Raw genomic sequence first — 115,000 nt, forward strand, 5'->3', positions numbered from 1 at the left:
ACATACCCGAAATTTTCTTGACCTTATAGTTACTACAGGGTGTTTAATGATACCTATAAAATTGTTTTTTTACATAAATTAATTCCTCAATCAATTAAAAATAGATAGAACCCCCTACTCCGAGAAAGGTACTTATATGGTAAGCCACAATTTCGAAAACCATGCCCATGAAACAACTCTAAACGATTCAAGTTGCTGTAATGCTTCACATGAAGAGCATGAGCATCAAGAAACTGCCAATAAAATCAATTGCTGCTCTACTCAAATCGATGAGGAGAAAGTTTCTTCGAGTAATATTCCAAATGGCTACCGGCAAGATATCCTATATATAAAAGAGATGGATTGCCCAATGGAGTCAAAACTCATCGAGAAAGCACTCGCGAAGCAAGATAATATTTATGAACTGCGCTTTAATTATCTTAAACGCGAAGTTTACGTCATTCATAAAGGAAATATCACGAATTTTATTCCCAAAATTAAAGCTCTCAATATGTCGCCTATTTTAAAAAATGAACGCGGCCCACTAAATACCCCTCGCTCTTTTTATGAAAAATATGAAACTCCGCGATTAATTATTGCAGGACTTTCAGCAGTCATCTCAGAAACTATTCACTTTATGGATTGGCACCCTGCTCTCAGCGCGCTATTTGCATTTATCACTATTGGATTAGTCGGACTGACCACTTATAAAAAAGGTTGGATAGCCATTAAAAATAGAACACTCAACATCAATGCATTGATGAGTGTTGCAGTAACTGGCGCTATTTTACTAGGAATCTTTCCTGAAGCAGCAATGGTGATTTTCCTCTTTACGCTCTCAGAATTGATTGAGGCAAAATCGCTGACTAAAGCTCAAAATGCGGTTGAGAAATTACTGAAATTGACACCAGATAGCGCCAAAGTGCTCACTGACGAGCAAAAACCTGTGGAAAAAAATATCGAGGATATCCAAATTGATGAAATCATTCGCATTATGCCTGGAGAACGTCTGCCGCTTGATGGAATCATTATTCGCGGACATTCAAATTTTGACGAAGCCGCGATTACCGGAGAAAGTCTTCCTGTGGATAAGTCTGTGGAAGAGGCTGTGTATGCAGGGAGTATAAATCAGCAAAGTGAAATTGATTACCGCGTCACATCGACCGCTAACAACTCAACAATTGCCAAAATTATCCGTACCATCGAAGCAGCACAAGTTAAAAAAGCACCGGTGCAACGCTTCATCGATAAATTTGCAGCGGTCTACACACCAATTGTCTTTATCGTGGCAATATTAATAGCGCTTCTTTCTCCTATTGTTGGCGTTTCATGGTTTGATTCTATCTATAAAGCATTGGTGATTCTTATTATCGCATGCCCCTGTGCCTTGGTTATTTCAACGCCTGTTGCAGTTGTTAGTGCATTAACACAACTCGCTCGCCACGGTGTTTTGGTAAAAGGTGGGGAATTTATCGAAAAAGGAGCACACCTTACCCACATTGCTTTTGACAAAACCGGTACATTAACAGAGGGCAAACCACAATTAAATGAAGCATGGTTTGTGACTAATGATGTTGTAAGTGCTGAAAAAGAACTAATAACAGAACAATATGCGTTGAGTCTTGCTAACCGTTCTGACCATCCTATTTCTAAAGCAATTGTCGAGAGTTATAACGGTGAGCTTCTAGACGTTGAAAACTTTACCGCTATTCCCGGGCAAGGAACACAGGGCACAATTGGCACACACGTCTTATTACTAGGTAATCCTCTTTTAATGCATAATAACGGTATATCGCTAGAGATGATTAATGACAAACTCACAGAAATTGAGCGGATTGGCGCAAGCCTCTCGATATTCGCCCTTGATGGTGAAGTTCGTGCCATCTTTGCAGTGACAGACCCTGTAAAAACGAATGCCGCAGAGATTATTCAAGAATTAAAATCCCGAGGCATCATCTCGATGCTACTATCGGGTGATCATGCCGGTGCAGTTCATCATGTTGCAGGGCAAATTGGCATTGATGAAGTTCATGCAACACTAATGCCCGAAGGAAAACTCGCAATCCTCAATAGTCACCAGGAACATCATGCACAAGTTGGAATGATTGGCGACGGTATCAACGATGCACCCTCGCTTGCTCAAGCCGATGTCGGATTTGCAATGGCTGCTATTGGTAGTGATATTGCTATTGAAACAGCTGATGTGGCGCTGATGGATGATAATCTTGCCAAGATTCCGTACTTTATTGAAGTATCGCAAAAAACATTACGCCTCATTAAACAAAATATTGTGATAGCACTAGGGATAAAAGCAATCTTCTTTATTGCGATTTTCCTTGGTCACGAGAGTATGTGGGCAGCCGTATTTGCAGATGTTGGAGCCAGTCTTATTGTAATCTTCAATAGCCTTCGTATTCTAAAGCTTGATGCGACAAAATAACTGTTAATTTATTAACTGATTTTACAATCACCCATAAAAAATCCCCTTAAACAGACCATTTAAGAGGATTTCTTACAGAGCTTATTTAAAAATGGAGAGAGTTACAGAAGCATTATGGGATGCACCGTAACTCACTAGAGATAAAACTTATTTTTTAATAATATGTTTTACTTCGATATCTGCTGGGCGATGACGATGCTGATCTACTTCACCGTAGATGGTAACAGTGTCCGCTGGTGTCACTTGAAGACCATTCCAATCATCGTTATCAATCTCAATAATAATCTCTCCGGTAGTATCTCTAAAAAGATATTTTTCTCTGCCCACTTGTTCAATAATATTACCTTGCAATGTTACTCTTGAGTCATCTCGCATCGCTTGTACATCTCTCACTGCAACAATACCGCCAGTATTTGTTATTTGAGTATTTTGGGCGGGTATTGGAGGCGCCGCAGCTGGACCTGAAAATTGAGCAAATGCCATTGAAGAGCTTGCTAATAAGGCTGTTACTAAAAGTACTTTACGCATAATTTTCTCCTTTAAGAGATAAGTAATTGATAGAAATTATTCGGGTTTTGGGGCATCTTGAGGAATTGGCGCTTTCTCACCTCTTGGGCCATCTGCTTTCGGACCTTTTGGATGGTCGCCTTTAGGACCATGGGGACGCTCTCCTTTTGGACCTTTAGGATGATCACCTTTAGGACCATGAGGACGTTCTCCTTTTGGACCTTTAGGGTGGTCGCCTTTAGGGCCATGAGGACGTTCTCCTTTTGGGCCTTTAGGGTGGTCACCTTTAGGGCCTTTAGGACCTTCGCTTCTATCATGTTTTGGATCACCAGCTTTCGGTGGAACAGGTTTTCCCCCTTCAGGGCCTTTTGGCATTACCGCGGCTTCTTTTGCTGGTTTTGCTGCGGGATCAACATCAGCGGGTTTTGGTGGCTCTACAAATTGAGCCGAAGCAATTGATGTTGTTAAAGTTAACGCTGTTAATAAAACCAATTTACGCATTTCAATCTCCTTCTCTATACAAGATATAAAAAGTGCTTCTTCTTGATGCTTACTATTTAAACAGGTCAACCTTAAAGTTATCTTAAGTAATTATTTTTATTTCATATTTTTTTAAAGAAGAGAGAAACCTCTAATCCATCAATATCAGGAGTGGATCTTAAACGCATATCACCCTGATGCAATTCCACAATTTTCTTAACGATTGAAAGCCCCAAGCCACTTCCGGTCTCTTTTGTACCTAATACGCGATAAAAACGCTGTGTTAAACGTTCTAGCTCCTCTGGATTAACACCCTTACCATTATCTCGAATAACAATCACAATATAGGATGCTTGTTCTTTTGCGGTAAGCGTGATCGTTGAGCCCATAGGGGCATATTTACAGGCATTTCCTAAAATATTTTTAACAGCAATCAGTAACAGATCTCTATTTGCTAAAACTCTATAAGATGGAACGTTGTAATCAATCATCAAAGATTTACGAGTAATTTCGCCTTGAAAAAGATCAATAATTTCCTTGAAAAGTGCATCAATAGAGACTGGCTGGAGAGGCAGTTTTTCAGATGAGTGCATCGACATTGGATCTAAACGCGCAAGCAACAAAAGATGTTCTATTAAATGTGTTGCTCGACTGACATCCTGCTGCAGTGGTGCTAAATAGGATGCTAATTCAGGTTTCTCGCGCTGTAATAACTGTAATTTCATCTGAATAGCACTTAAAGGCGTACGTAACTCATGTGAAGCATCAGCAGTAAATTGACGCTCATGTTGACGTGCGACCTCCAAATTAATAAGTAACATATTTAATGAATCTTCAATCGCAATAATCTCTTTACCACGAGTTTTCACAGAGATTGGCATAAGATTTTTCGGGGAAAGTCGACTCAACTGTTGAGATATCGCTGTTAGTGGCTTTAGACCAAAAAAAACAATAAGAGCATTCAGAAACAGAGAAAGAACTAATCCAATAAGCCCCGATGAAATTAACTCTTCAGTGAGATCTTCTAAAAATTCATGACGCATCTTTACCGCATGCCCGACTTGGATCTCATAGGCAGAATGTTTTTTTTGTAACACAAAGATACGCCAAGGCTCCCCTTCAAAAAGAAGGTTAGTAAATCCTTTATGCGGTTTTGGTCCTTCTATAAAGGGCTCATTCGGAGCACGACTACTCTTCGCAATAACACGCCCTTTACTAATCACTTGGAAATAAAAATGGTCATCATCAAGGTCAACCCGTCCCCCAAAAACACGATGCTCGCGCATCGGGGGCGGCGCCTTTTCTACTAATTGAAAAAGCACTTGTGCCGAACGGACAAGCGCTTCATCCAAGACTCTCTTAGTCTGATTCCAACTAATGTACGTAGTAATCGCCAGGCTCATTCCCCACAGTATCAATGTTGAAAGAACAATACTGGTAATGAGCGTTCCTCTAAGAGAATAGCTTTTTCGTTCTACTTTTTCTTTCTTAAAAAAACGCTTCAAGTTACACCTTTCTCTTAATCGCTACTTAATGTATACCCTAATCCTCGACGCGTGCGGATAAAAGTACTACCCAATTTTTTACGAAGATGATGGATATGGACTTCTACGGCATTACTCTCAACCTCATTCCCCCAAGCATAAAGCTTATCTTCAAGCTCTTCTCGTGTAAAAATTCGAGTAGGATACTGCATTAATGTATGAAGTACAGCATATTCTTTCGCTGTCAGCACTATCGACTCATGATCTTTTTCGACCATCTTTGTTGCAGGATTCAGTGTGACATTATCATGCTCGAATACTGTTTCGACCTGCTGACTAATGCGTCGAGAGAGCGCACGAATACGTGCAGATAACTCTTCCAGATCAAAAGGCTTGACTAAATAATCATCCGCCCCTAAATCCAGCCCTTCAATACGATTGGCAATGCTATCCATTGCGGTAATCATAATAACCGGGAGCGACTTTTTCTGACTTCGAAACATCTTCAAAATCATATCCCCCGACAAGCCCGGTAGACCACGATCGAGTAAAAGACAATCGTAAGTGTCGATAGCAACATTTTTAGTATCACCACCATTTGTAAGCCAATCAACAACATACCCATCCATTTGAAGCCACTTTTGGATAGTCTCTCCCAACGATAAATCATCTTCAACTAATAAAATTTTCATCTTCACCCTAGCGTATTATTCTTAAGATAGCCTTAAATAGGCATGAGTTTTTTTGCTTAAAATCCCCAAAATTGTCAATATCTTATTGTGCTATTATAACGACTCTATGCTACTACAAAATAAACTTCAAAATCGAACTTGTGACAAAGGTTCGTTATTTTAATAATCTGTGGACTTTAATATGGCAGCTCTCTCTACTCGATCCCTTCCTGAACGCATCTTTCATGCTTGTCTATTTGAGTTTTTTGCAATTCTTTTTACTACGTTAATCGGCGTTTATCTATTGCATCAACCTATGACGGAAATGGGAATTGTCGCAATCCTTATCTCTCTTATGGCACTGTTGCTAAATATCGTCTTTAATTGGATTTTTGATAAGTTTTTTCCATTTGTGAATGGAGATCGCCCTGTCAAAATAAGGATATTACAAGCAATAGGCTTTGAAGGAACCCTGATTATTTTTACCGTTCCCATGATTGCTTTTGTCCTTAGAATTTCGATTATTGAAGCATTTATGATGGAGATCGGATTATTAATCTTCTTTCTCTTTTATACCTATCTCTATAATTGGAGTTACGATCACATTCGCAAACGCATTATCTCACGCCGGCAACAATAATTTATGAATGACTCTTGTTACGCGCGATATCATCAAGTGAATTAAGATATTGTAATTTTTCACCTATCTGCCGCTCTAAACCACGATCTGTCGGTTCATACCATTTCATCTCTTCCATCCCTTCCGGAAAATAGCACTCCCCTGCGGCATATGCACCAGGCTCATCATGCGCATAGCGATAATCACGTCCATGCCCCAACTCAGCCATCAATTTAGTGGGGGCATTTCGTAAATGAATCGGAACGGGACGCGTTTGGTCATTGACAACAAAAGCACGTGCTTTTTTAAAAGCCATATAGCCAGCATTTGATTTCGCCGCACACGCAAGATAGATTACCGCTTGAGCTAGTGCAAGTTCACCTTCTGGGGAGCCTAACCGCTCGTAAGTCGTCAGTGCATCCGTGGCAATTTGTGTTCCTCTTGGATCCGCAAGGCCAACATCTTCCCATGCAATCATTAAAATACGCCGACCAAGATAACGAGGATCAACTCCCCCTTCGAGCATTAATGTAAACCAATAGAGAGCAGCATCAGGGTCAGAACCTCGTATTGATTTATGAAGTGCTGATATTTGATCATAAAAATAATCACCGCCCTTATCAAACTTCTTCGGCTGTGTGGTTAAGATCGTTTCTACCAGTGATTTTTCAATCTGATATTGGGAATGAGTTTGTGCCACAATCAATAATTGCTGTAATAAGTTTAGCGAACGCCGACCATCACCGCCGGCATACTGAACCAATAGCGTTTTTGCCTCATCAGAGAGAGAATAATCTGGATAATATTGCGTAATTGCTCGCTCAATAAGCCCATCAATTGCACGATCATCAAGAGGTTTTAACACATAAACGAAGGCTCTTGAAAGTAATGCCTGATTAATTTCAAATGAGGGGTTTTCGGTCGTTGCACCAATAAAAGTCACCAATCCCGACTCTACAAATGGAAGCAATGCATCCTGCTGCCCTTTATTAAAACGATGTATCTCATCGATAAAAAGAATCGTCCGCCGACCTTGTAGACGATAACCTTCCGCCTCTTTGACCGCTTCACGAATCTCTTTCACTCCCGAAAACACCGCTGACAATGCGATAAATTCAGCATCAAATTCTTGTGCAACAAGATTCGCTAATGTTGTTTTACCAACGCCAGGTGGCCCCCAAAAAATCATTGAATGAGGAATACCACTCTTAAATGCTTCAAAAAGCGGTTTTCCTTCTCCGAGAAGATGCGATTGCCCGACAACTTCCTCAAGTACTTTCGGGCGAGCAAGATCCGCAAGTGGTGCAAACTTGAGGTTATTCTCTTCGACTAATCCCGAAAATAGATCTACCATTATTTTGTCTCGTCAATCACATCAACATCTTTAGGAATCGTAAAATCAAACATCTTCGGATCAATGTCACGATTTCCCGCAACTTTTTTCATCACAAATGAGATTTTTTGGCCAGTTACATCTTCCACTTCGAACGAGTAGATTTTACGGTTAGCAAATATCACTTGTATATCTTTCACCTCTAATCCTTCTTGGCTAGCTTTCGGAGTTAATAAATACTCCCGCTTTGGACGAATTGTTTGGATATCAAAACTTTCATCGAGTCGTTGATTACCAAGCAAAATCTTTAATACGGGATTATTAACCACTTCTTTCAATGGCTTAATAATAACCTGCATGAGATCGACATCATAGAACCAGAATTTCGAGCCATTACTAATCAAAATCTGATGATAGGGTTCTGTATAATCAAAGACAAATTTAGGCTCTAGTACCTTTGGTGAGCTATTAGAATCATCTTCTTCTGCCACTACCTTTTCGATAATTAAATGGCCAGAAGTTGTATCGGTTCGATCTTTAGTGATAATCTCTTGGGTAAAGTTTGCCTCAAGCGTACGAATTTTTTGGAAATAATCAACGATAAACTGTTGATCAGCAAACAAGTTTAGCGGCAAGAGCGAGAGTAGCGTAAGCGCTCCCCATCGGCTGATTTTTTTCATCATAGACGCGACCTTTTGGCAATTTTTAGTGTTGTTAAAGAGAATTAATTATAACAGATCCCCAATCTTTGGAGAACGATTCGCTAAATTTGTAAAACAGATGGCTATATTCATTCTCTTTCACAATACTCCAAAGCAGATGTTCAGTAAACATTGGGTATCTCTCGATGATATTCATCACTAAAAGATCATTTGTTTAAAACCAAACTGTTTATAGAGATGCGATCCATTTTTATAAAAAAATAAGTCTCTAAGCGAGACTTGCTGAAAAGCTAATAATTACAAATTATTCAATAATCATATAATTAGGAGTCTTTATGATAAGTTCAAATATGATATCGTTCGATGTCTACGGAACAATGGTTATGGCCTGCTTAACATTACTACTTGGCCGTGTCGTTGTTGCAAAAATCCCTCTGCTTGATCGATTTACGATTCCAAGTCCTGTTGCCGGCGGTTTAATCGTGGCATTTACTATTTTAATTTTAAAATCATACTTCGACTTTGAAGTGAAATTTGATACCGTTTTACAAACACCATTTATGCTGATGTTCTTTGCAACTGTTGGATTAAATGCTAACTTCAAAAGTCTTCTCTCCGGTGGATTGTCGCTTGTCATTTTCCTCATTGTGGTTATCCTTTTCTTGATTATCCAAAACGGCGTTGGAGTGGGTTTAGCATCGGCATTAGGTTTAGATCCATTAATGGGGCTTCTTGCAGGATCAGTCACGCTTTCTGGCGGACATGGAACGGGTGCCGCTTGGGGCGATGTCTTCTCAAAACAATACGGTTTTAATAATGCAACTGAAATTGCAATGGCATGCGCTACATTCGGCTTGGTTCTTGGTGGATTAGTCGGTGGACCGGTTGCTCGATTCCTACTTCGTAAACGTCAGCCTAAACTTGATAGCTCTATCTTTGATGATCCTAAACCCGACGAAGCATCGGATGATTCAACGGCGTTTGAACAACCTCGCGCAAGCCGCCGTATTACATCCCGTGCACTTTTAGAAACAATCACGATGATTGTCATTTCTATTACCCTCGGAACAATTATTTCCAACGTGCTCGCTGACACAAAATTCGCATTACCAACGTTTGTTTGCGTTTTATTTGTGGCAGTAATCATCAACAACGTTTTATCACTGATTAGTGATCAAATTATCTTTGAACGTTCGGTCTCTATTGTCGGTAATGTCTGTCTCTCTCTTTTTCTTGCGATGGCACTTATGAGCCTTAAACTGTGGGAGCTTAAATCACTTGCGGTACCAATGATTATTATTTTAGCGGTTCAAGCAAGCTTTATGGCACTCTACGCAATTTTCGTCACCTACAATGTTATGGGGCGTGGTATTGATGGTGCTGTATTTGCGGCTGGTCACTGTGGATTTGGATTAGGCGCAACACCAACTGCTATTGCAAATATGCAAGCAGTTACAGAACGTTTTGGTCCCTCGAAAAAAGCATTCCTTGTTGTTCCAATGGTGGGAGCTTTCTTTATTGATATCGTCAACGTCCTTGTCATTAAAGGGTTCTTAATGTTGCCGATCTTCCCATCGGTTACTCAAGCGATTGCAGGATAAACATACACATCGTGTTTATATAGCTTAAAGTAAAAATTTATTAAAAAATTAAACGCCTTGAATTTATTTCAAGGCGTTATCATATTAAATAAAGCATAAATTATATGCGTAAACAGGCTAATGAACGATCTTGAGTAACTCTACAAATTCATCTATCACAAATGTCGGACGCTCGGTAGCGATTGCCTCTCCGAAATTATAGCCATACGTTACACCAACCGTTTGCACCCCCGCACTTTTCGCTGACAGAATATCATTACGAGAATCACCCACAAAAATCAGTTCCTCTTGTAATAACCCCCAATATCCTAATGTCTGAAATATTGGTGCAGGATGCGGCTTGCGTGCAGCGACATCATCAGCGCCCAATACAAGAGTAAAAAATTGAGCAATCTGAAGGTCTTGTAATAAACGTGGTAAAAATTGACTCGGCTTATTCGTAATAAGTGCCAACTTGAAACCATCACTATGCAGCTTCTGTAATGTGTCATAAACACCTACATATAATTCACTTCCTTGCTCTAAAACTTCAGCATAAAACCGATTAAAAAGTACAAAGGCTTCCTCAAACTGCGATAAACCTTTCTCACCGGCAGTATATTGCAGCGCAGTTTCAACCAAATTCACCGCGCCATTCCCAATCCAAGTACTCACTTTTTGAATCCCAACAGCTTGATAACCAAGCGTTTTCAGCATTAGATCAACCGCATCAGCCAAACCTTGGCCACTATTGACCAATGTACCGTCTAAATCAAAAGCTACTGCTTTAAACTGTTTAACCACTATTAATCCTCTTCACTTTGATATTGAACAACAGAGGATCAATTCATATCCCCTTACAACATCATATATATTGTTCTTTTCCATATTACACTACAAGATCTATGGATCTCGAGAAATTACTAAACTCCATATAATTCTGCTGAAATAACAGCTATTTTGACATCTTTTTTACCAAAAACGATTTAACTCCTCGATTTTTAAACAATCTTTCGGTATATTGCCTCCTGTTAAAGTGATTTATATATTTTATTTGAATTTGGAGGTTCATAAACATGTCTGATTTCCCAGCCTGCCCTCAATGCACGATGACCAATACATATAGCGATACAGAATTTTATATCTGTCCAGATTGTGGCTATGAATGGTCGATGACAGAAGAAGCAGCTACTGATGAGGTTTTAACTGCTCGCGATGCTCATGGAACGATCCTTCAAGATGGTGATTCTGCAACCGTCATTAAAGATCTTAAAGTCCGTGGATCATCGATGGTTATTAAGCAAGGAACCATGGTCAAAGGTATTCGCATCATTGAAGGCGACCACAATATTGACTGTAAAGTGAATGGCTCAAGCATGCAGTTAAAATCTGAATTTATGAAAAAAGCATAATTCCTTTTTTCAATGATAAGCCTCGAAGATCTAGATATCTTCGAGGCTTTTTTATTTCTCTATTTTTTAGCGCCTTAAATATTTTCAAAATCAACGATTATATATTTATTTAAATAACTTATATTAATTGTTATTTTTTTAAAACTCCCCTACTATGAAAACTCCTCTTAATAATCTTTAAAGGAGTTTTCGGTATGAAAGAGACAATGAAAGCAATGGTTTATTATGGTGAGAATGATATTCGTTTTGAAGATCGCCCGACACCCAAAATTTTAGAACCTACCGATGCAATTATCAAACTCACAAAAACGACCATCTGTGGCACTGATCTTGGCATCATGAAAGGGAAAAATCCCGAGATCGAAACTGCTGCCAAAGAGAAAACTGGAGATTTCAATGGCCGTATTCTTGGACATGAAGGCATCGGGATTGTAGAAGAAATCGGCAGTTCGGTGAAAAAGTTTAAAAAAGGCGATAAAGTGATTATCTCGTGCGTTAGTCGCTGTGGAACTTGTGAAAACTGCCAAAAACAACTTAATGCTCACTGCATGAATGAGGGGGGTTGGATTATGGGCTATATGATCGATGGTACTCAAGCAGAATATGTTCGGACACCCTTTGCTGATACGTCGCTCTATCATATTCCTAAAGAACTTGATGAGGATATTGCGGTTCTTCTTTCTGATGCGCTCCCAACCTCTCATGAAATTGGTGTGCAATATGGCGATGTTCAGCCCGGCGATACTGTCGCAATTGTTGGAGCCGGCCCAATCGGAATGGCAGCGCTATTAACAGCCCAACTCTACTCACCAAGTGAGATCATTGTTGTGGATATGGATGAGAATCGTCTCAAAATGGCACTTGATATGGGAGCCACACAGATCGTGAATTCTGGTAAAGAAGATGCAATTGCGAAAATATTAGAACTCACAAATAATCGCGGTGTAGATTGTGCGATTGAGGCTGTTGGGATTCCGGCAACATGGAATGTATGTCAGCATGTTGTGAAAGAAGGCGGCAATATTGCAAACGTCGGTGTTCATGGTCAATCAGTGGATTTTGCCCTTGAAAAACTTTGGATCAAAAACCTTAAAATTACAACTGGTTTAGTCAATGCGAATACCACCGATATGTTGCTAAAAACTTGCTGCTCAGGGAAACTACCACTCGATAAAATGATTACTCATCATTTTAAATTTAATGAGCTTGAACACGCCTATAAAGTCTTTAAAAATGCTGCTGATGAAAAGGCAATGAAAGTCATCATTGATTATACATAATATTTATTTTCGAATAATAGCGCTTAAAATGTAGCAAAAAAGGGATCGAATATGATCCCCTTTTTTAATGATATATCCATTATTGACAGATATAAATAGCGGGAGCATATTAAAATAAAACGATTTTGGAGAAATATCATGGATGAATTTCAAAATATATTCAACAATATAAAAATGGATCCGATGAATCGCAAATATACAGAGAAATCGATTGATCCTCTTTACTCTGTAAATAAAAATGCGACCATTTTGCTTGTCGGTCAAGCTCCTGGTGCAAAAGCTGAGGCTTCAAAACTATTCTGTAATGATGCTAGTGGCGATCTACTACGGGATTGGCTATGTGTTTCACGAGAAACATTTTATAAATCAGATAAGTTTGCCATCTTACCAATGGATTTTTACTTTCCAGGAAAAGGAAAATCTGGCGATCTTGCTCCACGCAAAGCATTTGCAAAAAAATGGCACCCACAGCTATTAGCCTTAATGCCTAATATCGGGTTGACTGTTTTAATTGGTAGTTATGCCACACATCATTACCTCCATTTGCCTAACACAGTTCGCTTAACCGATATTGTGAAGGACTATCGCTCTTATCTTCCTACACAATTTCCGATTGTGCATCCCTCTCCTCGTAACAATATTTGGCAATCTAAAAATCCTTGGTTTAAAAAAGAGGTCATTCCCGCATTACAAAAACGGATAAAGCAACTTCTTTAGCTGTCACATCCTATTGCCATTTAATTATAAAAAATGCCCAAGCCATTGAACTTGAGCATTTTAATTTTATTGTAACTATCGAATCATCATTTGATGATGAGTACCTTAGAACTCAAACGCAACTCCTGCGCCTAAGCCCACTTTGTTTTGCGTATCATATGACATTTGCAGTCTATAATAAGTACGATCACTAATTTTCCCTTGGAAACCAAGTGAAATCGCACTCTCACCATCATAGTAACCGATACCCATACCGAATGAATATTTCGAGTATTCCACATACGGAATCGAACTCATCGCCATAGCTCCCGCGATACCGGCACTTGCCACTTTACGATTCTCATGGACTTTCTTCTCAATCGTATTCATACGAGTATTGTAGTGGTTCATAGTATAATTAATACTCTGAATCTCCTCTTTAACTGCATGAAGTTGACCTCCATTTACAGCCTCTGTCGATCCTTGACCAATATAACCATCTGCAACACCTGTCACTTTACGTGCTACATCACCATTAGCAAAATTCACAACAGTCGCATTATTATTCGAATTGACAACAATCGCATCCTTTTCTGATTTTTCACCATTAGCATCAAAAACAACCGCTTTGCCTGAGGTAAACATTTGATTTTCGTCTAAAGATTTAATTGCATCGTCGACCGAACCATATTTTCCTATTGCCGAATCCGAATTATATTTAAATGAATTCGTTTTGCTGTCATAAGTCGCTCCGCCACCAATCATATTACCAACGGCAGTACTATAATCAAAAAGCTGGCCGCCATTGATAGCGTCGGAAGAGCCTTCACTGATTGTACCGTCTTTTACACCTGTGAGGGTTCGGTCACCATCGGTACCTGAAATATTAAAGTCTTTGTTACCAGTAACACCTTGATCAAGCACTACGTTATCACCATCAACTTTAACAATACCAGAAGTACCTTTAGTTACACCTTCAACAATATCTACTATCGTATTATCTTTACCGTCACTATTTTTACCGAGATCAGGTTTAATCCAATTACCATCTTGGTCTGACGTACCCCCAATAATATCTTTGATACTAGAGATGTCATTAGTGTTTTTGTCTACACGGTTATCAAGATCTACGATTTGATCGTTGACATGATTAAATGCACCACCAATATTATCAACAGATGTTTCTTTACCATTTTTATCTGTAAAAGTATATGTTGGTTTTGTAATAGAGCCATCTTCTTTTACTCCCGCTCCACCACCTAATGCACTTGCGATACTCTCGCTGACTCCATGAAGCTGTGAACCGTTGATTGCATCCGAAGAACCTTTATTAATTGCACCATCTTTAACGCCCGTAATAGTACGATCAAAATCATTACCATCGTTATCTTTACCTGAAACATTCAGTACAGTATTATTATTATAATTGTTATTGATAACAATCTCGTTTGGATTGCCTTGACCACTACCTCCTAAAATAAAAATACCACTGGTCCCATCTGTAACTGACTTCAGTCCTGACTCAAGTCCATCGATTTTACTACTCACGTGATCAAAGGCTCCACCTATTGTATTAAATGTATTACCTTCACCAGAGAACTGATAGCTTGGACCCCTCCAAATGGGATTACCATTTTCATCTAAGACAATATCTCCTGTCTCAGGATCCTTCGCATAACCAGCATCACCGCCTAGAACCGATCCGATTTTCTCATTGGCACTATAAAGCTGAGACCCATTAATCGCATCTTTTGAATCAGCAGAAATTAAGCCTTCACTAACGCCGGTTAATTTACGAGTGACAGGTTCACCCTTATCATTAACGCCTGCGAAGTTAAATTCTGTAGCATCTTTTGCAACAGCATTATCAATTACAAGTTCTTTACCATTATCTGAGAGTTGAACTAGACCAAGCTTACCGCCGGATACTTTGCTATTGATATCATTAATACTATTCGTATTATCAGTGATCGCACCTGTAATTGTTTTACTGCTACCATCTTCATTTTTACCAAGATCAATAGTCCACTTACCATCTTCACCGACTTCACCGCCGATCACATCTTTAACATTCGTTACCTGGTCGTTCACATATTTTAAACCACCATCTACGGTTGTAACTGGAGCAGCACCTTCTTCAAGACCTAAAGTTTCGTTATAATTAGGGCCTGTCACTGTGCCATTATCATTAATTTTAGCTCCACCACCTAAGCCTGCAATAACAGGTTTCAACTGTGATACATTGACCGCATCTGCATCCGCAGTACCCGCTAAAATGCCTGTTAATTTACGACCACTTCCATTGCTATTGGCAAAATTAAAGACCGCACCATCAACACCCTCTACCTCATTATCAATAACAATCTGACCACTGGCACCAAGTTGAACTAAGCCAAGCTTACCGCCGGATACTTTGCTATTGATATCATTAATACTATTCGTATTATCAGTGATCGCACCTGTAATTGTTTTACTGCTACCATCTTCATTTTTACCAAGATCAATAGTCCACTTACCATCTTCACCGACTTCACCGCCGATCACATCTTTAACATTCGTTACCTGGTCGTTCACATATTTTAAACCACCATCTACGGTTGTAACTGGAGCAGCACCTTCTTCAAGACCTAAAGCTTCGTTATAATTAGGGCCTGTCACTGTGCCATTATCATCAATTTTAGCTCCACCACCTAAGCCTGCAATAACAGGTTTCAACTGTGATACATTGACCGCATCTGCATCCGCAGTACCCGCTAAAATGCCTGTTAATTTACGACCACTTCCATTGCTATTGGCAAAATTAAAGACCGCACCATCAACACCCTCTACCTCATTATCAATAACAATCTGACCACTGGCACCAAGTTGAACTAAGCCAAGCTTACCGCCGGATACTTTGCTATTGATATCATTAATACTATTCGTATTATCAGTGATCGCACCTGTAATTGTTTTACTGCTACCATCTTCATTTTTACCAAGATCAATAGTCCACTTACCATCTTCACCGACTTCACCGCCGATCACATCTTTAACATTCGTTACCTGGTCGTTCACATATTTCAAACCACCATCTACGGTTGTAACTGGAGCAGCACCTTCACCAAGACCTAAAGCTTCGTTATAATTAGGGCCTATTACTGTGCCATTATCATCAATTTTAGCTCCACCACCTAAGCCTGCAATAACAGGTTTCAATTGTGATACATTGACCGCATCTGCATCCGCAGTACCCGCTAAAATGCCTGTTAATTTACGACCACTTCCATTGCTACTATTTGATAAATCTAATACCGTTGCATTCACAGCTAACGTATTATCAACCACTAAGGATTTACCATCCGAAGATAACTGGATAACCCCTGATTTACCGCCACTTATATTGGTAATTTTATTGCCAAGATCCGTAATATTATTACTGTTCTCTGTAACCTTTGCATTCGTCGCAAATAGCTGTGAGCCATTGACTGCATCTGTTGAGTCAGCACTTAAAAGCCCTTCTGTAACGCCGGTTACCTTACGCGTGCTATTACCATTTGATAAATCTAATACCGTTGCTTTCTCACCTAACGTATTATCAACTACTAATGATGTACCATCAGAAGATAATTGGATAACCCCCGATTTACCATCAGTAATATTGGTGATTTTATCGCCAAGTTTAGTAATATTTCCCTCGTTAGTCGTAATTCGATCGCCAAGCTGAGTAATATTTCCTTCGTTAGTCGTAATTCGATCACCAAGGTTGGTAATATTTCCTTCGTTAGTCGTTACTCGCTTATCGAGGTTCGTAATATTGTTACTGTTCTCTGTAACCTTTGCATTCGTCGCAAATAGCTGTGAGCCATTGACTGCATCTGTTGAGTCAGCACTTAAAAGCCCTTCTGTAACGCCGGTTACCTTACGCGTGCTATTACCATTTGATAAATCTAATACCGTTGCTTTCTCACCTAACGTATTATCAACCACTAAGGATTTACCATCCGAAGATAACTGGATAACCCCCGATTTACCGCCACTTATATTGGTAATTTTATTGCCAAGATCCGTAATATTATTACTGTTCTCTGTAACCTTTGCGTTCGTCGCAAATAGCTGTGAGCCATTGACTGCATCTGTTGAGTCAGCACTTAAAAGCCCTTCCGTAACGCCGGTTACCTTACGCGTGCTATTACCATTTGATAAATCTAATACCGTTGCTTTCTCACCTAACGTATTATCAACCACTAAGGATTTACCATCCGAAGATAACTGGATAACCCCCGATTTACCATCAGTAATATTGGTGATTTTATCGCCAAGTTTAGTAATATTTCCCTCGTTAGTCGTAATTCGATCGCCAAGCTGAGTAATATTTCCTTCGTTAGTCGTTACTCGCTTATCGAGGTTCGTAATATTATTACTGTTCTCTGTAACCTTTGCATTCGTCGCAAATAGCTGTGAGCCATTGACTGCATCTGTTGAGTCAGCGCTTAAAAGCCCTTCTGTAACGCCGGTTACCTTACGCGTGCTATTACCATTTGATAAATCTAATACCGTTGCTTTCTCACCTAACGTATTATCAACTACTAATGATGTACCATCAGAAGATAATTGGATAACCCCCGATTTACCATCAGTAATATTGGTGATTTTATCGCCAAGTTTAGTAATATTTCCCTCGTTAGTCGTAATTCTATCGCCAAGCTGAGTAATATTTCCTTCGTTAGTCGTAATTCGATCACCAAGGTTGGTAATATTTCCTTCGTTAGTCGTTACTCGCTTATCGAGGTTCGTAATATTATTACTGTTCTCTGTAACCTTTGCATTCGTCGCAAATAGCTGTGAGCCATTGACTGCATCTGTTGAGTCAGCACTTAAAAGCCCTTCTGTAACGCCGGTTACCTTACGCGTACTATTACCATTTGATAAATCTAATACCGTTGCTTTCTCACCTAACGTATTATCAACTACTAATGATGTACCATCAGAAGATAATTGGATAACCCCCGATTTACCATCAGTAATATTGGTGATTTTATCGCCAAGTTTAGTAATATTTCCCTCGTTAGTCGTAATTCGATCGCCAAGCTGAGTAATATTTCCTTCGTTAGTCGTAATTCGATCACCAAGGTTGGTAATATTTCCTTCGTTAGTCGTTACTCGCTTATCGAGGTTCGTAATATTATTACTGTTCTCTGTAACCTTTGCATTCGTCGCAAATAGCTGTGAGCCATTGACTGCATCTGTTGAGTCAGCACTTAAAAGCCCTTCTGTAACGCCGGTTACCTTACGCGTGCTATTACCATTTGATAAATCTAATACCGTTGCTTTCTCACCTAACGTGTTATCAACTACTAATGATGTACCATCAGAAGATAATTGGATAACCCCCGATTTACCATCAGTAATATTGGTGATTTTATCGCCAAGCTTAGTAATATTTCCCTCGTTAGTCGTAATTCGATCACCAAGGTTGGTAATATTTCCTTCGTTAGTCGTTACTCGCTTATCGAGGTTCGTAATATTATTACTGTTCTCTGTAACCTTTGCATTCGTCGCAAATAGCTGTGAGCCATTGACTGCTTCTTTAGAATTTTCAGAAAGATCACCATTAGCAACATTAGAGATAACTTTGTTACCTGCATTAATGCCATTTTGTGTTACAGTTGGCCCATTTTTAATGACAAGACCTTCATCGCTAAATTGTGTAAGTATTTCGCCAGTTGTCTCATCAATGATATTGATACCACTATTATTTACTGTTGTATTACCTACTTTCAAAGAGCCTGCAGAGCTGAGATCGAGATCTTTCGCGAGCTTAACACTAATGTTACCCGTTGCACTATCTACATTAACCCCAATATTACCATCAACTAAAACTTTATCAGATGCTGCATTGCCTTTAAGGTTAATCGTATCGCCAAGTTTGAAGTTATGATTACCGCTATCACCTGCAAACGTTAAACCTTTTGCTATTTCAGTGGCGTTTTTATTAATATTTGTTGTATTTTGAGTGATTTGATCTCCAAAATCCTTCACACTCTCTTGTGCTTTAAGAACCTCTTCTTCATTTTTTGTAACACGCTCATTGGTAGCAAATAGCTGTGAGCCATTGACCGCCTCTTTCGAGCCAGAGGAAAGGTCTCCCTCTGATACCCATTCAATAACACGAGTATTTCCAGCACCACCTATTGCAAGCGAGTTGCTTTTCGTTGCTTGACTTCCAGCCCCTAACGCTACTGAGTTAGCGTACGTTACTTTAGCCCCTTGGCCAATCGCAATACTATTAAGTCCTTTCGCAGATGCATTAGTACCAATCGCGATAGCAGAATTAGCACCAGCAAAAGCATGATCACCAATAACAACTATCGCATCCCCCTGATACATCGTTTTTAAACTACCATCTCTACCGTCTCCAATAATAACCCCATTCTTTCCGCTGTACCACAATCCTTCGCCTAAAAGAACACTATTAGCCCCTGATGAATAGATATTCGAGCCCATAGCAATACCGTCCTCTCCAGTTACCGTATTCAAATAACCTATTGTAAGACCGTTAACACCGGACACTGTATTTTGACTTCCTAAAGCGGTAGCATATCTCCCCGAAACCGAGTTGGAGTACCCCACCGCAGTACCAAAATTAATATTTACTGTATTAAACCCCCCGACTGCCAAAGATGAACCCGAATTGTTCCCAATTGTATTTTTATTACCAACAGCCACTGCTCCTTGAGCTGAACTTGAAACTGTACTTTCTTTCCCAAGTGCAAGAGAATTTTCTGCATTAGCTTTAGACTGAGGGCCAGCCTCATAAGCATTTAACCCCAATCTAGGAGAAATAGCGTATAGTTCAGTTTCAAGTAACTCTTCAGAAGCCTCTTCATCAGATTTAACGTACAGGATAGATTTATCTTGTTTATTCACAAATAAAGATTCTTTTTCTGGTAAAGAATTAATTTGATCAGAACCTAATGCCGTGGCAGGGTAAGCGACTGCCAAAAGTAGCAACATGAAACCGTTAGAAACAGATAGTTTTTTACAGCTATTTTTGCCAGTGGCTTTTGCAAACTCAAAGGCTACAACATATGTTTTCTTTGCATAACTCCAAACAACACTATATATTCTGTTCATAATTTCTTCATCCTTACTGAATTGAAAATATATTTTTCTTGATCAAATATTAACAGGATACATGTAAATAAATTTATAAAACAATTCTTTTTTGGGAACAAATGATAAATATATTTATAATATATAAAAAATAAATAACCTACAATAAAAAACAGTTAATAATAAATATCATTAAAAATAACCGTTTACGCCAAAACTATGGCATTATCTACCAAATCATCAATAATTTATATATTAAAAATAATTATTCCTGAAGATCTGAAAACAGTATGATTATTCATAGAATAAATATTGTTTTTTAACAAAAAACGCCTTACTATTTATTAATTTATAAAAATTTACAAATTTAAAGGCTAGAAAAACGTTTTTATTTTAATACAGATTATTAATTAATATTATTTAAATATAAGAACATAGACAAAACTAATCAGTTTTTGATAGGCTGAATATTATTAAGGCATTAAGGAAATTAAGATGAACAAACATCAAGTCATCGCTCTAGCAGGAATTATTCAAGCAGCTGAAATAATCCACCAACTCGCAACAACCGGCAGTACTTCTCCTGCTATACGAAACCCCCTTATTCATAGCCTATTTATATTCAAGCCCGAAACTATCGACGAGGTTTATAATGGATCGCAAAATCTTTCCAGAGGGTTGCAAGCATTTGCACATGGATTAAAAGATGTTCCCAACCAATCTAAAATCTATTTTTACTCCATCATTTCTTTAGAGAAGTCCCTCAGCCAGAATCAAGATACTCTTACGACACTTGCCGCTGGATTAGAATCAATAGCAGAAAAATTAAAATATTTCGAGATCGATCATGAAAACATTATAGCGAGTATCGCTGATCTCTACACACAAACCTTAAGTAAGTTAACACCTAAAATCATGATTCGAGGAGATCAGAACCTCCTCACACAACCACCTATTACTAATGAAATACGAACCCTACTTCTAGCGGGCATTCGTTCTGCCATGCTCTGGCGCCAATATGGGGGAACTAAATTCTCAATCCTCTGGCCATGGAGCGGACTTCCTCAAACGGCACAACAAATTTTGCTAAATTTTTAAAACTTTAAAAATTTTCGATATTGATATTAATGAATCATTCTATTAGCAATTTAAGCAAGAACCTTTTTGCCTCCCCCTGCGGGAATTTCAAGAATTAAACGAGGAACACAAATACCAGAATTTTTTTCTCTTAATGAATTCACTAACTCTATCGCTCTTTCATTTTCTACGACAAAATGACTTGTACCACGGGCGAGATCCATTTGATGAAGATAGTAAGGCTTAACACCATTTTCAATAAATTTCCACATTAAATCTGTTAATGCTTGTTCGTTATCGTTAATATTTTTTAACATTACAGATTGTGATAACAGCAATACTCCACGCTTCCTCAATGCAAGCAAAACCTTTTCCGCTTCTTCAGTAAATTCCGCTGCATGATTTGCATGCACCACTAATACAAGGGATACCTTACGAGAATCAATAATCTTTTCAAAAAGAGAGAGATATTGCGTCGTAATTAACTTTGGAGAAACAATAGGAATGCGGCTATGAATCCGAATACTTTTAATATGCGAAATCGCTGCAATTCTTTCCAAAATATCACTCATTCTCCGCACAGAAAGAATTAGCGGATCACCACCTGTCAAAATCACTTCTTTTAATCTTTTTGTGACGCTAAAATAGTCGATTGCCGCATCAATCTCTTCTGGAGTAAGCATCTCTCCTTTATGCCCAATCATCTCCTTACGGAAGCAAAATCGGCAATAAACCTCACATAATTGAGTAATCTTTAAAAGCGCACGATCTTGATAACGATGAACGACTCCTGCCACCGGCATAAATCTGTGGTCACCAATAGGATCATCTAGCTCCTCTGGTAAAATCGTTGCCTCCAAAATAGAAGGTACAAATTGTCCTAACAGCGCCTTAACATCTTCACTATTTCGGTTTTGTAGCTGCATCTGGATTGTTGGGCTAATCTTGATCTGGAACTCAGATGCGACTTTTTCTATTTCAACGCTCTGCTTTACTAAATCTTCTATATATAAATCTTTAAGACTCGTCCAATATCGGCTCATTACGGTATACTATCCTTATTATCTGTTAATTAGGAAATTGTAAGGGATTATATATGAATAAGAGAGTCATTTGTTTAATGGGGCCCACAGCAACCGGTAAAACAGAGCTCGCATTACACCTTGCAGATAAACTCCCTATTGATATTATTTCTGTAGATTCGGCAATGATTTATCAAGGAATGAATATTGGCACCGCAAAACCTTCTACGGCAATTTTAGCAAAATATCCCCATCAATTGATCGATATTTGTAAGCCAACGGAGCGTTATTCCACTGCCGAATTTCGCCGAGACGCACTGCACGCAATTGAAGAGAGCTTTAAAAAAGGACGAGTTCCCTTATTGGTCGGCGGCACATTCCTCTATTTTCAATCTTTATTAGAGGGAATTTCCCCCATTCCATCGGTCAGCGACAAAGTGCTCGCTCAATTAACCCTCAAACTCGAAACAGAAGGTTCGCCGGCGCTGCATGAGGCGCTCCTCGCTGTTGACCCTGAAAGCGGTGCCCGTTTAAACCCTAATGATTCGCAACGGGTATTGAGAGCTCTCAGCGTTTACCATGAAACAGGAAAGCCCCTCACTTACTATTGGTCATTGCCGAAAAAATCGGGGATTCCATATCCTTTTATTAAAATTGCATTAGCCAATAATCAGGAAAAACACCGCAACGAGCAGATTGCTAAACGCTATCAGACCATGATTCAATCAGGGCTTGTCGATGAAGTTACACGTTTAAGAGAAGCGTTCCCAATGCTAAATCTCGACTATCCATCGATGCGTGCGGTAGGCTATCGGCAAATTTGGAATTATCTTGAAGGAGAAACAAGCCTTGAAGAAGCGGTTGAGCTTGCTATTATCGCAACCCGACAGTATGCTAAGCGCCAACGCACATGGCTACGACGCGAAAAGGATCTGCTCACTTTCGATATTCACGCACAAAAAGTTCATTGTGCTGTTACTAATTGTATTACGGAATTCCTTGCTCAATAAAACCACCATAAACCGACTTAAATTGATGGCAATTCATCGATATTACGCTTCTAATTTGTTATCCCTTCAGACTTATCTGCTTCAGAAGTCTCTGCAATTGTGAGTTTTTCAATCAACGCCTTCCCAACGTCATTCAATGGTGTTTGAATATTTTGTGCATTACGCATAATTGAGTGTTCAGTGATAGGGATTTGCCGATTATAAGCGAGCTCCTTCATAAAGCTCGTAATCAAACGATCGAGCTCTTCTTCTTGTAAACGATTATTCACCGCTAAGAGATAGCGTACGCTTAATGTTTCTATATTTTTATCTATTCGCCAATAATACTCCTTGGGAACGGATGTTTGATAAAAATAACGGTGCTTCTTAAAAAATTTCGTCGGCAAAAAATCAGCGACAGAGAGTGGCTTACCATCGCATAAAGTATTTAACTGTCGCACCACTCTATTTGGATGAGCACCCGTAATAAACACTACATTCAAATCATAACTGCAAAAACGTTCTACAAGATCACGATTTTTTGCTTTCATAATATTTAATTGATTCGCCTTTGCCCCTACGGCTTTTAATACATCATCTAATACTGATACCTGATAGATCTGATCAACTACTCCATAACGAAGCTCTTTACTAAATATACGCTTAGGATCTACATCTTCATGCGCCACAATTGTAAAAGATTGCTGATAAAGTGGTAAAACTAAAGAAAAATTGCTCGCGAGCGAATCATTAAAAAACTGTTCGGAGGTAATAATAAAATCGAACCCGGCAAGCTCTTCGTTCGTTAAAATTCCTTGATCAACATAGAGTTCTTTACAACGATGATAAGGATGAAGAACTTCATAACTGACACAAAGATGATCACTAATAGCCCGATCAAGTTCTGTTGGTGTTTGCCGCAAGATTTTTATCTCCCGACGTTCATCAGCAGCTAGCGGAGATAAACTCGATATAATCATACCCAAATAGAATAACCATTGATAGATGCCATTAAAGGGCTTTCTCATAATTTTTCTCTTCATTAATAATTCAAAAAAATAATTACGACAGAAACAAAAAAGCCTGAATCAGTGATTCAGGCTTTCGCTTAATTTGGCTCCTCGACCTGGGCTCGAACCAGGGACCCCTTGATTAACAGTCAAGTGCTACTACCAACTGAGCTATCGAGGAATTAAGGATTGCTATATTAATCGATGAACCTTACTCTGTCAAACCAATCTAGCAATCTGAAGAATAATTATTCACTTTTAAAGCTGAGTTCTACATTATTCAAATAGTTACCACTAAATGGAAGTACTTTAAAGCACATATCATCAATTTCTACAACATCATTTTCAGAAGGCAAACTCCCCGCAGTCATCATAATCAATCCGCTGAGAGTTTCAACATCTTCCTCTTCATAATTCCGATCAAAATATTGATTAAAGTCTTCTAGCGGAATCAATGCATTAATCAAATAAACATTATCCCCAACTACTTTCACTAACTCTTGAGGTTCTTCATGATGATCATGTTCATCATCTATATCACCGACAATCTGCTCTAATAGATCTTCAATAGTAATTAATCCAGAAACTGAACCAAACTCATCGACAACCAATGCCATATGGGTTCGTTTCATGCGAAAATCATTAATCAACGCAGTAACAAATTTTCCCTCTGGGACATACTCAACAGGACGAATGAGAGGATGAATATCAAGCGTACTTTGACCAATATAAGGGAGAAGGTCTTTTGAGAGTAATACACCGATGATCTCTTCATGATTTTCGGATAAAACAGGAAAACGGGAATGTCCTGAAGCAATAATTCGCTCCATAATCACTTCTGGTGCTTCATCAATGGCAATAGTAACCATTTTGGCACGCGGAATCATAATTTCACGCACAGTTTGGTTTGAGCCTGCAATAATGGCTCGAATCATCTCAGCGGAATCATCACTAATTAATCCTTGAGCACGGACTTCTTCGCAATCGTTAATCAGTGTTTCAACACTAATTTCTTTATGTTTATCGAATCCTAGTCGTTGCAACCAAGACTCGCCCTTCCTACTTCCTTCTTCTGACATTGCCTTACTTTTACCTCTTACAAGAACAAAATGATGTAATGCATAATTAAAGCTTGATTATACCGACATTTTTTAAAATGGTCGCCAGAAAATTACATTAAAGTTATATTTTTCATTAGTAAAAGTATCTTATATAATACCTCAATTAAAGGAAATAAATTCAGCAGTAAGCCATTAAAATATAATACAAAAAGCTATAAAACACCGAAATTCACTATTTTTGTAGCAACTTAACATAAAAATCGGTATAAACTACCCGTATGAAAGAAAAAAAGAAACATCTCACCTTCGGTGAACGAGCCAATCGCGCAGTTGCCTATCTCATGCGTCTTGTTATCTCGATAATAATAATTGCGGCATTAGTTACATTGCCAATCTTTGGATACTTCCTCGTTAAAGCGGATCAAGAAGTAACGCCACAATTTACCAATCGCCAATGGTCATTGCCTGCTCGCGTCTACGCTCGCCCTCTAGAGTTGTTTGCAGGACAACATCTTAAACCTAAAGATATGGTGCAAGAACTTGATTGGATTCTCTATCGCCCGGCGAAAAATCTTTCGCAACCGGGAACATACTTTTTCGATGAAGCTAAAAACAGCATCTCAGTTCATACTCGGCCATTTACTTACAGTGACGGTACAGAAAATTCGCATGTTATTGAAACATTTTTTAAGAAAAATGAGATCGATAAGATTATTAACGTCAAAACAGGCGAAGAAATTTCCATCACACGAATTGAACCACTACTTATTGCATCGATCTACCCTACACATAATGAAGATCGTATTTTATTGAAGCGAGAAGAAATTCCCCCGATGCTAATTGATACACTTTTAGCAATGGAAGATCGTTCTTATTACCAACATTTTGGTATCAATCCGAAAGGAATTTTACGTGCGGTAATTACAAACTTTAAAGCCGGTCGTAATGTTCAAGGTGGATCAACCTTAACGCAGCAGTTAATTAAAAACTACTTCCTCACCAATGAAAAAACACTTGAGCGTAAAATTCAGGAAATGTTTTACGCTATCGTGCTGGATTGGCGTTTTGATAAAGATGATATTTTAGAAGCCTACATTAATGAGATCTATCTTTCGCAAGATGGGGATCGTGCAATCCATGGTTTTGGTTTAGCCAGTGAGTTTTTCTTTGGTAAACCTGTCAATGAACTATCGATTGGTGAAATTGCTACCTTAGTAGCGGTTATCCCAAGTCCAAGTGCTTACAACCCTCGTCGGCACCCTGATGTAGCTATTAAACGCCGAAACTTAATTATTGATGTATTAGTAGATCAAAATCTCCTAAGTGCAGAGGATGCGGCAATTGTGAAGGCAGAACCGCTTAAAATTTTACAAAATCCACCGCCAGCAAATACCAAATTCCCAGCATTCATTGAGCTTGTATATAAACAACTTCAAGCACAGTATAGCGCTGATCAGCTCCGTTCTGGTGGACTAAGAATCTTCACAACGCTAGATCCCATCGCTCAAGATTATGCAGAGAAATCAATTACAGAGACCTTGAGTAAAATTGAGAAAGATCGCGGTCTTTCTAAAAATGTTTTACAAGGCGCAATTGTCATTGCAAAAAATAATACTGGCGAAATTTCAGCAATTGTTGGCGACCGTAACGTTCGTCAGGCAGGATTTAATCGAGCCTTAAATACTAATCGTCCTATTGGTTCGTTAGTCAAACCCTTTGTTTATCTGCGTGCACTCGAAGAACCAAGTCGTTATTCTCTCGCAACACCTCTCGATGACTCAACACCTGTGAGTCTACCAATCGCAGGAACGTTATGGGAACCGAATAATTATGATCGTCGATTACATGGTTGGATACCACTCATTACAGCATTGGCAAAATCATATAATTTGCCTGTCATTCGAGTAGGGATGGATATTGGACTTGAAAATGTAATTGATACTCTCTATCGCGTAGGTGTTAGCCCCATTAAATATAATCTAATGCCAGTTCCTGCTTCCCTGCTAGGTTCGGTAGATCTCCCCCCCATTGAGGTGGCACAGATGTACTCAACATTAGCAAACTCTGGTTACTTCACTCCACTAAGAGCTATTCGCGAAGTAACCGATAGTAAAAGCAATCTACTTGCTCAAGCAGAAGTCGATCCAATTCAAGCGGTTGATCCCGCTCCAAATTATCTCATCACTTACGGCATGATGAATGTCGCAAATGAAGGAACTGCTGGTTCTATCCATCATAGCGTTGGAAACTTACGCATGGCTGCTAAAACCGGCACAACAAATGATTACCGTGATAGCTGGTTCGCTGGCTTTACAGGTAACTATACTGCTGTCACATGGGTGGGGCGAGATGATAACAAGCCTATACACCGTTTGACAGGTACCGCGGGAGCATTACCCTTGTGGGCTAATGCAATGAAAAACCTCTACCTAGAAAATATTTCTTTAGAGAAGCCGCAAAATATTGTCGACGTATCTGTAGATCTCTCGACGGGCTTATTACCGCCGACTAATCCATGTCCGGATACCAAAATACGGACACTTCCCTTTATCTCTGGATATCAACCGACTTATACCAGCGAGTGTTACTATTTACCAACACCCGAGTCCGGTGGATTTATTTTTGATTAACGGGAGCAAATTGCAGGCTGTTTTCAATAGACAATCTGTGATAAATTAGAGCACTACATATACATAAACTACCATTATGTAACAGAATTTATTTAAGGATATTTTCGTGAAAAGAAATACCATTTTTTTAATTAGTCTTTTAGTCTTAACAGCATGTTCTGCCACAACACCACAAGGTGCGCGTGTTCGACCTGTTGATGGACAGCCTTATCAACCCGCATTCTCAAATGATGGTGCAGCAACTGCATATGCACTTCAGGACTCGCCGGTACAAGCACCCCAAAGTAATGAAGTGGGTTTCTTAGGCATGCAAAATCAAAACCAAACAGGCACTCCAGTAGCTAATAATACTGGGTCTCCAGTATTCCCCGAACCTACTGTGGGTAATTGGCCACAAGCGAATCAAAATTTCCCACAAACTGCACCTCAAGTGACGCCAAATACTCAAGCGACACAAGGTTATAATGCACCCGCAGTAGCGGCGGCAGTTCCGACTACGCCGGCGACACCTGTTGCTGCACCAGCACCAACAGGTAAAAATGCGGTACAACTATTGATAGATGATGCCAATAAGGCGGTACGCGAAAACCGCCTTGATAAAGCTGCAAGCTCACTTGAACGAGCTGTTCGTTTAGAACCTCGTAATGCGAGTATTTGGTATGATCTTGCACAAATTCGTTTACATCAGAAAAATTACGCTGCCGCAGAGCAAATGGCCAATAAATCAATTAGCTTTACGAAAAACGAAGATCTCATTCAACGTAATCGACAAATTATCGCAGCGGCACAAAGTGCACGATCAGCGGGAAACTAGATCGCTATGATAATTTAATCATTCAACATTAAAAATGTAAGCACGATCTAGCCCACTGGACAATGTCTCTTGGGCTAGGTTTGTATAATAAATAAAATAATAATTTTGAGAAATAGAGATCTGCCGTTTAAATCTACCTTTGTAGTTTTTGTGCAATCGCTATTTTTCTATTGGAGAAACAATGAAACGGATGCTAATTAATGCAACTCAACAAGAAGAGATGCGAGTTGCGCTTGTCGATGGACAACATCTTTTTGACTTAGATATTGAAAATATTGAAACTAAACAGAAAAAAGCCAATATCTATAAAGGGAAAATTACCCGAATCGAACCATCTTTAGAAGCTTGCTTTGTGGACTACGGTTCAGAACGCCATGGTTTCCTTCCTTTTAAAGAGATCTCAAGAGATTACTTTAAGACACCAAATGATCACTCTTTAGCGATTAAAGATCAACTTGAAGAAGGTTTAGAGTTAATTATTCAAGTTGAACGTGAAGAGCGTGGCAACAAAGGTGCAGCATTAACCACTTTTATCTCACTTGCAGGCCGTTATTTAGTGTTAATGCCTAATAACCCCAAGGCAGGTGGTGTTTCTCGCCGTATCTCTGGAAAACAGCGTGCAGAAATCCGTGAAGCAATGGATGGGTTAGTAATTCCTGAAGAGATGGGGTTAATCGTTCGTACTGCAGGAATGGGTAGATCCACAGAAGAATTACAATGGGATCTTGATTACCTTATTATGCTGTGGGAAGCAATTGTAGATGCAGGAAAACGCCCTGCTCCGCTGCTTATTTTCCAAGAAAGTAATATTATTATTCGCGCACTTCGTGATTACTATCGCAGCGATATTGGCGAAATTCTTATCGATGATGAAGAGGTGTTTAAAGAAGCAGAGGTCTTTATCAATAACATCATGCCACAAATTGGTGACAAGATTAAACTCTATGATGACAATGTCCCACTTTTTACACGATTCCAAGTAGAGTCCCAAATTCAGACAGCCTATGAGCGCAATGTTCGACTCCCTTCTGGTGGAGCACTAGTTTTTGACCATACTGAAGCACTTGTATCGATTGATATTAACTCTGGTCGCTCGACAAAAGGTGCAGATATTGAAGATACCGCACTTAATACTAACCTAGAAGCAGCGGAAGAGATCGCACGCCAACTAAAACTCCGTGATCTTGGAGGCCTAATAGTCATCGATTTTATCGATATGCTCGATAGCAAACATCAACGCCAAGTTGAAAGTGTACTGCATGATGCATTGGCATCGGATAGAGCGCGTATTCAAGTCGGACAAATTTCGCGTTTTGGTCTTCTTGAAATGTCTCGCCAACGACTTCGTCCATCACTCGATGAGACCTCTCATATTGTATGCCCTCGCTGTGAAGGTCAAGGTACTATTCGTGATACACGTTCATTAGCACTAGGTATTCTGCGCCTTATCGAAGAAGAATCCCTCAAAGAAAAAACTTCTGAGCTTGTCATTCAAGTACCAATCAATGTTGCTGTATATCTCTTAAATGAAAAACGTTCTGACGTTGAAGAAATAGAGAAACGCCTGAATGTTCGCGTGATTATTATTCCTGATGAACATTTAGAGACTCCTCACTTCAAAATTACCCGTTATCGAGTTTCAGATGACGAGATTGGAAGTGAAAGCGAGCAACATATTATTAAGGAAGAAATTACACTCGAAGATATGCGCGCAGAGGCTGTAATTGAAAATAAAAAACTGATCGAAAAGCCTGCAGTTTCAGGAATTTCACCAATTGCTCCACCACCAAAAATTACAGAGAAGCTCACAGGAAAAGTAGCGCAAGTTGGTTTATTAACAACGATTATGACGTTCCTAAAAGGTCTATTTAAACCCGACACTGAAGAACTGAAGAATGATAGTAACAAGGGTAAAAAAGGCCAACGTAATAACAACAATCGTAATACTCGCCCCAAAAATAGTAATCGCCAGCGTAATAATACGCAGCGCCAACGCAATCAACGCCATAACCATCCTAGTCGTAATACTGTGGAAACGGTAGAGCGTGATATTGATACCAACGCTGAGTTTAACCAACAAACTACTGCACAAGAGGATAGCAATCAAAATTCTCGAAACAGTCGCAAAAACCAACGTGATAACGATAAAACTCAAGAAAATAATCGCAACAACAATCAAACTCAACGTCGCAATCGAAACAACAACCATCACGATGAGAGCAAGCACAATACAAAAGCTGAAAAAACAGCAGAGACGGATGTTGTTAAAACACAAGAGAACTCTCTCGAGGTAAAAGAGAATAATAAGGAAGATCGTACACCGCGCCAACGCAATCGCCGTAACAATCAGAATAAAAAACAGCAAAACAACAAAGAGCAAATATCTATTGAAACAAATGCTCAAGGAGAAGAGCTGATTGATGTTCAAGTTGGAGAGGAAGTTCGTAAACGCGCAATCCGTAAAGGTCGCCCTCGTATTGCGAAAGTAGATACTGTAAAAGAAGATGCCATCAAAAGTGATAATGTTCAAGATGAAACAAGTACACCAGATAAGCAAGTGATCGCAAGTGAGCCAATAACCTCTCACTCTTCCAAAGAGGCTTCAGTAATGCCATTACAGAAAACCGGTGAAGCTGCGGCAATTGTTATTACAGAATCTGCTATTACTGAATCGACAACAAAAAGCTCGATCAAACCCAATACTTCTACAAAAGCAATTGCAAATAAAGAAGGATTGCAGGCTCCTACTGGTGATATCGTAAAAGAGAAAGGGATAACCGATGAGAAGAAACAAAGAGCCGATAATTTTTCACCCTCTCCATCTTCGCCCAAAAAAGACGCTGAAGAAAAAAATCAATCGCTAGCTAAAAATATGGATAAAGCAAATATTCCCGAGAAAAAAACGGAAACAACTCAAAATGATAAAAAATCATCAGATAGCAGCGAAATACAGTCTCGAATTCCGTCATCTATCTTACCAGCAGATCCAGTGTCTGAAAAAGAAGCTCCTACAATAGTGGTAGAAACTGACGTAGAAAATTCGGACGAATTAGTAGATCACCCAAAAGAAGCGATCCCCACACCGAAAACAGAAGAGACCATCAAGGTAAGTGATAAAGAGGATTAATAGGAACTTCTATTTCTTATTAAAAATTTATATAAGATCCTTTCGATAATTCAATAGGGCTTTCCATTGAATTATCGATTATAAGACCCTATTATAGTTAATGTCAGGAGAGCAAATTTAACTTATTGCTCTCAACCGATTTCTAATCACTTAACAAAGGAGTTTTCAATGACTTTTGAAACAGACTTTACATACCGTATCCCTAAAACTGTAGGTGACACTTTAGACCCATTTGAAGTTGTTGCAGCAAAACCAGGCTTTAACAACCCTGAAGAGAATGGCGTTTCTGCATTTGAAACAATTACAGAAAAATCATTCCCAGGCAAATGGAAAGTTATCTACTTCTATCCGAAAGACTTTACGTTTGTTTGCCCAACAGAAATCGTTGAGTTTGACAAAATCGCTAAAGAATTTGAAGATCGTGATGCTGTTCTTATGGGCGGATCAACAGATAACGAATTCTGTAAATTAGCTTGGAGACGTGACCATCCAGATTTGGATAAATTAGGTCATTACTCATTTGCTGATCCAGCAGGCGAATTAGTAGACATGCTTGGTGTTCGTGATGAAAACTCTGGCGTTTGCTTACGCGCAACATTCATCGTTGATCCACATAACGTAATTCAACACGTTTCGGTAAACCCAGACAGCGTTGGTCGTAATGTTCCTGAAGTTTTACGTATCCTTGATGCGTTACAAACTGATGAACTTTGCCCATGTAACCGTCCTATCGGCGGTGATACTCTCTAATTTTAGAGAAGTAATTTAGACTTTAATAAAAAAGCTCATGACTTCGGTCATGAGCTTTTTTTTTAAGCCGGATTTAATTGGTCTTTATCGCCCTTATTTTTCTTTCTTTTTACGCCGTGCTCGCGGATGAGCACCATCAAATACTTTTGCTAAATGATCAAAGTTAAGATGTGTATAGACCTGCGTAGTAGAAATATCAGCATGCCCCAATAACTCCTGTACAAGACGAATATCCTGACTAGATTCTAAAACATGCGTCGCCATCGAATGGCGCAAAAGGTGTGGGTGAAGATTAATATTAACGCCACTTTTTTCTGCATAAGCCTTCACACGCCGACTAATTTGCCGCTCAGAAAGTCGCGTCCCTTGTTTAGAAAGAAAAAGAGCATTTTCAGCATCACGAACATCTTTACGCCAAACGGCTCGAGTTACCAACCAATTTTCGAGAGCTTCGATTGCTTTTGATCCCACCGGAACGATCCGATCTTTTCCCCCCTTACCATCGACAACTCTGACGATTTGTTCATTTATTTGTAAATGCGATAAGTTTAAGGCGGCGACTTCTGCTAGTCGTAATCCACTCGAATAGAGCAGCTCTAAAATTGCTAAATCACGTATTTCAACTTCATTCTCTGGTATTCTATTGAGTATTCTCCCTAACAACTCTGCATCTACAACCTTTGGAAGCCTTTGAGCTCTTTTCGGCGAAGAGACGAGACGTGCATAATTTGAAGGAATTTGATCTCGTTCAACTAAAAACTGAAAAAAAATACGAATCGATGCAAGCTGGGTTTCTAAACTACTACTTCGTAGTTTCCGTTTCGCACCTTCTACTGCTTTTTGTGCCCGTGTAATAATATAACGTCGAAGAACCTGGTCATCACATAAATCCCACTCTTGAATCTCTTCTTCTATCAAAAACTGAATCAATTGCGTTAACGCATAATATTTTGCACGTACACTATGTTCACGATAAGTTCGTTGATACTCTTTTAAAAATAGATTCGCCTCTGTAATCAGAGGCGAATCTAGCGTAATAATATTTGTCATTTATAGATGCTTATTGCAAACCTAAAGTTCTACGAAGATTGTCAATAGAAAACATTTTGTCAAATTCATCCGCTTCCATCAAGCCACGCTCTAGAACAACATCACGTACACTCTTGCCAGTTTTAGCACAAATACGACCTACAATATCTCCTTCGCTATGCCCGATGATAGGATTAAGATAAGTGATAATACCAATCGAATTTAAAATGTAGTTCAAACAATACGATTCATTAGCGGTAATACCGATAATACAACGATCTTGTAATGAACGACATGCGTTTTTAAGTAACATCATCGACTCAAGCGTTGATTGCGCAATTACCGGCTCCATTGCATTCAACTGCAATTGCCCGGCTTCTGCTGCGGTTAAGACGGCTGTATCATTTCCAAAGACTTTAAAGCAAGCATTATTCACAGCTTCTGGTAACACAGGGTTAATTTTTGCCGGCATAATTGAACTTCCCGCTTGAAGCTCTGGCAAATTAATCTCTTTAAGACCAGCTCTAGGGCCTGAAGATAAGAGGCGCAAATCATTTGCCATCTTCGACATTTTTACAGCAAAACCTTTAATTGCCGAATGGAAATAAACAAAATCTGATAAATCAGAAGTTGCGGCGATAAGATCATCTGCTGGTGCAAATGGGTATCCAGTAATCTCTGCAAGATATTTTGTTGCAAGCTTCGAATAGCCCTGCGGTGTATTAATACCTGTTCCAATAGCTGTTCCGCCTAGATTTACTGATAATAATGATTGACGCGCAGTTTTAAGAAACTCGATGCCTTTTTGAATCTGATAAGCAAATGCACCAAATTCCATTCCTAGCGTCATAGGTACCGCATCCTGCAACTGTGTACGCCCCATTTTCATCACATCAATAAATTCAGCCTCTTTCTTTTTTAAGCCGTCATAAAGATAGGTTGCAGCTTCAATTAATTGATCTGATACTTTGTAGAATGCGACACGCATTCCGGTTGGATAGGCATCATTCGTCGATTGTGATTCATTGACATGATCATTAGGATTAATTATGTCATAACGACCTTTTTCGTAGCCCAAGCTCTCTAATGCAAGATTCGCAACAACTTCATTCATATTCATATTCATCGATGTTCCTGCACCACCTTGGAAAGCATCGATTGGGAAATGTTCATAATATGTTGTATCTTTCATCAAAAGATCACATGCAGCAACAATCGCGTTTCCAACTTTAGGGTCAATCGTTCCTAAATCCATGTTCGCTTTTGCAGCGGCCTTTTTGACAGCGGCTAAACCAAAAATAAACTCTGGATTATCGCGATTTTTCTGGGTTGAAATGGTGAAGTTCTCAATTGCTCGTTGGGTATGAATTCCATAATATGCATCATTTGGTACGGATAATTCCCCTAATAAATCAACCTCTGACCGGTAACCCATTTTTTACTCTCCATCTGTATTATTAAAATATTTTTCCATGTTTGACATCACGTAGACGTCGTTTATCGCGACTCGTCATTGTTTCAGAGGTTGGTTGTGGGGATAACTTGCGCAATTCGCGTTCATGTTCACGCCTTGCGATACTCTCATCAGTTTCGCAATACATCGTCGTCGCCACAGAAGCAGGTCCTCGTTGCTCGATGAGCAGACACACTTCAACTTCGTAAATCACTTGTTGCTTACGAATCGTTATTTTATCGCCAATTGAGATATTTCTTGCCGGTTTTGCTTCAACACCGTTGACTTTAATGCGACCTTTGTTAATTTCATCCGTCGCTAGACGCCGAGTCTTGTAAAATCGAGCTGCCCATAACCACTTATCTAAACGCATAAGCCTCATCACTCTATTTCGTTATATTAGATCAAAAAAAAAATTGCAAGTTTTTTTCCATAAAAAAGCCGTACTTAAATACGGCTCTTTAAAAGTTTCCTAGTTTTAATTTTATTTCTAAAACAAAGGATTAATCATAATTTTTATGATTCTTTCTGTTCATCATCTGAGAGCACGATGTTTAATTCTAAAACATCACAATCACCATCCCTGTCCATGGAGATATTAATTTGCCGCGATTCTACTGGAAGATAACGACGCACAACTTCTAAAATATCCTTTTGAAGATCTTGCATAAAAACAGGATCACGCTCTTTACCACCATCAAGATTTTTAGCTCGCTCATGTGCGACAATAATTTGTAGACGCTCTTTAGCAATCGATGCTGTATTCGTTTTCCGGCGTTTACCAAATAATAGACTAAGCATGATTAACCTCCAAATAGACGTCCAAAAAATCCTTTCTTAGGTGCATCAATGAAACGATGCGGAATATCTTTGCCTAAAAAACGATCAACAATATCGTTAAACGCCTGCCCTGCATCAGACTCTTCATTCATAATAACCGGCTCGCCAGAGTTTGAGCATTGAAGAACCGCTTGTGATTCTGGTACAACCCCTAATAATGGGATACCCAATATATCGAGAATATCATTAACAGACAACATATCACCATTTTCTGCTCGTGCAGGGTTATAGCGATTGATCACTAAGTGTTGGCCAATCTCTTTACCTTCTTCTGCTCGTTTTGTTTTACTCGCTAATAAACCAAGAATACGATCTGAGTCACGTACAGATGAAACCTCAGGATTTGTCGTAATAATAGCATCATCAGCGAAATACATTGCTAGCTGCGCACCCTTTTCAATTCCCGCGGGTGAATCACATAAAATGAACTCAAAGCCCATTTTATCAAGCTCTTGCATAACTCGCTCAACCCCCTCTTTAGTTAGAGCATCTTTATCGCGAGTTTGCGAAGCTGGTAGAATAAAGAGATTATCAAGACGACGATCTTTAATTAATGTTTGCGCGAGCGTTGCTTCTTCATTTACAACATTTACAAAATCATAAACAACACGACGCTCACACCCCATAATAAGATCTAAATTACGCAAGCCTACATCAAAATCGATGACTGCTGTTTTATGTCCGCTTTTTGCGAGCCCCGCTGCGATGCTCGCGCTAGTCGTTGTCTTTCCGACCCCACCTTTTCCAGATGTTACAACAATGATTCTTGCCACTCGTTGCTCCCAAAATTTCTATATTGTCTATTAATCCATTTTAAAATATAAATACATTAAATTTCAAAAGATATTCTAGATAATATTCTTTCGTTATTATATCTATATTTAGACAGCATACTTCATGCCGCGCTATTCGTTTTGATGCAAATCAATCAATAAGTTGAGTGATTTTACCTTATTTTATAAACGGCTCAATCTTTAATTCTTCACCTAGCAGATATATCTGTACACTCTTTCCCCAGAACTCTTCTGGAATGTCTTCTTGCATCTTATAAAACCCTGCAATCGAGATGAGTTCGGCTTCTAAAGATTGACAAAAAATACGTACGTTTTTATTTCCATGAATTCCCGCCAACGCTCTACCTCGCAGAACACCATAAACATGGATATTTCCATCTACTAACAGTTCAGATCCCTCATTCACAGAGTTTACAACGATGAGATCGCCTTTTGGTACTGATAATTGTTGTCCTGAGCGTACTTGCTGAACATGGACAGTCGTTTCGGTAGATAAACTGGCTTCAGTCACAGATGAAGATACACTCGACTCATTGGGAGATACTGTTGTTGAAGCTTCAGAAGCTTGAACGTTTTGAGTCTGCTCCCTAGCTTTAGCTTTTCCACCATTATCAGAGAGTATCGCCCACCCTGCTAGTGCCGCCTTTTCTCTAAGCGAATCATTTGCATTACGAATCCCCACAGGAATCAAATGACGAACAGTTAACAAATTTTTAAGCCAATTAAGATCAATACTATTTCCAATATCAATTGCAGAAAGATCCACAACGATTGGAATTCCTTTAAAAATTTGTGGCGATCGCTCTATCTGCCCAGAAAGCTCATCTTCAAGTGCTTTTAAGTCGATACTATTTAAATAGAGAACCATCATTGTCGATAGTTCTCCCTTTATCTGAAATATTTTATTCTGTGCCATAGAGATTTTTTCAATCATCCAAACATTAAATTAATGATCATGGCCATCATGATGCACATGTCCATGAGATAACTCTTGTTCCGAAGCATCACGCACAGCCACTACTTCAACTTCAAAATTTAAATTTTGACCTGCTAATGGATGGTTTGCATCTAACTTGATCGTTTCATCAGACACAGCTAGCACACGAAATGCTTGCATTTGACCATCAGGTGTTGTACCTGTTACTTGCCAACCCACTTGCACTTCTTCATCTTCAGGAAAAGCAGTTCTTGGAACTTCAATAATAAAATCTTCATTCGCTTCACCATAACCCTCTTCTGGCGATACGCTAAATGAAATTGTTTGGCCCTCTACCGAGCCTTCTAATGCTTTTTCAAAGCCAGGAATCATCATTCCATGCCCTTGAATATATTCAAGCGTCTCTTGCCCTTTATTTGAATCAACCACATTACCTTGATCATCAGTTAAGGTATAAATTACGCCTACTACTTTATCTTTTGCTACTGGCATTTGATGTTCCCTTTATCAATTTTACGAGTATAATTATGGCCTACCACTATACCTTAATCTCTATACTAGATAAATGATTAATCCTTATATATTTGATTAAGTACTAAAGATACCGTCTTTAATTCTCCTCACTCTAAAAGTACAACATATGAACGCATTACAACAAAAAGAAGCTGTGGCCAAAGCAGCACTCGAATATATTGAACCTAATCAGATCCTTGGTCTTGGTACAGGATCTACTGTCGACTGTCTAATACAACTCCTACCAACGCTACCTTTTGAGATAAAAGGTGTTGCTTCTAGTTCAGAACGCACATCTAAACAAGTCGCAAAATTTGGGATTCCGATTGTTGACCTTGCAGATCTTACCAAAATCAATACCTATATTGATGGAGCAGATGAAATAAACCATCACCTTGCGATGATCAAAGGTGGTGGTGGAGCGCTCACTCGTGAAAAAATTGTAGCGGCGCACGCCGATCGTTTTGTTTGCATTGCAGATCAATCAAAACTTGTTGAAACACTCGGAAAATTTCCACTACCGATCGAAGTTATCCCAATGGCAGCTCATTACGTGATTCGTAAGATGGAACAAATGGGTGCTAAAGCACATATTCGTAGCGGTTTTATCACGGATAACAACAACATCATTGTGGATGTTGAAGGTTTGAAAATCACGAGCCCTATCCAGCTTGAAGCATCCATTAACCAAATCACGGGGGTAGTTACAAATGGTTTATTTGCCGCAAGAGGTGCGGATATACTGTTGATGGCAGATGAGAATCTAGAAATTCGTACCCTAACCAAAAAATAGTACAATAGTATTAACCGAATCTTTAAAAGAAAACCTTCATGAGTAACTCAATGATCTTAAAACGATTTTTACAGCTCTTCATTTTAGGAGTGCTCATCTATTTTGCATGGTTGATTTATAAAGATAGTCAAGATCCTCCGGCGATCAATTCAAATGAACCTCAGTTAATCATGAACAACTATGAGATTTTTCGTTACAACCCTGATGGAGAACGGATATACCTTCTTATTGGTGATAAACTTACTCATTACGATGACGCTCGCGGGAGTACTTTAGTATTTCCAAAACTTACCCATTATGACCCTCTTATGAATAAAGAAATTCATAGCGGCAACATGGAAAAATCACTAATATATGATTGGAAGGCAACAAGTAATAGTGCGGTCATCTCGGAAGACCAAAACCTTATTACCTTGACTGAAAATGTCATTCTTTTTCAACCAGACTACAAAAACCCTCAAAATGACCTTCGCGTCACAACTGAAAAATTACTAATTCATGATCAAGGTGAAAAAGTCACTTCCGATATCTTTGTAAAAATCGCTACACCTTTACGCGTAATTACTGGAATCGGCTTGATAGGATTTCCTCATCAAGAAAAGTTCACACTTTTAGATGATGTTCATTCAACATTTGTTGTAAACCAGGAGAATACCGATGAGTAACTTATACAGTTCCCTCTGGAAAAGACTCTCATTAAGAGTTATTTTAATAAGCGCTATCGTTGTGCATATTGCTTTTGCAATTCCAGAAGATCGAAATCTTCCGCTCAATATTGATGCAGACTGGTCAGAATTTACAAATGGCACTCCAACAGGTATCTATCGAGGTAATGTGCTGATGACGCAAGGCAATCTTGAAATTCAAGCCAATGAAGCAATTTTCCAATTAATCGATGGTGAGCTTGAATATATTATTGCAACAGGAAATCCTGTTAAAATTAAAGATCTTCCTAAAGCGAATGAACCTTGGGTCTTTGGTGAAGGTAAAAAACTCAGCTATTTCCCTAAAAAAAACATTCTTATACTCGAGAATGAGGCGCAAGTTGAGCAAAATAACGATATAGCTGTTGCCAATAAAATTATCTATAATCTTGAAACTCGTGTCATAAATGCTGAGCGAAACTCTGATGAACGAGTTCATTTTACTATTCAAATGGATAACAAAAAGTAAGTTAAACAACGCGATAAAGAGAAAAATTATGTTACTAACCGCCCAAAATCTTATCAAGCGTTTTAAAAGTCGCACAGTTGTAAATGGTGCTTCATTTCATATTCGACAAGGAGAAGTCGTCGGTTTACTTGGCCCCAATGGCGCAGGAAAAACAACAAGCTTCTACATGACGGTTGGTTTAATCACCCCAGATGAAGGGGAAGTTTTTTTAGATGATCAAGAAATCAGTAAAAGCCCTATGCACGTTCGTGCACAGCTAGGTATTGGCTACCTTCCTCAAGAAGCCTCTATTTTTCGTAAAATGACAAGCCGCGATAATATTCTTGCAATTTGCCAAACTCGCAAGGATCTTGATAAAAAAGCGCAAGAAAATCTTACAGATCAACTACTGGAGGATTTTAAAATTACCCACATCGCAAACTCTTTAGGAATTTCGTTATCTGGAGGAGAACGTCGCCGCGTAGAAATCGCGCGAAGCCTCGCACTCAATCCAAAATTTTTACTCCTCGACGAACCTTTTGCTGGAGTTGACCCGCTCTCTGTTTCAGATATTCAATCAATTATTATTGAGCTTTCTGAACGAAATATTGGCATTCTTATTACGGATCATAATATCCGTGAAACATTATCGATATGTGAACGATCCTATATTCTTAGTGCCGGTACAGTTATTGCTGAAGGAAATACTGAATATCTCCTTAATCATAACGATGTTCGACGCGTTTATCTTGGCGAGAATTTCTCCCTATAAATAAACAGCATCGCTTTTTATCTAAGGAACTTAAGTGACACAGACCTTCTTTTTTTATGATCTTGAGACATTTGGGTTAGACCCAAAAGAAGATCGTATTGCGCAATTTGCAGGGATTCGTACAGATCACCAATTTAATATCATTGATGAGCCTATTAATCTATATTGCCAACCGCCGAAAGATTATATTCCTGATCCTGAGTCTATTCTTATTACAGGAATCACACCACAAGAAGCTTCTGAAAAAGGAATATTAGAAACTGATTTTGCAAAAGCTATTCATCAAGAGTTTTCTCAACCTGGAACTTGTATTTTGGGATACAACAATATCCGCTTTGATGATGAGATGATTCGTTATCTGTTTTATCGTAATTTTTATGATCCTTATGCATATAGTTGGCAAAATAATAATTCACGCTGGGATCTACTTGATGTCGTGCGAGCAACTTATGCATTTCGCCCTGAGGGAATTAATTGGCCCCAAAATGAGAACAACGAAGTAAGCTTAAAACTTGAAAATCTCTCTAAAGCGAATAATTTGCTTCATGAGAAAGCCCATGATGCTTTAAGTGATGTTTATGCCACTATTGGCATGGCAAAACTTATCCAAAAAAAACAACCTCGTCTATTTGATTTCTATTTTGCACACCGTAGAGCGAGAGATCTACAACGCTTAATCGACTTTGAACAACTAACACCTCTTTTACATGTATCGGGAATGTTTGGGCAGATTCGGAAAAATTTTTCTATTGTCATGCCTCTTACCACTAATAGGAATAATCGAAATGAGCTTATTACCGTTGATCTCATGGGAGATGTCACTCCTTTACTAGAGCTAGATGCAATGACTATCCGCAAAAAACTCTATACGCCTTCCGCAGAGCTTGAACCGGGCGAACAGCGCCTCCCCATCAAAACTATTTTCCTTAATAAATGCCCTATTCTGGCGCCATTCGGCATTGCCAAAACATTACCTAAAGATGTTATCGACCCATCATTTGCGCTAGCGAATTACAAATTATTATTCAAACATCACCAAGAATTGACTTCAAAAATTGAAGCGGTATTTCAACGAGGGGCTATTTTTGATAATCCCCTTCAGAATACACCCGTTGAAACGCTTTTATACCAAGGCTTTTTTGAAACAAGTGATCGCCGCCAAATGGATCTTATTCCCCACATGAATGGATATGATTTGCAAAATTATGATTTTTCTTTTCATGATGAACGGGTAATGCCACTACTTTTCATCTATCGAGCACGTAATTTCCTCGAAACACTCCATGAACATGAAAGAATAGAATGGGATCATTACACTATTATTAAGCGAGAGTATTTTAAAAATAAGTATCAAACGAAATTCAAACAGTTGTTGCAGGATGCTAAGCAAAATGAAAATGCACAAAAGCATGCAATACTCACAGCTATTGAATATCTCTATCAATAATGAAAATTACAGTCGCCTCTTGTAACCTTCAAAATTTGCATCTTCATTCCGCAATAGAGAAGAAGCAAAATTTCATCGAAGCATTAATCGAGCAACTAAATCTCCCTGACATCATCGCATTACAAGAAATTGCCGTTCAAACAGAAGAAGATTACCATCTACAAGTACCAATCAAGGCTACCGCTATTGCAAATGAGCTTATAGAGACGATTCAAGAGCGAACTCAAATAAAATATCATTATTATGAAGTTGCTCCTATGATGAACCAATCTGGAGGAGCGCAAGGCTTAAATATTCGTTCCGCCTTTCTAATCAAAAATGAGATCACTGTCCTAGATTGTTACCCATTAATTTCAATATCTGCAAGCTCTGAAAAGAATAGTCATGAGAACAATCCATTTTTTCAATCTCGCATTCCGCTCGCCATAGAAATAAATGTCAATAATATCCAATTAACACTCGTCAATTGCCACTTAAAGTCACAACATGCACCGACAAATCAAGAGAAAAAAATTGCAAAAAAACAGCGGAACGCACAAGCGCATCTTATAATGCAAACCTTGCTATCCGGGAATAAAGATAACGCTTGTAAAAAATTAATCATCTTGGGAGACCTAAATGATACGCCCAATAGTGACACCTTAAAAATCCTTACTCAAGAGCGATTAAATTCTATTTGGTCAATCAGACAAGGTCGACTCTATACAACTAAACATAGAAATTGCCCTGTTGTTCTCGATTATATTCTGGTCGATACAGAGCTTAATATTAGTAATCCACAAATCTTCCATCTTAATACTAACCTTAAATTAGAAAAACGTTTTTCTGATCACGATCCTATCGCTATTGATATTCATCTCTAACAAAACTACATCGTCCTAACGTACTGAGAAAAATATATGTTTTTTAAACATCTATTTCCCCACTACTGCTTACTCTGCAAAGTTAGACTCGGGAAAGAAGATCACGAGACTCCTTTTTTATGCAATAACTGCACAAAAGCATTACCATTAGCTCAGCGCAAATGTATCATTTGCGATACAAAAGAGACCTTTCTGTGTCATAAATGCAAAAGAAAACAACCTCACTTAATGAATGCTCACATTTGTTTTCAATACTCTAAAGGTATACAGCAACTCATTAAGTCTATGAAATATTCACTAAAGCCATACATCTATAAAACTTTCAATGACCTTATATGGCACACCAGCACCTCTTTTATTGCCCATATCCCCTTGAATACCTTATGCATCCCAATGCCCAGTGGGCGTATACGTATTGCGCAAAGAGGTTACAATCCAGTTGCAGAAATAACTCGCGCTTTAGCAAAAAGAGCAGAATTAAATTATCAAGACAATATTTTATTAAAACGGGCCTTTTCAATCCCACAGACTAATCTCTCCCGAAAAGAGCGTCTAAGAAATTTAGAAAATGATTTTTTCATCAATCGAGTATTCAAAAATTACTTAAATAACCAAAATATTCTTTTAATTGATGATGTCCGTACAACAGGGCAAACCTTTTATCAGGCTGTTAATATTCTTCAACAAAGAAGTAAATGTAAGATTTATGCACTATTTATAGCACAATCGTAATTTGAAAAATTACTGTTTTTGTGCAAAACTATTGTTGATGCGTTCCTGTTATGTACGAGCGTTATTGACTATCATACACCTCTTGATCCTAATTTTAATATTTTGGAATATGCTGTTATCAAATTTCGGTGTGCAAGCTGATTAAATTCAGAAGCCTAAAGAAGTTTGTTCAGTTTCCACTTGAACGTACGCGTTCAAGAGTCTTGATAGTTTGCAACCGACTACTACGGGACGCATCCCTTTTACACTGTATGTAACAGACAAAAAAAGCACTCAAGTGAGTGCTTTTTTTATTATTGAAATTCTTTTAAGAATTAATCAACTTTAACTTCTCTTACTGCTTCGATTTTAACATCTACACGACGATTTTTAGCACGACCTTCTGCAGTTGCATTATCAAATGTGTAGCTGATTCCTTCACCTTTCGCAGTGATAAGAGATGCTGGAACACCGCGCTCGATTAAATAGTTACGTACTGAATCTGCACGACGCTCAGATAATTTTAAGTTGTATGCCGCACTACCTGTTGAGTCAGTGTGACCTACGAGGCTAATTGATTTTACGCCATTTTCGTTTTTAACAAGCTCTGCTGCTACTTTGTTAAGTAACTCACGACCTTGTGGACGAAGTGTTGCTTTGTCAAAATCAAAGAATGTATCTGCTGAGAAAGTTAAATCTTGAATAACGATACCACATCCTGGTACGCCATCTTTCACTAATACACACTCACCTTGACGATCTCTTACAAAATCACCTTGTCTATCGACCAACGAATCTGTCGCTGCTACAGCTGTAGAAGTCGCGAATAGACCTGCTAATGCAGCAATAATCAATTGCTTTTTCATATAAGTCTCCACTTAATTACGAATTAAAATAAATGTATTACAGACAGTTGTAACAAGTTACCTTCAAATAATACAAACTAACGGGTTAATCATATCTCATTTTTATTAGAATTGATACATTTTTGCATCAAATTTCCAACATTGTGGGATTTTTAATACAAACAAATTTCCCTTATGCAAAGAATACCTTAAAAAATCGAGTTATTCATCTGATTTATCAACTTTATATAATTTTGCGTAATAACCATTTTTATCTAATAATTTTTGATGTGTTCCTATCTCAACAATTTCACCCTCTTGAAAAACAACTATTTTATCAGCATTTTCAATGGTCGATAGACGATGAGCAATGATAATTGTCGTTTTATCTTTACTAATACTCTTAAGCGCTTTTTGAATAGCATATTCACTCTCATTATCTAAGCTACTAGTCGCTTCATCAAAAATTAAAATAGGGGCATTCTTCAATAGCGCCCTAGCAATTGCAATGCGCTGACGTTGTCCACCTGATAATTTTGCACCATTTTCACCAATCACCGTATCGTACTGATCAGGCAAGGCTTCAATAAACTTGTCTGCATTTGCAAGCCGTGCGGCACGCTGGATTTCTTCTCGCGTATATTGTTTACTTCCAAAACTAATATTATTCGCAATAGTGTCGGCAAAGAGGATAACATGCTGACCAACATAACTCAGATGCGAACGATAATTTTCGAGATCTATATCATTAATATTAATATTATCTAAAGTAATCTCTCCTTCAGTCACATCATAAAACCGAGAAAAAAGATTAGCCGTTGTACTTTTTCCACTCCCTGATGCACCTACAAATGCAACGGTCTCTCTTGGAGAGATCTCAAGATTAATCCCTTTTAATGCATATTGCTCACTGACTTCATAACGATATCGTACATTTCTAAAAGTAATTGCACCGTCAACATGCGCTAACTTTTGAGTACCGTTATCTGCCTCACTTTCAGAATCTAAGATTCCAAAAACACCTTCAGCTCCTGCTGCCCCTCTTTGTAAAGCTTCATTTGTACTCACCAAACGCTTAATAGGTGTCAACATCCCCACCATTGCAGCAAGTAGCGATAAGAAACTTCCTATTGTAATAGAATTATTTGAAGCTTGGTTAGACGCATACCAAATAACCATTGCAATAAAAATTACTAAAAAGACTTGTGATATCGGGCTCGCTAGCTGACTCGCAATGAGACTTTTCATATTTAAGTGTCTTAAATCTTTATTCACTTTCACAAAGCGCGCATTCATTTGTGAATAGGCATCAAAAAGTTTTACTTCTTTCTGACCTCTCAGCCCCTCTTCCAAAATATGGTTAAATTCCCCCATGTGCCTTTGCATTGTTCGTGCTATTCCTCGCAGCCGGCGAGAAACATATCGAAGCACAATAAATAAGATTGGCGCAACCAAAAAAACCATTAAGGTGATTTTCCAGTCATTCACCAACATAACAATAATAAGTCCTACCAAAACAGCGCTATCTTTAATAATGGTGACAAGCGTCATGGAGCTAACAGCCATAAGCTGTGCGATATCAAAGGTTAACTTCGACATAAAAAAACCAGTAGAATGCTTATCATATTCTGTTTGAGGAAGGTGCAAAAGCTTATCATACATTTGAATACGGAGCTTCACAATCACATGCTGAGAAATCCACTGCATTCCAAAGCTTCCGGCAAAATTCAATGCACTCATACACAAAAAGGCACCGATCACTAGCCAAGGCATTAACTTAATAAAAAGTGAGTTTTTTTCCACAAATCCTTCATCTAAAATAGGTTTCAATAACCAAAATAGACCTGCTTCCGAAAAACCACCTAAAATAACACACACTAACGAAGCCACTAGTATAAGCGGATATCGAAATGAATATGATAAAATCCGCTTATAAAGTCCCAAGCTCTCTTTTTTAATCACAACTAATTCCTATTGAATGAGAAAAGCACCTATATACCATATATAGGTGCCAAATTCATTTTTACTCATTTTGTTAGAAGCATCAACTAATAGACGATTTCTACACGACGATTTTGTGCCCATGCACTCTCATCATACCCTGCAACTGCAGGCATCTCTTTACCGTAACTGCGTACACGAATCTGGTTTGGATTAACACCTGATTGTAACATCAGACTACGCACACTATTTGCGCGACGCTCACCAAGCCCCATATTATATTCATGAGATCCACGATCATCAGTATGACCTTCTAACCAAACTCCACGATTAGGATTACGTTTTAACTCCTCAGAATGGGCTTTAACAACATCATAGGATTCATTACGCAAACGATCTGAGTCGAAATCAAAATAGATAATGCGATCCGCTGTTCCACGCTTGCCATAATCAGCATCATAATAGGTACTCGCCGGCCCTTGATTATAACCATAACCCGAACCAAATCCACTACCATTTGCACCACTTACGTCGGTTCCCGTTGAACTACATGCCGCAACAAAGATTCCTAGAAAGGCAATCATGATGCTTCTTACAAACAATTTATACATATATTCCCTCATTTCATTGATTCGTTAAAATAGTTTTTGTTAATTTATTTACTGAATATTAGGAGACCAGCTTGGTTTACGAACATCTGTACCCACCCCATAGAAACGCTGTTCGACATTCCCATCAGTAGAGATGATTTTTAAACCGCCACGACCATCTGAATAGAGAATCATATGGCTATTACCAGAAAAACTTGGTGCCTCATCTTTACCACCATTCGTTAGACGCTTTACTTGTCCTGTTGTCAAATCCATTAAAGCAATACCAAAGCCTTGCCCCGGATAACGCTGCATAATTGCTAAATGCTTGCCGTCAGCGGAAATAGATGCATTTGCATTGTAGTTACCATCATTGGTTACACGAACTGCCGGGCCACCATTTTCTGGCATTTTATAAATTTGTGGAGATCCGCCACGATCAGAAGTGAAATAAATCATCCCATCTCGCCCCCAAGCTGGCTCTGTATCAATACCAGGATGACTTGTCAAACGACGTAAATCAGAGCCATCTGCATTCGCCGTGTAAATCTCAGGATTACCATCTTTAGAGAGCGTAAAAGCAAGTTTACGTCCATCAGGTGACCATGTCGGTGCAGAGTTAATTCCAGGCTCACTAATAACCACTTGACGATTGCCAGTATAAAGATCCTGTACAATAATTTGATTACGTTTTTTTTCAAAAGAGGCATATGCGAGCTTACGACCATCAGGCGACCATGTTGGTGATAAAATTGGTTCAGGTGACTCAAGAACCACTTGAGGGTACGCACCATCGGCATCTGCCACAACTAATGAAAAGTTTCGATTACTACGAGAAACATATGCAACTTTTGAACTAAAAGATCCAGGCACCCCAATAATAGCTTCATAAATAAAATCTGCTATCTTATGCGCAACAGCTCGTTGACCCTTCTCATCTGCTAGATATTGAAACTGACGACTTGCACGCACTGTTTTAGTAAAAGTATCACCAACATCAACTTGCAACATATTACCTTTTGGGGTAATGATAACAATAAAATTAATTCCTGCCGCACGCCAAATACCGCTGTCGGCCTGAGTGATCGTTGTAAGCTGCTCTGGAACAGCTAAACCTGTTTTAGGTAAAAAACGTCCCGAACGTTGTAGATCATTCGTAATGATTCCTAAAAAACCTTGATTGTTTGTGGCATGATCGACAAGCGCAATCGGATATGCGTCATTAGAGGCTTTGACAATCTCTAACTTCACTTGCGCTTGAAGAGGAGCCATTGCTACTAATGAAAATATCATTAGCATTAGCAATTGCTTGAAATTCTTCATGATGTTTTTGCTCATTTCTCACCTCAGTTAAAATAGTAACCTACTCTTTTAATGCCCATATACCCGGGAGATTACGCCAATATTCATGATAATCCATCCCGCAGCCAAATATATACCGATCAGGAACATCAACGCCAATATAATTTACTTTAAAATCTGTTGGTTTTCGTTCATGAACCTTATTCACAAGCGCGGCTGTATAGACAACCTGCGCCCCCATTTTCTGAATCACTGAAACAATCTCTTTTAACGTTGTTCCTTCGTCAAAGATATCTTCCACAAGTAATACCACTCGGTCTTTAACATCCACAGAAGGTCTTGCAATCCATTCAAGCTCTGCTCCTTCTGTATTGCCATTGTATCTTGAAGCATGTAAATAACCTATTTGAAAAGGAAAATTCAAACGCGTAAGTAACTGACCTGCTGGAATTAAAGCCCCATTCATCACCACTAGAATGAGAGGATCTGACAACTCCAAATCATAAGTGATCGCTTTCCCCATTGAGTCATAAGCACTTTGAATTTCTGAAGCAGAGATTATCTCCTCTGACTGAGCGATGATATCTTGCGCTTCTTCAAACGTAATTGACATATTTTTCCTTCGATAAAATAAAAATGAACCTTGCAATTATAACAAATTTACAACTATTTAAAGCTTAAATTGAGCGAGGAGCTTAGTAATTTTGACCCTTTCATCTGACTCCTCTAATGATTTCAAATGTTCAATCATCGGATGAAGAAGGCGATTTGTTAATTGCGTTGCCATTTTTGATAGCAGCACAGCATCGACCGGCTCTTCATGTTGATTAACAAATCGTTTTATCGCCTGATCTCGTTCTTCATACGCGTAATTAATCATCGCCTGAATAGAAGAACCGATATCGGAGATCTTATACCATTCACCCCATCGTTCAACACCATTATCAACAAAGCTTTCAGCAGCTAAAGCAGCCTCTTCACGCGCTTTCTGATTATCTTCAATAATTTGGTTTAAATCATCCACAGAATAAAGATATACATTCGCTAAAGAATCAACTTCTGCTGAAATATCTCTCGGTACCGCTAAGTCTATTAGCAACATTGGACGATTTTTCCGTATCCTAAGCGCCTTTTTAGTCATCTCTTTTGTGATTAGTGCAGCTTGCGCCGCTGTTGATGAAACGATAATATCCGCTTTTGGCATCAAAGTTTCAAGATGGTCGAGCCCATAAGCTTCTGCTGAAACACCAAGCTCCTGAATCATTATCTCTGCACGCTCCACTCGTCTATTTGCAATAGTTATTTGATGCACCCCCGCCTCAATCAAATGCCGAGCGACAAGCTCTATCGTCTCTCCGGCACCGACTAAAAGAACATGATGTTTATCTAATCCATCAAAAATATTACGGGCAAGTTGCACAGCAGAAAAAGCAACAGACACAGCGAAAGCACCTATATTGGTTTCCGTCCGAATTTCTTTAGCAATATTAAAGCTCATTTGAAGAGCGCGTTGTAGATATTTCTGTGCTGTACCTAACTCAGTCGCAAGACTCAAGGCATCTTTTAGCTGCCCCATAATTTGAGGCTCACCCAAAATCAGTGACTCTAATCCCGCTGCGACCCTAAAGATATGGCGAATAGCATCTAATCCCTCAAACTGATAAAGATGATCTTTTGCATCCTCAACATCAAGCTCTGAGTAATTACTCCAAACCTCACAAAACTCTTCTACTGATAGTTTTAAATCATAAAAATAAAACTCTGTACGATTACATGTAGATAACACCACAACTTCGCTTGCTAACTGACTACTTTTAGCCATAGATAGGAATACCCGAATATTTTCGGGCACCAGCGTTGCCCGCTCCCGTATCTCTACCGCAGCGGTTTTATGACTAATTCCTAATACAACTAAACTCATGAGCTATCTTATCAATCCTAAATAAGGGAGATGTGAAATGTAAAATATGCTAAATCATAACAAAATATAGATAATTTAGCATTGCTATTCACAGTTCATAACAATAAAAATATGATTAATTTCAATCATAGGATGATTTATTAGGGCCTTTAGATAATCTCCATTCCATCTGAGTTACCAATAATAAGGGAAATAAGGCCCAAAGCCGACGCCCCAATAAGGCTGATAATACCCAAAACGAAGCGCGGGGCTATTAAAAAATGGCTCATCATAATAGATATCTCGGCGCGGATCTCGCCACAAATCATAGTCTCTCGCATCCAAGGTTATTACCCGAATCGTCTCGCCTGAGACCTCGATATTCTCTGCTTGTTTTACAATACCAACGGCGGTCATATAATCTCCTGGAGAATAACCATTGATACGAACAACACCATAAACATCTACAATTAGTCGATTATTATCAAGACCTTCACGAAGTAGCGGATAGCCTTTTTCATTAAGCTCGTAACGAACCAATTCTACGCGTACATGATCTCCCTGCGAGTTAATCGTTGTGATCATCCCACCAAGCAACACCTCTTTCCCTACAAGATCTTTGTTTGAAAACATATTAACTTGCGCATCACCATAAGCATACGGATTATTTGTTGCGATATTCCCACTACTTAAAGAAGCACATCCAACAAGTAATAGAACACCTACGACAACACTGAAAGCTTTAATAAATGATTTAAACATGGCTTTCTCCTCGACTATTTTTTTCTATTATAACGCTTTAACGTAAAAAGTTATGCCAGATATTATTTCGAATGACCGTTCAGAGTTTTGTTTTCCCAAAGATATTTAAACAATCCCATATTTCATCAACACGCTCAGTTATCTTTGGATCTTTAACAATAGGTGTACCCCATTCACGATCCGTCTCACCGGTCCATTTATTCGTCGCATCAAGCCCCATTTTTGACCCCAGCCCTGAAACAGGAGAGGCAAAATCAAGGTAGTCAATCGGGGTATTATCAATCATTACGGTATCTCTAATCGGATCCATTCGTGTGGTAATCGCCCAAATAACATCCTTCCAATCTCGACAATTAATATCTTCATCAACAATTACAATAAATTTTGTATACATGAATTGCCGTAAGTACGACCAAATACCTAACATGATTCGCTTAGCATGACCAGGATATTGCTTCTTAATCGAGATAACAGCCATTCGATAAGAACACCCCTCTGGCGGTAGATAAAAATCAACAATCTCGGGGAACTGTTTCCGAAGAATTGGAACAAACACTTCGTTTAAGGCGACTCCTAAAACGGCAGGCTCATCCGGTGGTCTTCCGGTATATGTCGAGTGATAAATCGGATTTGTTCGCGTTGTCATTCGTTCAATCGTAAAAACAGGAAAACGGTCGACCTCATTATAATAGCCTGTATGATCACCATAAGGGCCTTCATCCGCCATATCATCAGGATAAATATAACCTTCTAAGATTATCTCCGCAGTTGCGGGTATAGATAACTCAGAATGAAGTGTCGATTTTGCAACTTGTGTACGTTTGCCTCGCAATAGTCCGGCAAAAGCATACTCCGATAGCGCATCAGGAACAGGCGTAACCGCTCCTAGTATCGTTGCGGGATCAGCGCCTAATGCTACAACAACAGGAAAAGGCTTACCAGGATTTTTAAGGCGAAAATCACGATAATCAAGCGCGCCACCACGATGCGCAAGCCATCGCATGATCAGACGATTTTTGCCAATTACCTGTTGCCGATAGATTCCTAAATTTTGCCGACGTTTCGAAGGCCCTTTGGTAATCGTTAAGCCCCAGGTCACAAGAGGTGCAGCGTCACCAGGCCAGCAATGCTGAATAGGCATTTTTGTTAGATCAATATCTTCTTTCTCAATAATCACCTCTTGACATAACGGTTTTTTCACACGTTTAGGACGCATTGAAAGAACCTGTTTAAACTTCGGTAATTTTTCAAACGCATCTTTAATATTTTCTGGCGGTTCAGGCTCTCGTAAAAAAGCGAGAAACTCACCGATCTCCCGAAGCTTATCCACTGATACTTGCCCCATACCAAAAGCGACACGCTCAGGTGTGCCAAACAGATTAGTCAATACCGGAATATCACTTCCTTTCGGATTTTCAAAGAGTAACGCCGGACCTTTTTGGCGTAAGACGCGGTCACTAATCTCGGTCATCTCAAGATAAGGATCAATTTCCGCATTAATTCGTTGCAACTCACCACGCGCCTCTAAAAAAGCAATAAACTCCCGGAGATCCTGAAAGTGCATATTTAAACCACCTTTTTTCTAATTCGTTAAGCTATCAGTAAGTTAGTAACATTGATCTATTGTGAATGTATAATACGATCCATTGCAACACCAATATTGCGAAGTATCTCAATACCCGCTATGCGATAAAATATTGCGCTATTTTAGCATATTTCCCTCAACAAGAGGCAGAGAGTCATCACTCCATGATCACTCTTCAACCCCCTTGCTATTCTCTTTATGTGAAGAAATAAGCCTTTTATTAGGGGCTTGCAAAAAGGGGCAGTATAATATCGCCTTTATGGATGTTTATCATCAAATAGAACAGTAAAACATTATTGTTTACTACCTACTTTTATAGGTAAAAAAGATATTTATTTTGACTTTTTATGAACTACGAGCGGGACATTATGCGCATTTTTAGTAAGATTATTCTAATTGCTCTCGGATTTATTCTGATCAATTACCCCTTTATCGAAGGTAAATTATTCTACTATCTTAGTATTGAACGCCCCGATCGGCTCTTACGCCATTTACTAACTGCCTTTGTGGCATTAAGTATTGTAGAGCTCTTTGCATTTACCCGAATGCGCTGGCGAGTACCACTCTATCTACTATTTCTCTTTGGCTCAATAAGCTATCTCATCTACTACTTTGCCACTGGCAGTGAACCAGATTACGAGGATTTTCGCACATTAATTGATGCTCGCGTAATGATGGAAGAAGCCGCCAGAGGGTACCAAGGAGCGATCCTCAAAGCCATTCTCTATCACATCCCCATTACCATCGGTTTCTTCCTCTTTCCTAAAGTACATATGGGTAGAAAAGGAACACTCTTCGCCGTTATCCTCTATCTTGTAGCACTCGGCGGGATGTTAATGATCATCTATAATAAAAGTGGTCGCGGTACTAACGGACGAGCCTCTTACATTACACCGGTAGCGCAAGTTGCCACATTTACCTACCTTAACTATCTTCGTACCGATGCAGCGGATTTTACTTTCTATCCACGAGAAGCACCAACTCAAGCGGATCTTGGGCAACCACTTGCAAAGAATATTATTGTGGTCATGGATGAATCTATTCGTGGCGATATGATTGATCTCAACAGTCATTTAGGTACAACACCTTCGCTACTGAACTTCCCTCAAGATCAACTTCTCAACTTTGGGATGATCGCCTCATTCTCTAATTGTAGTGATACTTCTAATCTAGCAGTGCGCAAAATGCCACGGCTTGGAAAAGAGCCAAGTGACCTCTTTTTAGATGAAAACACGATTTGGAAAATTGCGCGAACCGCTGGTTTTAAACCCTATATTATCGATGCGCAGCACAATGCCACAGGCCATAATTTCTATACAAACCACGAATTACAAGGTGTGACCAATATTCCTGGTAGTGACTTAAAAAATGATGGTGAAGTGGTTAATGTCATTGAGCAGATTTTGTCAGAGAGTCAAGAACCGGTCTTTATCTATGCCGGACTTAAAGGCTCCCACTTCCCATTCCAAAATACTGGATTTCCTACACCTTTTGTGCCGGCGATGAAAAATACGAATCTTGCCGATGCAACGCCGGAAGAAGCGCTCAACTCTTACAAAAACTTAGTACGCGCCAACACCGATCATTTTTTCAATGAACTTGCGAAACTTCTCAAGAAATATCCCGATACCATCGTAATCTACACTTCAGATCATGGGCAAGATCTCTCAGATCCTCAAGGCAAAAAGACGCATTGCGATGCGAAAACCACCTCTATGGAAGAGGGAATCGTTCCCTTTATTCTCTTTGCCGAGCCGTCAATTCTTAAACGCCCATTTATCACTAACTTCGTTGAAAACAAAGGAGTTACAAGCCAGATGATTATCGCGCCTCTCGTGATGGAATTTATGGGATACAAACCTGAAGTGATTACACAATTTACAGAGTACCCTGCACTCCTCAATAAAACAGGTAAAGAGATCGGCTTCATCTACAAGCGCCCGATCCCCCAATTTAGAAGTGAAATAGAGCGCTTTGATATGCAGCCAGAAGATCTCGAGTATTTCAGAGAAAATGGTAAAAGTGGAAAGCAGCTGCACTATAATTTCTTTGAGGATTAGCGCAAAAAGAACCTCAGATACCAATTAATAACCTTATATATAAAGCACCTACGGGTGCTTTTTTCCTATTGATTAGGCCTTACTACTAATCTCCACAATAAATTCCTCATCATTGATCCGCTGATAGCGATGATAGAACATCCAGGCAATGGGGATTGCAAGAATCACTGTTGCAATAGGCATTGTTAACCACACACCATCTAACCCCCAAAACTTCGGCAAAATAAAGAGGAAAGGCACCTGCAATAACAAGTTTCCAATTGAAATAACTAATGCTTTTTGACCTTCTCCAATCGCTTGGAAAAACATTGTCGCTGTGACAAATAAACCATCCAAGAAAAGCACAGCCAAATGAAGTCGTAGAGCATATACCGTTGCAGCGACAAGCGCTGGGTCATCTGTAAACCAACTCGTAAAAAAATGTGGAAATATCAATAATAACGCCGTAATAATCATACCAACGCCGAGCCCGACATAAATCATCAAGCGCGTGACAAAACGAACAGATCGAACTCGCTCTTCACCATAAAAACGACTAATCAAAGGTTGTGCACCATTAGCTACACCTTCCACTGCGAAGTAATAAATTGTTAATAGATAGCCTGCGATTGTATAGGCGGAGATAGCGATTGTACCTCCATATTGTTCTAAAAACTTATGATGCAATGTCATAATAAAGCCAATATAAATGAAAGTAAAAAAGGCTGAACTTCCTGTCAAAAGAATTGCTTTTATTAATGTATAATTAGGAATAAAGTGATGCCACGCAAGCTTTTCACTACTTTGACGAAGAATATAGTAGCCGCCCAAGACCATTGCTACCATTTCTCCCCCGATGCTTGCCAGGGCAGCACCCACAATACCAATCCTAAAATAGGAGATCAGCAAAAAGGAGAGAAGGATATTGACCGTCACACCTGCTGCAATATAGCCTGTTGAACGAAGAGGTGTTCCCACATTGCGAACAATAAAGGGCATTGCCAAGCTACCAATCACAAATGGAGCAGCAAATGAGAATGCCCGAATAAAGACAATCGCTTTTTCTGCCGTCGCCCCCTCTACCCCTAGAATATCGACAAGCCAAGGAGCCATAAAATAGAGCGTAGTCCCAATTAGTACCCCCGGGATAAATTGTAAAAAGAGCGATTGACCAAGTAATTTCCTTGCTCGCTCGTCGTCCTCTTCACCTTTAGCGATGGAATAAAGGCTTCCGATTCCCACCCCAACTAAAAAACCAAAACCTAAAAGAAGCGTTATATACGACCATCCGATATTGATCGCAGCAAGTCCCTCCACACCGATAAAATGTCCTACAAAAAATCCATCAACTATTTGATAGGTTCCACTAATAAACATTGCTAATACAGTAGGAATCACATAGCTTGCAAAAAGCTTAATAACAACGACATTGTAACGACGCACAAAAACCTCGAAATGACTAATAATATCGGTAGTTTACTCTTATTTTGACTAAAAATGGAGAGCTTCGTAAAAATATAGATAAAATTTCTTTATGCAATCTTAAAACCTCTAAAAACGATCCTTTGCACAATATTTCTGAAGTGTCACATATTTCATAGCTATTTATCGTTATAATGTCCTCCTATCAAATTATTCATTGCACTTTTTCCGTATTGAGGAGGCAAAAATGCTTAACCTTGAAAAGGTTTGGTCTCTCTATGATCATTATTACAATCCTAAGCGCCTATTTCCTGAGCAACCGACTATTCAAAAAGAACCACAATTAGTCTCTTCGCTTTTAGAGATCAAAGATGAGTTTGACATCCTACTGCTTGATGGATTTGGCGTGCTTAATGTTGGTGGTACAGCAGTTCCTCACATGCCGCAAATGATCAAGACTTTACAATCACTTGGCAAAGAGACTTTTGTACTTACGAATGGAGCATCATATCCTACTGATATTCGTGCAAAAATGTATCCGCAGCTCGGCTATAACATTCCTGCATCCCACATTATCTCCTCGCGTGATGCTGTGGAGGCAATCCTACCGGAACAGCCATTAACAAAAGAAGGGAAAACATGGGGGGTAATAGTGGGTGATGGTGCCTTCATTGAACGATTGCCCGCAAAAACAGTGCTTTTATCTGAGAAGAATATCGATGAGGTGGATGGTTTTATCTTCCTCGCAACAGCCTACTGGAATGAAGAATGGCAGGAACGCTTAACAGACTCCCTTAAAAAAAATATTCGCCCTTTAATTATTGGAAATCCTGATATTAGCGCCCCCCTTGAAAATTCTTTTTCTGTAGAGCCAGGGTTCTATGCCATTGAACTACTCAAAGCGGTTCCCAATCTTGATATCACCTTTTGTGGAAAGCCTTTCCAAAACACGTATCACGCCGCTTTTAAACGAATTAAAGAAGTCGTTGGTGACTTTACTCCATCACGAGTACTGATGGTCGGAGATACACTTCACACTGATATTTTAGGAGGTAATACAGCAGGTTGTAAAACGCTTCTTAAAGCTGACTGGGGATTCTTACGAAATAATAACCCCCTACCTTTTATAGAAGAAGCTGGGATTTATCCAGATTTTATTATTAAAAATCGATAAATCAAAACAAACATTCAATCTTATGCAACAAAAAAAGCGAGTCTAAAACTCGCTTTTTTATCTTATTATGATGCTACTTACTTTTACGGCTCTACCAAGAGAGCATTAATCCCGCCTGTTTCAAATATTTTTGTTCACCTAATAGATCTTCCCTAAACAGGGGGTATGATTTTAACCACCCTTTTTCAAACCCTAGTTGAATATGTTTTTTCGGTAAATCAACCACCACTTCTACATTTGGCGAATCTTTCAGGTAACGGCCACGGTTAAAAAGCACTGAAAGTCGCAGAATCAAGGTCAACATGAGTGTATACTCAGGTAGTCCATTAAAAGCTTCTAGGTCAATTTTACGCTGTTGATAACGAATGATCGTCGCCAATATCTTCTGATCTTGTTTACTAAAACCATCTAAATCTGCATGCTCAACAAGATACGCTGAATGTTTATATTGGCGATGATGAGACACCGCCAATCCTATCTCATGTAAATAAGAAGCCCATTTTAAATAACGCAGGGCCTCTTCATCGAACTCGATTCTCTCCCCTTTTTCATTTTGAAGAACGCGTGCCAGTTTATTGCTTGTAATTGCCACTCTACGAGCCTGTTCAACATCTGCTCCTAAACGAGTTAATAATGCTTGAATAGTCTCATCACGACGATCTTTTTGATGAACACGTCCGATAAGATCAAAGAGCATTCCTTCACGAAGCGCAACACTGGTAACCGACATCTCTTTAATAGACAAAATTTTAAACGCTGCCTGTAAAATAACGAGTCCGGCACCTACAACATTAGCTCGTAAGTCACTTAGATCAAAACTTTTTGCAATTTTTTTGCTCTTACCTAAATCGAGAAACTTCTCCACCAAATTATCAAGCGCTTCAGCGGTAATCACTTCATCTTGTACATCAAAGTAAGAAACAAGTGTTCCCAGCGTTTTGATCGTGCCGGATGCGCCTACAAAATAAGCATCTTGATATGGAATAAGATAACGTAATGATTGTAATTCCGATTCTACAAATGTTTTCGCTTGCTCATAAGCCTCTTTCGTAAACTCCCCTTTTGGGAAAAACTTCCGAGTCATATTCACACAACCAACATCACGACTATAAGCAGCCTTAATCGTATCACCACAACCTAAAATGAATTCTGTACTGCCTCCACCTATATCCATTACAAAAAGATCACGATCTTCAATATGGATATATTGTGAAACACCGAGGTAGATCAGACGCGCTTCTTCTCTTCCCGAAATGATATCAATCGGCATCCCTAACGCTTTTTCAGCTTCTTTAATAAAACTCGGATCTTTTAACTTCCGCAGCGTCAACGTCCCTACTGCTCGGCGATTACTGGGAGCAATCGTCACTAATCGCTCTCGAAATTTACGTAAGCAGTGTAATGCTCGCTCACGTACAACGGGATCAAGCGTTCCACCTTCTTGCAAACCGTAGCCCAGTTGCACCATCTCCTTAATACGGTCTAAGACTAATATTCTTCCGTTATCCTCCTGCATCACTGCCATGTGAAAGCTATTGGAACCTAAATCGATAACTGCATAAATATCGTCTTTCATACCTACCTCTTAAGAGCGTTTTGCTATGTAATTACTTAGCGTTACAAAATCCTTGATCGCTAAGTTTTCGGCTCGGATTTTGGGGTCTATTCCTAACAAAATGATCTCCTCTTCCGAGAGCATTCCTTTTAAATTATTCCGAAGCATTTTCCGCTTCATCGAAAATGCCTCTTTTACAACATCAAAAAAACATTGATCACTCTCTATCCCATAAGGATTTCCATGATAAGGAATAAGACGCACAAACTGACTCATCACTTTCGGAGCAGGATCAAAGGATTGTGGAGGAATTTCCAATAACGGTACAACTTCGCAGTAACGTTGCACCATAATCGACAATCGATTAAATGCAGAATCACCGGGAGAAGCGGCCATTCGCTCAATTACCTCTTTCTGAAGCATAAAATGCATATCTTCAATCAGCTCAACATTCGCTAAAAGATGAAAAATAATCGGTGTTGAGATGTTATAAGGAAGATTTCCTACAACTCTTAATCGTTCATTATCACGAGTCAACTTCGCTAAATCAACTTGGAGAACATCATCATTGATAACCGTCAATCCATCAAGTGACTTCAAGTAATCAATCAGATCCCGATCAAGCTCAATAACAGTCATTTTTTTCGCAGCCTGGAGAAGTGGCCGCGTCATTGCGCCAAGCCCCGGCCCAATCTCAACAAGATTATCGCCCTGTTGCGGCGCAATACTAGCAATGATCTGAAAGATAATACTGTCATCGATCAAAAAGTTTTGCCCAAAACGCTTACGGGCACGGTGTTGTGGCTTATTCATATATTATTTATTCTATCCATTACAGCAAAGTATTTTATCTTTTATGATACTTTAGTATCTCATAAGCCATATCTTACGTGAAAACTACTAGTCATTAGAATAAATTTCACTCTCTTTTTGACATTGACTAATCAATTACCCTTAACATCAGAAAAATCCCATTCTTGAAGTGATTTACGGATATAACCCTTCGCATCATCGTCATATTCTTCATTCTCTTTAAGCAACTCAAAAGCCCGTTTCTTATCTACAGATATTCCTCCTAACCCATTGTAATAAATCTCTGCCATTTTATATTTTGCTAGTGCATGATGTCGACCTTGCTTTACTTCAGCTTTACCAAAATATTCTAATGCTTGAGAATAATTTTTCTCAATTCCCCCTTCTCCAAAATAGAGAATATCCCCTATTTGGTGAGCACAATTACTATCTCCTAGATCTGCCCCTTTTTTGAAATAGAAGAGAGATTTATTAATATCTTGTGGCACAACAGAACCCTCTTTACGGTAAAGATTTCCAAGACGATTATATGCAAGAGAAAAGCCTTTCTTACCTGCTTCTTGGTAAAGAGATAATGCTTTTTCAATATTTAAAGCAACTATTTGTTCCTCTAAATAAGCATCACCAAGATCGACTAAAGCAGCAACATTGCCATCTAGAACCCTCTCCTCAATTCTACGAAGGCGGGGAAGGTATGAAATATACTCAAATGACTCTTTAAGTTTTTGTGCTTTTCCCTCGACAGCTACCAATGTTGTCTCTGCCAATTCAGACTTAAATGATGTACTTAGATCATCAAGGTCATAAACTAAACTATAAAAAAGCGCTGTTTCTAAATCTCCTTGCATCATGAAGTAATTTGCCAAATATTTGCCTGCCGCTAAAGAGTCATATTGCGCCAACTCTAATAGAATATTTAATCCAAATTGTTGGCTCTCTTTTGAGTTAGAGAAACCTTTTTGACTTTCGATGGCATTAATAGCAATAGAAACAAAAAGATTCGAAATCTCTACAAAATCAATATCCTGATCAAAACGATAGATCTCATTATTAACTGTAAGTCGATTGAAAAAACTACGATTAAAATACTCTATCGCTTTACTTTCGCTAGCAGGTAACATCGCATCACCTTTGAGGTATATAAGACCTAAACAGTGGTCTAATTCTGGGCTACTTACTCCTTGAAAGTTACTCTCAAATAGCGCAACAATCTCATTCAAAGGATGATCGTCTGAAGAGTTATAATATTGGCACACCAATGACGATAACTCATAATTTTTACGATATTCATCGTCTAATTTTGCAATTTCATTACCTGCTTCCAAATAATAGCCGTGATCTAAATAGTAACGTATCAATCGGTATTGGGTCTCTTGTGAGTTGACGCTTTTCAAGAGTGCAATAATATTTTCATCATTTTCTTGATATCTATTTTTAGAACCAGAAAAAGATTCAAATTTTTCAATAATATTGACCAATTCTGTTACTGCTTGAGGATACTTTGCATCAACCGACTCTTGTAGAAGAGCTTTAGCTCTAACATAATTATCCTCATATGCGGGGAAACGTAATAGTTCTTTTGCAAGATCAATTTTCGCCTTATTACTCCCTCGATTTGCATAATCTACTCTTTTATTTTGAATCTCAACTTTACTCAATGTTTCTGATTCATAGCGATTAAAATAATCGTATTGATCTTCAATATCCCCCATGCCCGCTTTTTTTAACAGCTTAATCTGTTCTTCTATAAGGTTCCCTGAATAATAACCATTTTTTCGTCCTAGATTGACCCATTTCATTGCTTCTTCAATATCTTCAGCTCTAAGAATATCACCCACTTCGGATGCAGCCTTGCCATTTCCAAGTTTTGCTAACTGCTTATATACTTCTAGCAATTTTTCTTTATCCTTTGGGGCACCCTTACCATTATTATAGGCCTCGACCAAGACTTCTAAGATCGCTTCCCGTTCTTCACTCTCATAATTATTAAGTTTTTTTGATTGAGCGATAGCGGCTTCAAATAGAGTAATCTCATCCAAAATACCTTGTCCTTCAGGATAGACTTCAAGATTTGAAGAGAGCCACTTCTTTAACTCTGCTCCAGTCATAGTGCTGTTAGGAAAATCTGTATAAAGTCTGTAGAGTCTCGAAGGTACCGATTCAGCTTGCTTCTCTCCAGCATTTAAATAAAGCTGCTTAGCTTGCTCTAAATCATTAGCATGCCCTGATCCTACCAGAAAATCAGCTTTATAAATTAAAAAATCGGCATTCCCGGTTTCAATCACCTTATCGAGTAATGCATTGTATCTATCGGGATTTTGCTGTTTTTGGTATATTTTTAAAAGATGGGTAACCGCCTGTGCGTCACCTTCTTGAATACCTTTTTCTAATTTAACAAGAAGAGATATCCCTTTTTGAATATCATCTTTCAGAAATCCTAAAAAAGCACGTTCTTGATCTTCTATCGTCTCCACAATCTCTTGTGCCGCATAGAAATCATTTAACTTCACGTAATCTTCTGCAAGCTCCTGTTTATACTCATCGCTATTTGTCAATTCAATAAGCTTATACCAGAGCTTGATCCTATCAAGCCTTGTATTGTCATCAAATGATGAATATCCCTGCAGTTTTTTTAAAATCGCAGGGACAAACTCCTTTGAACTAAGCTCATCAATAATAAATTGTGATAGTTTGCTATCAAAACTTTCAATGATTTGAGCATAATTTAATTGCTGTTGTGGATATCCTTTTTTATACCCTTCTTTTATCAACGCAAATGCTCTCTGACTGCTCGGAAGATTTTGCCCTAAATAACGACTATTATAAAGCCAATGCTGTACAGGTATTAGCTCAGGATTATCAAACAAAAGTTCTTCTGCCTCACTATCTTCATGACCCCAGGAAAGATCTTCAATGAGATATTGAGCTCCTTCATCTTTCAACTCTTGTTCATTTTGTGCTAACAACAAAGTCCCAATTGGTTTGAATGCTTTTCGACTACCAAAAGCTACTGCGGCGCGATAAAACTTAATGGCTTGTTCTCTATCAACATCAACCCCTAGTCCATAATGATACATTTCTGCTAGTTCAAAATTTAGACTAGGATCTTCGCTATACTCTTGCAATAAAGCTGAAAAAATCGCAAAAGCAACTTCATAGTTAGGTTTGAAGTTTGCATCCCCTTTTTTAAGCAACTTTGCTTTTTGAAATAGTATTACAGAATCATTTTCGTCCCGGCTTAATTGCAAAAGCTGATCATACAGTTCAATTGCTTTTGTGACATTCTGTCCACTTCCACTTTTGCCATAAAAACTCGCTTGAGCCCTGATTATATCAGGATCAGTAGACGAGATATTTGTAAGGGCTTCAATCGCCGATTGATAGTCGTGATAATGACTTTCTAATAAATCATTTTCATTTAACAGTTCAATCATCGCCCAATGTGGATCCTTAGACTTTGGTGCTAATATTGCCCACTTTTTCAGCCATTTAAAAGCTTCATCTAAATCGACATTCACACCAAAGTCTGCCCCATAGATCTCCTTACTATACCGTTCTACTAATTTCGCTATTGCCTTAATATTTCCTTGATTTGCAGCTCTTAAAAGATAGTTTCGAGCTAATATAGGATTTATCTCTTGAGAGGAATATATCTCCCCAGAATAAATAAGTGCCAAATTATAGAGTGCTATATGGTCGTCATTAAGAGCCAACTCTTTTAATATCTCTACAAGGCGTTTTAACTTTAATTCATCATAACGGTACAGTTGCAATAAAACGGCCGCCGCTTCTGCATTACCCAACGTTGCAGCTTGCTCAAAATAATAATTTGCTTGATCAATATCTGCTATCCCCGTTAAAGTACCTTGCTCATAAAGCTCCGCTAAACGATAACTTGCATCACCATTAGTTTTAGAATCTTTTATTAATTTTTTTAAAATCTTATTTAATTCACGAGGTGATAAAGCACCAAAGATGGGGGCTGGTTCTGAAAAGATAGAAGTCTGAAATTCAATCATAGCGCCAAATAAAAGCATCGGATCACTATTCTCTTCTAAAAGTTGAAGCTCTTGGGGATTAGGAGCGATAATATCGGCTACTCCATCTCTATAGACTTCTTGCAAAATGATTGCGCTAATTAATTCATCTTTTTTTAAAAGACGTTCAAGTGAAGCAATACTTTGCTTGAGATCTAATTCTTTTTTTATTGTATCTGGAATATCATCTGATTCATCTTTAAAGGCACCAATCTCCAGCATTGCTAAAAGAATTGCTGACTTATTGGATTTTGTTATTTCATAGGCATTTTTAATATCAAAATAAATTTGATCAAATTGAATTTTTTCCCCAAAACGGTTCTCAAATTCATCACCTCGTGACAATAAAACATAAAAAGCATCCTCGTATTTGAGGCGTTTAGCTTTAGATAATGCCCGTTCAAAATCCTCTTTAGATCCTGAAAAAGTTCCGTCTAAATAATAGAGAGCAAGATTATAGGCGGCAGCGGCGCTTCCCATCTTCATGGATTTTATGAGCCATTCTTCCGCTGTTTCTGGCTTCTCATCACCCAACCCACTTTTTAATAGCATTTCTCCAACAATATAGGCTGCCTCACCACTTCCTTCTTCTGCAGAAATTAAAAACTCTTGATAACTCTGTTCAATATTATTGTTGAGATAAGCATCTATACCTCTATTAATATCTGCGAATACCGCACTGTTCATCGAAAGAAATAGTGACAAAACCAGTAGAATAGATGTTTTTCTCATACTTAAGACCTATACATAGACAATACATAAAAATAAAATCTGATATAAATTAACAACATTCGTCTAATTATCACCATCTCTTCTCTTTGAATGTTTCTTTCAATATCCTTTAGAGATAACAGCTTTATTATCATTATTAATGATTAATAATCAATCAGATACCTTTATTAACGAACAATTTTTAAAATATACTCCCACATTAAAAAAGCTGAGGTCACATTACTGACCTCAGCTTTTTTAATATCTAGCCACCCGAATTAGAAAAACCTAATTTGATCGAGTGCCAACGCGTTTTTCTACATACACATCAGATAACATACGGTCTAACCAATCGTCGAACGCCGCGGCGGCTTTTTTACGGAAATAGTACTCACGCGCAACGTTACGAATTGTTTCCCCATCTTGGAAACCTTGACGCCGTTCATCTACACGGATTAAATGGTAACCATATGGAGTTCTAACAGGTTGGCTTATCTCACCGATAGGAATTTGTACCATTACTTTTTCAAATTCAGGCATTAACTGACCTAAACCAACCCAACCGAGATCACCATCTTCAGCGGCAGAGACTGGGTCTTGTGAGTTTGCTCTTGCAACATCTTCGAAACTAATTTCGCCTGCCAAAATACGTTCACGCAAACGATTTGCCTCTTGCAATGCTCGTTGATCGGTTTTGTCCTTATTAACGGAGATTAAGATATGACGCACTTTATTCTGTGGAGCATTTGCTTTCATTAGCTGATCTTGAATTTTCTTAAAATCAGCTGTTTTCATATAAAGATCAATTTCATTTTCGGTAAAATTAATACCCTGAACGATTTGGCTTTGGAGGCGCGCTGCCAACATTTGACCACGAATACTCTCACGATATTGATTATAGTCCATTCCCTGATAGGCAATATACTCTTTCAATGTCGCAATATCCGTACCATTTCGAGCAGCAATATCGGCAATAGCAGCATCAACTTCCGAATCTTGCACCGCGATTCCCATCTGTTTAGCAAAAACATCTTGGAATTTGGTCGTAATAAGAACCTTTGCGACATAGTCTTCAAGCTCGGCGCCGGTCAAACGTTGATTTGGAGGAAGATAAGCCATTTCATTGCGAGCAACAGATAATTCACGCTCCCATTCAGACAAAGTGATGACATCATCATTCACGACAAAGGCAATACCATCCACAGTTCCAAGTCGGGCAAACGCCGAAGGTGAGGCTAGTAATAATAAGGCTAACAATGTGATTACGCGCATTTTCATAATTAGTTACTTTTCAAAAATTTCAGAGTCTTATTCATTGTTTTCTAACGTTGAATAATAGTGTAAGCAGAAGAATTTTACCACCTTAATGCAATTATCGCTAAGATATAATAAAATTGCCGTAGCAAATTTAATTATATCTAGGTTTTGGAAAATAATGTCAAACGAAATTAATACAGAAATAGAAACAAACACCGCCGTAGAAGATCCGTCTTTGAGCCCTCAAGAAGCACGTCAAAAGCGTATTGAAATCGCTCAACAGCTACTTAAGCGCCTTGCGGAAGAATATCCTCAAATTTTTCCACTTCCCAAAGATGGACGACCCGTTGCTCTCGCAATTGGCATTCACAAACAACTTATTCCTATTATTACGGAATGGGGGTTTAGCGCTGTCAATCTCCGCTCTGCACTCTCATGGTATACAAAACAGCTTCGCTATCAACAAGCAGTAGTCCATGCGCCTCACCGTGTTAACCTAGATGGAAGTGAAGCAGAAACCATCGATGACGAACATCGCGAACTTGCAAAACAGAATGTTGAGAAGATCCAGGCCTATCTCGATAAGAAAAACCCAGAAAGAGCAAAACGCCGAGCAGAAAAGCGTACCTCTTCAGCCAAATCACCGAAAAATAGTGTGCGCAAGACTAAACCAACACCTAAAACAGACGTTCATAAAGCAAATAAATCGAAGGAGACCATGTCTCTTGATGAAAAAATGCAGTCTCTTCTCAATAAATTCAATCAATAAAAGTGCACTAATGAAACAAATTCCTATTCGTCTTCTTACCGATGCGCTCAATGATGTAGCAAAAGCGCATGATGTCGATCTTGATCCAAACCTAGTTTTAAAAAGCGTTGAGCGCACTCGTGAACTTAGCCATGGTGACTTTGCTAGTAATATCGCAATGATGACAGCTCGCCAATTCAAATCCAATCCGCGCGCAATCGCCCAAGAGATTATAGATGTAATTGGTGAGCAACCAGAAATCGCCTCGATTGAGATAGCAGGTCCTGGTTTTTTAAATTTCAAATTAAAACCTGAAATTTATCATCAAGAACTACAAAAAATTAATACGCTTGGTGCTCAATATGGTCAAAACTCGCAAGGTGAAAAAGAGAAAGTACAAATTGAATTTGTCTCAGCAAACCCAACAGGACCGCTTCATGTTGGTCATGGTCGAGGAGCAGCGGTTGGTGACTCCATTGCTCGTATTCTCCAGGCAAACGGTTTTGATGTTACCCGTGAGTTTTATTACAACGATGCGGGCGCTCAAATTAATAATTTAGCAGCATCCGTAAAAGCACGTATTGACGGGATAACACCCGAAGATGCTTCGTGGCCTGAAGACGGTTATCGTGGTGACTATATCATCGATATTACTAAAAGTTTTTTAGCCAAAGAGCGCATTGTTGCCGATGATCGTCAAATTATAGCGTCAGGTGACGCGGATAATCTCCAAGATATTAAAGAATTTGCCGTCGCTTATTTACGGCGCGAACAAGATTTAGACCTTAAGGCTTTCGATATCAATTTTGATATCTATTTCCTAGAATCATCACTCTATAAAAATGGAGCGGTTGATAAGGTTGTTAACCGCCTCGTTGATAAAGGCGTAACTTATGAAGAAGATGGGGCTTTATGGTTAAAAACCACTGATTATGGCGATGATAAAGATCGTGTAATGCGCAAAAAAGAGGGCGGATATACCTATTTTGTTCCCGATGTGGCTTACCACGAATCTAAATGGGAGCGTGGTTTTAAATTTGTAATCAATGAACAAGGCGCTGATCATCATGGAACAATTTCTCGCGTTCGTGCGGGTTTGCAAGCTTTAGATATCGGTATTCCGCAAGGTTGGCCAGAATATATCTTGCATCAAATGGTTATGGTTTTACGAGATGGTAAAGAAGTAAAAATTTCTAAACGCGCAGGATCCTATGTAACTTTACGAGATCTGATTGATGAAGTAGGCAAAGACGCTACCCGCTATTTTTTGGCAGCGCGAAGTCCAGATTCACAACTTCAATTTGATATTGATTTAGCGCTGTCTCAATCAAGCGATAATCCTGTTTACTACATACAATACGCACACGCTCGAATCTGTTCTATCCTTGCCCAACGCGGAAAAAATGAACCCGCATTTAACAATGAGTATGCTATTGAAAACTTAGTCTTTTTAACAAGTGATCAAGAATATAAATTAATGCGTACACTCTCTAGTTTTGGCGAGATTGTGATCAGTGCAGGGAATAACCGTGCCCCTCATCTCATTGCTAACTATCTACAAGAACTTGCTGCTGATATTCATAGTTACTATAATGCAAAAGATAAGAATGGTAATGCAATCAAGATATTAACCGATCAATTAGATCACACAGTTGGAATTCAAGATGCCAAACTTTATCTATTAATGGCGGCAAAGCAGATACTCGCAAACGGATTAGATCTTTTAGGGTTATCTGCCCCCACAAAAATGTAGAGAAATCAATAGATGGTACAACTCGGACAAGTTGAAACAAAGGAGAAATGGCGAAGAACGAAAGCTTTTATTCGCTATTTCCGCCGTCCACCGACAAAAGGAGAGTTTTTACTCTACATTATCATTGTCGGGATCGTTGTTGCTGTCTCCCTTTTTTTTGCAGACCAAGCAGAAAAACGCGCCGCAGACAAAGAGGCAAAGCGTCAAGCGCGACTTGAACGTCTCGCTGAATTAGAAAAAGAAAAAAATAAACCTTTCTCACCGGATCAAATCCAAATTCCTAAATCAGAATTCTCTTTTTATGAACAGCTTGCCAATCGATCATTTCATATTGATGGAGAGGAAGCAATTGGTGGCACTCAATATGTAGAACCTACTCCAATACCTAAGTTTCAGCTTATTAGTCAACCTTCTGGCTATGAATCTGTTGATAACGAGATTAAAAACGAGTTAGCTCTTGAACTACTATCAGTCTCAGAAGTAAAAGAATCAACGCCGCCACCGGCAGAAAATGGCCCACTCAAAAAGCTTCAAACAGGGAGCTTTTCATCAATGTTTGAAGCAAATATCCACAAATCACAATTAGAATCGATGGGATTTACTCCTTCCGTTCAAAAAGCTAGTGTCAATGGGAAAACGACTTATCGTGTTCAAATTGGGCCATTTACCCCAAAAGATCTTGCACAAGTTAAACGCAATCTTGATGAGCAACAGATAAAATTTATTGAAATCAAACCATAAAGTCTTCCATAAACGAGTATTTTTTATCTATGCTTACACAATGATTTCGTGTTCAAAATAGCGTATAGTGTTCACAACTTCTTTTATAGATTAATACAAATTAAGGTTTTATTTATGTCACGTGGAATTAATAAAGTTATTCTTGTTGGGCGTTTGGGCAATGATCCGGATGTACGCTACACTGCAAGTGGAAGTGCCGTCACAACAATTTCAATTGCGACCTCTGAAAGTTGGAAAGATCGTAATACTGGACAACAACAAGAGCGTACAGAATGGCACCGTGTTGTGTTTTTTGGTCGTTTGGCAGAAATTGCAGGTCAATACCTTAAAAAGGGTAGTCAAGTCTACGTTGAAGGTTCCCTGAGAACCAATAAATATACCGATAAAAATGGTATTGAGCGTTACTCAACGGATATTAACGCAAATGAACTGCAAATGCTTGGAGGCGGTTCTGGTGGCAGCAACTTTGGTGGACAACAAGCACCAGGAGGTTATCCTGATTTTAATCAACAGCAAGATAACTATGGCGCCGCACCACAACAGCAATCTCGCCCACAGCAGAATCAAGGATTTAATCAACCAAAAACTCAAAGTAACAATAATATGGCAGATTTTGATAACTTTGATGATGATATCCCCTTCTAACCAGCATATAAATTGTTTCATCAAAACCAAACAATAAATTGTTTGGTTTTTTCATACCTTAAAGTAGATCTAATAATGAATCTACACTATGAGCATTTATGACAAAGCTACCCACTAATTCAGATATGCAAATCGGTAATAAAACCGATCTTCGCCATTATTATCGACAAAGACGTAATAATCTGACTAAAGAAGATGTTACAAATTACTCTCAACAGATATGCCAGCAAATCATTTCACTGATTCCAACTAATCAACAGCTATCTATTCACCTATTTTTGGCCATCCCCCAAAATAATGAAGTCGATCTAACCCCACTTATTAAAACCTTATGGGAACAACAACATACGCTATATGTTCCACGTGTAACAAATGGAAAACTAGAACATATCTGCTTCGTACCTGAAACTACACTAAAAATAAGTAATTATGGCATCCCTGAGCCTAGCCCAGATAATGTTGGTGCTAGCCATGAAACAATTAAAAATATTGATCTAATTCTAACACCATTATTAGTGATTGATAAAAAAGGAAATCGCGTGGGCTATGGTGGTGGTTTTTATGATCGTTTTTTTCAAGAATACCCCAAGGCCATTCGTATTGGGCTAGGCTTCTTTTCTCCTATTACAGAAATTACAGATTCCTATAAGGGTGATATTCCATTGGATTACTATGTCACACCAGAGAAGATTTTCTCATTTAAAAATCGAAAAATGATAAAATAGGCACCCCGAAAGGTTTGGAGGAGAGGTATTTTATGAAGATACTGTCGCAATTTTTTCGTAAATTTAACGATCATCATCTCTTCTATTCCACCAAAATTTTAATCGTCATGACAGGCGCTGTTATTGTGCCGATGTTATTTAGTGGCAATCTTCAACTTTCGCCAATATTAGGTTCAGTGGCGGCAGCATTAACGGATCTAGATGATCATATTAAAGGACGCATAAAAAATATGCTGGGGCTATTAGTCCTCTTTTTTATCGCCGCGACGATTATTGAGCTACTCTTTCCTTATCCATTTTTCTTCTTATTATTGTGCATTTTCGGCACTGCTTTCTTGATGCTTTTGGGTGCTTTAGGCGAGCGATTTGGGACGATTGCTTTTGGCACATTGGTCTTAATGATCTACTCTATGCTCACTTTTCAACCCGATCGAGCATGGTATATTCAGCCGTTACTGCTTTTAATGGGTGCTCTTTGGTATAACATCGTCTCCTTAATTTTCAATTTTTTCTGGCCGTCACAGCCAATCCGTGAATCGCTTGCAACTTGCTATAAAGATCTCGCTCGATTCATTGAATTAAAATCTCGATTCTTTGATCCCGATGAAATTAATTCCATTGAGCAATTAAAGTTAAAACTTTCGGTCTCTAGCCAAACACTCACTAATCGGCTCAATAATACTCGTGGAATGATTATGCGGCGCATGCAGAAAGAACCCCAAAAAAATCCATTCCCTGATCTACTTAACAGCTATATGATTGCTCAAACGCTACTTGAGCGCGCAGCATCTATCCATGTTGAATATGGAGTGCTACATGAGAAATTTCGGTACAGTGATCTACTCTTTCGTTTTCAACGATTAATGCTTCAACAAAGTAATGCATGCTTAATTATCTCTGAATCAATTTTGCAAAAAAATGAGTTTCATATCCCCGAATACCTCTATCGGTTAACCACGCGATTAGACGAAACTATCCAACGCTTTCATCTACAACGCGATCTATCCCCTCACCTTCTCACAGCCATTAATCATCTACTTCATAATCTTAAGCAAATCAATCACCTTTTTGTCAAACTCCAAAGCGATCTTGATAATGACAATCTAAAAGGTGAATTCCGCATGAGTTCTCCACAAAAAAGTTTAATGGAAAGGATTCAGGCATGTTTTAGGATAATTGGTGCGCATATTACTAAAGAATCATCAATTTTTCGCCATGCGATTCGAATGAGTTTCGTCATGGGCACAGGGTATTTAATTATCTGGGGCATCAACTTCACCCAAATCCACTTTATAAAAGGTGCACCAGTAACCACCCGAATTTTCTGGATTATCTTGACGGCAATCTTTGTCTGTCAACCCAATTATCTTGCAACAAAATCACGCATTACCAAAAGACTTTCGGGAACAATTCTCGGGGTCGTTGTCACCATTCTCTTCTTACAATTTTCTCCATCAATCTCCTTACAAGCTTTTATTATCATTTTAAGCGGTACGTTATTCTTTATTATGAATACCGCTCGCTACTCGTTTGCAACAGCTCTCTTAACGATGATGATTTTACTTGGTTTCAATCTTAATGATGCAGGTTTTATCGCACCAGAGCGAATTGTTGATACCATCGTTGGCTGCCTTCTTGCATGGATTGCCGTAAACTATATTCTTCCAGATTGGAAATATTTTAATCCAAAAAGTATCTATGAACGTATTGCGCAACGTAACAGCGTATATCTAGTCGAAATTCAAAAACAGTATCACTATGGACGCGAAGATAACCTTACCTATCTCACTGCTCGAGAGCGTGCAACTGAAGCTGATAGCGAACTCGCATCACTCTTTTCGACCTTTAAATCGATGCCACAACAGAGCAACCTCGATGAAAATCAGCTCTTCTCTGCACTAACGCTCAATAATACATTGTTAGGTTATCTTTCTGCATTAGGCGCACATCGGGAAAAAATCGAAGATACTCGTCTTTTAGGTATTTTTGATAAAACAACTAATTTTATTGTTAAAACGCTTGAGAAAAAAGAGTTCAATAAACCCCAATATAGCGAATTAAAAAAAGAAATTATCGCACTACACGAGCAAGCTTCGACACAAAACCGCATTGCTACAATCTTATTACAACAATTACTCTTTTTACTGCGCACGCTACCACGATATTTGAAAATATTATTTCACGCTTAAATACCAATAAGAGCAAGCATCTATTTTTAAATGATACTATTAAGAGATATTGACAAAAAGTCGAACCATCGACTGTTAATCCTATAAATACAATGCTCATGAGCTTGGACGAATCAAGGAGTTTTAACGTATGTCTAACCGTAATCATTTTGATATTTACCCCCCAAAAGGATCAATGGATCTAATATCTCATGCCGAAAGTGCTATCTTAAAAAAAACCGCAAAAGGGGATCTCTATCCGCTTTTTAGAAACTGCACGCTCGCGGTATTAAATACTGGCAGTAAAACAGATGATCCTTATGCCATCTTCAATAAACACAAAGATTATGATATTGAGCTTATTCGTACCGAACGTGGCATAAAACTCCGTCTTTTTAATCCTCCAGAAGATGTATTTGTCGATGGGAAACTCACGGATGTTATTCGACGAAATCTCTTCTCCGTTCTCCGTGACACACTCTTTATCCGATCAATTTCCGATCTCTACCATTCCTATAAAGAGACCGAGGGAGAATTTATAGAATTACCCGATGAGACCCGTAATTCTCTGACAACAGACTTTGTCTTTGCGATTTTGCGCAATGCTAATGCCCTAAAAACAGATCAAGATCCCAACATTGTCGTCTGCTGGGGCGGCCATTCGATTAATCAAATTGAGTACGATTATGGCTATACCGTTGGGCAAGAGTTAGGAGTACGCCATCTCAATATCTGCACGGGCTGCGGGCCAGGAGCAATGGAGGCACCGATGCGTGGTGCTGCGGTTGGGCATGCGCGCCAATCAAATAAAGAGAGTCGTTTTATTGGGATTACTGAAAATTCCATTATTGCATCTGAACCACCAAATCCTCTTGTCAATGAACTAATTGTAATGTCGGATATTGAGAAACGATTAGAGGCTTTTATCCGCCTTGGACATGCAATTATTATCTTCCCTGGTGGTGTTGGTACTGCAGAGGAACTTCTCTACATTCTTGGGATTCTTCTCCTTCCTCAAAATCGCGATATCTGCTTACCTATTATCTTAACAGGCCCTAAAGAGAGTGAAGATTACTTTAGAACAATCGATCGCTTTATTGGTAAAACGCTTGGAAAAGAAGCTCAAAAACTGTATGAAATTATCATCAATGATCCGATTAAAGTTGCAAAAACCATGAAATCAGCGATGCCACATGTGAAAGAATGCCGCCAAAAAAGAGGTGATTCTTACTGTTTTGATTGGCTCTTAACTATCCCTGAAGACTTCCAAAAACCTTTCACCCCATCCCATAAAAATATGGCGGAACTTAATCTTCATTTAGATCAACCTAAAGAGTTTCTCGCTGCGAATCTTCGTAAAGCTTTCTCCGGCATTGTTGCAGGAAATGTAAAAGAGTTCGGCGTTCAAGCAATAAGAGCACATGGGCCTTATGTTCTTTCTGGTGACCAAGCGCTTATGGAAATGATTGATGAACTACTGAAAGACTTTGTTAGCCAACAACGGATGAAGCTACCCGGGAGTGAATATATCCCTTGCTATACAATCAAATGTTAAAATTTTTCATTATGGTACATATAACATATTGAAACGTAAAAAAGGCACTGAGATCAGTGCCTTTTAAATTTACGATTACAAATCTAGGGTAATCTTATCACTACATCATGCCTGGCATGCCACCCATGCCACCCATGCCACCCATATCAGGTGCTCCACCATCTTTCGCAGGTAGATCTGCAATCATACACTCTGTTGTAATGATTAGGGATGCAACAGATGCCGCATTTTGAATTGCTGAGCGCGTCACTTTAGTTGGATCAAGGATACCCATCTCCACCATGTTACCGTATTCACCAGTTGCCGCATTATAACCAAATGCATCTTCTTTACCTTCTTTCACAGCATTCAAGACAACATCCGCCGGCTCACCTGCGTTAGTAACGATTTGGCGTAATGGCTCTTCCATTGCACGAAGGGCAACACGGATACCCGCATCTTGTTCATCATTATCCCCTTTAAGATCTGCAATACGTGTTAATGCACGAACTAATGCAACACCACCACCAGGGACGATACCTTCTTCAACCGCAGCACGAGTTGCATGAAGTGCGTCTTCAACACGCATTTTTTTCTCTTTCATCTCAACTTCAGTTGCTGCACCTACTTGGATAACCGCAACTCCGCCTGCGAGTTTTGCAACACGCTCTTGAAGTTTTTCTTTATCATAATCAGAGGTTGCATCTTCAATCTGTTGTTGAATTTGTGTCACACGCGCATCAATTGCCGCTTTATCACCAGCACCATCAACAATTGTTGTTGTTTCTTTATCTACAACAACACGTTTTGCAATACCAAGATCTTCAACAGTTGCTTTCTCAAGGCTCATTCCAAGCTCTTCAGAGATCACCGTACCACCTGTTAAGATTGCGATATCTTCAAGCATTGCTTTACGACGATCACCAAAACCTGGGGCTTTTACTGCTGCAACTTTTACGATACCACGCATATTGTTGATAACGAGCGTTGCAAGTGCTTCACCCTCAACATCTTCAGCAATAATTAAAAGTGGACGACCTGCCTTAGCAACTTCTTCTAATACCGTGATCATTTCACGAATATTGCTAATTTTTTTGTCGCAAAGAAGTACAAATGGATCTTCTAATTCAGCCGACATTGACTCTTGATTGTTGATGAAATATGGCGATAAGTATCCACGATCAAATTGCATACCTTCTACTGTCTCTAAAGAGTTCTCTAATCCAGAACCTTCTTCAACTGTAATAACGCCTTCCTTACCCACTTTTTTCATTGCTTCAGCAATAATCTCACCAATCTCTTTATCTGAGTTTGCAGAAATTGTACCTACTTGTGCGATTGATTTATCATCTTCACACGGTTTAGAAATATTACGAAGCTCTTCAACTGCTGCTGCGACTGCTTTATCAATACCACGTTTGATATCCATAGGGTTCATACCCGCAGCCACTGACTTCATCCCCTCACGAACAATCGCTTGCGCTAAAACTGTTGCAGTTGTTGTACCATCACCGGCAGTATCTGCAGTTTTTGACGATACTTCACGCACCATTTGCGCTCCCATGTTTTCGAACTTATCCTCGAGCTCGATCTCACGTGCCACAGATACACCATCTTTCGTTACAACAGGTGCGCCGAAGCTTTTATCTAAAACAACATTACGACCTTTAGGGCCAAGTGTTACTTTTACTGCATTTGCGAGAATGTTAACACCTGCAACCATTCTTTTACGAGCGTCTTCGCCAAAACGAACTTCTTTTGCCATATCTATAATTCCTTCTATTTATTTCTTAGTTAACTTGGTTATAAGATTTAACTTATCTAATCAAATAATGGATTTGCTCAATATCGGTTATTAAGCTTCGATAACAGCCATGATTTCATCTTCGCGCATGACTAATAGCTCTTCGCCATTTACTTCCACTTCAGAGCCAGAAAACTTACCGAAAAGCACTTTATCGCCCACTTTCACATCTAACGTTTTTACGTCACCGTTAGAGAGAACTTTACCCGTTCCAACGGCAACAACTTCACCACGAGATGGTTTTTCTGTTGCTGTACCTGGAAGGACGATGCCGCCCGCTGTTTTTTGCTCTTCTTCTTCACGCTTAATGATGACTCTGTCATGTAAAGGACGTAGTTTCATAGTAGTATTCCTCATTAAAAGATTGTTAATCTAAGATTTTTCTTCATTGACTTACTCTTGTAATTATTCAAGAGCAAACACTTTTCGTTACGCTAAAATTAATGGGGTTGATAAAAATGCTTTCAAGGGAAAAATAACAAAAAAATTCATTTTGACTAAAAAACATTCAAAAAAACACTCTAAGAATTCAAAAAATAAATTATTTCAATAATTTAATCTTACCATCCACAAATATATCCCTTTTTCTAGCATAATAGACCCGCCTTCCCAACTCACAACTTACGAATGAAAAAATTTATTACACAATCATGGACTCATCGATCGATCCATCAAAAAGTATGGGCATTAACATTGCCAATGATCTTATCGAATATCTCAGTCCCTCTAGTTGGAACAATCGATACTATTATTGTTGGTCATCTACATAGTGCGGATCTTATGGCAAGTGTCGGCATTGGTAGTAGCATTTATCTTTTTATCGTGGCGATTTTAAATTTTCTACGAATGGGCTCAACAGGATTCACAGCGCAAGCTTTTGGACTGCAAGATGGTAATAAAATTCGGCAAATCCTCATTCAAAGTATTCTTTCTGCCTTAATACTCTCAATTCTACTCAGTTTATTAGCCATTCCGATTGCCAAAATAGCGTTTATGATTATGAATCCATCTCCGAATTTACTGATGAGCTCATCTCATTTTTTTTATACACGACTGTGGGGACTACCGGCAGCTTTAATAAATTTTGCTTTAATTGGGTGGTTTTTAGGAATGCAGAATGCAAAAGTCCCCTTTTATATGTTACTCAGTACTAATATTGTCAATATTGTGCTTTCCCTGCTCTTCATTTTACAATTTAAAATGGGGATAAACGGCGTTGCTAAAGCAGCCGTAGTCGCTGAATGGGTTGGTTTAATAACCGGTATTCTCTGTTTACCAAAAACATTAAGCGCTCTCCGAGGAAGTTGGATTTTTGCACCATTAAAAAAATGGCAAAGTTGGCAGCCGCTCCTCTTTGTAAATCGTGATATTTTTATTCGTAGTTTTATTCTACAAGGTGTCTTTTTTCTTGTAACAATTCAAGGCGCTCGAATTGGAGGCGATACAGTAGCAGCGAATATGATCATTCTTAATGGGCTAATGATTATGTCCTATCTACTTGATGGGTTTGCCCATGCCATTGAAGCACTTACAGGGAAAAGTATCGGCGAAGGACATCGAAAATCTCTTTGGGCGGTGATGATCGTTGCAGGTGGTTGGGCATTGATCCTTACTGTTACCTTTTTCTTTTTGTTTCTCTTTTTTGGAAAAAACTTTATCAACCTTATCTCCGATATTGAAGCCGTGCGAAGAGCCGCCTATCCATTAATTCCCTACCTCACTCTGTTACCACTTGTAAGCGTTTGGAGTTACCTTTTCGATGGACTTTTCATTGGTGCGACAAAAGCAAAAGAGATGCGAAATGCCATGTTACTAGCGTTTGTAATTGCGCTGCCTATTGCAATTGCTTTGATGCCACTTCAAAATGATGGATTATGGCTCTCGTTTCTAATATTCATGCTCCTTCGAGGTGTTATCATGGGTTGGATAACCTATCGTATTGATCGATACTCTACCTGGATTTAAGTCATGACTCGTAGATACACTTATCACTTTTATATCCACGTAAAAAAACCTTACTAGAAAAATTCTAGCAAGGTATTTGTATAAACATTATTTTTTTAAAGCGCATTTTTCTTCAGAATAATACTCGTTTTCTCTTCATAATGAAAACTCTTCTGCCCATTGACCGATTTATAAGTTGTTTTACGAGCATGCATTCTAAAAAGTGAATGTCGCCGTTTATTGCGTAGCTCTTTCGGTTTCTTAGGAACTATATTCTCAAAAATAAGTGGCGCTAATTCCGTTAGCGCTTTGTCATATACTTTACGTTTAAAATGAATCACATCGCGCAGAGGTAACCAATAATCAACCCATTTATAGTGATCAAACTCAGGTTGGTCTGCCGCGTTCAGATTAAAATCCTCTTCATTCCCTACAAATTCAAGCATAAACCAAACTTGTTTTTGGCCTATACATGTTCTTTCACTTGAGGGATTTCGGCGAATCAGGTTTTGTGGCAAACGATAACGTAACCACCGATCTGTTCGACCTAAAATCCTAATATGTTCCGGGCGTAATCCAACTTCCTCATAAAGCTCTCTATACATGGCATCTTCTGGGCTTTCATCGGGATCTATTCCTCCTTGAGGAAATTGCCAAGCATCTAATTGACCGATCCGATGCCCCCAAAAGAGCTGCTGATTTTGATTACACAATATGATTCCAACGTTTGCTCGAAAGCCATCATTGTCGATCATTTTGTGCCTTTATCTAAAATTAAATATATAGTGCTATTGTTCCACAAGGAGCCGTTAATGCCAAATCTAATTTCGAATTTCAACACGCAATTGTCGATATAGACCTATGCCAACTTTCAAAAAATAACGCCACAAAAAGCGGCTTTCATCACCATTGTACTTTGCGCTAAATATAGCTCGGCAAACTCTTCTTCCCAAGATAAATACTCAAGAAGATTCCAAGCGCGCATAAAAAAAGAATGTAATAGGCGATAAACATTGGATGAAAGTGCTCCGCGATAATTGGTACTAAAAAAGTTGTCATACCGGCAAATAAAGCATTACCAATATTATATGAAAATCCCATGCCTGTTAGACGAATTTCAGCAGGAAAGAGGCGAATGATAATCATCGGCACACATGCAACAATACCTAAAAAGAATGATGCAATCGCATAAAGCCAACCTATTTTGGTAAGATCTGTGCCGCCGAGAGCATTAAAGAAGATAAAACTAGTCATGGCTAAAAATGCCGCGAAACCAAATAGCGTCTTACGAAGCCCAATGCGGTCGACCAGCAATCCTGCCGCTAGACTACCAATAATATTCATAAATGTTGCCACTAATGCTGTCTGATTCACAAAAGTTGCATCCATGCCGAAGACATCTGATTTCATTAAATTAGGTGCAAGCAGTACAAGGACAACACCGGTAATGAGCAACCAAGTACTTAGTGTCGCAATAAATGTCTGTAAACGAAAATCTTTAAGAATCGTTTTAACCGGCAATCCCTGATGAAGCTCTTTCTTCTTTTGCATCTCTAGAAAGACCGGCGTTTCCCGTAGATAGCGGCGCAGATAAACTGCTAAAAGCCCAAGAACACCTCCAAGAATAAAAGGAATTCGCCAAGCGAAATCGAGTGTTTCTTCTGTTGTAAAAGAGATATTCATCATGGATGAGACAAAGTGCCCAATCAAAACGCCAAACGTTAAACCCGCCGCTACGGCGCTATTGGCAATTCCAAATCGCTCCCGAGGAACATGTTCTGTCACAAAAACATGTGCACTAGGAACTTCTCCCCCGAGCGCAACCCCTTGCAAAATACGCATTAACAGCAACAGTGCCGGCGCTAGATACCCAATTGTTTCAAATGTTGGTAAAAGACCAATCAAGAGTGTTGGCACAGCCATCATAAAGAGTGAAAACATAAAGACTTTTTTACGACCAATGATATCCCCAAAATGGGAAAGCACGACACCACTTAAAGGGCGCACAAAATAGGCGATCGCATACGTTAAATAAGTCATCATTGTCGCCACTAATGCCGATTCTGTTGGAAAAAAGAGCTGCCTTAACGTTGCGGCAAAAGTTAAAAATACAATAAAGTCATAGAACTCCAACGCACCTCCTAAGGAAGAGAGCGTTAAAGTCTTACTATCTTGCCACGTTAAACGTCTGTTCACAGCTAAGCTCCTGTTTTATCTAACTCCGGAATCAGCAACATACTATCGCCATAACTAAAGAAACGGTAGCGTTCATTAACCGCATGTTGATAAATCGCCTCCATTCGCTCTTTTCCCATTAATGTCGATACTAAGACTAAAAGCGTTGACTTTGGTAAATGAAAATTTGTTAACAAACCATCAATGACATTAAATTGAAAGCCCGGCTTAATAAAAATATTCGTGTCTCCAACAAAGGGTTTCAATTCACCAGAAAGCCCGGCTGATTCTAATGCTCTTACTGCTGTCGTACCGATCGCAATTATGCGCCCACCTGCATTTTTGGTTGCTAAAATTTCCTCAACAGCCGATTCCGGCACAGAAATCCACTCTTTATGCATTTGATGTTCATTAAGATCTTCGTGGCGAATAGGTTGGAATGTTCCAGCACCGACATGCAACGTAATTTCCGTAACATCAATCCCTTTTGCTCTGATCTTTTCTAAAAATTCTTCCGTAAAGTGTAACCCCGCTGTGGGTGCAGCGACAGCACCCTCTTCTTTATTGAATACTGTTTGGTAACGGGATTGATCAAGCTCCTCATCGGATCGAGTAATATAGGGCGGTAATGGTAAATGCCCATAGGCTTCTAACACTTTAGCAATTGGGGAATTATCAATGGTTTTCAACAAGAAAAAAGTATCGTCACGACTGACCATTTCAAGCAATGGCTCTCCATTAATCAATACTTTTTGCCCTTCTTTAAGCGCTTTGCTCGCTTTAATCTGCGCTAATACTGCCGTTTCACTCACTAAGCGCTCGACCATTATTTCAATCTTACCACCAGTCTCCTTGCTCCCGAATAATCTTGCCGGCAGTACACGCGTATTATTAATCACGATTCGATCCCCCTTTTTGAGGTAATCAATCAAATCTTCAAAAGTATGATCAAATAATTCACCACCTTTTGGCACTAATAGACGCGAAGTTCCTCGAATTTTAGGAGGAAATTGGGCAATCAACTCTTCAGGAAGATCGTAATCGTAATCGGATAATTTTAGCATTTTAGTGTCCTAACAGATAAAGCATCACGCATTTTAAAACCTTTATGCACAAAAACAAAATCCCAAAACCTTTTTGCTTTGGGATTCATTATAATTTAAGGAATTATCTTATTGATTACGCAAGATAGGCTAACTCTTTTTCAAAAAGTGATTCTTCACTTTCACGTTCACGAATTAAACGAGCTTTACCATTTTGAATTAAAATCTCCGCAGCGCGACCTCGTGTATTATAATTTGAAGCCATGGCAAAGCCGTATGCACCAGCATCCTTCACAATAAGATAATCACCAGCCGTTAATACAAGCTCACGGTTTTTACCGAGAAAATCTCCCGTTTCACAAATAGGACCGACAATGTCGTAAGATCGAGCTTCACCCTTGACCTCGTCATCGAGATTCTCAATCTTCATCCATGCATCATAAAGTGCTGGCCGAATTAGATCATTCATTGCCGCATCAACAACGGCGAAATGTTTACCTTCATTCTCTTTCGTTAAGATCACTTGCGTAATTAACATTCCCGCATCACCAACAATTGAACGCCCCGGCTCGATAAAGAGCTTGAGGTCACGATCACCAATTTTTTCGATCGCTAATTGAATCCATTTAGCTGGATCAATTAAGGTTTCATCCTCATATTGAATCCCTAAGCCGCCGCCCATATCGAGGTGCTTTAAATGAATTCCAAGTGCTGCAAGTTCATCAATAAGTGCCAGCGTTAAATCCAGTGCTTCAGCATAAGGTGCAATTTCTGTTAATTGTGAACCGATATGAAAATCAATTCCGTGAACTTCAAGCATTGGCATACAGGCTATTTCACGATATATTTCGATCGCATCCTCCATTCGAATACCAAACTTATTTTCTTTCAAACCTGTCGAAATATAGGGATGTGTCTTCGCATCAACATTGGGATTAATTCGAAGCGACACTGGTGCTTTAATGTTTAACCGTTTGGCAACTTGGCTAAGCATATAGACTTCGCTAATGGATTCAATATTAAAACAACCAATCCCCGTTTTAAGTGCAAATTCAAGATCTTCTTCCCGTTTACCAACACCAGAATAGAGAACCTTTTTAGGATCGCCACCTGCTGCTAAAACGCGCTTTAATTCGCCTTGAGAGACAATATCAAAGCCAGAACCTGCTTCCGCTAATAACTTCAAAATCGATAAGTTACTATTTGCTTTTACGGCATAGCAAATTAAGTGTGGATATGTACCAAAGCCTGCTTTATAAGCATTGTAATTTTGGAGAATTTTCTCTGCTGAATAGGCATAGAGCGGAGTTTTGTAGATTGTTGCAACTTCAGTTAAAAAACTTGAATCAATTTTCATCTTTTTTATAGCTTGTCATAAAATGTCCATCATTATGCTCTGCTTCGCTTTGAGCGATAAACAGTGCACCCGTCTGCCCACAGCTTGCTAGAACTAGAGCTGTCACTATTAAAGCGACGATCTTTCGGCTAATCATCTTCGTTATCCTAATAAATCTATTTTTTGGAAGGTTGTTCGGTATTAAAAAGCGATTATATTCACTTATTTTAAAAAAAATTTATACTCAGTAGTAGAAAGTAAAACATGTTTTCCGCCTACTTTGCAATGTTTATCAATATGCTAAATTCTAATTCGCTAAAGACAATTTAGAAAATCATAAAAAATAAAATAACTATTACAAAACTCTTCCTGATAAAAAACGCGAAATTTTGACGATTTTTACAGAAATTTCTATTACACGTTTTTTTTAAAAAGATTGTAGGGGGATACATGAAAAAATAGACTTGGAATTTTACGCTATTATCTCCGATAATACGGCGAATTTATTGATAAAACATGTTATAATCACACGTTATTTATCCTTTCATTTTTGTTTAAGAAGGTTGGTTCAATGAGTGATTTTGCCAAAGAGATTGTCCCGATTAGTTTAGAAGAGGAGATGCGAAGCTCCTATCTTGATTACGCAATGAGTGTAATTATTGGTCGTGCGCTTCCCGATGTGCGTGATGGATTAAAACCCGTTCATCGCCGAATTCTGCACTCCATGAACCAAACGAATAATCACTGGAATAAACCTTATAAAAAATCAGCGAGGATTGTTGGGGATGTTATGGGGAAATATCACCCGCATGGTGACTCCGCAATTTACGATTCAGTGGTGCGTATGGCACAAGACTTCTCACTTCGTTATATGTTAATAGACGGTCAAGGAAACTTTGGTTCAATCGATGGTGACTCAGCAGCGGCAATGCGTTATACCGAAGTTCGTATGAGTAAAATTGCGGAAACTTTACTGCAAGATATTGAAAAAGAAACCGTTGATTTTGTACCAAACTATGATGAATCAGAGTCTGAACCATCAGTACTACCCACAAGAATCCCAACGCTTTTAGTAAATGGTTCTTCTGGGATTGCCGTCGGGATGGCAACCAATATTCCCCCTCACAACCTCACTGAAACCATTAACGCATCATTAGCATTACTCCAAAACTCTGAATTAACCATTGACGAATTAATGGAACATATCCCTGCTCCTGACTTCCCAACTGCGGGGATTATCAATGGAACTCGCGGTATCCGTGAAGCGTATCATACCGGCCGTGGACGTGTTGTCATTCGAGCTCGTGCTGAAATTGAGCATGATGAAAAACGTGACCGTGATGTCATTATCATTACAGAACTTCCCTATCAGGTAAACAAAGCACGTCTTATTGAACGTATCGTTGAACTCTACCGCGAAAAAGTCATCGAAGGTATTGCTCCCGATGGTCTTCGCGATGAATCCGATAAAGATGGAATGCGTATTGTTATCGAACTTCGCCGAGGAGAGATGGGCGAAGTAATTCTTAACCAACTCTATAAACATACAGCATTACAATCAAGCTTCGGGATTAATATGGTTGCGATTGATCGCGGGCAACCAAAACTTCTAAATCTCAAAGAAGTGCTAGAGGCATTCTTACTTCATCGCCGTGAAGTTATTACGCGCCGAACAATTTTCGACCTTAAAAAAGCGCGTAGCCGTGCACACCTTTTAGAAGGTTTAACGGTCGCACTTGCGAATATTGATGAGATGATTCAATTAATTCGTACTTCTGCAACAGGCGCAGAAGCTAAAGAACGTATGCTCGCTCGTAGCTGGAAACCGGGCGAAGTTTCTGCAATGCTTGAACGCGCCGCAGAGCTTAAAACAGCACCTGAAGGCATTGGTGAAGTTGGCTTAATCGGTTCTGAATACAGATTATCAGAAGAACAAGCTCAAGCAATCTTAGATATGCGTCTACAACGCTTAACCGGTTTAGAGCAAGATAAGATCCTTGATGAGTATAAAAGCTTACTCGATACTATTCGTGAGCTGATCGAGATTCTCGTTAATCCAGATCGTTTAAAAGAAGTGGTTGAAGAAGAACTCGTCGCTATTCGTGATGAATTTGGGGATGAGCGCCGTACGGAGATTCGTGCAGCGGCTGAAGATATCAATCTTGAAGATCTTATTGCGGAAGAAGATGTGGTTGTAACGCTCTCACGCCGCGGATATATCAAGTATCAAAAACTTGATGAATATCGTGCTCAAAAACGCGGTGGACGCGGAAAATCAGCTGCCCGCGTTGTTGATGAAGATGATGTTGAACACTTAATGGTTGTCAGTACTCATGCACAATTGATGTGTTTTTCTTCAAATGGTCGTGTCTATTGGCTCCGTGCATTTGAATTACCAGAGGCAGGCCGTGGTGCAAGTGGTCGACCAATCATCAATTTCCTTCCGCTTGAGGCTGATGAGCGTATTACCTCAATTCTTCCTGTTGATAGTTATGATAATGACCGTTACATCTTTATGGCAACTAAAAATGGTGTCGTGAAGAAAACTGTACTTTCAAGCTTTGCAAGCCAGCGTTCAAGCGGTTTAATTGCTGTAAATCTGGACGAGGGTGATGAGCTTATCGGTACACAAATCACCAATGGTAGTGATGACATCATGCTCTTCACCAATACAGGGCTGGTAAACCGCTTTAGTGAAGAAGATGTCCGTGCTACTGGCCGTGGTTCTCGTGGCGTAAAAGGAATTACTCTTGTTGACGATCAGCGCGTGATTAGCATGATGATTGCTGTTGAAGATGCTGTTGTACTAATCGCGACAGAGCATGGTTATGGTAAACGTACTCGTATTGAAGAGTTCGCAAAACGTAACCGTGGTGGTAAAGGCGTTATCGGTATTCAAACCTCTGAACGAAATGGGCAAATCATCGGAGCATCTATTGTGGAAGAAGATGATGAGGTAATGTTGATCTCTTGTAACGGTGTATTAGTTCGTACTTGTGTTAATGAAGTCTCTATTTTAGGCCGAAATACACAAGGCGTTCGTCTAATTCGTTTAGATGATGGCGATACTCTCGTTGGTATGTCCCGCATTCAAGAAAATGATGCAGACTGTTGTGATGATGAAACTTCTGAAGAAAGTGAAGAATCAACGGCAACAGTAGAAGTCACACCAGAAACTCCTTCTGAAGATGCGTAAAGCTTTTCACTAAAAGGATTGATACAAGCCACTGATATATCAGTGGCTTTTTCTTTTCTACGATTTACCCTTTATCTTCGCATTAATCTCTCCTATGATGAGGGAAGATCACTTAAAGGAGCTCATGATGATTAATAAAAATACTCAACTCTGTATCTCACTTGCGGGTCGTCCTGGAAACTTTGGGACTTTTTTTCACAATTACCTTTATCAGAAATTAGAGCTCGATTATATCTATAAAGCGTTTACGACTAAGAATATCGAAGATGCCATCAAAGGTGTTCGAGCATTAGGGATTAGGGGATGTGCGGTCTCAATGCCCTTTAAAGAAGCCGTTATTCCTTTAGTAGATATCATCGATCACTCAGCAAAAGCGATTGATTCGATCAATACTATCGTTAATACCAATAGTTCTCTTACGGCGTATAATACTGACTATATAGCAGTAGTAGAATTGCTAAAAAAGAATCAGATTGATCCTAATACACCCTTTATACTGAAAGGTAGCGGTGGAATGGCAAAAGCAGTTGCCGGAGCACTGTATCATCAAGGTTTTAAAAATGGCACGATTGTGGCTCGAAATATCGAAAAAGGAAGTGCTTTAGCAAACCTCTATCATTATGACTATAACGTGGAAGAATCCTCAATCAATACTGAAAGTGACACGATGCTCATCAACGTCACACCGATTGGAATGCAAGGCGGACAAGAAGTTAACGATCTTGCATTTAACACAGAAAATATCCGTAACGCATCAATCATCTTTGATGTAGTTGCCCTTCCCGTTGAAACGCCAATGATTAAACTCGCTCAAAGTCTCAATAAAACTGTTATCAGTGGTGCTGATATCGCTGTCATTCAGGCATTAGAACAATTCGTTCTCTACACTGGCGTTCGTCCATCTTTAGAACTAGTCAGAGAAGCGTCTACTTTTGCAAGAAGCCGAGCTTAGTTATCAACAAAAATTGCCAGATCGTGCGTAGTGTGCGATTTGATAAACTTCGCACTCTCTGGATTAAGTCCTATTACTTTTACCGTTGCTCCTGAGTGGATAAATCGCATAATCACCTTGTCGAGGGTAATTATCGCGGTCATATCCCAAAAATGGGCTTTGCGAACATCTAAAACAACTTCTTTAACCAATTCATTAAAGTTAAAAGCACTGATAAATTTTTCTGCCGAACTAAAAAAGATCTCACCATTGATAATATAGACTCTTTTCCCATCTACTAAAGTGGTGTCGGTATCAATATCGAGTTCCTTCTCTACTTTATAGGCAAAGAAAATCATCGACAAGATAACTCCTGTAATCACCCCATAAGCAAGATTATGGGTATAAACAACAACAGCAACCGTTAGCAACATCACCACATTCGTATAGAGCGGCACCTTTGGAATCTGAATAATTGATCTCCAGCTAAATGTTCCAATAGAGACCATAGTCATTACCGCAACTAAAGCAGCCATGGGGATAATACGAATCAAGTCTGTCAAAAACAGGATCATCAGCAAAAGATAGATTCCCGCCGCAAATGTTGAAAGACGTGATGAACCACCCGATTTAATATTAATAATCGATTGCCCAATCATGCCACAACCGGCCATTCCACCAAAAAATCCTGTCACCATATTGGCGATTCCCTGCCCTTTACACTCTCGATTTCGATTACTCGCCGTTCCTGTTAATTCATCGACAATAGCACCAGTCATCATCGATTCTAAAAGCCCCACAATCGTTAAGGAGATCGCATAAGGCAAAATAATCATGAAAGTCTCTAGATTAAACGGCACATTCGGGATTAAAAGAGAGGGTAGCGTATTCGATAATTGCCCCATATCGCCAACTGTTCGAAGATCTAATCCCAAAATCGACACGACAATGGTCAAAATAATAATGCATATCAAGGGTGATGGTAGAATTCTTCCAATAACAGGCAGATAAGGAAAAAGGTAGATAATACCTAAGCCACAGGCAACTAACAGATAGACATACCAATTTACATTGGTCAACTCAGGTAATTGAGCCATAAAAATCAATATTGCAAGCGCATTCACAAAACCAGTCACGACAGAATTAGGCACAAAACGCATTAACGATCCGAGCTTTAAATATCCTGCGATAAGTTGAAAAATTCCCGTAAAAATAGTTGCTGCGAAAAGATACTGCAACCCATGTTCTTTAACAAGCGTTACCATAAGAAGCGCCATCGCTCCTGTCGCAGCAGAAATCATTCCTGGCCGACCACCGGCAAAAGCAATCACAATCAACATCGTAATGGAGGTAAAAATACCGATTTGAGGATCCACACCTGCGATGATAGAGAAAGCAATAGCTTCTGGAATTAATGCTAGGGCAACGACTAAACCCGAAAGAAGATCACCACGCATATTAGAAAACCACTGATTTTTAATCAATGTAGACATTTTTAAACCCTTTTTGAATTCACAGAAAAAAGAATGAAGAGATCATTCATAAATACCGGTTATTATCGGTTGAAAATGGATCTGATGATTCAATCAAGGTGGCGTGATCATTTGAGTACTAGTCATCTATATTGAAAGATGATCAATGATAACAATTTTTTTCATAGAAAACGAGTATATGCTATTCATTTACCTAATCAATCGTAAATCTAACGCATGCTGTTGTATACATAATCTATTGCTTACAATAAGCTCCCAATTATATTAATGGGATTCAGAATTTCTAGAATCACCTCAAGCAACTTAAATAGTACATCTCATCCGATTTTCCCATTAAAAGATCGCATTTAGACAAAAAAAATCAATAAAATAAAACCTCTGCTTTTACAGCAGAGGTTTTTTATCTTCGTTTCAAAGATTATGAGATTTCATTTCATCAATTATGAGATCCGAAAAACTTAAATATCCAAATTACCAACCATTTGGGCATTCTGCTCTATAAATTCTCGACGGGGCTCAACTTCATCACCCATTAGCATTGTGAATACTTCATCAGCTTTCACTGCATCTTCTACTTTGACTTGTAGCAAACGACGAGACTCAGGATCCATCGTTGTTTCCCACAATTGCTCAGCATTCATCTCACCAAGACCTTTGTAACGAGAAACTTGTTGTCCTTTTTTCGCCTCATTAATCAACCAATCCAACCCTTCTTTAAAACCTGAAATCTTATAGGTACGCTCACCTCGTTGGACAAAAGCACCTGGTTGAATAAGCGAATGAAGTTCTTCAGAAAGTGTTGAAATTTCTTGATATTCATTAGAATTCACAAAACGAACATCGATTTGATAATGATCTTCTATATTATAGCGCTCTGCCGTTACTGTAATTTTTTGCGATTCGAGTTCAGCTTTTACACGATAGTTGATCGAGCCCTCAGTAATATCACGTTGCAATTTTTCTTCTAGATTTTGTGCCCATTCAACAGATGATGAATCACTTAATAAACTCTCTGTTAATGCCGGCATCTCAAGAAGATGATAAAGTACATCTTCAGGCATTCGGTGATTAATACGAGAGATGATATGCTCAACTTTCATTAGCTGTTTTGCAAGTCCTTCCATAACAACAGATGAAAGAGCTGGTGCATCTTCACTTGGATGCATCGAGCCATTTTCTAATGCTGTATTTAAGAAATAGAGTGCTAACTCATTATCATCCTTTATATACGTTTCTTGTTTGCCTCGTTTGACTTTATAAAGTGGTGGCTGGGCAATATAGATATGCCCTCTTTCAACGAGCTCACGCATTTGGCGATAAAAGAAGGTTAAAAGAAGTGTACGAATATGTGCCCCATCCACGTCAGCATCCGTCATGATAACAATACGATGATAACGAAGTTTATCAGGGTCAAATTCATCACGACCAATTCCACAACCCAACGCTGTAATTAACGTACCAATTTCTGCTGAACTAATCATACGATCAAAACGAGCTCGTTCAACATTAAGGATTTTTCCTTTCAATGGCAAAATTGCTTGGAATTTTCGGCTACGACCTTGTTTTGCAGAACCGCCCGCCGAGTCCCCTTCCACGATGAAAAGTTCAGATTGTGCCGGGTCTTTTTCTTGACAGTCTGCGAGTTTTCCGGGAAGGCCTGCAATATCTAATGCACTTTTGCGGCGAGTATTTTCGCGTGCTTTGCGAGCGGCTTCACGCGCCATTGCTGCATCAATGATTTTTGATGTAATCGCTTTTGCATCATCGGGATGCTCTAAAAGAAACTGCTCTAAACGCTCTGCAAGAACACTATCTACAACTGGGCGAACCTCACTTGAGACTAATTTTTCTTTTGTCTGTGATGAGAATTTAGGCCCTGGGATTTTAACAGAGATAATCGCGGTTAGACCTTCACGCGCATCATCACCTGTGGTTGCGACTTTTACTTTCTTAAGTAGCCCTTCATCTTGCATATAACGATTTAAAGTACGCGTCATCGCCGCTCTAAAACCGGCTAAATGGGTTCCTCCATCAGATTGAGGGATATTATTGGTATAACAGAAGACACTCTCTTGATAACCATCTGTCCACTGGAAAGCAATCTCTACATTAATATTGTCACGTTGACAATCGCAGTAGAAAATATCAGGATGGATTTCATTGCGGTTTTTATTGATGAGTTCAACATATGCTTTAATTCCCCCTTCGTATTCAAAGATCTCTTCACGATCTGTGCGTTCATCTTTTAAAACAATACGAATTCCCGAATTAAGGAATGCAAGTTCTCTTAAGCGCTTAAAGAGAATATCAAACTCAAAATCGATATCTGTAAAGACATCTTTACTCGGTTTAAAATAAACAGTTGTACCATTTTTATCTGTCTCACCAATTTCACGTAGAGGATAATCGGGCTCCCCTACCGTATATTCTTGTTCGTGGATTTTTCCATGCTTATAAATAGTCAATTTTAATTTAGAAGAAAGCGCATTCACAACCGAAACCCCAACCCCGTGAAGCCCCCCTGTAATTGCGTTGTCTTCAAACTTGCCCCCAGCATGAAGAACAGTCATAACCACTTGCGCGGAAGAAACCCCCTCTTCAGGATGGATCTCTACCGGAATACCTCGACCATTATCCGTTACAGTAATCGAGTTATCCACATGTATTGTGACACTGATATCATCACAGTGACCGGCTAATGCTTCATCAATCGCATTATCAACCACCTCGAAAACCATATGATGAAGACCCGTTCCATCGTCGGTGTCTCCAATGTACATCCCCGGGCGCTTACGAACAGCATCAAGCCCTCTTAAAACCTTAATGCTTGGAGATTGACTTTCAGTTGTCATTCACAATACCTCTTTATGATCCGTATAAATTTCTTTTATCGTAATAACCGCGAATTATACCATTTTTTGGGCAACGCCGTCATTAAGTTGATAATGACTCATCATAGTTTTTAATGCTGAATCAGTTAATTCAGGAAACTCATCTGCTTCAAGACATGTTACGAAAAGCTGCGATTTTTGAGCAAGAAGCTCCTCTAATAGGATTAGCCGACGATCTTTATCGAGCTCTGCCGTCAAATCATCCATCAATAAAATTGTCGATGACTGTTTTAAGGATTGATGTAATTGAATTTGTGCAAGCATCAATGCAATCGTTACTAGCTTAATTTGTCCCCGCGATAAATGCTGCGCTACCGGCTTACCACTATATTTCACAGTGAAATCTCCACGATGTGGACCTAATCTTGTAAAAGTCATTTGCCGATCTCGCGCTCGAGATTCATTTAGGGCTTCGCGTAATTTGGTAGGTGTAAACCCTGCATGATATTCTATTTCCCAATCCTCTTCTCGAATCAATCGATTGAGTAATGCCGTAATGTAGGGGACGATTTCCATTAAAAAATTGGAACGAGCAAGATGCAACAGCTCCCCTGACTCTGCAAGTTCTTCTTCAATACTACTTAAAACAGCATCCGAAAAATGACTTTTTAATCCAGCATTTCGTTGAGATAGCGCACGCTCATATCTCTGCCATATTCGTAAGTAATGCTCATAATTTTGAAATAATCCCCAATCGAGATACTGTCGGCGAGCTTTTGGCTCTTCCATTAAATTATTCCCCGTATCAGGGCCTAGAAAAAGCATAGGAAGAAGCTTCGCTAGGTGAGAGCGTTTTTGTACTGTTTCACCATCTTGGCGGACACGAATATCACTGCGAGAACGCTCAATACCTAAGTGAGAATAAATTTCTAGATCAACAGAATAGAGTTGTGCAATGACACGAAAATAGTCTTCTCCATCACAAATTGCTTGATTAATTCGAGATGTACGAAAAGAACGAACTTGAGAAAGATAATAAACAGATTCTAAAAGTGATGTTTTACCAGATGCATTTTTGCCGACAATTAAATTAAAGCGCGAGTCAAATTCAAAGTTTTGACTCGCTAAATGCCTAAATTTTTCAACTTGTAATGATTGTATAATCACTCGAAATTAAAGTCTCATTGGCATAACAACATAACGAACATCGTCGCTATCAGAATTTTGAATTAAGCAACTTGAATTAGGAGCGGTGAAACTTAAACGTACCATTTCATCATCAAGTACTTTCAACGCATCAATCAGATAAACCACATTAAATGCGGTTGCAAAAGACTCACCTTGATAATTTACTTCGACTTCTTCTTCTGCTTGCTCTTGTTCTGGATTATTCACCTGAAGCTTCAAGAGATAATCGGAAACAGTAAAACGAATTCCACGGAATTTATCTTGTGATAAAACCGAAGCGCGCGTCAATGCTTCGATCAAGCCTTGACGGTCTGCCACAATAATTTTATCACCTAATGGTGGCACTACTCGTTTATAGTCGGGGAATTTCCCATCGATCAGTTTGGTCGTAAAGACAATACTGCCCAACTCAACGCGCAAATGATTTTCACTCAATTCTAAGTGAAGTGGCGCAGATTCATTCTCAATAAGTTTTAAAAGCTCCTCAACACCTTTACGCGGAATAATTAATTGTTTCTCAATGCCTGAGGACTCCGGAAGCATTAAATAAGAAACAGAGAGACGATGTCCATCTGTTGCTACCGCATTGAGCTCTGTTCCGTTTACATCAAGTAGTAAGCCATTGAGAAAATAACGAACATCCGATACGGCCATCGAGAACGCAACACGCTCTATTAAACGACGTAATTCATTTTTTGGCAGTGTTAATGTCTTTTCAAACTCCAAGTGATCTGATACAGGATACTCATCAACAGACAAGCAGCTCAGTGTAAACTTCGAACGACCAGCTGTAATCGTTGCTCTGAGATCTTTGACTTCGATCTGGACTTCAATGCCATTTGGAAGGGCTTTTAAGATATCGAATAATTTACGAGCAGGAAATGTGATTGCACCTTGTTCAATGGGAATATGAGGAAAGGAACAAGTAAGTTCAATCTCTAAGTCAGTCGTGGTTAAGGTGATTTCATCCTCACTAACAACACATTTTACATTCGCTAAAATAGGGAGTGTTTGTGTTCTATCAATCACACCGATGATTGCCTGAAGGGGCTTCATCAACTGCTCTCTTTGAATAACTAACTTCATATATCCTCTTCTCGAACCTTATATTGGGTGAGTCATAAGCAAACGCTATTGGTGAATGCAAATCTACTATGGATTCAAAATCACTCGATAAGATTGCATCTATAAAAAAGATTAACTTATCTTAGAATTATAGCATGATATTTTAAAGCTTGCTATTCGTAACACATAAGCATTCATGAGAGATTTGAAAGATTCACCACAAAAGATCTAGCTCTACAAGACTTATCCACAAAGTTGTTCACAACCTTAGACAACTAAAACATGCGAGCCATAAAAACACAAATGTTTCAGCTAGTTAACAAAGATGGGAACTGATCCACACACAGGACTTTGAGAGAATAGCATCTGCCTTAGCGTAATGCATTATAGATTTCGATAACAGATGAAGAATTTTTAAAGAGCCGTAACGTTGTATCAAAACAGTAAGCCATTGTTTGCCCATAAATGCGTCCCTAAAATCCCTATTTTTTTCAACGTTCGGCTATCATAAGTATCGATGTTATCCCTTCATTTTTAATAATGATAACTACTTTGCCCAATCTTTTAGATAACGATCTTTTAAGGCCACATATTGTTTAGCCGAATGATATAAATTTTCAATCTCTTGATCCGTCAATGTTTTGATTTTCCGTGCCGGCGCGCCCACCCAAACTTCACCGGTTTTCACAACTTTTCCCGGCGCCAATAATGCGCCTGCGCCAAGAATACTGTGTTTTTCAACTTTTGAGCCATCAAGTAAAATTGCTCGCATACCGATTAAAACCCCCTCCTCTACGGTGCATCCATGAAGCATAGCGCCATGCCCGACTGTAACATCGGCACCAATAATTGTAGGGTATCCATAAGGGGGATTTGCACCTACATTTGTGACATGAATAATCGAACCATCTTGAATATTCGTTCTATCACCTATTTCAACATAATTGACATCGCCACGGATCACAACACCCGGCCATATTGAGACATCTTTCCCCATTCGAACATCACCAATCACAGTACTATTTGGCGCAATCCAACTACCTTCACCCAATTGTGGCATTAAGCCTTCAAATTCAAAAATGGTTCTCATGCATCTTCCCTCGATGATTTTTTTAATTTCCAAAATATCAATATATGATATTAATCATACATTAAGATTTTTGAATTACATCCTTTCAATTAGAATGAATGTAGCTTATTTAATTACCTGAGAGAGACCGGATTACACGCGCAATGACGAACAATAATTCTAATGACCCATTAAGCATTCATCGCAACGCGATTGATAAGATCGATAACGAAATTTTGAAGCTCCTCAATGAACGGGCAAAAGCAGCGAAAGCAATTGGTGACATCAAGATCGCCAATGGTGATACCGAGATGTATCGCCCTGAACGTGAAGCACAAATTCTCAAAAGTAAAATGACAAATAATCCTGGCCCCATCGCCGATACGGATATCGCTCGTCTTTTCAGAGAAATTATGTCTATCTGCCTCTCTTTAGAAAAACCGCTAAATATTGCCTATTTAGGCCCAGAAGGTACTTTTACCGAAGAAGCAGCAATTAAGCATTTCGGAGGTTCTGCGCAACGCACCCCTATTCGCACAATCGACGAGATATTTCATGCCGTTGAGTCTAATAAATTCGATTTTGGCGTTGTACCTATCGAAAACTCAACAGAAGGAGCGGTTAACCAAACTCTTGATTGTTTCCCAACCTCGAATGTCTTTATCTGCGGCGAAACCGAGCTTAAAATCCATCAAAATTTAATGAGCCATGAGACTGATCTTAAAGAGATTAAAATCATCTATGCTCATCCTCAATCTCTTGCTCAATGCCGCTCGTGGCTAGATGAATATCTACCGCATGCAGAACGAATTGCGACAAACTCGAACGCAGGTGCTGCAGAAAGAGCGGCAAAAGAAGCAGGAACAGCGGCACTTGGAGGAAAACAGGCAGCTGAAGTCTATCATTTACCGATTGTAGAAAAAAATATTGAAGATAATCTCACTAATAGCACTCGATTCTTAATCATTGGCAATAAAGAGATTCCACCAAGTGGTAATGATAAAACGACAATTGTTGTCTCCGCGAATGATCGTCCCGGATTGCTATTACATCTCATTGCGCCATTATCAAAATATAATATTACGATGTCGCGCATTGAATCGCGTCCATCCAAAAATAGCAATTGGAGCTATATTTTCTTTATTGATGTGCTTGGACATCAAAGTGAACATGGACTAAAACTCGCACTCAGTGAGATTAAAGAAGTGTCATCTTTCTTCAAGGTATTAGGCTCTTATCCAACGGCACTCTATTAAAATCATACAAAAGAGGTCTATTTTAGTTCTTCATTTAACTTAAATTATTGAAAATCTTGTTGCAACTGTTTCGATTTTCAAGAAAGCGTTATAGAATACGCATGACTTTATTAACCAATAAAGTTTTACTAAATATTTTCAATTACAGAGAATTTAATTATGGAACCTCAAAATAACTTGCAAAATACAACACATTCTCCAGTTATGAGTGTGAAAGATTGGTTAATTACTATGATTATCATTGCAATTCCAATTGTTGGCTTTGTTATGGCAATCGTATGGGCAATTGATGCTAAAAATCCAACTAAAACAAACTTTTTCCGTGCTTACTGGATCTTTGTTGCGATTCTTCTTCTTTTCTACATCATCTTAATGCTGATTATGATGGCAACAATTGGTGCATCTGGCGGTTTTAATGGCGGTTATTAATCATCACATCGCATAAAAATCGATAATGCTCTATCACATGATAGAGCATTTTTTTAATCCTAATATTTCAATCATACTTAAACTTCGTTAATCTCTTTCCATCTAAAATAGATGACCACAGCAATTGTTTACGATAATCTTTTAGCTGAAAAAACAGCTCCTAAAGTACCTAAAAGGAATAGATAAAATGGCAACACTCAATAAGAATTCATCAACCGATATTGTGTTTATTAAAAATCTGAGACTTGAGGTTATTATTGGAATATATCCCAAAGAGCGAGTTGAAAAACAACCGATTACACTCAATATTGAGATGGAATGGGATAATAGACCATCGGCAAATTCAGATGATATCGCACTGACGCTCGATTACGAAAAAGTAAGTAATTATATTAAAGAATTTGCTAAAAAATCCGCGTTTCAACTAGTAGAAACGTTTACAGAAACCCTTGCCCGTAAGTTAATTGAATCTTTCGATATCCCGGCACTTTCAATCGAGTTAAATAAATTAACGGCAATTGAAGATACGGATGCTGTGGGTGTACGAATCTATCGTCAAAAATCCCACTACATTAATCTTTAGTCATTTTAGACAAGGATTTTACAAACTCAATACGATCTCGACATTCAATCCCATCTTCATATATGGGATCAGAATAATGCTCTCGAAAATAATCTGGAATAACCCCACTAATTTCAAACCCACATTCTTGATAAAGCTTTAATTGATGGATACTACTATTACCGGTTGCAATATGAAGATGCTCTGCACCTGATTTTTTCAAAAAATCTATTGCTGCCATTAATAATCTGCGGCCAATTCCTCGGCGTTGAAAGGAGTCTTCAACCGCTAGATTCATCACTTCCCAAGATTTTTCCGACACCAAGCTTTTAATGAGAATAACACCCACAATTCTCCCTGATGAAGTTGAGATCTCTCGAACGCCAAACGCAGTACTGCTATACAAATAGGATTGAATTTGTGCAATCGATGGATCAGCAAGTAGAAGCAGACTCATTGGTATTATTCGAGGATTTTCTATTTTTTCGATGATACACGCCACGTCAAACACTCTCTACAAAATAGCAGCAAAATAAAAAAAGATTCGCGAAAAGAATAAATCTTTATAAACGAATCTCTCTTGATAAATCTAACAATGATCAACAGCCATCGTGATGATTACTTGTAACGCGTAATATCCAAGCCTTCTGTACTAATCTCTGGATTTTCACCGGCAATAAGATCACTGACATATCGACCAGAGCCTGCGGCCATCGTCCAGCCAAGTGTTCCATGCCCAATATTTAAAAAGAGGTTCTCATATTTTGCTCGGCCTAAAATAGGTGTTCCATCAGGCGTTGCAGGTCGTAACCCTGTCCAGAATTCAGCTTTAGGAATATCGCCGCCTTCGGGATAAAGATCTTTCGTCACAAACTCTAAGGTTTCGCGGCGACGCGGATCAAGACTTAAATCATATCCCATTAACTCTGCCATTCCTCCGACACGAATACGCTTATCGAAACGGGTAATCGCAATTTTGTATGTTTCATCTAAAATTGTAGACTTAGGTGCCATTTCCGAATTAGTAATCGGAATCGTTAATGAATACCCTTTAAGCGGGTAAACAGGAATATAAATACCGATTGGTGCAAGTTTTTCCGCGCCGTAGCTTCCTAAACAGACGGCATAAGCATCTGCTTTTAAAAGCTCACCATCCACTTGAACACCCGTTACTTTGTTACCACTTGTTTCAATTTTTTCAACAACGCAACCGAACTTAAAGATCACACCTAGCTCTTTCGCCTTCTCTGCTAAACGACTAGTATAGAGATAGCAATCTCCTGTTTCATCATTAGGAAGACGCAATCCTCCGGCAAGTTTATGAACTGTATTAGCTAGTGCAGGCTCAACATTTACAATGCCTTCTTGATTTAGGACTTCATAAGGTACATTAAACGCTTCGAGAACCTCAATATCTTTTTTAATTGCTTCCATCTGTTTATCAGTACGAAGAAGCTGTGTTGTACCAAGTGATCGCTCTTCATAATGAAGGTCGATCTCTGCACGTAGTTCACGTAAGCAATCGCGACTATATTCTGAAACACGGACCATACGTGCTTTATTAATAGCATAACGTTTTTCGTTACAATTAAGGAGCAACTGCATCATCCATTGATACTGTTTTAGACTTGATGTCGGACGAATCGCTAAAGGTGCATGCTTACTCTGCATCAACCATTTAATCGCTTTTGAAGGAATCCCTGGAGCTGCCCATGGAGACGCATATCCCGGTGAAATCTGACCAGCATTTCCATAACTTGTTTCTAGTCCTGCACCATCTTGGCGATCAACGACAGTAACCTTAAACCCCTTTTTGGCTAAAAAATAAGCAAGCGATGTGCCAACCGCGCCACTCCCTAAGACTAATACATCCATAGTGATTTTCCTCCTCACTTTTACATGGTATCTTCTTTTATCTTTCACAATTTATGCTTATAATTATCTCTATTTGAGATACATAAACATCTCACTCTAAGTCATCAGCTATTATACAGTCTTCTCTAAAATAGCTATGAGATTTAAGAGATTCCTTGATTTTAAACCCAAAAATGGCGCTATACCTCATCCATGCGATAGGAAATTATTATGACTTTTGAATCCTTACTCACTAGCTTTCAACATATCCTTTGGGATTATCTGCTTGTCTATCTTCTTTGTGGAATCGGTATTCTCTACACCATATTGCTTAAAGGCATTCAAGTTCGTAAATTTAAAACCGCATTTGGTGCATTAACTTCTAAATTCTCACTTAAAGGTAAAAGTGCCGATAAAAGTGGAATGAGCTCATTCCAAGCGGTTTCTACTGCAATTGCTGGACAAGTAGGAACAGGAAATCTTGCAGGTCCTGCAACAGCCATTATCGCCGGCGGTCCTGGTGCAATTTTTTGGATGTGGATATCATCATTTTTTGGAATGGCCACAATCTTCGCCGAAGCGATTCTGGCACAGAAATATCGTTCTAAAGATCGAACTGGTCAAGCTGTTGGTGGGCCTGCTTACTATATTGAAAAAGGTTTAAAGCTTAAGTGGTTAGCCATAATCTTTGCAGTCTTGATTATTCTTGCGCTTGGCATCATCGGAAATATGGTGCAATCAAATTCCATTGCCGCCGCTTTTGAAAAATCACTCTCAATTCCAACATGGGTCACAGGTCTTTTTGTCGCTGTACTTGTGACTCTTTTAGTGATTGGTGGCATTAAAAATATTGCTGCATTTACCGAAAAAGTTGTTCCCTCCATGGCTTTTTTCTATCTTATTGGCGCTATTATCGTTCTTACGATGAATTACCAATATATTTTACCGGCGTTTAAAGCGATCTTTATTGCCGCATTTAATCCAGCAGCAGTACTCGGTGGTGGTGCAGGTATTGCAATTCAACAAGCGATGCGACTTGGCATTGCCCGTGGACTTTTCTCTAACGAAGCAGGAATGGGATCAACGCCTCACGCCCATGCAGTAGCAAAAGTTAAAACACCAGAAGAGCAAGGCTATATTGCAATGATGGGCGTTTTTGTTGTGGGTATCATTGTGACATTAACAGGTCTTGTGATTATTACCTCAGGGATTCGTGGCTGGGAAGCATCAGGAACTACGAATCCATCCTTCCTCTCATTCTTCGATGGACAAGGAACAGGAATTACAATTACGCAATATGCCTATGAAATGATTTTTGGTTCAGCTGGTGGAATCTTTATTGCAATATCACTTCTCTTCTTTGCATTCTCAACCATTATCGGCTGGTATTATTATGCAGAAACAAACGTCCGCTATCTTTTCAAACATCGAACTGCCGTCCCAGCATTCCAAGTTGTCGTGATAATGGGTGTTTTCTTCGCGGCCTTTGTCAAAGTTGACCTCGTCTGGCAGTTAGCAGATCTCTTTAATGGATTAATGGTATTACCCAATATCGTGGCGCTTTTCTTATTAGCACCAATTGTGGTGATGGAGACAAGTGGCATTCATTGGAAGTCACTGCCATTTTTTAATCGCACTATAAAAATTGAAAAATCAGAGAAATAGCTGATAAGTATCTACTTTAAATATCGATGTTAGTCTACAATGACGGTATTTAAAGATGATTTATTTATTAAATAAAAGGTAGACCATGAAAAGACTTTCTATCGGCTTAGTGGCGCATGATGCAAAGAAGAAACTACTTGTTGATTGGGTTGGTGATTATCTCCCCTACTTTCGACAACACGATCTTTTTGCAACAGGAACAACTGGACAACATATTTTAGATGCCTATCCAGATCTCTCTTTAACGCGTTTAAAGAGTGGGCCTTTAGGCGGTGATCAACAACTTGGCTCAATGATATGTACTGATAAGCTCGATATGCTCATCTTCTTCACCGATGCGTTAACACCAATGCCACACGATGTTGATGTCAAAGCGCTCATCCGTCTTTCAACGCTCTATAATATTCCGGTGGCGTTCAATACCGCGACAGCAAGCCTATTGATGGAAGCGGTGCTTATTGATAACTAAACAATCATTAGTGAGCCATTGATTATCTCTATAACTATCTAATAGCCCTCATCAACCAATTAGAGGGCTTTTCTCTTAAAAAAGCATCTTAATTATCTCTATTCATTCATCTTTTTAGAAAAATCATGGATGATATGATTTTAATGCACACGATAACAATCAATAGTAAACTTATAATCTTTTTAAATTAACGAAGGATCGTCATGAATCAAATGCGAGAACTGACGCTCCGAGGCATGATTCTCGGAGCTTTAATTACGGTGATCTTTACCGCATCAAACGTCTATCTTGGTCTAAAAGTCGGCTTAACATTCTCCTCTGCAATTCCGGCAGCGGTTATTTCAATGGCGGTACTTCGCCTCTTTGCTGGCTCGACTATTCTCGAAAACAATATGGTGCAAACCCAAGCATCTGCAGCCGGAACACTCTCTTCCATTATTTTCGCAATCCCCGGCCTTTTGATGATTGGTTATTGGCAAGACTTTCATTTCCTTATGACATTCTTTATCTGTGCGGCAGGTGGAATGCTTGGAGTACTCTTCTCTATCCCCCTTCGCCATGTAATGGTCGTTAAAAGTGACCTTCCTTATCCTGAGGGCGTTGCCGCTGCTGAAATTTTAAAAGCGGGATGTAACGAAGAAGTTGATGCAAAGGGAAATACCTCCTCAAAAGAGGGTTTAAAAGATATTCTCTTTGGAACCAGTATTGCTGCTGTTGTTGCACTATTTACCGGAGGTTTTCGTATTATTTCCGGAGGTGCTGCCTATTTTGTTACTACGGGAAAAGCGTTATTTCAAATTCCAATGGGCTTTTCTTTAGCGCTAATGAGCGCTGGTTATCTTGTAGGAATTGTCTCTTGTATCGCGATTATTATTGGTGCCATCATCGCTTGGGGAATTGCTGTACCAATCTTAAGTAGTATTGGAACCTTCCCAGCAGACATGAGTTATGGAGCGATTGCTTCTCAAATTTGGGCACAAGATGTTCGCTTTATCGGAGCAGGTACATTGGCAATTGCAGCGCTTTGGACACTATTAACGCTCTTTAAACCTGTTATTGAAGGCATTAAAATGTCGCTTGGCGCGTTTAAAGGGGAAACAGGCAATACGACAAAACGTACTGAACAAGATCTCTCACCGAAAACGATTCTCCTCATTATGTTGGCAATGGTCGTAATTTTAATCGGTACTTTTTACAGCTTCATCAGTGATGCAAACCTCTCTGCCGGCCTTGCATGGACCTTAGTTGGTTTTTCTGTTCTTTTTGCCTTTGTAATGGGGTTTTTAGTCGCAGCTGCAAGTGGTTACATGGCGGGGTTAGTTGGATCTTCTGCAAGTCCCATCTCAGGGATTGGTATCGTTGCGATTACGATTGTTGCGATTTTGTTACTTTTGATTGGTGAATCTTCAGGATTAATGGATTCTGCAGATGGTACCAAATTTGCAACAGCGCTTGCGATTTTCACAACAAGTGTTGTACTTGCGATTGCATGTATCTCTAACGACAACCTGCAAGATCTCAAAACGGGATATCTTGTGCATGCAACACCGTGGAAGCAGCAAGTTGCTCTCTTAATTGGATGCGTTGTAGGAGCAATTGTAATCGCACCTGTATTAGATATTCTCTATCAAGCATATGGCTTTACTGGCGCGCTTCCTCGTCCTGGCATGGATGAGTCTCAAGTATTAGCGGCTCCACAAGCAACATTGATGGCCACAATCTCTTCAGGTATCTTCTCACATCAACTTGAGTGGACCATGATTATCATTGGTCTTGTGCTTGGTGCTGCGATTATTATTCTCGACTTTTTCTTAGCAAGAAGTGGTTCTAAATTCCGCCTACCTGCATTAGCTGTGGGGATGGGAATTTATCTGCCACCATCGATTACTACTCCGATCTTTATCGGCGGTCTACTCTCATGGATTATTAAACGTATTGCTCATAGACGCCTTGCTGGTAAACCCGAAAAAGTACGCACCGAAGAGTATCGTAAGGCTGATCGTAAAAGTGCACTTATTGCATCAGGACTCATTGTTGGTGAGAGCCTTGTGGGTGTGATTCTTGCGACCATTATTGTAATCACCATGAACATTGATGCCATTCCAGATGAGCGCAAAGATGCGCCACTCTCTCTTTCAAGTTATATGGAAGGTTTCTTTGGTGCATCAACCCCAATGCTACAACAGCTATTTGGGTTGATTATCTTTATCACGATCGCAATTGTCTTTGTAAGACGAGCAGTATCAGTTATCAAAAAATAGCATAATACTACGCTATATTTAATATTTATAAAAAAGCGCCGAAGCATTAATATGCCGGCGCTTTTATTCTTTATAGTTCATCAAGTTTTTAGTTAGCGGATTAATGCCACTCTACTTCAGGAAATGCTGAACGAATACCGGAGACAACTCCCATTCCTAAGCCTTTCATCATCCGAGAAAAAGGATCTTCTTTCTCAGTAAAATCGACGATAAAAGGTGCGTTAAAGACTTCCCGTGCGACTTCAGAAGGTGATCCAAGTCCATCAATCAGCCCAATCTCCAATGCCTGCTCACCATTCCAAATCAAACCACTATAAAGATTGGGATAATCACGATTTAAACGGTCACCACGTCCAGCTTCTACCGCCGCAATAAACTGTTGATGAACACCATCTAAAACACTTTTCCAAAACTCAGTCTCCACCGCATTTTGTGGCGAGAAAGGATCTAAAAAGGCTTTATATTCCCCAGAGGTATACAGTCTTCGATCAATCCCAACTTTATCGATTAACTTATTAAAGCCAAAACCGGCAGCCGTAACCCCGATAGATCCTACTAAACTTGCTTTATCTGCAACAATTACATCTGCTGCCGATGCAATATAGTACGCGCCAGAAGCACCGATATCTTCAATGACAGCATAGATGGGTTTATTAGGAAATAATTTCTTTAACCGATTAATCTCATCATAGACATAGCCACTTTGTACTGGTGAACCACCTCCTGAATTAATACGCAGAATAATGCCAGCAGCTTTAGGATCTTGAAAAGCTTTTTGTAAACCCGTCATAATTTTGTCGCCGCTTGCATCCATACCATCAGCAATCATCCCTTTAACTTCGATAACCGCGGTATAACGATCAACAATATTTCCTTGTGAATCGATATGGATATTAGAATTACCGATACTTTTAATAGTAAAAAAGAGCAATACTAATAATAGGAAAATCACCCCGAAGAAGAGTTTAAAAAAGATATTCCAGCGACGTTTACGACGCGCTTCAATCGTTGATGCATTTAACGCATTAGCTAATGTCTGCGCCAATAATGAACTTTCATTAACTTGAGATTGTGCTACTTTTTGTGTAGCAATTGCCGCAGAGTCAAGTGTTGGAGGATTTGATTGATGATTATTCATAATCGTCTATACCCTTTAATTTTAAGTGGAAATTAATAACGATCGTCTTAATTTGATTTACTAATTATGCCATAGAGTTCTATTCGACAATAAAAAAGCCTGATATCTCGTAAGGATATCAGGCTCAAAATCCACTCGTTTACTTTAACGTTTCGGCATTTTACCTTTCAAAGAGCGCATCATCTTACGAACTCCACCCCCTTTGAATTGTTTCATCATACGCTGCATTTGATCGAACTCTTTCAAAAGTTTATGAACGTCTTGGATATTCACACCAGAACCATCAGCGATACGTTTACGACGTGGCGCTTTAATTAATTTATGATCTGCTCGTTCAGCGGGTGTCATTGAATTAATAATCGCAATCTTCTGTACGAAAATTTTATCATCCACTTTACCTTTGGCTTTCTCGGCGATATCACCCATTCCCGGCAATTTTGTCAATAACGTATTAATGCCACCCATATTGAGCATCTGTTCCATTTGCGCTTTAAAGTCATTAAGATCGAGCCCTTCCCCTTTCTTAAATTTATTAGTTAAACGCTCGGCCTCTTGGCGATCAACTTTCGCTTCCATCTCTTCAACAAGTGATAAAACATCACCCATATCCAAAATTCGAGAGGCTAAACGATCAGGATGAAAAGGTTCTAAAGCTTCTAACTTTTCACCAACACCGAGAAATTTAATCGGTTTTTGCGTAATATGACGAATCGATAATGCCGCACCACCACGCGCATCACCATCAATTTTCGTTAAAATCACCCCGGTTAGAGGCAGTGCATCATTAAATGCTTTTGCTGTATTTGCTGCATCTTGTCCCGTCATACTATCGACAACAAAGAGTGTCTCAATAGGGTTCAATACAGCGTGCACATCTTTGATTTCACCCATCAATTCTTCATCAATATGAAGACGACCCGCAGTATCGACAATCAGAACATCAGCATTCATCAGCTTCGCACTTTCAATCGCTTTACGCGCAATATCCACAGGCTTTTCATCCGCCGTCGATGGAATAAATTCGGCACCAACTTTGCCAGCAACGGTTCTTAACTGTTCAATTGCAGCAGGACGATAGACGTCTGCACTGACAACTGCAACTTTCTTTTTCTCTTTCTCCTCAAGAAAACGCGCGAGCTTACCGACGGATGTTGTTTTACCCGCACCTTGAAGACCCGCCATTAAAATTATTGCCGGCGGCTGTGTCCGAAGATTTAATGATTCATTACTTTCACCCATAATTTTTATGAGCTCTTCATGAACCACTTTAATAAATACTTGTCCAGGATTCAGGCTATCAATTACTTCACGACCCACTGCTCGTTCTTTAACCTGATTAATAAAATCTTTCACCACCGGAAGTGCAACATCTGCCTCTAAAAGTGCCATCCTCACTTCACGCAGTGCATCCTGAATGTTACTCTCTGTTAAACGGGCTTGCCCGCGGAGTGAACGCATCGTTTGTCGTAAACGACCGCTTAAATTCTCAAACATAAAAACCCTTTTTAGCTTTTATTTATAATTCTTATAAAATTTCTAGTAAAATCACTGTATAGTTTACTTGAATTAGGGACTTCTTTAAAGTTCCCTCCAAGATATAAAAAGGGAAGATTTTTAGACCATGACATTAATAGTGATCAACATTGGACTCTATCTTCTGACCATGCTTTTTCTAATTGGCGCACTGCTCAAAAAAGAGAAAAAATGGTGGTGGATACTTAGTTATATCGGCATTTTTGCGGGGTTATTGCTGCAAGCACGAAATCTTAGCTACCAATTAGCACAAGGGAATTTCCAAGAGATTAGTGCCTTTGAAGCGCTTTCAGTCTCCTCTTTAGTGATGGTTCTTTTAATCATCCCCTACATAAAACGCCATGTGAATACGGCGATTGTGATCATTCTTTTCGCAGCTATCACGCAAGGACTTTCCTTATTCAATACCAATGAAGTAAGTTTTGGCACCGCTTCACCATGGTTAAGCTTGCATATCCTTACCTCAATATTAGCCTATGCAATCTTATTACTAACCTCCATTCAGGCATTACTGGTCTATCTTCGCGATCGAGCATTAAAACAAAAACGATCAATTACTCACAAACTCCCTCCCATCATGCGAATGGAGTTACTTCTATTTCGATTACTCTTAATGGGTTTCATTGCCTTAACATGTAGCCTCATTACAAGTTTTGCGTTTATAGATCAATGGTTTTCACCGCACTTTATCCATAAAACTGTTTTAACAGGATTTGCATGGGCTTTATACGGTGCGATTCTATTTGCGCATCTCAAATTTGGACTCCGTGGACAACGAGCCGCGAAATATATTCTTTTAACAGCGGTTATTCTTCTTTTAGGGATTACCGGTACTCGACTAATTCAAGAGCAACTTTTTACCGTTTAATCCCACTTGGTTAACGCAAATATATGACATCTATGACGGACAATACCTCTTCAAAAGAACAGACCTTTATTCATCACCTTATTGAACTCCGAGACCGTTTTATTCGGGCAAGTCTTGGTGTCCTTTTAGTGTTTGTCTGTTTAATATACTTCGCGAATGATATCTATAATTTCGTCGCGACACCGCTTCTCAATGCCATGCCTGAAGGCGGTAAAATGATTGCTACCGATGTTATCGCACCCTTTTTAGCTCCGATAAAGCTTACTCTTTGGGTATCTTTCTTTATTGCGATTCCTTGGGTACTCTATCAAGTTTGGGCATTTGTTGCACCAGGGCTCTATCAACATGAAAAAAAGATCGCGTTTCCTATTATCTTCACAAGTGTCATTCTCTTTTATTTAGGAATGCTCTTCGCCTATTATGCAGTCATGCCGATTATGTTTAAGTTTTTAACGGGTTCTGCGCCGGCCGGTGTTGAAATTGCTACTGATATTAATAAATATCTCTCCACAATTTTGCGCCTCTTTTTCTTCTTTGGTATTGTTTTTGAAATTCCCATTATTTTGATTATCTTAATCTCTCTAAAAATCATTAAAACTGAAAGTTTAGTGAGTAAACGGCCCTATATTATTGTGGGTATCTTTACCGCATCTGCCATTGCTACCCCCCCAGACCCATTCTCTATGATTATATTTGCCAGCGCCGCACTTCTGCTTTTTGAGGTAGGACTTTATATTGGTAAACGTATTGAAAAACGCAGGATATTAGAAGATAACGAAAATGCAGAGGGCGATGATACAACTATTACCGAAATAGATAACAATCAAAAAGAGTAAGCAATACAATCAATCCCTAGATTCTCCCTGCTTGTACTAGTAAAAGTGGTACAATTAGGGATTATTCTATTTTATATTTCAACAAATTTTGGACAATCATGATGGTTAAAACTCGATTTGCCCCATCACCAACGGGCTATCTTCACATTGGTGGCGCTAGAACTGCGCTCTTTTCTCATCTTTTTGCACTTCATAACAATGGATCGACCGTTCTACGCATCGAAGATACTGACTTAGAACGCTCAACGCCGGAGGCTGTGGCTGCAATTATGGAGAGTTTAGAATGGCTAGGTTTAAAGTATGATGAAGGTCCATACTATCAAACAAAACGCTTTGATCGATACAAAGAAGTCATTGAAGAGTTATTAGCTTCTGGACATGCCTATTATTGCTATTGTACTCAAGAAGAGCTTGCTGAAATGCGCGCAAAAGCGGAAGCTAAAAAAGAGAAGCCTCGTTATGATGGCACTTGGCGCCCAGAACCTGGTAAAACATTGCCACCTATCCCGGAAGGTATTAAACCTGTTGTTCGTTTTAAACAACCACAAATTGGTGCAACCTCTTTTAGTGATCTTGTACATGGCAATTTAAGCGTACAAAATAGTGAGTTAGATGATTTAATTATTGCGCGTGGCGATGGCTCCCCAACGTATAATTTTTGTGTGGTAATCGATGATGTGGACATGGAAATTACCCATGTTATCCGCGGGGATGATCATATCAATAATACTTATCGCCAAGTAAATATTTTCAAAGCAATGGGCAAGCCTGTCCCACAATTTGCACATCTTGCCATGATCCTTGGTGATGATGGACAAAAGCTCTCTAAACGCCATGGTGCAGTTGGTGTTATGGAGTATTACGAACGCGGTTTTTTACCCGAAGCAGTATTGAACTACCTTGTACGTCTTGGCTGGTCACATGGCGATCAGGAGATTTTCTCATTTGAAGAGATGGTGAAATATTTCGATCTTAAAAATGTGAATAAATCAGCAAGTGCTTTCAATACCTCGAAACTACGTTGGCTTAATCAACACTATATGATTGAGAAAAATCCCGTTGAACTTGCGATGCTCTTAAAACCATTTTTAGAAAAAATCGGCATCAAAACTGAAAGTACACCAGAGTTTGATAACTATCTTACAAAAGTCGTTGAAGCACACGTTAAACGTGTTGAAACACTTGTCGAACTTGCTGAAATGGTCAAATACCTTTTCGTTGAAGAGATCGAGATTGAAAATGTTGCAAAAGAGAAACAACTCACCGCAGTATCTAAGCCAGTATTAGAAAAACTCGTTGAGATTCTTTCAGCCGTCGATGCTTGGGAACCTACCAACCTCGATGCAGCCGTAAAAGAAGTAACTCAAATTCTTGAAGTTGGGATGGGGAAAGTCGGTATGCCGCTGCGTACAGCAATCGTTGGCCGTACAAACTCGCCAAACCTTGATGAAACACTCTATCTTGTTGGAAAAAAACGCACGCTCGATCGCTTACAAAGAGCGATCGCAATGACCTAGCAGATCACTGTCTATCACGCATATAAAAAGGTGTTTGTTTCAAAACAAACACCTTTTTATTATCAATAAAGTAATAAATTTTTAAACTGCAGCAATCACCTTCACTTCGACCTTCCAAAGTGGATTCATCAAATTTGCTTGCACAGTACAGCGTACAGGAGGATTTTCTTTATCAAGCCATTCATCCCATGCACGATTCATTCCCTCTAAATCATGACTAGATACTAAAAAGATCGTAATATCTAAAATCTTGGATTTATCACTTCCTGCTGTTTTCAACATCTGATCAATATCAGCAAGCGTACTTTGCATCTGTAAGTAGATATCGTTTTCCACACGGGTCGGTACCGCAGTATAATAAAGGGTATCGCCATTAATGACGATATCAGACATTCGCTCACCCTTATTAATTCGTTTAATCATCTGTTTTCTCCTTTGGACATAGAGTCAATATCATATAGTATTCATTACACAATGAATACTCAGAATTACTTCCGACGTTGTCGTCCTTTTCGCCGGTAAATATTATTAATTTCTTTAAAATCGATTAAATCAAGAAGATCTAAATACCGCTTAATATAATCAATTTTTAATGATTGATAAACTGTACCAATTTGCTCATAAATCAATGTACGTAATTCGTTCTTTAGTTCATTTCGCAATTGTCGATCATCAGCAGAAAGATCACACCAGATTATAAACTCCTCCTCTAACTGCTGTAATGGTTCTAAATAACGTTGGCGTATTTTTGTCAAAGGAGGGTGATTTAAATTAAAGGCTTTAATGGATTCTTTAGCCCGTAAATAATTCTCATCACTGAGACTATTTTTGACTGAAATACGCCCATTTTTATAATAGCGGAAGAATTGCTCTGGATCATCTTCATCAGGTTTTATCAGGAGCTTATGGCGAACGTGATAAGGATTTTTACCCCCATCTTTAAAAACCCCGCATGTATACTGATTATTACAAGAGCCAAACAAGTTATTCCAATCAAAGGTTAACTCAGGAAATTTTGCTCGAGGAAAAAAATGTTCAATGTGACTATCATCTCTCGAGAATTCACTTTCACAATATGCACAATATTGTCCCTGCATTTCATGCAACTTTTCCCAAATCTGCCGGCGATCTCTGCCACGAAATCTTTCCCAATTTTGAGCCTTCCGTTGTTGAGCTCGCCTTAAACACTTGGGTATTTTTTGCGGACGTTCCAACTTCTTCATGAGATTCATTCCTCATTATCAGATTGATATTGGCGTTCCAATATACGCTGGCGCATACGCTGCAATTTCTGTAAATTACGGATTTTTTCCATTTCAAGACTATCTTTTCCATAATGCTTTTCAAGTGAATCATAGAGTTGCTGCCCTTCCTCACTGCTATCAACATTATTTTCAATCATCTTTTCAAGACTTTGATACTGCTGTTGTTCCTTAATATTTGGAACATCGGACATATTCAGAATACGCAATAAAATATTATCAGCTGATAAACCTCGGGTCTGGAATAGTGGAGAATGAACTTTAACATGATTCGTTTTAAAATCATTTTTCAAATAACGAATCTGATTTTTATGAACTGTGGAAATTACCTGAGGACTATGGGTTGTAATCACAAACTGCATTTTAGGAAAAATCTTAAGTAAGGAATCGATAATTGTCTGTTGCCAAGTAGGATGCAGATGTAGCTCTATCTCATCGATAATAATGATTCCCGGTGTTTGACGTGGATCTTCCAAATGTGGATTAAGTATTTCTAAGCGAGAAAGGAGGTCAGCAACCATAAATAGTACCGAACGTTGCCCATGAGATAGAAATTGTATATCGTGTAATTCATCATAAATGTCTAAAACAACACGATCTTTACCGGTAGACCGATCAACGAAAATTCCACTTGCATTGGGAATCAATATTTTTACCGTTTCATTAACAAGTTTCAGAAGTTTCTCGGCAGTGGTATGAGGACGATTTTCGATAGCTGCTATCTTCTCATCAGTATCTCGAATTTTTTGCTCAATATCGCTACTCATCTCATCAACAAGTTTTTTTTGTAAGGCATCAGCGCCTTTACTACGTTTTTTGAAGCTATCGATTGTCTCAAGTAGTAGTTTTTTAAAACTCAAGAGATCCTGCATCTCGGATCTTTCCGATTGATTAGCAAGGTTTTCAAGTGTCACAAACCATTCAATCATGTCAGAAATACGAATTTTTTCATCGAGTGCATGATCATAAGCGCTCGCTCGATTCAAATGTATCTTTCTTGCTCCACGAATAAAATTTGTACGATTTACACTGTAAAAGATAAAAAGAGGTAATGTCACTTCACAATCGTCGTTAACAACACATTCACGGATCACTCTAGAGGTTCCTTCTAGCTGTGAAAAATCAGATACTTTTGCATCTGCACCATCTTGCAAGCTATGAGTAAGACTAAACTCAAGATTATTAAAAGGATCAATCATTAATTGGAGTTGAATTTCTGCATGATTTGACCCGACTTTAACTTCATTTTCAGAAATTGTTTGTCCTGTTTTTTCCTCTTTTGCAATCGCGCTGACAACCCAAGAAAGCGCTTTTGTTAGACTCTCGCAAACTGTTGTCTTACCAGTCGCATTTTCACCAATTAGCACAGTTAAACGAGGGTCGAAACTCAACTCAAGATAATCAAGACGTTTAATATTACGAATAGTGATATTCTCAGCTTTATATTCCGCGTGATTGAGAATATTTTCACAACGAATAAGCGCTTCACGCGAAGTTGATATATCCATACCCTCATTACTTCTCTCACGCTCAATGGCTTTAAAATTACCTAATAGCGAGCGCTCATTATATTTTGTAGACTTCAGATTCTGCTGAGATTTGTTTGTCATTGATTCATCCATCCTCGTAAGTGTTCTAGTTAACATATCATATCATTATGACAATAGATAAGTACCCAACGATAATCAGCATCTTACTATTGATAATAAGACCACACATTTGGTAGATAAAAATACATGGTACAAGTCAATTCCTTATCTTTCATTTCAAATGTAATTCAAGCTAAAGCAATCTCCGGCGGGGATTGTTGGTATTGGTATTGGTATTGGTATTGGTATTTGTATTGGCCTAAAAATCGCGGACTTACCTATTTTCGATTGGTTATGATTATTCCGCGCAGCAATGAAAAAGCCCCTAGTTCAATGAACTAGGGGCCTTCAAATTAAGCCCTGGAAATGACCTACTCTCACATGGGAACTCCCACACTACCATCGGCGCTGCTACGTTTCACTTCTGAGTTCGGGATGGGATCAGGTGGTTCCATAGCGCTATTGTTTCCAGGAAAACTGGTGTGTGCTTGAAGTGATACTCACTCCACTCACAAATAAATTTGATTAGTTGGTTGTAACAGCAATGGCGATTTATCTCGCGTTGATTGTTTTGTTGTGCACTTAAGTTTGTGTATTCACATTAACTTTGGAAACGCTTTCATGTCTCGTAGTCAATTGTCTAAGACCTATTATATGGTCAAGCCTCACGGTCAATTAGTATTGGTAAGCTCAATGCATTACTGCACTTACACACCCAACCTATCAACGTCGTAGTCTTCGACGGACCTTTAGAGGGGTTAAACCCCTAGGGAAATCTAATCTTGAGGAAGGCTTCCCGCTTAGATGCTTTCAGCGGTTATCCCGTCCGTATGTAGCTACCCGGCAATGCCATTGGCATGACAACCGGAACACCAGAGATACGTCCACTTCGGTCCTCTCGTACTAGAAGCAGCTCCTCTCAAATTTCCAACGCCCACGGCAGATAGGGACCGAACTGTCTCACGACGTTCTGAACCCAACTCGCGTACCACTTTAAATGGCGAACAGCCATACCCTTGGGACCGACTACAGCCCCAGGATGTGATGAGTCGACATCGAGGTGCCAAACTCCGCCGTCGATATGAACTCTTGGGCGGAATCAGCCTGTTATCCCCGGAGTACCTTTTATCCGTTGAGCGATGGCCTTTCCATACAGAACCACCGGATCACTAAAACCTACTTTCGTACCTGCTCGACGTGTCTGTCTCGCAGTCAAGCACCCTTTTGCTTTTGCACTCAATAGCCCGATTTCCGACCGGGCTGAGGGTACCTTCGTACTCCTCCGTTACTCTTTCGGAGGAGACCGCCCCAGTCAAACTACCCACCATACAATGTCCTTAGCCCAGATAATGGGCCTAAGTTAGAATTCCAAATCTTTCAGGGTGGTATTTCAAGGATGGCTCCACTAAAACTAGCGTCTTAGCTTCAAAGCCTCCCACCTATCCTGCACAAAAAGATTCAAAATCCACTGTAAAGCTATAGTAAAGGTTCACGGGGTCTTTCCGTCTTGCCGCGGGTACACCGCATCTTCACGGCGATTTCAATTTCACTGAGTCTCGGGTGGAGACAGCCTGGCCGTCATTGCGCCATTCGTGCAGGTCGGAACTTACCCGACAAGGAATTTCGCTACCTTAGGACCGTTATAGTTACGGCCGCCGTTTACTGGGGCTTCGATCAAGAGCTTCGCTTACGCTAACCCCATCAATTAACCTTCCAGCACCGGGCAGGCGTCAGACCCTATACGTCCACTTTCGTGTTTGCAGAGTCCTGTGTTTTTGATAAACAGTTGCAGCCAGCTTTTCACTGCGACCCTCCTCAGCTTACTGCGTAAAGCATTCACCAAGGAAGGTGTACCTTCTCCCGAAGTTACGGTACGATTTTGCCGAGTTCCTTCACCCGAGTTCTCTCAAGCGCCTTAGAATTCTCATCCCAACCACCAGTGTCGGTTTGGGGTACGGTTCTCATATCACTATTGCTTAGAAGCTTTTCTTGGAAGCATAGCATCAACCACTCCGGAGCTCGTAAGCTCCTCGCATTCACATCTCAGTATTAAGATCCCGGATTTGCCTAAGATCTCTACCTACTTGCTTACACTGGCATACCAATCACCAGCTGGTCTAGCTTTCTCCGTCCCTCCATCGCATGATACGAGAGTTCAGGAATATTAACCTGATTCCCATCGACTACGCATCTCTGCCTCGTCTTAGGGGCCGACTCACCCTGCTCCGATTAACGTTGAACAGGAAACCTTGGTCTTTCGGCGTGCGAGTCTTTCACTCGCATTAACGTTACTTATGTCAACATTCGCACTTCTGATACCTCCAGCAGCTCTTACGAGTCCACCTTCACAGGCTTACAGAACGCTCCCCTACCACATATATTCTATAATATACATCCGCAGCTTCGGTATATCGCTTTAGCCCCGCTAAATCTTCCGCGCAGGCCGACTCGACTAGTGAGCTATTACGCTTTCTTTAAATGATGGCTGCTTCTAAGCCAACATCCTAGCTGTCTATGCCTTCCCACATCGTTTACCACTGAGCGATAATTTAGGGACCTTAGCTGGCGGTCTGGGTTGTTTCCCTCTCCACAATGGATGTTAGCACCCACTGTGTGTCTCCCATGATAATACTTTCCGGTATTCGGAGTTTGCATCGGGTTGGTAAGTCGGGATGACCCCCTAGCCGAAACAGTGCTCTACCCCCGGAAGTAAATTACATGAGGCGCTACCTAAATAGCTTTCGGGGAGAACCAGCTATCTCCAAGCTTGATTAGCCTTTCACTCCGACCCACAGCTCATCCCCATCTATTGCAACAGATGTGGGTTCGGCCCTCCAGTCAGTGTTACCTAACTTTCAGCCTGGCCATGGGTAGATCGCCTGGTTTCGGGTCTACACCCTGCGACTATACGCCCTATTAAGACTCGGTTTCCCTACGCCTACCCTATTCGGTTAAGCTTGCCACAGAATGTAAGTCGTTGACCCATTATACAAAAGGTACGCAGTCACCCTAAAAAGGGCTCCCACTGCTTGTACGTACACGGTTTCAGATTCTATTTCACTCCCCTCACAGGGGTTCTTTTCACCTTTCCCTCACGGTACTTGTTCACTATCGGTCGATTACGAGTATTTAGCCTTGGAGGATGGTCCCCCCATGTTCAGACAGGATTTCACGTGTCCCGCCCTACTTGTTGATATACCTAGTACCACTGTCTACATTTAAAATACGGGGCTATCACCCTCTACGGCTCATCTTTCCAGATGATTCTTCTATATAAACAGCTATCATATATCGGCTACTCCCGGGTCGCTCGCCACTACTGCGGGAATCTCAATTGATTTCTTTTCCTCTGGTTACTTAGATGTTTCAGTTCACCAGGTTCGCTTCCTTAAACCTATATATTCAGTTAAAGGATGA

Annotated in this window: 90 protein-coding genes, 1 tRNA gene, 2 rRNA genes and 1 other RNA gene (1 of these 94 only partly in view); 41 read left to right on the forward strand and 53 right to left on the reverse strand. The window is 39.2% G+C overall.

Going from position 1 to position 115,000, the window contains the following annotated elements:
- The first annotated feature begins 136 nt into the window (after nucleotides 1-136).
- Nucleotides 137-2,419 carry a heavy metal translocating P-type ATPase gene (locus ACPF7B_RS07395; RefSeq protein WP_490505177.1) on the forward strand — a complete coding sequence of 761 codons (2,283 nt, stop codon included), beginning with the start codon at nucleotides 137-139 and terminating at the stop codon, nucleotides 2,417-2,419.
- 147 nt (nucleotides 2,420-2,566) lie between these two features.
- Here ACPF7B_RS07395 and ACPF7B_RS07400 read toward each other — a convergent pair whose 3' ends face one another.
- From ACPF7B_RS07400 to ACPF7B_RS07415, 4 genes are all read right to left on the reverse strand, one after another.
- Nucleotides 2,567-2,947 (reverse strand): YgiW/YdeI family stress tolerance OB fold protein, encoded by a 381-nt coding sequence (locus ACPF7B_RS07400; RefSeq protein ID WP_490505178.1) that lies wholly within the window; start codon nucleotides 2,945-2,947, stop codon nucleotides 2,567-2,569.
- Nucleotides 2,948-2,983: 36 nt separating this feature from the next.
- Nucleotides 2,984-3,427 (reverse strand): hypothetical protein, encoded by a 444-nt coding sequence (locus ACPF7B_RS07405; protein WP_490505179.1) that lies wholly within the window; start codon nucleotides 3,425-3,427, stop codon nucleotides 2,984-2,986.
- A 101-nt stretch (nucleotides 3,428-3,528) separates the two neighbouring features.
- Nucleotides 3,529-4,911: an ATP-binding protein gene (locus ACPF7B_RS07410; RefSeq protein WP_490505180.1), complete on the reverse strand. Its 1,383-nt coding sequence runs from the start codon at nucleotides 4,909-4,911 to the stop codon at nucleotides 3,529-3,531.
- A 14-nt stretch (nucleotides 4,912-4,925) separates the two neighbouring features.
- On the reverse strand, nucleotides 4,926-5,582 hold the full coding sequence (locus tag ACPF7B_RS07415; protein ID WP_490505181.1) for a response regulator: 657 nt from the start codon (nucleotides 5,580-5,582) through the stop codon (nucleotides 4,926-4,928).
- 181 nt (nucleotides 5,583-5,763) lie between these two features.
- On the opposite strand from ACPF7B_RS07415, the gene ACPF7B_RS07420 reads away from it, so the two are divergent.
- Nucleotides 5,764-6,201 (forward strand): PACE efflux transporter, encoded by a 438-nt coding sequence (locus tag ACPF7B_RS07420; RefSeq protein ID WP_490505182.1) that lies wholly within the window; start codon nucleotides 5,764-5,766, stop codon nucleotides 6,199-6,201.
- A gap of 1 nt (nucleotide 6,202) precedes the next feature.
- Here the strand turns inward: ACPF7B_RS07420 and ACPF7B_RS07425 are convergent, their stop codons facing one another.
- Nucleotides 6,203-7,534, reverse strand: coding sequence for a replication-associated recombination protein A (locus ACPF7B_RS07425; RefSeq protein WP_490505183.1), 1,332 nt, complete (start codon nucleotides 7,532-7,534; stop codon nucleotides 6,203-6,205).
- A complete protein-coding gene (locus ACPF7B_RS07430; protein WP_490505184.1) occupies nucleotides 7,534-8,196 on the reverse strand; it encodes an outer-membrane lipoprotein carrier protein LolA in 663 nt (220 codons plus the stop codon). The genes ACPF7B_RS07425 and ACPF7B_RS07430 overlap by 1 nt, the downstream gene beginning before the upstream one ends.
- Nucleotides 8,197-8,525: 329 nt before the next feature.
- Between ACPF7B_RS07430 and gltS the strand changes: the two genes are divergently transcribed.
- Nucleotides 8,526-9,776, forward strand: coding sequence for a sodium/glutamate symporter (gene gltS / locus ACPF7B_RS07435; protein WP_490506515.1), 1,251 nt, complete (start codon nucleotides 8,526-8,528; stop codon nucleotides 9,774-9,776).
- A 117-nt stretch (nucleotides 9,777-9,893) separates the two neighbouring features.
- On the opposite strand, the gene ACPF7B_RS07440 is transcribed toward gltS, so the two are convergent.
- Entirely contained in the window at nucleotides 9,894-10,559 is a 666-nt protein-coding gene (locus ACPF7B_RS07440; protein ID WP_490505185.1) for a phosphoglycolate phosphatase, read from the reverse strand.
- Nucleotides 10,560-10,831: 272 nt separating this feature from the next.
- Here ACPF7B_RS07440 and ACPF7B_RS07445 point away from each other — a divergent pair, with 272 nt between their 5' ends.
- The 3 genes from ACPF7B_RS07445 (at nucleotide 10,832) to ACPF7B_RS07455 (ending at nucleotide 13,164) form a co-directional block, all read left to right on the forward strand.
- A complete protein-coding gene (locus ACPF7B_RS07445; RefSeq protein WP_490505186.1) occupies nucleotides 10,832-11,167 on the forward strand; it encodes a zinc ribbon domain-containing protein YjdM in 336 nt (111 codons plus the stop codon).
- Nucleotides 11,168-11,373: 206 nt separating this feature from the next.
- Nucleotides 11,374-12,447 carry a zinc-dependent alcohol dehydrogenase family protein gene (locus tag ACPF7B_RS07450; protein WP_490506516.1) on the forward strand — a complete coding sequence of 358 codons (1,074 nt, stop codon included), beginning with the start codon at nucleotides 11,374-11,376 and terminating at the stop codon, nucleotides 12,445-12,447.
- Between the two features lie 138 nt (nucleotides 12,448-12,585).
- Complete coding sequence (locus ACPF7B_RS07455) at nucleotides 12,586-13,164, forward strand: uracil-DNA glycosylase family protein (RefSeq protein WP_490505187.1); 579 nt, start codon at nucleotides 12,586-12,588, stop codon at nucleotides 13,162-13,164.
- A 105-nt stretch (nucleotides 13,165-13,269) separates the two neighbouring features.
- Here ACPF7B_RS07455 and ACPF7B_RS07460 read toward each other — a convergent pair whose 3' ends face one another.
- The gene (locus ACPF7B_RS07460) at nucleotides 13,270-20,259 is read right to left on the reverse strand and encodes an ESPR-type extended signal peptide-containing protein (protein ID WP_490505188.1); all 6,990 of its coding nucleotides are present in this window, start codon (nucleotides 20,257-20,259) and stop codon (nucleotides 13,270-13,272) included.
- 474 nt (nucleotides 20,260-20,733) lie between these two features.
- Here ACPF7B_RS07460 and hflD point away from each other — a divergent pair, with 474 nt between their 5' ends.
- Nucleotides 20,734-21,336, forward strand: coding sequence for a high frequency lysogenization protein HflD (hflD, locus tag ACPF7B_RS07465; RefSeq protein ID WP_490505189.1), 603 nt, complete (start codon nucleotides 20,734-20,736; stop codon nucleotides 21,334-21,336).
- Between the two features lie 50 nt (nucleotides 21,337-21,386).
- Here hflD and ACPF7B_RS07470 read toward each other — a convergent pair whose 3' ends face one another.
- A complete protein-coding gene (locus tag ACPF7B_RS07470; protein WP_490505190.1) occupies nucleotides 21,387-22,358 on the reverse strand; it encodes a KamA family radical SAM protein in 972 nt (323 codons plus the stop codon).
- Nucleotides 22,359-22,411: 53 nt separating this feature from the next.
- On the opposite strand from ACPF7B_RS07470, the gene miaA reads away from it, so the two are divergent.
- Nucleotides 22,412-23,347, forward strand: a complete 936-nt coding sequence (miaA, locus tag ACPF7B_RS07475) for a tRNA (adenosine(37)-N6)-dimethylallyltransferase MiaA (RefSeq protein ID WP_490505191.1) — start codon at nucleotides 22,412-22,414, stop codon at nucleotides 23,345-23,347.
- A 50-nt stretch (nucleotides 23,348-23,397) separates the two neighbouring features.
- Here miaA and ACPF7B_RS07480 read toward each other — a convergent pair whose 3' ends face one another.
- From ACPF7B_RS07480 to ACPF7B_RS07490, 3 genes are all read right to left on the reverse strand, one after another.
- A complete protein-coding gene (locus tag ACPF7B_RS07480) occupies nucleotides 23,398-24,354 on the reverse strand; it encodes a TAXI family TRAP transporter solute-binding subunit (protein ID WP_490505192.1) in 957 nt (318 codons plus the stop codon).
- A gap of 86 nt (nucleotides 24,355-24,440) precedes the next feature.
- Nucleotides 24,441-24,517 (reverse strand) — tRNA-Asn (locus ACPF7B_RS07485).
- Nucleotides 24,518-24,584: 67 nt separating this feature from the next.
- Nucleotides 24,585-25,415: a transporter associated domain-containing protein gene (locus ACPF7B_RS07490; protein WP_490505193.1), complete on the reverse strand. Its 831-nt coding sequence runs from the start codon at nucleotides 25,413-25,415 to the stop codon at nucleotides 24,585-24,587.
- A 260-nt stretch (nucleotides 25,416-25,675) separates the two neighbouring features.
- Between ACPF7B_RS07490 and mrcB the strand changes: the two genes are divergently transcribed.
- The 4 genes from mrcB (at nucleotide 25,676) to ACPF7B_RS07510 (ending at nucleotide 32,718) form a co-directional block, all read left to right on the forward strand.
- Nucleotides 25,676-28,027, forward strand: coding sequence for a penicillin-binding protein 1B (gene mrcB, locus ACPF7B_RS07495; RefSeq protein WP_490505194.1), 2,352 nt, complete (start codon nucleotides 25,676-25,678; stop codon nucleotides 28,025-28,027).
- A 106-nt stretch (nucleotides 28,028-28,133) separates the two neighbouring features.
- The gene (locus tag ACPF7B_RS07500; protein ID WP_490505195.1) at nucleotides 28,134-28,841 is read left to right on the forward strand and encodes a tetratricopeptide repeat protein; all 708 of its coding nucleotides are present in this window, start codon (nucleotides 28,134-28,136) and stop codon (nucleotides 28,839-28,841) included.
- Between the two features lie 181 nt (nucleotides 28,842-29,022).
- Nucleotides 29,023-31,968, forward strand: a complete 2,946-nt coding sequence (locus ACPF7B_RS07505; RefSeq protein WP_490505196.1) for an Rne/Rng family ribonuclease — start codon at nucleotides 29,023-29,025, stop codon at nucleotides 31,966-31,968.
- Nucleotides 31,969-32,136: 168 nt separating this feature from the next.
- Nucleotides 32,137-32,718 (forward strand): peroxiredoxin, encoded by a 582-nt coding sequence (locus ACPF7B_RS07510; protein WP_490505197.1) that lies wholly within the window; start codon nucleotides 32,137-32,139, stop codon nucleotides 32,716-32,718.
- 93 nt (nucleotides 32,719-32,811) lie between these two features.
- Here the strand turns inward: ACPF7B_RS07510 and ACPF7B_RS07515 are convergent, their stop codons facing one another.
- The 7 genes from ACPF7B_RS07515 to ACPF7B_RS07545 form a co-directional block, all read right to left on the reverse strand.
- Complete coding sequence (locus ACPF7B_RS07515; RefSeq protein ID WP_490505198.1) at nucleotides 32,812-33,768, reverse strand: tyrosine recombinase XerC; 957 nt, start codon at nucleotides 33,766-33,768, stop codon at nucleotides 32,812-32,814.
- Nucleotides 33,769-33,778: 10 nt separating this feature from the next.
- The gene (locus ACPF7B_RS07520; protein ID WP_490505199.1) at nucleotides 33,779-35,182 is read right to left on the reverse strand and encodes an aspartate ammonia-lyase; all 1,404 of its coding nucleotides are present in this window, start codon (nucleotides 35,180-35,182) and stop codon (nucleotides 33,779-33,781) included.
- Nucleotides 35,183-35,204: 22 nt separating this feature from the next.
- A complete protein-coding gene (locus ACPF7B_RS07525) occupies nucleotides 35,205-35,573 on the reverse strand; it encodes an RNA-binding S4 domain-containing protein (protein ID WP_490505200.1) in 369 nt (122 codons plus the stop codon).
- A 143-nt stretch (nucleotides 35,574-35,716) separates the two neighbouring features.
- Nucleotides 35,717-36,001, reverse strand: a complete 285-nt coding sequence (minE, locus tag ACPF7B_RS07530; RefSeq protein WP_490505201.1) for a cell division topological specificity factor MinE — start codon at nucleotides 35,999-36,001, stop codon at nucleotides 35,717-35,719.
- A 2-nt stretch (nucleotides 36,002-36,003) separates the two neighbouring features.
- Nucleotides 36,004-36,813: a septum site-determining protein MinD gene (gene minD, locus ACPF7B_RS07535; RefSeq protein ID WP_490505202.1), complete on the reverse strand. Its 810-nt coding sequence runs from the start codon at nucleotides 36,811-36,813 to the stop codon at nucleotides 36,004-36,006.
- A gap of 178 nt (nucleotides 36,814-36,991) precedes the next feature.
- Nucleotides 36,992-37,750 (reverse strand): septum site-determining protein MinC, encoded by a 759-nt coding sequence (gene minC / locus ACPF7B_RS07540; RefSeq protein WP_490505203.1) that lies wholly within the window; start codon nucleotides 37,748-37,750, stop codon nucleotides 36,992-36,994.
- Nucleotides 37,751-37,780: 30 nt separating this feature from the next.
- Nucleotides 37,781-38,263, reverse strand: a complete 483-nt coding sequence (locus ACPF7B_RS07545) for an FKBP-type peptidyl-prolyl cis-trans isomerase (RefSeq protein WP_490505204.1) — start codon at nucleotides 38,261-38,263, stop codon at nucleotides 37,781-37,783.
- A 148-nt stretch (nucleotides 38,264-38,411) separates the two neighbouring features.
- On the opposite strand from ACPF7B_RS07545, the gene rpiA reads away from it, so the two are divergent.
- The 8 genes from rpiA to ssrS all read left to right on the forward strand — a co-directional run bounded on the left by rpiA (nucleotide 38,412) and on the right by ssrS (nucleotide 44,279).
- A complete protein-coding gene (gene rpiA, locus ACPF7B_RS07550; RefSeq protein WP_490505205.1) occupies nucleotides 38,412-39,077 on the forward strand; it encodes a ribose-5-phosphate isomerase RpiA in 666 nt (221 codons plus the stop codon).
- Between the two features lie 38 nt (nucleotides 39,078-39,115).
- Entirely contained in the window at nucleotides 39,116-39,742 is a 627-nt protein-coding gene (gene lptC, locus ACPF7B_RS07555) for an LPS export ABC transporter periplasmic protein LptC (RefSeq protein ID WP_490505206.1), read from the forward strand.
- Nucleotides 39,735-40,250, forward strand: coding sequence for a lipopolysaccharide transport periplasmic protein LptA (lptA, locus tag ACPF7B_RS07560; protein WP_490505207.1), 516 nt, complete (start codon nucleotides 39,735-39,737; stop codon nucleotides 40,248-40,250). Before lptC ends, lptA begins: the two co-directional genes overlap by 8 nt.
- Before the next feature lie 28 nt (nucleotides 40,251-40,278).
- A complete protein-coding gene (lptB, locus tag ACPF7B_RS07565; protein WP_490505208.1) occupies nucleotides 40,279-41,001 on the forward strand; it encodes an LPS export ABC transporter ATP-binding protein in 723 nt (240 codons plus the stop codon).
- Nucleotides 41,002-41,035: 34 nt separating this feature from the next.
- Complete coding sequence (gene sbcB, locus ACPF7B_RS07570) at nucleotides 41,036-42,448, forward strand: exodeoxyribonuclease I (RefSeq protein ID WP_490505209.1); 1,413 nt, start codon at nucleotides 41,036-41,038, stop codon at nucleotides 42,446-42,448.
- Nucleotides 42,448-43,311 (forward strand): endonuclease/exonuclease/phosphatase family protein, encoded by an 864-nt coding sequence (locus ACPF7B_RS07575; protein ID WP_490505210.1) that lies wholly within the window; start codon nucleotides 42,448-42,450, stop codon nucleotides 43,309-43,311. Before sbcB ends, ACPF7B_RS07575 begins: the two co-directional genes overlap by 1 nt.
- 228 nt (nucleotides 43,312-43,539) lie before the next feature.
- Nucleotides 43,540-44,043 (forward strand): ComF family protein, encoded by a 504-nt coding sequence (locus tag ACPF7B_RS07580; protein WP_490505211.1) that lies wholly within the window; start codon nucleotides 43,540-43,542, stop codon nucleotides 44,041-44,043.
- 39 nt (nucleotides 44,044-44,082) lie between these two features.
- A non-coding RNA gene (gene ssrS, locus ACPF7B_RS07585) (6S RNA) lies at nucleotides 44,083-44,279 on the forward strand.
- A gap of 78 nt (nucleotides 44,280-44,357) precedes the next feature.
- Here ssrS and ACPF7B_RS07590 read toward each other — a convergent pair.
- From ACPF7B_RS07590 to ubiD, 8 genes are all read right to left on the reverse strand, one after another.
- A complete protein-coding gene (locus ACPF7B_RS07590; protein WP_490505212.1) occupies nucleotides 44,358-44,888 on the reverse strand; it encodes an OmpA family protein in 531 nt (176 codons plus the stop codon).
- Nucleotides 44,889-45,089: 201 nt separating this feature from the next.
- A complete protein-coding gene (msbA, locus tag ACPF7B_RS07595) occupies nucleotides 45,090-46,829 on the reverse strand; it encodes a lipid A export permease/ATP-binding protein MsbA (protein WP_490505213.1) in 1,740 nt (579 codons plus the stop codon).
- Nucleotides 46,830-46,915: 86 nt separating this feature from the next.
- Entirely contained in the window at nucleotides 46,916-47,419 is a 504-nt protein-coding gene (pal, locus tag ACPF7B_RS07600; RefSeq protein ID WP_490505214.1) for a peptidoglycan-associated lipoprotein Pal, read from the reverse strand.
- A gap of 48 nt (nucleotides 47,420-47,467) precedes the next feature.
- Entirely contained in the window at nucleotides 47,468-48,736 is a 1,269-nt protein-coding gene (gene tolB / locus ACPF7B_RS07605; RefSeq protein WP_490505215.1) for a Tol-Pal system beta propeller repeat protein TolB, read from the reverse strand.
- A 25-nt stretch (nucleotides 48,737-48,761) separates the two neighbouring features.
- Nucleotides 48,762-49,313 (reverse strand): hypoxanthine-guanine phosphoribosyltransferase, encoded by a 552-nt coding sequence (locus ACPF7B_RS07610; RefSeq protein WP_490505216.1) that lies wholly within the window; start codon nucleotides 49,311-49,313, stop codon nucleotides 48,762-48,764.
- A 57-nt stretch (nucleotides 49,314-49,370) separates the two neighbouring features.
- Nucleotides 49,371-50,621 (reverse strand): glutamyl-tRNA reductase, encoded by a 1,251-nt coding sequence (hemA, locus tag ACPF7B_RS07615; protein ID WP_490505217.1) that lies wholly within the window; start codon nucleotides 50,619-50,621, stop codon nucleotides 49,371-49,373.
- A gap of 174 nt (nucleotides 50,622-50,795) precedes the next feature.
- Nucleotides 50,796-51,362 (reverse strand): Slp family lipoprotein, encoded by a 567-nt coding sequence (locus ACPF7B_RS07620; protein ID WP_490505218.1) that lies wholly within the window; start codon nucleotides 51,360-51,362, stop codon nucleotides 50,796-50,798.
- A gap of 79 nt (nucleotides 51,363-51,441) precedes the next feature.
- Complete coding sequence (ubiD, locus tag ACPF7B_RS07625) at nucleotides 51,442-52,926, reverse strand: 4-hydroxy-3-polyprenylbenzoate decarboxylase (protein ID WP_490505219.1); 1,485 nt, start codon at nucleotides 52,924-52,926, stop codon at nucleotides 51,442-51,444.
- 389 nt (nucleotides 52,927-53,315) lie between these two features.
- On the opposite strand from ubiD, the gene ACPF7B_RS07630 reads away from it, so the two are divergent.
- Nucleotides 53,316-55,007 carry a sulfatase-like hydrolase/transferase gene (locus ACPF7B_RS07630; RefSeq protein ID WP_490505220.1) on the forward strand — a complete coding sequence of 564 codons (1,692 nt, stop codon included), beginning with the start codon at nucleotides 53,316-53,318 and terminating at the stop codon, nucleotides 55,005-55,007.
- Nucleotides 55,008-55,079: 72 nt separating this feature from the next.
- Here the strand turns inward: ACPF7B_RS07630 and ACPF7B_RS07635 are convergent, their stop codons facing one another.
- On the reverse strand, nucleotides 55,080-56,429 hold the full coding sequence (locus ACPF7B_RS07635) for an MATE family efflux transporter (RefSeq protein ID WP_490505221.1): 1,350 nt from the start codon (nucleotides 56,427-56,429) through the stop codon (nucleotides 55,080-55,082).
- Between the two features lie 226 nt (nucleotides 56,430-56,655).
- On the opposite strand from ACPF7B_RS07635, the gene ACPF7B_RS07640 reads away from it, so the two are divergent.
- A complete protein-coding gene (locus ACPF7B_RS07640) occupies nucleotides 56,656-57,582 on the forward strand; it encodes an HAD-IIA family hydrolase (RefSeq protein WP_490505222.1) in 927 nt (308 codons plus the stop codon).
- Nucleotides 57,583-57,673: 91 nt separating this feature from the next.
- On the opposite strand, the gene ACPF7B_RS07645 is transcribed toward ACPF7B_RS07640, so the two are convergent.
- From ACPF7B_RS07645 to ACPF7B_RS07660, 4 genes are all read right to left on the reverse strand, one after another.
- A complete protein-coding gene (locus ACPF7B_RS07645; protein ID WP_490505223.1) occupies nucleotides 57,674-59,158 on the reverse strand; it encodes a Ppx/GppA phosphatase family protein in 1,485 nt (494 codons plus the stop codon).
- Nucleotides 59,159-59,167: 9 nt separating this feature from the next.
- On the reverse strand, nucleotides 59,168-59,950 hold the full coding sequence (rsmA, locus tag ACPF7B_RS07650; protein ID WP_490505224.1) for a 16S rRNA (adenine(1518)-N(6)/adenine(1519)-N(6))-dimethyltransferase RsmA: 783 nt from the start codon (nucleotides 59,948-59,950) through the stop codon (nucleotides 59,168-59,170).
- Nucleotides 59,951-60,081: 131 nt separating this feature from the next.
- Complete coding sequence (locus ACPF7B_RS07655; RefSeq protein WP_490505225.1) at nucleotides 60,082-64,719, reverse strand: hypothetical protein; 4,638 nt, start codon at nucleotides 64,717-64,719, stop codon at nucleotides 60,082-60,084.
- Between the two features lie 267 nt (nucleotides 64,720-64,986).
- Complete coding sequence (locus tag ACPF7B_RS07660) at nucleotides 64,987-65,976, reverse strand: peptidylprolyl isomerase (protein ID WP_490505226.1); 990 nt, start codon at nucleotides 65,974-65,976, stop codon at nucleotides 64,987-64,989.
- 157 nt (nucleotides 65,977-66,133) lie between these two features.
- On the opposite strand from ACPF7B_RS07660, the gene ACPF7B_RS07665 reads away from it, so the two are divergent.
- The 7 genes from ACPF7B_RS07665 to ppnN all read left to right on the forward strand — a co-directional run bounded on the left by ACPF7B_RS07665 (nucleotide 66,134) and on the right by ppnN (nucleotide 74,290).
- Nucleotides 66,134-66,724, forward strand: a complete 591-nt coding sequence (locus ACPF7B_RS07665; RefSeq protein WP_490505227.1) for a ProQ/FINO family protein — start codon at nucleotides 66,134-66,136, stop codon at nucleotides 66,722-66,724.
- A gap of 10 nt (nucleotides 66,725-66,734) precedes the next feature.
- Complete coding sequence (gene argS, locus ACPF7B_RS07670; RefSeq protein WP_490505228.1) at nucleotides 66,735-68,456, forward strand: arginine--tRNA ligase; 1,722 nt, start codon at nucleotides 66,735-66,737, stop codon at nucleotides 68,454-68,456.
- Nucleotides 68,457-68,468: 12 nt separating this feature from the next.
- A complete protein-coding gene (locus tag ACPF7B_RS07675; protein WP_490505229.1) occupies nucleotides 68,469-69,197 on the forward strand; it encodes an SPOR domain-containing protein in 729 nt (242 codons plus the stop codon).
- A 114-nt stretch (nucleotides 69,198-69,311) separates the two neighbouring features.
- Entirely contained in the window at nucleotides 69,312-69,842 is a 531-nt protein-coding gene (gene ssb / locus ACPF7B_RS07680) for a single-stranded DNA-binding protein (protein ID WP_490505230.1), read from the forward strand.
- Nucleotides 69,843-69,940: 98 nt separating this feature from the next.
- A complete protein-coding gene (locus ACPF7B_RS07685; protein ID WP_490505231.1) occupies nucleotides 69,941-70,567 on the forward strand; it encodes a 5-formyltetrahydrofolate cyclo-ligase in 627 nt (208 codons plus the stop codon).
- A 32-nt stretch (nucleotides 70,568-70,599) separates the two neighbouring features.
- Nucleotides 70,600-72,756 carry a YccS family putative transporter gene (gene yccS / locus ACPF7B_RS07690; RefSeq protein ID WP_490505232.1) on the forward strand — a complete coding sequence of 719 codons (2,157 nt, stop codon included), beginning with the start codon at nucleotides 70,600-70,602 and terminating at the stop codon, nucleotides 72,754-72,756.
- Between the two features lie 130 nt (nucleotides 72,757-72,886).
- A complete protein-coding gene (gene ppnN, locus ACPF7B_RS07695) occupies nucleotides 72,887-74,290 on the forward strand; it encodes a nucleotide 5'-monophosphate nucleosidase PpnN (protein WP_490505233.1) in 1,404 nt (467 codons plus the stop codon).
- 100 nt (nucleotides 74,291-74,390) lie between these two features.
- On the opposite strand, the gene groL is transcribed toward ppnN, so the two are convergent.
- Together groL and groES are read right to left on the reverse strand one after the other, a co-directional pair.
- Nucleotides 74,391-76,034, reverse strand: coding sequence for a chaperonin GroEL (groL, locus tag ACPF7B_RS07700; protein ID WP_490505234.1), 1,644 nt, complete (start codon nucleotides 76,032-76,034; stop codon nucleotides 74,391-74,393).
- A 90-nt stretch (nucleotides 76,035-76,124) separates the two neighbouring features.
- Entirely contained in the window at nucleotides 76,125-76,415 is a 291-nt protein-coding gene (groES, locus tag ACPF7B_RS07705; protein ID WP_490505235.1) for a co-chaperone GroES, read from the reverse strand.
- Nucleotides 76,416-76,700: 285 nt separating this feature from the next.
- Between groES and ACPF7B_RS07710 the strand changes: the two genes are divergently transcribed.
- Entirely contained in the window at nucleotides 76,701-78,038 is a 1,338-nt protein-coding gene (locus ACPF7B_RS07710; protein WP_490505236.1) for an MATE family efflux transporter, read from the forward strand.
- A gap of 95 nt (nucleotides 78,039-78,133) precedes the next feature.
- Here the strand turns inward: ACPF7B_RS07710 and ACPF7B_RS07715 are convergent, their stop codons facing one another.
- The 5 genes from ACPF7B_RS07715 to lptM form a co-directional block, all read right to left on the reverse strand.
- Complete coding sequence (locus ACPF7B_RS07715) at nucleotides 78,134-78,772, reverse strand: RNA pyrophosphohydrolase (protein WP_490505237.1); 639 nt, start codon at nucleotides 78,770-78,772, stop codon at nucleotides 78,134-78,136.
- A 166-nt stretch (nucleotides 78,773-78,938) separates the two neighbouring features.
- Nucleotides 78,939-80,213, reverse strand: coding sequence for an MFS transporter (locus tag ACPF7B_RS07720; protein WP_490505238.1), 1,275 nt, complete (start codon nucleotides 80,211-80,213; stop codon nucleotides 78,939-78,941).
- 2 nt (nucleotides 80,214-80,215) lie between these two features.
- Complete coding sequence (queA, locus tag ACPF7B_RS07725; protein WP_490505239.1) at nucleotides 80,216-81,256, reverse strand: tRNA preQ1(34) S-adenosylmethionine ribosyltransferase-isomerase QueA; 1,041 nt, start codon at nucleotides 81,254-81,256, stop codon at nucleotides 80,216-80,218.
- Between the two features lie 115 nt (nucleotides 81,257-81,371).
- Nucleotides 81,372-82,592, reverse strand: coding sequence for a diaminopimelate decarboxylase (lysA, locus tag ACPF7B_RS07730; RefSeq protein ID WP_490505240.1), 1,221 nt, complete (start codon nucleotides 82,590-82,592; stop codon nucleotides 81,372-81,374).
- Entirely contained in the window at nucleotides 82,582-82,728 is a 147-nt protein-coding gene (gene lptM, locus ACPF7B_RS07735) for an LPS translocon maturation chaperone LptM (protein WP_490505241.1), read from the reverse strand. Before lptM ends, lysA begins: the two co-directional genes overlap by 11 nt.
- A gap of 414 nt (nucleotides 82,729-83,142) precedes the next feature.
- Here lptM and gyrA point away from each other — a divergent pair, with 414 nt between their 5' ends.
- Together gyrA and ACPF7B_RS07745 are read left to right on the forward strand one after the other, a co-directional pair.
- Complete coding sequence (gene gyrA / locus ACPF7B_RS07740) at nucleotides 83,143-85,767, forward strand: DNA gyrase subunit A (RefSeq protein ID WP_490505242.1); 2,625 nt, start codon at nucleotides 83,143-83,145, stop codon at nucleotides 85,765-85,767.
- 127 nt (nucleotides 85,768-85,894) lie between these two features.
- A complete protein-coding gene (locus tag ACPF7B_RS07745) occupies nucleotides 85,895-86,719 on the forward strand; it encodes a shikimate 5-dehydrogenase (RefSeq protein ID WP_490506517.1) in 825 nt (274 codons plus the stop codon).
- On the opposite strand, the gene ACPF7B_RS07750 is transcribed toward ACPF7B_RS07745, so the two are convergent.
- From ACPF7B_RS07750 to ACPF7B_RS07770, 5 genes are all read right to left on the reverse strand, one after another.
- Entirely contained in the window at nucleotides 86,716-88,191 is a 1,476-nt protein-coding gene (locus ACPF7B_RS07750; protein WP_490505243.1) for a SulP family inorganic anion transporter, read from the reverse strand. The genes ACPF7B_RS07745 and ACPF7B_RS07750 overlap by 4 nt on opposite strands.
- 458 nt (nucleotides 88,192-88,649) lie before the next feature.
- Nucleotides 88,650-91,043, reverse strand: a complete 2,394-nt coding sequence (gene gyrB / locus ACPF7B_RS07755) for a DNA topoisomerase (ATP-hydrolyzing) subunit B (protein ID WP_490505244.1) — start codon at nucleotides 91,041-91,043, stop codon at nucleotides 88,650-88,652.
- Nucleotides 91,044-91,097: 54 nt separating this feature from the next.
- Entirely contained in the window at nucleotides 91,098-92,189 is a 1,092-nt protein-coding gene (recF, locus tag ACPF7B_RS07760; protein ID WP_490505245.1) for a DNA replication/repair protein RecF, read from the reverse strand.
- Between the two features lie 6 nt (nucleotides 92,190-92,195).
- Entirely contained in the window at nucleotides 92,196-93,296 is a 1,101-nt protein-coding gene (gene dnaN, locus ACPF7B_RS07765; protein ID WP_490505246.1) for a DNA polymerase III subunit beta, read from the reverse strand.
- A gap of 526 nt (nucleotides 93,297-93,822) precedes the next feature.
- A complete protein-coding gene (locus tag ACPF7B_RS07770) occupies nucleotides 93,823-94,365 on the reverse strand; it encodes a gamma carbonic anhydrase family protein (RefSeq protein ID WP_490505247.1) in 543 nt (180 codons plus the stop codon).
- A gap of 143 nt (nucleotides 94,366-94,508) precedes the next feature.
- On the opposite strand from ACPF7B_RS07770, the gene pheA reads away from it, so the two are divergent.
- The 3 genes from pheA (at nucleotide 94,509) to folB (ending at nucleotide 96,612) form a co-directional block, all read left to right on the forward strand.
- Nucleotides 94,509-95,600, forward strand: a complete 1,092-nt coding sequence (gene pheA, locus ACPF7B_RS07775; RefSeq protein WP_490505248.1) for a prephenate dehydratase — start codon at nucleotides 94,509-94,511, stop codon at nucleotides 95,598-95,600.
- A gap of 159 nt (nucleotides 95,601-95,759) precedes the next feature.
- Complete coding sequence (locus ACPF7B_RS07780; protein WP_490505249.1) at nucleotides 95,760-96,029, forward strand: hypothetical protein; 270 nt, start codon at nucleotides 95,760-95,762, stop codon at nucleotides 96,027-96,029.
- Between the two features lie 187 nt (nucleotides 96,030-96,216).
- The gene (gene folB / locus ACPF7B_RS07785) at nucleotides 96,217-96,612 is read left to right on the forward strand and encodes a dihydroneopterin aldolase (protein WP_490505250.1); all 396 of its coding nucleotides are present in this window, start codon (nucleotides 96,217-96,219) and stop codon (nucleotides 96,610-96,612) included.
- On the opposite strand, the gene ACPF7B_RS07790 is transcribed toward folB, so the two are convergent.
- Both ACPF7B_RS07790 and ACPF7B_RS07795 read right to left on the reverse strand, forming a co-directional pair.
- The gene (locus tag ACPF7B_RS07790; protein WP_490505251.1) at nucleotides 96,602-97,048 is read right to left on the reverse strand and encodes a GNAT family N-acetyltransferase; all 447 of its coding nucleotides are present in this window, start codon (nucleotides 97,046-97,048) and stop codon (nucleotides 96,602-96,604) included. The genes folB and ACPF7B_RS07790 overlap by 11 nt on opposite strands.
- 161 nt (nucleotides 97,049-97,209) lie before the next feature.
- On the reverse strand, nucleotides 97,210-98,466 hold the full coding sequence (locus ACPF7B_RS07795) for a D-amino acid dehydrogenase (RefSeq protein ID WP_490505252.1): 1,257 nt from the start codon (nucleotides 98,464-98,466) through the stop codon (nucleotides 97,210-97,212).
- 210 nt (nucleotides 98,467-98,676) lie between these two features.
- Between ACPF7B_RS07795 and ACPF7B_RS07800 the strand changes: the two genes are divergently transcribed.
- From ACPF7B_RS07800 to ACPF7B_RS07810, 3 genes are all read left to right on the forward strand, one after another.
- Nucleotides 98,677-100,110 (forward strand): alanine/glycine:cation symporter family protein, encoded by a 1,434-nt coding sequence (locus tag ACPF7B_RS07800; RefSeq protein ID WP_490505253.1) that lies wholly within the window; start codon nucleotides 98,677-98,679, stop codon nucleotides 100,108-100,110.
- 85 nt (nucleotides 100,111-100,195) lie between these two features.
- Nucleotides 100,196-100,579: a methylglyoxal synthase gene (locus tag ACPF7B_RS07805; RefSeq protein ID WP_490505254.1), complete on the forward strand. Its 384-nt coding sequence runs from the start codon at nucleotides 100,196-100,198 to the stop codon at nucleotides 100,577-100,579.
- Between the two features lie 203 nt (nucleotides 100,580-100,782).
- Entirely contained in the window at nucleotides 100,783-102,840 is a 2,058-nt protein-coding gene (locus tag ACPF7B_RS07810; RefSeq protein ID WP_490505255.1) for an OPT family oligopeptide transporter, read from the forward strand.
- A 100-nt stretch (nucleotides 102,841-102,940) separates the two neighbouring features.
- On the opposite strand, the gene ACPF7B_RS07815 is transcribed toward ACPF7B_RS07810, so the two are convergent.
- Together ACPF7B_RS07815 and ffh are read right to left on the reverse strand one after the other, a co-directional pair.
- Nucleotides 102,941-103,978, reverse strand: a complete 1,038-nt coding sequence (locus tag ACPF7B_RS07815; protein WP_490505256.1) for a S49 family peptidase — start codon at nucleotides 103,976-103,978, stop codon at nucleotides 102,941-102,943.
- Nucleotides 103,979-104,122: 144 nt separating this feature from the next.
- The gene (gene ffh / locus ACPF7B_RS07820) at nucleotides 104,123-105,472 is read right to left on the reverse strand and encodes a signal recognition particle protein (protein ID WP_490505257.1); all 1,350 of its coding nucleotides are present in this window, start codon (nucleotides 105,470-105,472) and stop codon (nucleotides 104,123-104,125) included.
- A gap of 127 nt (nucleotides 105,473-105,599) precedes the next feature.
- On the opposite strand from ffh, the gene ACPF7B_RS07825 reads away from it, so the two are divergent.
- The 3 genes from ACPF7B_RS07825 (at nucleotide 105,600) to gltX (ending at nucleotide 108,732) form a co-directional block, all read left to right on the forward strand.
- Nucleotides 105,600-106,379, forward strand: a complete 780-nt coding sequence (locus tag ACPF7B_RS07825; RefSeq protein ID WP_490505258.1) for a cytochrome C assembly family protein — start codon at nucleotides 105,600-105,602, stop codon at nucleotides 106,377-106,379.
- 23 nt (nucleotides 106,380-106,402) lie between these two features.
- On the forward strand, nucleotides 106,403-107,215 hold the full coding sequence (tatC, locus tag ACPF7B_RS07830) for a twin-arginine translocase subunit TatC (protein WP_490505259.1): 813 nt from the start codon (nucleotides 106,403-106,405) through the stop codon (nucleotides 107,213-107,215).
- 98 nt (nucleotides 107,216-107,313) lie between these two features.
- Nucleotides 107,314-108,732, forward strand: a complete 1,419-nt coding sequence (gene gltX, locus ACPF7B_RS07835; RefSeq protein ID WP_490505260.1) for a glutamate--tRNA ligase — start codon at nucleotides 107,314-107,316, stop codon at nucleotides 108,730-108,732.
- Nucleotides 108,733-108,813: 81 nt separating this feature from the next.
- Here the strand turns inward: gltX and ACPF7B_RS07840 are convergent, their stop codons facing one another.
- The 5 genes from ACPF7B_RS07840 to ACPF7B_RS07860 form a co-directional block, all read right to left on the reverse strand.
- The gene (locus ACPF7B_RS07840; RefSeq protein WP_490505261.1) at nucleotides 108,814-109,155 is read right to left on the reverse strand and encodes a RidA family protein; all 342 of its coding nucleotides are present in this window, start codon (nucleotides 109,153-109,155) and stop codon (nucleotides 108,814-108,816) included.
- Between the two features lie 65 nt (nucleotides 109,156-109,220).
- On the reverse strand, nucleotides 109,221-109,955 hold the full coding sequence (gene ptuB, locus ACPF7B_RS07845) for a retron Ec78 anti-phage system effector HNH endonuclease PtuB (RefSeq protein ID WP_490505262.1): 735 nt from the start codon (nucleotides 109,953-109,955) through the stop codon (nucleotides 109,221-109,223).
- A 5-nt stretch (nucleotides 109,956-109,960) separates the two neighbouring features.
- Entirely contained in the window at nucleotides 109,961-111,604 is a 1,644-nt protein-coding gene (gene ptuA, locus ACPF7B_RS07850; RefSeq protein WP_490505263.1) for a retron Ec78 anti-phage system effector ATPase PtuA, read from the reverse strand.
- A 337-nt stretch (nucleotides 111,605-111,941) separates the two neighbouring features.
- Nucleotides 111,942-112,056, reverse strand: a 5S ribosomal RNA gene (rrf, locus tag ACPF7B_RS07855).
- Nucleotides 112,057-112,237: 181 nt separating this feature from the next.
- Nucleotides 112,238-115,000 (reverse strand): 23S ribosomal RNA (locus tag ACPF7B_RS07860); it runs 149 nt beyond the window's last position.

Source organism: Ignatzschineria sp. 22MB058224, assembly GCF_058188435.1.

Coding starts and splice junctions, on each gene's coding strand:
- ACPF7B_RS07395 (WP_490505177.1), top strand. CDS start 137: ATGGTAAGCCACAATTTCGAAAACCATGCCCATGAAACAACTCTAAAC.
- ACPF7B_RS07400 (WP_490505178.1), bottom strand. CDS start 2,947: ATGCGTAAAGTACTTTTAGTAACAGCCTTATTAGCAAGCTCTTCAATG.
- ACPF7B_RS07405 (WP_490505179.1), bottom strand. CDS start 3,427: ATGCGTAAATTGGTTTTATTAACAGCGTTAACTTTAACAACATCAATT.
- ACPF7B_RS07415 (WP_490505181.1), bottom strand. CDS start 5,582: ATGAAAATTTTATTAGTTGAAGATGATTTATCGTTGGGAGAGACTATC.
- ACPF7B_RS07420 (WP_490505182.1), top strand. CDS start 5,764: ATGGCAGCTCTCTCTACTCGATCCCTTCCTGAACGCATCTTTCATGCT.
- ACPF7B_RS07425 (WP_490505183.1), bottom strand. CDS start 7,534: ATGGTAGATCTATTTTCGGGATTAGTCGAAGAGAATAACCTCAAGTTT.
- ACPF7B_RS07430 (WP_490505184.1), bottom strand. CDS start 8,196: ATGATGAAAAAAATCAGCCGATGGGGAGCGCTTACGCTACTCTCGCTC.
- gltS (WP_490506515.1), top strand. CDS start 8,526: ATGATATCGTTCGATGTCTACGGAACAATGGTTATGGCCTGCTTAACA.
- ACPF7B_RS07445 (WP_490505186.1), top strand. CDS start 10,832: ATGTCTGATTTCCCAGCCTGCCCTCAATGCACGATGACCAATACATAT.
- ACPF7B_RS07450 (WP_490506516.1), top strand. CDS start 11,374: ATGAAAGCAATGGTTTATTATGGTGAGAATGATATTCGTTTTGAAGAT.
- ACPF7B_RS07455 (WP_490505187.1), top strand. CDS start 12,586: ATGGATGAATTTCAAAATATATTCAACAATATAAAAATGGATCCGATG.
- ACPF7B_RS07460 (WP_490505188.1), bottom strand. CDS start 20,259: ATGAACAGAATATATAGTGTTGTTTGGAGTTATGCAAAGAAAACATAT.
- hflD (WP_490505189.1), top strand. CDS start 20,734: ATGAACAAACATCAAGTCATCGCTCTAGCAGGAATTATTCAAGCAGCT.
- ACPF7B_RS07470 (WP_490505190.1), bottom strand. CDS start 22,358: ATGAGCCGATATTGGACGAGTCTTAAAGATTTATATATAGAAGATTTA.
- miaA (WP_490505191.1), top strand. CDS start 22,412: ATGAATAAGAGAGTCATTTGTTTAATGGGGCCCACAGCAACCGGTAAA.
- ACPF7B_RS07480 (WP_490505192.1), bottom strand. CDS start 24,354: ATGAGAAAGCCCTTTAATGGCATCTATCAATGGTTATTCTATTTGGGT.
- ACPF7B_RS07490 (WP_490505193.1), bottom strand. CDS start 25,415: ATGTCAGAAGAAGGAAGTAGGAAGGGCGAGTCTTGGTTGCAACGACTA.
- mrcB (WP_490505194.1), top strand. CDS start 25,676: ATGAAAGAAAAAAAGAAACATCTCACCTTCGGTGAACGAGCCAATCGC.
- ACPF7B_RS07505 (WP_490505196.1), top strand. CDS start 29,023: ATGAAACGGATGCTAATTAATGCAACTCAACAAGAAGAGATGCGAGTT.
- ACPF7B_RS07510 (WP_490505197.1), top strand. CDS start 32,137: ATGACTTTTGAAACAGACTTTACATACCGTATCCCTAAAACTGTAGGT.
- ACPF7B_RS07515 (WP_490505198.1), bottom strand. CDS start 33,768: ATGACAAATATTATTACGCTAGATTCGCCTCTGATTACAGAGGCGAAT.
- ACPF7B_RS07520 (WP_490505199.1), bottom strand. CDS start 35,182: ATGGGTTACCGGTCAGAGGTTGATTTATTAGGGGAATTATCCGTACCA.
- ACPF7B_RS07525 (WP_490505200.1), bottom strand. CDS start 35,573: ATGCGTTTAGATAAGTGGTTATGGGCAGCTCGATTTTACAAGACTCGG.
- minE (WP_490505201.1), bottom strand. CDS start 36,001: ATGCTTAGTCTATTATTTGGTAAACGCCGGAAAACGAATACAGCATCG.
- minC (WP_490505203.1), bottom strand. CDS start 37,750: ATGGCACAGAATAAAATATTTCAGATAAAGGGAGAACTATCGACAATG.
- ACPF7B_RS07545 (WP_490505204.1), bottom strand. CDS start 38,263: ATGCCAGTAGCAAAAGATAAAGTAGTAGGCGTAATTTATACCTTAACT.
- rpiA (WP_490505205.1), top strand. CDS start 38,412: ATGAACGCATTACAACAAAAAGAAGCTGTGGCCAAAGCAGCACTCGAA.
- lptC (WP_490505206.1), top strand. CDS start 39,116: ATGAGTAACTCAATGATCTTAAAACGATTTTTACAGCTCTTCATTTTA.
- lptA (WP_490505207.1), top strand. CDS start 39,735: ATGAGTAACTTATACAGTTCCCTCTGGAAAAGACTCTCATTAAGAGTT.
- lptB (WP_490505208.1), top strand. CDS start 40,279: ATGTTACTAACCGCCCAAAATCTTATCAAGCGTTTTAAAAGTCGCACA.
- ACPF7B_RS07575 (WP_490505210.1), top strand. CDS start 42,448: ATGAAAATTACAGTCGCCTCTTGTAACCTTCAAAATTTGCATCTTCAT.
- ACPF7B_RS07580 (WP_490505211.1), top strand. CDS start 43,540: ATGAATGCTCACATTTGTTTTCAATACTCTAAAGGTATACAGCAACTC.
- ACPF7B_RS07590 (WP_490505212.1), bottom strand. CDS start 44,888: ATGAAAAAGCAATTGATTATTGCTGCATTAGCAGGTCTATTCGCGACT.
- pal (WP_490505214.1), bottom strand. CDS start 47,419: ATGTATAAATTGTTTGTAAGAAGCATCATGATTGCCTTTCTAGGAATC.
- tolB (WP_490505215.1), bottom strand. CDS start 48,736: ATGAGCAAAAACATCATGAAGAATTTCAAGCAATTGCTAATGCTAATG.
- ACPF7B_RS07610 (WP_490505216.1), bottom strand. CDS start 49,313: ATGTCAATTACGTTTGAAGAAGCGCAAGATATCATCGCTCAGTCAGAG.
- hemA (WP_490505217.1), bottom strand. CDS start 50,621: ATGAGTTTAGTTGTATTAGGAATTAGTCATAAAACCGCTGCGGTAGAG.
- ACPF7B_RS07620 (WP_490505218.1), bottom strand. CDS start 51,362: ATGTTTAAATCATTTATTAAAGCTTTCAGTGTTGTCGTAGGTGTTCTA.
- ubiD (WP_490505219.1), bottom strand. CDS start 52,926: ATGCACTTTCAGGATCTCCGGGAGTTTATTGCTTTTTTAGAGGCGCGT.
- ACPF7B_RS07630 (WP_490505220.1), top strand. CDS start 53,316: ATGCGCATTTTTAGTAAGATTATTCTAATTGCTCTCGGATTTATTCTG.
- ACPF7B_RS07640 (WP_490505222.1), top strand. CDS start 56,656: ATGCTTAACCTTGAAAAGGTTTGGTCTCTCTATGATCATTATTACAAT.
- ACPF7B_RS07645 (WP_490505223.1), bottom strand. CDS start 59,158: ATGAAAGACGATATTTATGCAGTTATCGATTTAGGTTCCAATAGCTTT.
- rsmA (WP_490505224.1), bottom strand. CDS start 59,950: ATGAATAAGCCACAACACCGTGCCCGTAAGCGTTTTGGGCAAAACTTT.
- ACPF7B_RS07655 (WP_490505225.1), bottom strand. CDS start 64,719: ATGAGAAAAACATCTATTCTACTGGTTTTGTCACTATTTCTTTCGATG.
- ACPF7B_RS07660 (WP_490505226.1), bottom strand. CDS start 65,976: ATGAAAATGCGCGTAATCACATTGTTAGCCTTATTATTACTAGCCTCA.
- ACPF7B_RS07665 (WP_490505227.1), top strand. CDS start 66,134: ATGTCAAACGAAATTAATACAGAAATAGAAACAAACACCGCCGTAGAA.
- argS (WP_490505228.1), top strand. CDS start 66,735: ATGAAACAAATTCCTATTCGTCTTCTTACCGATGCGCTCAATGATGTA.
- ACPF7B_RS07675 (WP_490505229.1), top strand. CDS start 68,469: ATGGTACAACTCGGACAAGTTGAAACAAAGGAGAAATGGCGAAGAACG.
- ssb (WP_490505230.1), top strand. CDS start 69,312: ATGTCACGTGGAATTAATAAAGTTATTCTTGTTGGGCGTTTGGGCAAT.
- ACPF7B_RS07685 (WP_490505231.1), top strand. CDS start 69,941: ATGACAAAGCTACCCACTAATTCAGATATGCAAATCGGTAATAAAACC.
- yccS (WP_490505232.1), top strand. CDS start 70,600: ATGAAGATACTGTCGCAATTTTTTCGTAAATTTAACGATCATCATCTC.
- ppnN (WP_490505233.1), top strand. CDS start 72,887: ATGTCTAACCGTAATCATTTTGATATTTACCCCCCAAAAGGATCAATG.
- groL (WP_490505234.1), bottom strand. CDS start 76,034: ATGGCAAAAGAAGTTCGTTTTGGCGAAGACGCTCGTAAAAGAATGGTT.
- groES (WP_490505235.1), bottom strand. CDS start 76,415: ATGAAACTACGTCCTTTACATGACAGAGTCATCATTAAGCGTGAAGAA.
- ACPF7B_RS07710 (WP_490505236.1), top strand. CDS start 76,701: ATGAAAAAATTTATTACACAATCATGGACTCATCGATCGATCCATCAA.
- ACPF7B_RS07715 (WP_490505237.1), bottom strand. CDS start 78,772: ATGATCGACAATGATGGCTTTCGAGCAAACGTTGGAATCATATTGTGT.
- queA (WP_490505239.1), bottom strand. CDS start 81,256: ATGCTAAAATTATCCGATTACGATTACGATCTTCCTGAAGAGTTGATT.
- lysA (WP_490505240.1), bottom strand. CDS start 82,592: ATGAAAATTGATTCAAGTTTTTTAACTGAAGTTGCAACAATCTACAAA.
- lptM (WP_490505241.1), bottom strand. CDS start 82,728: ATGATTAGCCGAAAGATCGTCGCTTTAATAGTGACAGCTCTAGTTCTA.
- gyrA (WP_490505242.1), top strand. CDS start 83,143: ATGAGTGATTTTGCCAAAGAGATTGTCCCGATTAGTTTAGAAGAGGAG.
- ACPF7B_RS07745 (WP_490506517.1), top strand. CDS start 85,895: ATGATTAATAAAAATACTCAACTCTGTATCTCACTTGCGGGTCGTCCT.
- ACPF7B_RS07750 (WP_490505243.1), bottom strand. CDS start 88,191: ATGTCTACATTGATTAAAAATCAGTGGTTTTCTAATATGCGTGGTGAT.
- gyrB (WP_490505244.1), bottom strand. CDS start 91,043: ATGACAACTGAAAGTCAATCTCCAAGCATTAAGGTTTTAAGAGGGCTT.
- dnaN (WP_490505246.1), bottom strand. CDS start 93,296: ATGAAGTTAGTTATTCAAAGAGAGCAGTTGATGAAGCCCCTTCAGGCA.
- ACPF7B_RS07770 (WP_490505247.1), bottom strand. CDS start 94,365: ATGAGAACCATTTTTGAATTTGAAGGCTTAATGCCACAATTGGGTGAA.
- pheA (WP_490505248.1), top strand. CDS start 94,509: ATGACGAACAATAATTCTAATGACCCATTAAGCATTCATCGCAACGCG.
- ACPF7B_RS07780 (WP_490505249.1), top strand. CDS start 95,760: ATGGAACCTCAAAATAACTTGCAAAATACAACACATTCTCCAGTTATG.
- folB (WP_490505250.1), top strand. CDS start 96,217: ATGGCAACACTCAATAAGAATTCATCAACCGATATTGTGTTTATTAAA.
- ACPF7B_RS07790 (WP_490505251.1), bottom strand. CDS start 97,048: ATGAGTCTGCTTCTACTTGCTGATCCATCGATTGCACAAATTCAATCC.
- ACPF7B_RS07795 (WP_490505252.1), bottom strand. CDS start 98,466: ATGGATGTATTAGTCTTAGGGAGTGGCGCGGTTGGCACATCGCTTGCT.
- ACPF7B_RS07800 (WP_490505253.1), top strand. CDS start 98,677: ATGACTTTTGAATCCTTACTCACTAGCTTTCAACATATCCTTTGGGAT.
- ACPF7B_RS07805 (WP_490505254.1), top strand. CDS start 100,196: ATGAAAAGACTTTCTATCGGCTTAGTGGCGCATGATGCAAAGAAGAAA.
- ACPF7B_RS07810 (WP_490505255.1), top strand. CDS start 100,783: ATGAATCAAATGCGAGAACTGACGCTCCGAGGCATGATTCTCGGAGCT.
- ACPF7B_RS07815 (WP_490505256.1), bottom strand. CDS start 103,978: ATGAATAATCATCAATCAAATCCTCCAACACTTGACTCTGCGGCAATT.
- ffh (WP_490505257.1), bottom strand. CDS start 105,472: ATGTTTGAGAATTTAAGCGGTCGTTTACGACAAACGATGCGTTCACTC.
- ACPF7B_RS07825 (WP_490505258.1), top strand. CDS start 105,600: ATGACATTAATAGTGATCAACATTGGACTCTATCTTCTGACCATGCTT.
- tatC (WP_490505259.1), top strand. CDS start 106,403: ATGACATCTATGACGGACAATACCTCTTCAAAAGAACAGACCTTTATT.
- gltX (WP_490505260.1), top strand. CDS start 107,314: ATGATGGTTAAAACTCGATTTGCCCCATCACCAACGGGCTATCTTCAC.
- ACPF7B_RS07840 (WP_490505261.1), bottom strand. CDS start 109,155: ATGATTAAACGAATTAATAAGGGTGAGCGAATGTCTGATATCGTCATT.
- ptuB (WP_490505262.1), bottom strand. CDS start 109,955: ATGAAGAAGTTGGAACGTCCGCAAAAAATACCCAAGTGTTTAAGGCGA.
- ptuA (WP_490505263.1), bottom strand. CDS start 111,604: ATGACAAACAAATCTCAGCAGAATCTGAAGTCTACAAAATATAATGAG.